The organism is Pseudomonas libanensis (assembly GCF_001439685.1).
Lineage (GTDB): Bacteria > Pseudomonadota > Gammaproteobacteria > Pseudomonadales > Pseudomonadaceae > Aquipseudomonas > Aquipseudomonas libanensis.
In genome coordinates this window covers 57,672-173,014 of the sequence record NZ_JYLH01000002.1, presented here as the reverse complement: position 1 = coordinate 173,014, position 115,343 = coordinate 57,672, and the positions used below count along the sequence as shown (strand labels likewise).

93 protein-coding genes and 4 pseudogenes (2 of these 97 cut by a window edge) are annotated in these 115,343 nt (G+C 59.6%); 52 read left to right on the top strand and 45 right to left on the bottom strand.

The window, feature by feature from the left end; translation table 11 throughout:
- A pseudogene (locus tag TU73_RS28000) lies at positions 1 to 85 on the top strand (transposase); its annotated part reaches 77 nt to the left of the window's first position; the annotation flags it as partial.
- A gap of 9 nt (positions 86 to 94) precedes the next feature.
- Here TU73_RS28000 and TU73_RS03440 read toward each other — a convergent pair.
- Positions 95 to 412 carry a hypothetical protein gene (locus TU73_RS03440; RefSeq protein ID WP_057010989.1) on the bottom strand — a complete coding sequence of 106 codons (318 nt, stop codon included), beginning with the start codon at positions 410 to 412 and terminating at the stop codon, positions 95 to 97.
- Between the two features lie 233 nt (positions 413 to 645).
- Here TU73_RS03440 and TU73_RS03435 point away from each other — a divergent pair, with 233 nt between their 5' ends.
- The 3 genes from TU73_RS03435 to TU73_RS03425 are packed head-to-tail and all read left to right on the top strand — an operon-like array spanning position 646 to position 7,836.
- The gene (locus TU73_RS03435) at positions 646 to 5,802 is read left to right on the top strand and encodes an AAA domain-containing protein (protein ID WP_082642537.1); all 5,157 of its coding nucleotides are present in this window, start codon (positions 646 to 648) and stop codon (positions 5,800 to 5,802) included.
- On the top strand, positions 5,795 to 6,817 hold the full coding sequence (locus tag TU73_RS03430; RefSeq protein WP_057010987.1) for a hypothetical protein: 1,023 nt from the start codon (positions 5,795 to 5,797) through the stop codon (positions 6,815 to 6,817). The genes TU73_RS03435 and TU73_RS03430 overlap by 8 nt, the downstream gene beginning before the upstream one ends.
- A complete protein-coding gene (locus TU73_RS03425; RefSeq protein ID WP_156421195.1) occupies positions 6,814 to 7,836 on the top strand; it encodes a hypothetical protein in 1,023 nt (340 codons plus the stop codon). The genes TU73_RS03430 and TU73_RS03425 overlap by 4 nt, the downstream gene beginning before the upstream one ends.
- 85 nt (positions 7,837 to 7,921) lie before the next feature.
- Here the strand turns inward: TU73_RS03425 and TU73_RS03420 are convergent, their stop codons facing one another.
- Positions 7,922 to 8,128, bottom strand: a complete 207-nt coding sequence (locus TU73_RS03420; RefSeq protein WP_057010985.1) for an RNA polymerase sigma factor sigma-70 region 4 domain-containing protein — start codon at positions 8,126 to 8,128, stop codon at positions 7,922 to 7,924.
- A gap of 365 nt (positions 8,129 to 8,493) precedes the next feature.
- Here TU73_RS03420 and TU73_RS03415 point away from each other — a divergent pair, with 365 nt between their 5' ends.
- Positions 8,494 to 9,408 carry a hypothetical protein gene (locus tag TU73_RS03415; RefSeq protein WP_156421194.1) on the top strand — a complete coding sequence of 305 codons (915 nt, stop codon included), beginning with the start codon at positions 8,494 to 8,496 and terminating at the stop codon, positions 9,406 to 9,408.
- Positions 9,409 to 9,440: 32 nt separating this feature from the next.
- On the opposite strand, the gene TU73_RS03410 is transcribed toward TU73_RS03415, so the two are convergent.
- The 8 genes from TU73_RS03410 to TU73_RS03375 all read right to left on the bottom strand — a co-directional run bounded on the left by TU73_RS03410 (position 9,441) and on the right by TU73_RS03375 (position 16,342).
- Positions 9,441 to 9,851, bottom strand: coding sequence for a hypothetical protein (locus TU73_RS03410; RefSeq protein WP_057010983.1), 411 nt, complete (start codon positions 9,849 to 9,851; stop codon positions 9,441 to 9,443).
- Positions 9,852 to 9,884: 33 nt separating this feature from the next.
- Positions 9,885 to 10,061 (bottom strand): hypothetical protein, encoded by a 177-nt coding sequence (locus TU73_RS29215; RefSeq protein ID WP_197674128.1) that lies wholly within the window; start codon positions 10,059 to 10,061, stop codon positions 9,885 to 9,887.
- On the bottom strand, positions 10,042 to 10,779 hold the full coding sequence (locus tag TU73_RS03400) for a thioesterase II family protein (protein ID WP_057010981.1): 738 nt from the start codon (positions 10,777 to 10,779) through the stop codon (positions 10,042 to 10,044). The genes TU73_RS29215 and TU73_RS03400 overlap by 20 nt, the downstream gene beginning before the upstream one ends.
- 678 nt (positions 10,780 to 11,457) lie before the next feature.
- The gene (gene hxsA, locus TU73_RS03395) at positions 11,458 to 12,066 is read right to left on the bottom strand and encodes a His-Xaa-Ser repeat protein HxsA (protein ID WP_057010980.1); all 609 of its coding nucleotides are present in this window, start codon (positions 12,064 to 12,066) and stop codon (positions 11,458 to 11,460) included.
- Positions 12,063 to 13,298: a His-Xaa-Ser system radical SAM maturase HxsC gene (hxsC, locus tag TU73_RS03390; RefSeq protein ID WP_057010979.1), complete on the bottom strand. Its 1,236-nt coding sequence runs from the start codon at positions 13,296 to 13,298 to the stop codon at positions 12,063 to 12,065. Before hxsC ends, hxsA begins: the two co-directional genes overlap by 4 nt.
- Entirely contained in the window at positions 13,298 to 14,785 is a 1,488-nt protein-coding gene (hxsB, locus tag TU73_RS03385; protein ID WP_057010978.1) for a His-Xaa-Ser system radical SAM maturase HxsB, read from the bottom strand. Before hxsB ends, hxsC begins: the two co-directional genes overlap by 1 nt.
- Positions 14,782 to 15,081: a His-Xaa-Ser system protein HxsD gene (gene hxsD / locus TU73_RS03380; RefSeq protein ID WP_039612946.1), complete on the bottom strand. Its 300-nt coding sequence runs from the start codon at positions 15,079 to 15,081 to the stop codon at positions 14,782 to 14,784. Before hxsD ends, hxsB begins: the two co-directional genes overlap by 4 nt.
- Before the next feature lie 346 nt (positions 15,082 to 15,427).
- Positions 15,428 to 16,342 (bottom strand): LysR family transcriptional regulator, encoded by a 915-nt coding sequence (locus tag TU73_RS03375; protein WP_046068070.1) that lies wholly within the window; start codon positions 16,340 to 16,342, stop codon positions 15,428 to 15,430.
- Positions 16,343 to 16,598: 256 nt separating this feature from the next.
- Between TU73_RS03375 and TU73_RS03370 the strand changes: the two genes are divergently transcribed.
- From TU73_RS03370 to pgm, 4 genes are all read left to right on the top strand, one after another.
- On the top strand, positions 16,599 to 17,621 hold the full coding sequence (locus TU73_RS03370; protein ID WP_043049405.1) for a zinc-dependent alcohol dehydrogenase family protein: 1,023 nt from the start codon (positions 16,599 to 16,601) through the stop codon (positions 17,619 to 17,621).
- 705 nt (positions 17,622 to 18,326) lie between these two features.
- Positions 18,327 to 19,751: a hypothetical protein gene (locus TU73_RS03365; protein ID WP_173668886.1), complete on the top strand. Its 1,425-nt coding sequence runs from the start codon at positions 18,327 to 18,329 to the stop codon at positions 19,749 to 19,751.
- Between the two features lie 33 nt (positions 19,752 to 19,784).
- Entirely contained in the window at positions 19,785 to 21,191 is a 1,407-nt protein-coding gene (locus tag TU73_RS03360) for an aminotransferase-like domain-containing protein (protein ID WP_057010976.1), read from the top strand.
- 103 nt (positions 21,192 to 21,294) lie between these two features.
- Positions 21,295 to 22,938, top strand: a complete 1,644-nt coding sequence (gene pgm / locus TU73_RS03355) for a phosphoglucomutase (alpha-D-glucose-1,6-bisphosphate-dependent) (RefSeq protein ID WP_057010975.1) — start codon at positions 21,295 to 21,297, stop codon at positions 22,936 to 22,938.
- A gap of 161 nt (positions 22,939 to 23,099) precedes the next feature.
- Here the strand turns inward: pgm and TU73_RS03350 are convergent, their stop codons facing one another.
- A complete protein-coding gene (locus tag TU73_RS03350) occupies positions 23,100 to 23,795 on the bottom strand; it encodes a pirin family protein (protein WP_057010974.1) in 696 nt (231 codons plus the stop codon).
- Between the two features lie 218 nt (positions 23,796 to 24,013).
- Here TU73_RS03350 and TU73_RS03345 point away from each other — a divergent pair, with 218 nt between their 5' ends.
- Positions 24,014 to 26,458 (top strand): UvrD-helicase domain-containing protein, encoded by a 2,445-nt coding sequence (locus TU73_RS03345; protein WP_057010973.1) that lies wholly within the window; start codon positions 24,014 to 24,016, stop codon positions 26,456 to 26,458.
- Between the two features lie 50 nt (positions 26,459 to 26,508).
- Here the strand turns inward: TU73_RS03345 and TU73_RS03340 are convergent, their stop codons facing one another.
- Positions 26,509 to 26,781, bottom strand: a complete 273-nt coding sequence (locus TU73_RS03340; RefSeq protein ID WP_057010972.1) for a DUF1652 domain-containing protein — start codon at positions 26,779 to 26,781, stop codon at positions 26,509 to 26,511.
- 257 nt (positions 26,782 to 27,038) lie between these two features.
- On the opposite strand from TU73_RS03340, the gene TU73_RS03335 reads away from it, so the two are divergent.
- From TU73_RS03335 to TU73_RS03315, 5 genes are all read left to right on the top strand, one after another.
- Positions 27,039 to 27,848, top strand: a complete 810-nt coding sequence (locus TU73_RS03335) for an AraC family transcriptional regulator (protein ID WP_057010971.1) — start codon at positions 27,039 to 27,041, stop codon at positions 27,846 to 27,848.
- A gap of 49 nt (positions 27,849 to 27,897) precedes the next feature.
- Positions 27,898 to 29,304 (top strand): NAD(P)/FAD-dependent oxidoreductase, encoded by a 1,407-nt coding sequence (locus TU73_RS03330; protein WP_057010970.1) that lies wholly within the window; start codon positions 27,898 to 27,900, stop codon positions 29,302 to 29,304.
- A gap of 28 nt (positions 29,305 to 29,332) precedes the next feature.
- Positions 29,333 to 29,674 carry a cupin domain-containing protein gene (locus tag TU73_RS03325; protein WP_057010969.1) on the top strand — a complete coding sequence of 114 codons (342 nt, stop codon included), beginning with the start codon at positions 29,333 to 29,335 and terminating at the stop codon, positions 29,672 to 29,674.
- Between the two features lie 59 nt (positions 29,675 to 29,733).
- Positions 29,734 to 30,813: a polyamine ABC transporter substrate-binding protein gene (locus TU73_RS03320; RefSeq protein WP_057010968.1), complete on the top strand. Its 1,080-nt coding sequence runs from the start codon at positions 29,734 to 29,736 to the stop codon at positions 30,811 to 30,813.
- A gap of 209 nt (positions 30,814 to 31,022) precedes the next feature.
- Positions 31,023 to 31,490: a M10 family metallopeptidase C-terminal domain-containing protein gene (locus tag TU73_RS03315; protein WP_057010967.1), complete on the top strand. Its 468-nt coding sequence runs from the start codon at positions 31,023 to 31,025 to the stop codon at positions 31,488 to 31,490.
- A gap of 2 nt (positions 31,491 to 31,492) precedes the next feature.
- Here TU73_RS03315 and TU73_RS03310 read toward each other — a convergent pair whose 3' ends face one another.
- Positions 31,493 to 32,278 (bottom strand): helix-turn-helix transcriptional regulator, encoded by a 786-nt coding sequence (locus TU73_RS03310; RefSeq protein WP_057010966.1) that lies wholly within the window; start codon positions 32,276 to 32,278, stop codon positions 31,493 to 31,495.
- Between the two features lie 198 nt (positions 32,279 to 32,476).
- On the opposite strand from TU73_RS03310, the gene TU73_RS03305 reads away from it, so the two are divergent.
- The 10 genes from TU73_RS03305 (at position 32,477) to TU73_RS03260 (ending at position 49,465) form a co-directional block, all read left to right on the top strand.
- Positions 32,477 to 33,841, top strand: a complete 1,365-nt coding sequence (locus TU73_RS03305; protein ID WP_057010965.1) for an APC family permease — start codon at positions 32,477 to 32,479, stop codon at positions 33,839 to 33,841.
- Positions 33,842 to 33,850: 9 nt separating this feature from the next.
- Positions 33,851 to 34,957, top strand: coding sequence for a DmpA family aminopeptidase (locus tag TU73_RS03300; protein ID WP_057010964.1), 1,107 nt, complete (start codon positions 33,851 to 33,853; stop codon positions 34,955 to 34,957).
- A 365-nt stretch (positions 34,958 to 35,322) separates the two neighbouring features.
- Positions 35,323 to 36,756 carry a serralysin family metalloprotease gene (locus TU73_RS03295; protein WP_057010963.1) on the top strand — a complete coding sequence of 478 codons (1,434 nt, stop codon included), beginning with the start codon at positions 35,323 to 35,325 and terminating at the stop codon, positions 36,754 to 36,756.
- A gap of 48 nt (positions 36,757 to 36,804) precedes the next feature.
- A complete protein-coding gene (locus TU73_RS03290; RefSeq protein ID WP_057010962.1) occupies positions 36,805 to 37,173 on the top strand; it encodes a protease inhibitor Inh/omp19 family protein in 369 nt (122 codons plus the stop codon).
- A gap of 101 nt (positions 37,174 to 37,274) precedes the next feature.
- The gene (locus TU73_RS03285; protein ID WP_057010961.1) at positions 37,275 to 39,026 is read left to right on the top strand and encodes a type I secretion system permease/ATPase; all 1,752 of its coding nucleotides are present in this window, start codon (positions 37,275 to 37,277) and stop codon (positions 39,024 to 39,026) included.
- Positions 39,023 to 40,336: an HlyD family type I secretion periplasmic adaptor subunit gene (locus tag TU73_RS03280; RefSeq protein WP_057010960.1), complete on the top strand. Its 1,314-nt coding sequence runs from the start codon at positions 39,023 to 39,025 to the stop codon at positions 40,334 to 40,336. The genes TU73_RS03285 and TU73_RS03280 overlap by 4 nt, the downstream gene beginning before the upstream one ends.
- A 2-nt stretch (positions 40,337 to 40,338) precedes the next feature.
- The gene (locus tag TU73_RS03275) at positions 40,339 to 41,673 is read left to right on the top strand and encodes a TolC family outer membrane protein (protein ID WP_057010959.1); all 1,335 of its coding nucleotides are present in this window, start codon (positions 40,339 to 40,341) and stop codon (positions 41,671 to 41,673) included.
- A 31-nt stretch (positions 41,674 to 41,704) separates the two neighbouring features.
- Entirely contained in the window at positions 41,705 to 44,662 is a 2,958-nt protein-coding gene (gene eprS, locus TU73_RS03270; RefSeq protein ID WP_057010958.1) for an autotransporter serine peptidase EprS, read from the top strand.
- Between the two features lie 175 nt (positions 44,663 to 44,837).
- Positions 44,838 to 47,945, top strand: a complete 3,108-nt coding sequence (locus TU73_RS03265; protein WP_057010957.1) for an autotransporter serine protease — start codon at positions 44,838 to 44,840, stop codon at positions 47,943 to 47,945.
- 95 nt (positions 47,946 to 48,040) lie between these two features.
- Positions 48,041 to 49,465 (top strand): polyurethane esterase, encoded by a 1,425-nt coding sequence (locus TU73_RS03260; RefSeq protein WP_057010956.1) that lies wholly within the window; start codon positions 48,041 to 48,043, stop codon positions 49,463 to 49,465.
- A gap of 88 nt (positions 49,466 to 49,553) precedes the next feature.
- Here TU73_RS03260 and TU73_RS03255 read toward each other — a convergent pair whose 3' ends face one another.
- The gene (locus TU73_RS03255; protein WP_005788446.1) at positions 49,554 to 49,778 is read right to left on the bottom strand and encodes a YgdI/YgdR family lipoprotein; all 225 of its coding nucleotides are present in this window, start codon (positions 49,776 to 49,778) and stop codon (positions 49,554 to 49,556) included.
- Between the two features lie 187 nt (positions 49,779 to 49,965).
- On the opposite strand from TU73_RS03255, the gene TU73_RS03250 reads away from it, so the two are divergent.
- The 5 genes from TU73_RS03250 to TU73_RS29465 all read left to right on the top strand — a co-directional run bounded on the left by TU73_RS03250 (position 49,966) and on the right by TU73_RS29465 (position 55,368).
- The gene (locus tag TU73_RS03250) at positions 49,966 to 51,612 is read left to right on the top strand and encodes a VRR-NUC domain-containing protein (RefSeq protein WP_057010955.1); all 1,647 of its coding nucleotides are present in this window, start codon (positions 49,966 to 49,968) and stop codon (positions 51,610 to 51,612) included.
- Positions 51,609 to 53,867, top strand: coding sequence for an ATP-dependent DNA helicase (locus tag TU73_RS03245; protein ID WP_057010954.1), 2,259 nt, complete (start codon positions 51,609 to 51,611; stop codon positions 53,865 to 53,867). The genes TU73_RS03250 and TU73_RS03245 overlap by 4 nt, the downstream gene beginning before the upstream one ends.
- A gap of 513 nt (positions 53,868 to 54,380) precedes the next feature.
- Positions 54,381 to 54,926: a hypothetical protein gene (locus TU73_RS03240; RefSeq protein WP_057010953.1), complete on the top strand. Its 546-nt coding sequence runs from the start codon at positions 54,381 to 54,383 to the stop codon at positions 54,924 to 54,926.
- 83 nt (positions 54,927 to 55,009) lie between these two features.
- The gene (locus TU73_RS03235) at positions 55,010 to 55,222 is read left to right on the top strand and encodes a hypothetical protein (RefSeq protein ID WP_057010952.1); all 213 of its coding nucleotides are present in this window, start codon (positions 55,010 to 55,012) and stop codon (positions 55,220 to 55,222) included.
- 11 nt (positions 55,223 to 55,233) lie between these two features.
- Complete coding sequence (locus TU73_RS29465; RefSeq protein ID WP_014718417.1) at positions 55,234 to 55,368, top strand: hypothetical protein; 135 nt, start codon at positions 55,234 to 55,236, stop codon at positions 55,366 to 55,368.
- Here the strand turns inward: TU73_RS29465 and TU73_RS03230 are convergent.
- Entirely contained in the window at positions 55,359 to 56,711 is a 1,353-nt protein-coding gene (locus TU73_RS03230) for a cation:proton antiporter (RefSeq protein WP_057010951.1), read from the bottom strand. The genes TU73_RS29465 and TU73_RS03230 overlap by 10 nt on opposite strands.
- Before the next feature lie 184 nt (positions 56,712 to 56,895).
- Here TU73_RS03230 and TU73_RS03225 point away from each other — a divergent pair.
- Positions 56,896 to 58,071: pseudogene (locus TU73_RS03225) on the top strand (pyridoxal phosphate-dependent aminotransferase); the annotation flags it as partial.
- Here TU73_RS03225 and TU73_RS03220 read toward each other — a convergent pair.
- Complete coding sequence (locus TU73_RS03220; protein ID WP_057010949.1) at positions 58,055 to 58,495, bottom strand: Lrp/AsnC family transcriptional regulator; 441 nt, start codon at positions 58,493 to 58,495, stop codon at positions 58,055 to 58,057. The pseudogene TU73_RS03225 and the gene TU73_RS03220 sit on opposite strands and share 17 nt — an antisense overlap.
- Positions 58,496 to 58,603: 108 nt before the next feature.
- Between TU73_RS03220 and TU73_RS03215 the strand changes: the two genes are divergently transcribed.
- Positions 58,604 to 59,506, top strand: a complete 903-nt coding sequence (locus TU73_RS03215; RefSeq protein WP_057010948.1) for a DMT family transporter — start codon at positions 58,604 to 58,606, stop codon at positions 59,504 to 59,506.
- Here TU73_RS03215 and TU73_RS03210 read toward each other — a convergent pair.
- Both TU73_RS03210 and TU73_RS28905 read right to left on the bottom strand, forming a co-directional pair.
- A complete protein-coding gene (locus TU73_RS03210) occupies positions 59,484 to 61,463 on the bottom strand; it encodes a peptidase U32 family protein (RefSeq protein ID WP_057010947.1) in 1,980 nt (659 codons plus the stop codon). The genes TU73_RS03215 and TU73_RS03210 overlap by 23 nt on opposite strands.
- Before the next feature lie 7 nt (positions 61,464 to 61,470).
- Positions 61,471 to 61,629 (bottom strand): hypothetical protein, encoded by a 159-nt coding sequence (locus TU73_RS28905; protein ID WP_156421193.1) that lies wholly within the window; start codon positions 61,627 to 61,629, stop codon positions 61,471 to 61,473.
- An 88-nt stretch (positions 61,630 to 61,717) separates the two neighbouring features.
- Between TU73_RS28905 and TU73_RS03205 the strand changes: the two genes are divergently transcribed.
- The 5 genes from TU73_RS03205 to TU73_RS03185 are packed head-to-tail and all read left to right on the top strand — an operon-like array spanning position 61,718 to position 67,275.
- Positions 61,718 to 63,367: an AMP-binding protein gene (locus TU73_RS03205; RefSeq protein ID WP_057010946.1), complete on the top strand. Its 1,650-nt coding sequence runs from the start codon at positions 61,718 to 61,720 to the stop codon at positions 63,365 to 63,367.
- A gap of 21 nt (positions 63,368 to 63,388) precedes the next feature.
- Positions 63,389 to 64,156 (top strand): SDR family NAD(P)-dependent oxidoreductase, encoded by a 768-nt coding sequence (locus TU73_RS03200; RefSeq protein ID WP_057010945.1) that lies wholly within the window; start codon positions 63,389 to 63,391, stop codon positions 64,154 to 64,156.
- Positions 64,157 to 64,168: 12 nt separating this feature from the next.
- Positions 64,169 to 65,353: an acetyl-CoA C-acyltransferase gene (locus TU73_RS03195; RefSeq protein WP_057010944.1), complete on the top strand. Its 1,185-nt coding sequence runs from the start codon at positions 64,169 to 64,171 to the stop codon at positions 65,351 to 65,353.
- A gap of 9 nt (positions 65,354 to 65,362) precedes the next feature.
- A complete protein-coding gene (locus TU73_RS03190; RefSeq protein WP_043050479.1) occupies positions 65,363 to 66,490 on the top strand; it encodes an acyl-CoA dehydrogenase in 1,128 nt (375 codons plus the stop codon).
- An 11-nt stretch (positions 66,491 to 66,501) separates the two neighbouring features.
- The gene (locus TU73_RS03185) at positions 66,502 to 67,275 is read left to right on the top strand and encodes an enoyl-CoA hydratase (protein ID WP_046068102.1); all 774 of its coding nucleotides are present in this window, start codon (positions 66,502 to 66,504) and stop codon (positions 67,273 to 67,275) included.
- A gap of 569 nt (positions 67,276 to 67,844) precedes the next feature.
- Here the strand turns inward: TU73_RS03185 and TU73_RS03180 are convergent.
- The 15 genes from TU73_RS03180 to arnC form a co-directional block, all read right to left on the bottom strand.
- Positions 67,845 to 68,996 carry an acyl-CoA dehydrogenase family protein gene (locus TU73_RS03180; protein WP_057010943.1) on the bottom strand — a complete coding sequence of 384 codons (1,152 nt, stop codon included), beginning with the start codon at positions 68,994 to 68,996 and terminating at the stop codon, positions 67,845 to 67,847.
- A 3-nt stretch (positions 68,997 to 68,999) separates the two neighbouring features.
- A complete protein-coding gene (locus TU73_RS03175) occupies positions 69,000 to 70,103 on the bottom strand; it encodes an enoyl-CoA hydratase/isomerase family protein (RefSeq protein WP_057010942.1) in 1,104 nt (367 codons plus the stop codon).
- Positions 70,104 to 70,220: 117 nt separating this feature from the next.
- Complete coding sequence (locus tag TU73_RS03170) at positions 70,221 to 71,084, bottom strand: alpha/beta hydrolase (RefSeq protein WP_082642546.1); 864 nt, start codon at positions 71,082 to 71,084, stop codon at positions 70,221 to 70,223.
- Positions 71,084 to 72,697: a cytochrome P450 gene (locus tag TU73_RS03165; RefSeq protein WP_057010940.1), complete on the bottom strand. Its 1,614-nt coding sequence runs from the start codon at positions 72,695 to 72,697 to the stop codon at positions 71,084 to 71,086. The genes TU73_RS03170 and TU73_RS03165 overlap by 1 nt, the downstream gene beginning before the upstream one ends.
- A gap of 1 nt (position 72,698) precedes the next feature.
- Positions 72,699 to 74,318, bottom strand: coding sequence for an acyl-CoA dehydrogenase family protein (locus TU73_RS03160; RefSeq protein ID WP_231984798.1), 1,620 nt, complete (start codon positions 74,316 to 74,318; stop codon positions 72,699 to 72,701).
- Between the two features lie 274 nt (positions 74,319 to 74,592).
- Positions 74,593 to 75,300, bottom strand: coding sequence for an HPP family protein (locus TU73_RS03155; protein ID WP_057010939.1), 708 nt, complete (start codon positions 75,298 to 75,300; stop codon positions 74,593 to 74,595).
- 165 nt (positions 75,301 to 75,465) lie between these two features.
- The gene (locus TU73_RS27985) at positions 75,466 to 75,654 is read right to left on the bottom strand and encodes a type VI secretion system contractile sheath small subunit (protein ID WP_269458254.1); all 189 of its coding nucleotides are present in this window, start codon (positions 75,652 to 75,654) and stop codon (positions 75,466 to 75,468) included.
- 320 nt (positions 75,655 to 75,974) lie between these two features.
- Positions 75,975 to 77,597: an ArnT family glycosyltransferase gene (locus tag TU73_RS03150; RefSeq protein ID WP_057010938.1), complete on the bottom strand. Its 1,623-nt coding sequence runs from the start codon at positions 77,595 to 77,597 to the stop codon at positions 75,975 to 75,977.
- Entirely contained in the window at positions 77,598 to 78,980 is a 1,383-nt protein-coding gene (locus tag TU73_RS03145; protein WP_057010937.1) for a UDP-glucose dehydrogenase family protein, read from the bottom strand.
- Positions 78,977 to 79,390 carry a 4-amino-4-deoxy-L-arabinose-phosphoundecaprenol flippase subunit ArnF gene (gene arnF, locus TU73_RS03140; protein WP_057010936.1) on the bottom strand — a complete coding sequence of 138 codons (414 nt, stop codon included), beginning with the start codon at positions 79,388 to 79,390 and terminating at the stop codon, positions 78,977 to 78,979. Before arnF ends, TU73_RS03145 begins: the two co-directional genes overlap by 4 nt.
- Positions 79,387 to 79,734, bottom strand: coding sequence for a 4-amino-4-deoxy-L-arabinose-phosphoundecaprenol flippase subunit ArnE (gene arnE, locus TU73_RS03135; RefSeq protein WP_057010935.1), 348 nt, complete (start codon positions 79,732 to 79,734; stop codon positions 79,387 to 79,389). Before arnE ends, arnF begins: the two co-directional genes overlap by 4 nt.
- Positions 79,731 to 81,386, bottom strand: a complete 1,656-nt coding sequence (gene arnT / locus TU73_RS03130) for a lipid IV(A) 4-amino-4-deoxy-L-arabinosyltransferase (RefSeq protein ID WP_057010934.1) — start codon at positions 81,384 to 81,386, stop codon at positions 79,731 to 79,733. The genes arnE and arnT overlap by 4 nt, the downstream gene beginning before the upstream one ends.
- Entirely contained in the window at positions 81,383 to 82,267 is an 885-nt protein-coding gene (gene arnD / locus TU73_RS03125; RefSeq protein ID WP_057010933.1) for a 4-deoxy-4-formamido-L-arabinose-phosphoundecaprenol deformylase, read from the bottom strand. Before arnD ends, arnT begins: the two co-directional genes overlap by 4 nt.
- Positions 82,267 to 84,270 (bottom strand): bifunctional UDP-4-amino-4-deoxy-L-arabinose formyltransferase/UDP-glucuronic acid oxidase ArnA, encoded by a 2,004-nt coding sequence (gene arnA, locus TU73_RS03120; RefSeq protein ID WP_057010932.1) that lies wholly within the window; start codon positions 84,268 to 84,270, stop codon positions 82,267 to 82,269. The genes arnD and arnA overlap by 1 nt, the downstream gene beginning before the upstream one ends.
- Positions 84,267 to 85,304 carry an undecaprenyl-phosphate 4-deoxy-4-formamido-L-arabinose transferase gene (gene arnC, locus TU73_RS03115; protein WP_057010931.1) on the bottom strand — a complete coding sequence of 346 codons (1,038 nt, stop codon included), beginning with the start codon at positions 85,302 to 85,304 and terminating at the stop codon, positions 84,267 to 84,269. Before arnC ends, arnA begins: the two co-directional genes overlap by 4 nt.
- 411 nt (positions 85,305 to 85,715) lie before the next feature.
- Here arnC and TU73_RS03110 point away from each other — a divergent pair, with 411 nt between their 5' ends.
- Positions 85,716 to 86,528, top strand: coding sequence for a M949_RS01915 family surface polysaccharide biosynthesis protein (locus TU73_RS03110; protein WP_057010930.1), 813 nt, complete (start codon positions 85,716 to 85,718; stop codon positions 86,526 to 86,528).
- A gap of 535 nt (positions 86,529 to 87,063) precedes the next feature.
- Complete coding sequence (locus TU73_RS03105; protein WP_057010929.1) at positions 87,064 to 87,978, top strand: site-specific integrase; 915 nt, start codon at positions 87,064 to 87,066, stop codon at positions 87,976 to 87,978.
- 67 nt (positions 87,979 to 88,045) lie between these two features.
- On the opposite strand, the gene TU73_RS03100 is transcribed toward TU73_RS03105, so the two are convergent.
- On the bottom strand, positions 88,046 to 88,903 hold the full coding sequence (locus TU73_RS03100) for an SDR family oxidoreductase (RefSeq protein WP_046068117.1): 858 nt from the start codon (positions 88,901 to 88,903) through the stop codon (positions 88,046 to 88,048).
- 106 nt (positions 88,904 to 89,009) lie between these two features.
- Positions 89,010 to 90,221 (bottom strand): multidrug effflux MFS transporter, encoded by a 1,212-nt coding sequence (locus TU73_RS03095; RefSeq protein WP_057010928.1) that lies wholly within the window; start codon positions 90,219 to 90,221, stop codon positions 89,010 to 89,012.
- A gap of 158 nt (positions 90,222 to 90,379) precedes the next feature.
- On the opposite strand from TU73_RS03095, the pseudogene TU73_RS29585 reads away from it, so the two are divergent.
- The 5 genes and pseudogenes from TU73_RS29585 to TU73_RS03075 form a co-directional block, all read left to right on the top strand.
- Positions 90,380 to 91,135 (top strand): annotated as a pseudogene (locus TU73_RS29585) (MCP four helix bundle domain-containing protein); the annotation flags it as partial.
- Positions 91,130 to 91,993: a methyl-accepting chemotaxis protein gene (locus tag TU73_RS29580; protein WP_414860420.1), complete on the top strand. Its 864-nt coding sequence runs from the start codon at positions 91,130 to 91,132 to the stop codon at positions 91,991 to 91,993. The pseudogene TU73_RS29585 and the gene TU73_RS29580, both read left to right, overlap by 6 nt.
- 243 nt (positions 91,994 to 92,236) lie before the next feature.
- The gene (rbsK, locus tag TU73_RS03085) at positions 92,237 to 93,157 is read left to right on the top strand and encodes a ribokinase (RefSeq protein ID WP_057010926.1); all 921 of its coding nucleotides are present in this window, start codon (positions 92,237 to 92,239) and stop codon (positions 93,155 to 93,157) included.
- A 27-nt stretch (positions 93,158 to 93,184) separates the two neighbouring features.
- Positions 93,185 to 94,516 (top strand): L-fucose:H+ symporter permease, encoded by a 1,332-nt coding sequence (fucP, locus tag TU73_RS03080; protein ID WP_057010925.1) that lies wholly within the window; start codon positions 93,185 to 93,187, stop codon positions 94,514 to 94,516.
- Positions 94,513 to 95,559 (top strand): aldose 1-epimerase family protein, encoded by a 1,047-nt coding sequence (locus TU73_RS03075; protein WP_057010924.1) that lies wholly within the window; start codon positions 94,513 to 94,515, stop codon positions 95,557 to 95,559. The genes fucP and TU73_RS03075 overlap by 4 nt, the downstream gene beginning before the upstream one ends.
- Here the strand turns inward: TU73_RS03075 and deoR are convergent.
- Positions 95,556 to 96,314, bottom strand: a complete 759-nt coding sequence (gene deoR / locus TU73_RS03070) for a DNA-binding transcriptional repressor DeoR (RefSeq protein ID WP_057010923.1) — start codon at positions 96,312 to 96,314, stop codon at positions 95,556 to 95,558. The genes TU73_RS03075 and deoR overlap by 4 nt on opposite strands.
- A gap of 128 nt (positions 96,315 to 96,442) precedes the next feature.
- Between deoR and deoC the strand changes: the two genes are divergently transcribed.
- Both deoC and TU73_RS03055 read left to right on the top strand, forming a co-directional pair.
- A complete protein-coding gene (gene deoC, locus TU73_RS03065; RefSeq protein WP_057010922.1) occupies positions 96,443 to 97,126 on the top strand; it encodes a deoxyribose-phosphate aldolase in 684 nt (227 codons plus the stop codon).
- A 476-nt stretch (positions 97,127 to 97,602) separates the two neighbouring features.
- Positions 97,603 to 97,788, top strand: a complete 186-nt coding sequence (locus tag TU73_RS03055) for a helix-turn-helix domain-containing transcriptional regulator (protein WP_057010921.1) — start codon at positions 97,603 to 97,605, stop codon at positions 97,786 to 97,788.
- Positions 97,789 to 97,990: 202 nt separating this feature from the next.
- Here the strand turns inward: TU73_RS03055 and TU73_RS29575 are convergent.
- A pseudogene (locus tag TU73_RS29575) lies at positions 97,991 to 98,278 on the bottom strand (transposase); the annotation flags it as partial.
- Between the two features lie 648 nt (positions 98,279 to 98,926).
- Between TU73_RS29575 and TU73_RS03045 the strand changes: the two are divergent.
- From TU73_RS03045 to TU73_RS03030, 4 genes are all read left to right on the top strand, one after another.
- The gene (locus TU73_RS03045) at positions 98,927 to 99,820 is read left to right on the top strand and encodes a HEPN domain-containing protein (RefSeq protein WP_057010919.1); all 894 of its coding nucleotides are present in this window, start codon (positions 98,927 to 98,929) and stop codon (positions 99,818 to 99,820) included.
- Between the two features lie 11 nt (positions 99,821 to 99,831).
- Positions 99,832 to 100,902 carry a hypothetical protein gene (locus tag TU73_RS03040; protein ID WP_057010918.1) on the top strand — a complete coding sequence of 357 codons (1,071 nt, stop codon included), beginning with the start codon at positions 99,832 to 99,834 and terminating at the stop codon, positions 100,900 to 100,902.
- A gap of 447 nt (positions 100,903 to 101,349) precedes the next feature.
- Positions 101,350 to 103,704 carry an AAA family ATPase gene (locus TU73_RS03035; RefSeq protein ID WP_057010917.1) on the top strand — a complete coding sequence of 785 codons (2,355 nt, stop codon included), beginning with the start codon at positions 101,350 to 101,352 and terminating at the stop codon, positions 103,702 to 103,704.
- Positions 103,701 to 105,548, top strand: a complete 1,848-nt coding sequence (locus tag TU73_RS03030; protein WP_057010916.1) for a UvrD-helicase domain-containing protein — start codon at positions 103,701 to 103,703, stop codon at positions 105,546 to 105,548. Before TU73_RS03035 ends, TU73_RS03030 begins: the two co-directional genes overlap by 4 nt.
- A gap of 88 nt (positions 105,549 to 105,636) precedes the next feature.
- On the opposite strand, the gene TU73_RS03025 is transcribed toward TU73_RS03030, so the two are convergent.
- The 4 genes from TU73_RS03025 to TU73_RS03010 form a co-directional block, all read right to left on the bottom strand.
- A complete protein-coding gene (locus TU73_RS03025) occupies positions 105,637 to 106,674 on the bottom strand; it encodes a hypothetical protein (RefSeq protein ID WP_057010915.1) in 1,038 nt (345 codons plus the stop codon).
- Between the two features lie 747 nt (positions 106,675 to 107,421).
- A complete protein-coding gene (locus tag TU73_RS03020; RefSeq protein WP_057010914.1) occupies positions 107,422 to 107,853 on the bottom strand; it encodes a DUF1810 domain-containing protein in 432 nt (143 codons plus the stop codon).
- A 12-nt stretch (positions 107,854 to 107,865) separates the two neighbouring features.
- A complete protein-coding gene (locus tag TU73_RS03015; protein ID WP_057010913.1) occupies positions 107,866 to 109,173 on the bottom strand; it encodes an ATP-binding protein in 1,308 nt (435 codons plus the stop codon).
- Positions 109,170 to 109,910 carry a response regulator gene (locus tag TU73_RS03010; protein ID WP_044273799.1) on the bottom strand — a complete coding sequence of 247 codons (741 nt, stop codon included), beginning with the start codon at positions 109,908 to 109,910 and terminating at the stop codon, positions 109,170 to 109,172. Before TU73_RS03010 ends, TU73_RS03015 begins: the two co-directional genes overlap by 4 nt.
- A gap of 304 nt (positions 109,911 to 110,214) precedes the next feature.
- Here TU73_RS03010 and TU73_RS03005 point away from each other — a divergent pair, with 304 nt between their 5' ends.
- Entirely contained in the window at positions 110,215 to 110,475 is a 261-nt protein-coding gene (locus tag TU73_RS03005) for a DUF2790 domain-containing protein (protein WP_057010912.1), read from the top strand.
- Between the two features lie 30 nt (positions 110,476 to 110,505).
- Positions 110,506 to 111,717, top strand: a complete 1,212-nt coding sequence (locus tag TU73_RS03000; RefSeq protein WP_057010911.1) for a cytochrome c biogenesis protein DipZ — start codon at positions 110,506 to 110,508, stop codon at positions 111,715 to 111,717.
- Positions 111,718 to 111,817: 100 nt separating this feature from the next.
- Here the strand turns inward: TU73_RS03000 and TU73_RS02995 are convergent, their stop codons facing one another.
- From TU73_RS02995 to TU73_RS02980, 4 genes are all read right to left on the bottom strand, one after another.
- On the bottom strand, positions 111,818 to 113,236 hold the full coding sequence (locus TU73_RS02995) for an aldehyde dehydrogenase family protein (RefSeq protein ID WP_057010910.1): 1,419 nt from the start codon (positions 113,234 to 113,236) through the stop codon (positions 111,818 to 111,820).
- A 189-nt stretch (positions 113,237 to 113,425) separates the two neighbouring features.
- Positions 113,426 to 114,202 (bottom strand): alpha/beta fold hydrolase, encoded by a 777-nt coding sequence (locus TU73_RS02990; RefSeq protein ID WP_057010909.1) that lies wholly within the window; start codon positions 114,200 to 114,202, stop codon positions 113,426 to 113,428.
- Between the two features lie 24 nt (positions 114,203 to 114,226).
- Entirely contained in the window at positions 114,227 to 114,736 is a 510-nt protein-coding gene (locus TU73_RS02985) for a cytochrome P460 family protein (RefSeq protein ID WP_057010908.1), read from the bottom strand.
- A gap of 24 nt (positions 114,737 to 114,760) precedes the next feature.
- Positions 114,761 to 115,343, bottom strand: partial view of an alpha/beta fold hydrolase gene (locus tag TU73_RS02980; RefSeq protein WP_057010907.1) — the 3' portion only. 491 nt of this gene lie beyond the right edge of the window; the window shows 583 of its 1,074 coding nt (coding positions 492–1,074); the start codon falls outside the window, past its right edge — the gene reads right to left on this strand; the stop codon is at positions 114,761 to 114,763.

Genomic DNA, 115,343 nt, shown 5'->3' with positions numbered 1-115,343 from the left:
GCCTACGGCTCTGCGCCGCTGGATTGGTCAGGTCCAATCGTTGTGTAGATACCTATGCCGATCAATGGGCCGATCAATGGGTTAAAACACGTGGCTACCAGCCACCGGGAAACCATTGCCGGGCGAGCTGCACCGTTACGCGCAAGGTGTGCTGGCTTTGTTCGCACGCAAGCGCCTGTTCTTCAGGCGACGCCGGTTTGCTCCACTTTGGCTGGGTTGCCAAGCGCTGTGCATAGCTAGCTTTAAACGCAGGGCTGGCCTCGCCAGTCAGCCGCATCGCTTTAGCATAGTCCGCCTCGAGATCTTCGGGCAGCGAACCACAGGCCAGTTTGGCTTGCTGATAGCGCACGGCGTACATGAAGCCATCGGTGGGGGCTTCGTCGTAGGTGTAGCGGGAGGGTTCTGCGGCCATGGCAGTACCGGTGAGGAATAGGGCGATGAGGAGGGGGCGTCCGTGCATGGGCGGGGAAAGTCTCGGGTGGTTGACGGTGCGTTTGACCTGAACACGAGTTGTATAGCATTGAACAGGCCACTCGTTAACTATACGTGCCCGGTTTGAATTGCAGCGACCAAGGCAATGGGCCATCATTGTTGGCCGCTACGAGCCATTCTTCGTATGCCGTTCGGATTTATAGGGTGTAAGAAATGTTTAGGCGTCTCATGGACTTGAGCAAGCGGTTGCGCAAGGATTTTGCTGCTGTAGCGGTTTCCAAGGAACAGGTTCTGCACTCGATGGAGGTGGACCCTCAGGCAGGACCCGTCGGGAGTTTGCCCGCGAATGTGCTGGACTACTGGCACAGAGCGCTGATTGCCGATGACTTGGGTGGCCTGCAAGCCACCGATGTCCGCATCCCGGTGACAAATTTCGCGGGGCTGGCCTGGCCCAACTTCAATCTCGGTTTCGGCAAGCGTCGGGCGCTGGCACTGGGCATTCTCACTGAGCGTGCCGCAGAGGCCCGGCGAAAACAGCAAGCGCAGGCGCTTGAGGCCTCAGAGGACGACGCAGAAGGTGCGCAGGAGGCGGACGAGCCGGATGACGATCCGCGTATTCCCATGGCGCTGGTGTTCCATCAAACCACCTCATCAAGCGATGAGGTCCAGGTCACGTGGCCCGACCCGGATAAAAAGCCTGCTCCGGGCGCGAAAAAAAAACGCCTCAAGCCCGACCGGCTGAATATCGCGTTCTGGTTTCCTTTCGACCTGAACGACAAAAACCAAATATGCCTACCACGCGACCCCAACGATTGCCGGCCGCGTGTGGTCCGCCAATGGCTTGAACCGCAGCCATTGATGGCGGCCAACGACCTGCCGCCGGCCATTGGCCACTTCGATTGCTATCGCGACGAGCTCAAGCTATTTCTCGCGACGTTGAGCCAAAGCGCCAATTTGAGCGGTTATGTCGACGCCTGTTTTGCCTTGTTCGCCCGCGTTCAAGCGGATGGGGTTGAGACGGGAATGGCCCCGATCACGGGGCAATGGGTTGCGGTGCCGCGACAGCCTGGCTATGCAACACGTGCGCTCGCCAACGTGTATGAAGCGATCCCCAATGCGCCGTCCATCGGCGCACTGGAGCAGCTCATAGGCGCCGGACGATACCGTTCGGCTGTCCAGGCAGGCGGCATGGCAGCGCCGCAGGTGACGATCCGGCACGTGGCCATGGTCGATAAGGCCACACACCTCGACAAGCCAGACGTCAATCGCGGCGCAGACCCCTTGAACGAATCGCAGCGCCGCGCATTGCACGCCCTCGGCCGGTTGGGTGAGCAGGTCGGGGTGGTTGCGGTCAGTGGGCCGCCGGGCACCGGGAAGACGGCCATGCTGCGTGCGATGATCGCCAACCAATGGGTGTTGGCGGCTTACGATAACCGCGAACATTGCCCCGTCACGTTTGTGTGCGGGGCGACCAACCAGAGTGTCGAGAATGTGATGGGCACGTTCAATGGTGCCGTAGGCAGGAAGCATGCCCTGGCACGTCGTTGGTTGGACCCTACGGGCAAGCCACTATTGGGTTTCACCGCCAGCGCACCGTCCAAGGCCAAGGGAAAAACCCATCGCAGCAAGTTCACCACGCTTGAGATCCGGCAAAAGCAGTTGCGCATCTTGGGCGTCGGGTCCTCCAGCCTCAAGCAATCGTACGAAGACGGTGTTGCGGCAGCCCTTGCTTTGGCGCGGCACTTTGAAGATGCCTTCCGCGAGCTGCCAGAGTTGTTCAATGCTTTGTTTAGCGTTGAGCAGAAACATCAGGTCAGTGATGCCACGCGTTTTATCTATCTCATGCAGAAGAGTGCTTCGACAACGCCTACGGCGTCGACCCTCTGCGAGCACTTGAATACGCTGAGCCAGGTATTGCGCAGTGGGTTGGCCTCAGCAATCGAGCGCCAGGCTGACATCGACGCGTTGATCGAGCCCGGTGAACTGGCTGCGCGCTTTCCCAGTGAGGCATGGGCATCTTCCTGGGCCATCGACATCCTCGCGGATTTGCGTGTGGCCGCAACCCCCGAGGCGCGCCAGGCGCAGCAGCAGAAATTGCTGGACGTGGTGTGGCGGCCGATTATTTTCCAGTTGGCCGCGCGTTACTGGGAGACGCGTTGGCTGGCCAGTGTGATCGCAACCCCCGAGCCTGGCAGCCGAAAGAACGCACTCAGGCACGCAGCCATGCTGTTTCCGTGCATTGTCGCCACCTTGCATAGCGCCCCACGGTTACTGGGAGAGGGCCGTAGGCCGCTGTTCGCGTTCCTGGATTTGCTGATTATCGATGAGGCGGGGCAAGCTGCGCCGGAGCTGGGTGTGCCGGTGCTTAGCCTGGCTAAAAAAGCCGTGGTGGTCGGCGATATGAAGCAGCTCTCCCCCGTGTCTTCGGTAACACCCGAGGTCGACGCGCGCCAGGTGCAGGACCGTTGGGCCGATCCGTCGTCTTTGGGCGCCTTGCTCGTGCGTGGCGCGGACTCCGCCACGGGTTCAATCATGAAGCTTGCCGGAACCGGGGCATCGTTTGCCGAGGCCATGCCGGACGGACGGCTACGGGACGGGCTGCTCCTGCGGGAGCACTACCGTTGTGCAGAGTCGATCATCAATGTGTGTATCGATTTGCTGTACCACGATCACGACCGTGATGCCGAGGGCGGGTTGCTCAGCAAAGAGTTGGAACCCAAAGTGCCCAACCCGCTGGCAGGGCTGTTCGCGGATGCCGAGTTGCCCTTGCTCGAGGGCGAAGCTGAAATGCAGTTGCGCAAACGCATGAAGGCAACGTTCCCGCTACCGCCGCTCGGGTTCTATCAGACCGGTGGCCCGAACGATGAGCCCTGCAAAGGCGACTCATGGTCCAACCCTGGAGAAGCCAAGGCCATCGTGGACTGGCTTAAAGAGCACGGACCGCGTCTGGCGAAGTGGGTCGCCAGGGTCGAAGGCCACCCGGAGCAGCCGATAGGGTTGGAAAAACTTGTCGCGGTCGTCACGCCATTTCGAGGCCAGGTCGAAGCGATAAAGCGTCGGGTGCGCGAAGAACTCGACCCTGATGACGCTGACCTGAGTGAGCGTTTGACCATCGGCACGGTTCATACCCTTCAAGGGGCGGAGAAACCTGTGGTGTTGTTCAGTGCCGTGAATCGGGAAAGCCGCGCCAGCCGTCGAACCGATACCAATCATCGTGAGCGGGTGTTTATCGATCGTGACGATGGGCGCCTGCTCAACGTAGCGATCAGTCGTGCGCAGAAAAGCTTCATTATGTTTGGCCATTCCGATCTGTTTTTTTCCCAGCAGGCGATGGACCCGAACAATGATTTGCCTTCGGCTGTTGTAGGACGATGCTTGGCCGGTGTGCGTGAGCCAGAGCATGAGCGGCTCACCTGCGCCCCGCGGGTGCCAGCGTGCAAGCTCGGTCCCGCCACGCTGATGGTTGTCGAATCCTTGCACAAGGCGAAAATCATTCAAGAACTGGTACCTGGCGGTACTCAGGTGTTCGGCTGTGGCGGTCATATTCGTGACCTCCCAGGCCCCGGTGCGATCAGTTGGCGTGATGGGCTCAAACCGCACTGGCAATTGAGCGAGCGCGAGGGCAGTGACCTGGCGGCGTCCCTACGCAATACCGGCAGCCGTTTACTGCAATGCACTGAGCTGGTGTTGGGGACGGACGATGATGCCCAAGGCGAAGCGATCGCCTGGCACATGATCCAGGTACTCAAGGAAGCACCGTGGTTCATGCATATCCAGAGGGTGCGTCGGGTAAGGTTTCATGCATTGACCACCCCCGAAATGGTCCGATCATTTGAGGAGGGTCGGTGTGTACAGGTCGAGGGCGCTACCGCCGACGAGCGAGCTGGCAGCGCTTGCCGGGCCTTGAATATGGGCTTGGCATATGGAGCCATTGCCCAGCGGGTGCTGGACAACCTCATCGGCTCGGTCTACATGCGTCACGGTATTGTCGGGGGCGGACGGGTCAAGGGGCCCTTGCTCAGGGTACTGGCGGGCCATGGTGACTCCCCGGGGTTACCCGGTAAACGGTTGGGTGTCGCGATAAACCTGAAAGTGAACGATACCCTCGTGCCGGCTCGCTTGATGGTGCGGCGCGGCAGCGAAGCCTGGCGCGCGTGGGGCAGTGACCGCACAGAGAGCGTTCACACCTTGATCGACCAACTGAGCGACGCGGTGGTTTCACCGACACCTTGCCTGCTCGAGCATGAGGACTTGCTGCTGGCACCTGCTCAAAGCCTGGGCACTAACCTGGTCCTGCAAGAGGCGTTCAGGCGATTTGGCTGGATGCCGTCGAGCACCATGAGCACGTTGCAAAAACTGTATGAGATGCGCGAGGGGCAGGACGAGCCCGAGTCAGCACCGAACGACAATGGTTGGGCTGCATTGGATGCGCAGGGGCGCCTGTTCCTGACCGAGTCCGGACGGCGCCAGGCAGATAAGGTGCTGAACAACCCTTGGCTGAACACAATCAGCGCCAATGCGTTGTTGATGGCCTTCGACGATGCGCTGACTCACCTGTCCCAATTGCCGGATGCAGGGGAGGCGGACTACCTTGCGTTCGTGCACACCTGGGCGGCGCAGTTTGATGATCAGTGCGGCGCGCAGCCGGTTGCGGGCCCCCATGCACCAACGGTCGATGCGCAAGGCGCTGAGGTCGCGCTGTTTTCCCTGCAGCCCGCCGTCGAGCTGAATACGTGGGGCGCGCCTGCCGGTTCGCCTTCACCCGCTGAGGCCGAGCAGCACGACGATGATCCCGCGCCTGGTGCGCAAACCCACCCGGTTTCGGACGGCGGCCGCAGCGGTGCCCACGGAGCACTGGTGCCTCTGGACATCAGCCTGGAGGCCGACAACCCCAAGATGGCCGCGCTTACCCCGAGGCAGCGGCAACTTTACGACCTGATGTCCAAACTGATGTTGGCCTCTTCCCTGCGAGATGGACAGTTTCAGACTGTACGCCGGATTTACACCCTGACGTGGCCGGGTAAACCGGCTGTCCGGCAGGTTGAAATTGGTGTCGAGGTGATAACAGGCAAGCCGGGCAGCTACCCAGGCTGGTTTACGCTGGACCCCGATGGCCTGCACCAGCACACGCGCAATTGGGCGTCGGCAGAGATGGAGGCAGTGCTCGATGAGCAAAGCCCTCGCTTGCAAGTGATAGTGCAAGACCACGGCATACGCACCCGCTCGCTGCTTGAGCCGACAGTCGATCATTTATTGGCGTGGATGCAAGCGCGTGGACACGGTAGGCCCTCGACATTCGGCAAGCACATCGATGATCTCGTACGTGGCAATACGTCGAACGCGCGCGCGGAGGGCACTGCCGATGAATAGCAGTTTTGCCGCCATGACCCTGATGCGAAACGCCTATGAGGCCGCATTGCGCGACCCCTCGGACGCAGTTGCCCAGGCAGCGTTCGTCGCTGCGCACCAAGCGCAACAGCACACGTTCGTTGATTCATTCGACGTCGCGGGCATTACCTACCCGCGTACTGATGGGCACACACTGAGTGAGCGTGAAGCGCGCGAGGTGATTTCCAGAATCCTGTCCAACCCGGCGTACAGCGTATCGGACCTGCGGCCCAGCGTCATTGAAGCGGCCTACCCGCTACAGGCAGACGTGCTGCGTGCGGAAATCGAAGCCACGGTCGCGCGGGCCAATAAAATCAATGGGCTCGACTGGCGAACCGACGCGCTCGATGCCAGCACCAAGCAAGCGATGCGTGAACTGCTACGCATGCCCACCTTGGCGGGCGGCTACAAAATCATTTCCCAGGTCAAGTCCGCGGCCAACGCCCAGGTGTTGAATATCTACCGTGGCTACGATGCCGATCACTTGATCCCCGACAAGGCACTGCGAGGGTCACTGCACAGGGGGCAGTCTTTCAGCCTTGACCAGAGCTACGCGACGTTTATGCAGGATTCACAGAACAGAGGATCGCAGCATAAATTTGTGACGGACGCCCAGAAACACACACGCAAACGGCTGCGCGGCGATCCGACACTGCTCGCGAAAAACCCAACGACTGGCGAGTACCTGGAGCATGTGCTTGAGTGGATGACCCATGTCTATACCACCGCGGACCTGGGTGTGGATGTGGCCGTCAGGAACAGTGGCCTTGCCAACTCGGATGAATTCAAACGTTTCAACGTCAAAGGTTTTGCCTTGGCGCAGGCAGGGTTCATGACGTGGAATGAACGCAAAAGTGTCGGCCGCGCTGTCGCCATGGTGCTCCTGATTGAGGCGCGTGAGTTCTACACGGCGGCCGGCTGGCCCATGGACAGGGAGTTGCCTTTGTTCTACGACGTACCTTCTACAGTGACCCAACAACCGGTGCCTGTGACATGAGCGACAACATAAACCCATCAACACCCGCCCATGGCGTCCGGCGCTACCAGCTTGCCGACCTGACAATGGCCGCCGGTGTGCCCTGGTTTGCCGTGCACGTGTCGGACGAAAGCGGTCATACATCGTCCTGGATTATCAGGGGGGAACTGGACGGTGAGCATTTACGCCTGCAACCACAGGTTTGGGTGCCAGATGCCATCCAGGCCATCGTCAATGATAGCGACGGCCAAGTCTGGGCGATCACTAGCGAAGATGAACTGATCACCAACACCGTCCTTGGACAGGTGGCTGGATGGCGGCAGGTTACGCCCCATCCACAGCTCAACGCGCGCGATGAGTGGTACTCCCGCACACTGGGTTATGTGGCCACGGATGGCCAGAACGTCGAGCTTGCTGAATGCCTGTGTTGGGCGAGCGATGGCTTGTTGATCGGTACGTTCAGCCGCCGGTTGTATCGTTGGACATCGGGCGATGTTGCTCGCCTTGAACACGACGATCACATTGTCGGAACGCTGGGTGGTGTCAACAACATTGTCCAGACGCAAGACGCAATATACGCGCTGGGGTATGCGGGCCTGATCCTGCGTCGGCCGGTGGGCGGGACCTGGCAGCGAATTGATGGACCATGGCCGACTGAGGCCGGCGCGTTCATCAATATGATTGCCGGTGTCGAAGGTCCGAGAGGGGAATTGTGGGCCATTGCGGCGGGCGGTTCGGTCGTCAGCGTTGCGGGTGATGTGACCCGCACCATTGCACAAGTACCCGGTGAGCCTCTGGGCATCACCTGGTTCCAGCGCCAGTGGTTCGTGTCGACCCTCGACGGTTGCTACGAACTACCGGGGGATGGTGACACGGTCCTGATCAAACGCGATATTTTGATGGGTAAATCGATTGATGCCGGGAACTGCCTGATTGCCGTCGATGCCGAGCCACAACACGCCGATCACGCGCAGGTCCACCTGTGGTTGCGCACCAGAAACCGCGATGCTTGGCTGCGCCCAATCATTTGCCGGGCCTGATTGAGGCGTTAAGGCGCAAGCGCGCGGGATACGGGCTTGCTTTCGAGGCGCAAGCCCGTGGTTTCACCTGGTCGGCCAGGCAGGCTCAATTGGTTTGTGGGCCGCGCCCGCGATGCGCGGTGATGCGGTTGTAAATGTTGGGTGCCGTGACCGCCATTTCTTTGCTGATCTCCGGGACTGAGTAGCCTTTGTCATAGAGATGTTGCAAGAAAGCGTCTTGGTCACGCCGGGCAAGCTGGCCGTAAAAGCCGCGATTTATTTCTTTCTGGATGCCTGAGAAAAAACCAAACATAGGGACCTCTGTATTTGACTCGCGTCATGTTGATGGTGGGAGGAGAAGGCGTGGCTTGGGCCGCTCCTTCTGTATGCAAGCCCCTTGTAAACCCCGGATTTGGAGTCTGAGTGAGCTAGCCGGTTGCAGGTTATTCACTCTGCTGCTTATCGGCCATCCCAACCTGGGTAGCACCCAGCATGGTGTGATTTATGCGAACAGACGAATACACGGATGACGAAGTCGAGACAAAGGACAAGTGGGACAAACTGTTCTGGATTGAGCTCGCTAAGCGCAAAGAGCGCTTGGTAACCGGGGATGCACACCTGATGTTTGTTCAATTGCATGATCAAATAGCCTAGGCCATCGATACACCCGGCCAAGTGATGGATGAGCCCATCGAAGGCATAAGGGGGGCTGCGGTCCTTTTGGACGCGTTTCAGTGGCAGTACGACCCGGCTGATGAGGCTGATGACGAACACCAGGCTCAGTTGTTGCGGGACACGATGAATCGCTTCGAAAGCCAGATTGATGAAGTTTGGTCAAGGTTGCAGTTCACGCGGGGCTTCCGACTTGCCGACCTGGCCGTAGAAAACGAACTTGAGCTGATGTGGGATTGGTGGGTATTCATCAACTCTTCAGCCGGGCGTGAGGAAATGGGTATCACCACCGGAAAGTTCTCATACCATGGCAAGCAGAGCCGAATGGACGAGGACCATGAGCCGCCACGGATGATTGAGGTCCATACGTTCTATAACCGCCCCGGGCAGTCTCCCATCCCTGTTTCCAATCGCAGTGTCAGGAGCTTCACCACTGACGTGGATGAAGTGATCATCAACGGCAAACGGGTCACCGATAGTGTAATTGTGGTGTTTGACTCCGAAACTCCAGCGCCATCCAGAAGGGAAATCGTGAACGCCGCTTATTCCGGCAGAGGAATGATTCGTGCACGGCGTTTAGCGGATGCCAGTGCAAAAGGCGATTACGTCAGACTGCAACGCTTGCTCGACGAACCGTCGCCGGCCACGGATTTTGTCGACTTATTCGAGCCTGTACAGGCGCATAAATTGTTCAAGACACTCACCAGCGTTGCGCCGTTGATTCGAGGGCTATTCGCCTGGGATCTTCACCATGACCAGGGACTCAGCAAAGCGCAGGCCTGCCGAGTAACGGCGGAAAAACTACCTGGAATGGGCACTACCCCACGCAGCGTCAACAATGCGCTTATCTCGGTGGGAGAAAAGATCAACGGCTACCAACCCGAGCAATTGCCTTGGATTTTTCAACGCTTTGGCGATTGAGGGTTCCGTCGCCGGAACCCGGTCGCGTTGAGCTAGGCAGCGCCGTATTGGGCGATACGCCGTTGTGCCAGCGCCTCGCCCTCGGCCTGCGTCGCCGCGGTTTCATAACGAATGCCAAAGGCTTGTTCGCCCATCTTGCCCATGGCATCGAAATGCGCACGACGCGCCTCATCGGCAAGCACGCTGATCAAGCTGATACACAAATGGCCAAAGGCCTCCTTGTGCGTCTTCAACCACAGGCTGCGCAGCTTGCGGTCGGCGTGGGCTTCGTCGTCCCCAGGTTCCAGGTAGATCAACACAAAGGGTACGCCATGGGCCATGACGGCCTCGATTTCGGCTTGCCACTGTGCACCGTAGCCCGGTACGACCACATCGTTGCGCACGATGCAGAGTGGAAAGCGGCTGATGTCGTGAACGATAAAAGGGTGAATATCCAACGGCATGGCTAATCTCGATCCAGGTAATTAAGGGCTTATTCAGCGCGGCGGGTGTTGCAGGGCTTCTGACAGCCAGCCCAATAGCTGCGTGCGTTGCTGACGCAGGAAAAAGTGCCCGCCGTATACCAGGCGCCAGTCGAAACCGGCTGCTGCGTGCCGTTTCCAGCGGCGCGCGGCTTCCACCGTGACCAGGTGATCATCGCTGGCGGCAATCATCACCATCGGCACCGCCAGGGTCGTATCGGCTGCTACGCAGTAGCCTTCCGACAAGGCACTGTCGCGTGCCGCCCAGGTGTCGGACTTCGAGGGCGAAATCCTCCTCGCTGTAGTCCGACACTTTGCGCTGGATCGGCAAACTCGGCGCCGGGCATGCCATCAGGAATAGCAACTGCGCGTGGCGCTCCTCGCTGACCAAGGCCCGCGCCACTTCGAAGGCGACTTTGCATCCCAGGCTGCAACCCAGCAGTGCCCAGGGTTTGTCGGTGTAGGGCCGGATCGCGTCGACGAGCTGGCGCACCAGTTGCGTCATATCCTGAATGCCGGGCTCGGCGATGCGGCTTTCGCGCCCTGGCAATTGCACCGGGCACAGCTTCCAAGGCCCAGGCAGTTGCCATTGGCGATACACCGAAGCGCCGCCACCAGAGTAGGGCAGGGCGAACACCTGATAGCCGCGTGCGGCGTCCGGCTGCTCCAGCGTGAACCAGCGTTCGTGGTCGGGCGCTTGGCCGGCAAATGCCGCATCCAGGCGCTTGGAGCGCTCGATCAGGCCGTGCGCCGCCGTCGGCTCGACCAAGCCCTGTACCGGGCCTTTGCGCCACTGATAAATGCGGTAGTCAGCGGCACCGTTTTCCAAGGCATCGAACAGCGAAGAGTCCGGAGTCGCCAGGTACCGTTCCAACTCTTCGCGCAGTTCAGGTTTGCCCAGTGTCTTCAAGGCCGCATCCAGCCGTTGCCACACGCTGGCAGGTGCCGCCCACCAGAGGGATGTGTTGCAATAGCCCGCTGGTCTGTTTGGTCAGAGGTTAATCCACAACTGCGCTCAATGGCTGGGTCTTCAATCAGGCTGTTTACATAGCCTGTTAACCAACTATGGCTGTTATCTTAGGTCGACCAAATTTAGGCCTCAAAAGGGGGCCTATAACTCGGCTCAGGGTAGCAGCCAAGTGCTGTTTGGGGTGATGGACCGGATGCCTACTGCTCGGCACTGCTCCAGAATCGGCAGAATGTAGGTGATGTTGGTACGCCCCGGCTTGCCATCCGCGCGGTAACGAGCCCGCCTGGCACAGTGGGCCGGCTTTTTCGTACGTATGGTTGGAGCTGATTTCAGCCGCTTGCGCTTGGCCGAAATGATTGTTTTCGGCAAGGTAGTTCAACATTTGCTGGAAAGCTGCTCGAGTCAGCGCCAACTGCGAGTCTTCCGATTCTGTCTCAATCACAACGCGATTTGCATCAACGGTCGTGATACAGAAATGGGCTCTACGCGACGGTGTTTGCAGTTCCTTGCCTTACTGGCGGCTGATCAATGCCCAGAGAGTGTTGTCGACTTGAATGATGTGCTGCATGGGATAATTCCTTCGTTGCTGAACGGACACTAGCTTTAACCTGAAGCGACTTATGGAATCTTGATCCCCAACGCATTCAGCGATGGCGTATCCATCCGGCCATTCACAGTCAGCCCACTGTCCATCTGAAAGGCCATCAACGCACCACGTGTCGCCTTGCCCATCACCCCATCAATGGTGCCTTGGTAATACTGGCGCACCATCAGCGCGGTCTGCACACGGGTGACCAGGTTGCTTTTCTGCTCATTGGTCGCGCGGCTCTTTGAAGTGCTCGAACTTGTCCCGCTGGTAGTGCCAGACGACTGATAAAGGCTGTTGCTGCTCGGGGTGCTGCTCGAAGCACTCGGCGCGCTGTAGCTTCGGGTACTGGTAGCGGGTGGGCTGTAGTAGCGAGGTGCGCTATAGCCACCCGAGCCGCTGTAGTGAGAACTGTGCGAACTGTGGGACCGGTGTGAACTGTGCGAGCGATGTGCCGCATAGATGTTGACGGTGTCTGGCGCATTGAGCGTATCGGCAAATACCGGGGGCTGTAGCTTGTCGTTGGGTTGCCAGTTCGCATCGGCGAGCGACAGATGGCCCGCCTGTACCAGGGTGGTACCTGCCATTGGCAGCAAGCTGATCCCACTGATCAGGACTTTCCAGCGGTCGAGCAATTTCACTGTGCACTCCTTGCATAGGCGCTAAAGGCCTCGGTCGATAGTAGTCGTACGCCGCGGCTCTGCCAGCGGTCGGTGTGGGATTTGAAGAAGCCAGAGCAATGTTTGACGGCAGCGCATTGCTGGCAGGTATCGATGAACAGGTTCTTCCAGTCCGAGATGCTCTGACGGGCGAAACGCGAGAGGTGGGCCGGGATCAGGCACAGGGGCAAGTTATAGATCGAAACCGGCACTCCGCGGTTGAACAGGAAATACACGGCCTGGCTCAACGACTCCTGATAGTCCAGCGGGTCAATCCACAGTTCTTCGTAGTTCTTTCTGGCCAGGCCGGTACTTTCGATACCCATCAGCGCAACATGCCGCACGAAGGGTAGGTTCCTGAACACGTAGTGGGCGAGCTCGGGCAAGCGTGGCGTGGTCAGGCGATTGAGCACCACGCGTATCTCGATGATCTGGTTGGCGCGTGCCAGGTTGTAAAGACCTTGCAGGGTTTCGCTGAACGCGCCTGGAGCTTGCACCACATGGTCATGGTCTTCGGCATTGTCGGCATACAGCGGGATGCCCCAGCTCAACTGAGGGTGGCTGATGTAAGAGAGCGCTGCGATCCAGCTCGGGTCTTGGAACAGACGCCCGTTGCTGAGCACATGAATGGATTTCTGCGGCAAAACGGCTTTGCACTTGGCTAGGATTTCGAGCAGGCCATCGCGATAAAGCGTGGGTTCTCCGCCGCTGATTCCCAGATTTTCCTCGCCCGGGTCCATCAGGTCGATCAGCCGTAGGTTCTCCTCGATGTGCCAACGGTCATCGATATCTTTGGGCGGCTGCGAGCACATCAGACAGAGGCTGTTGCAACGATCGGTCATGAACAGCAGGTTGCTGTCTGAGCCTCGTCGATAGAGCACTCGCACCAACGCGTTGCCTGGTGTGATGGCAATGACATCGCCGGGCTGCACGACATCCGCATCTTTGGGGGTGTGCAGGTGTGGCCGCGCGCTGTCGAAGTCGCCGATCAATGGCTCCGGGATCAGGAATCCACCTACTGGTAGTGAGAGCAGACGCGGGCTCCGTAGCCGTTCTTCATTTGGTAGCCAAAGCAGCAGGTCACCGAATTCAGCGCTTCCCGCACAAACAGCCAGGCCTTGTTCGATGAACTCATCCAGAGTGATGACCTTGAGCAGTTTCGGCTCATTCAGGTGATGAATTTCGAAGTGGGTCTCTTTGCGAAGCATCGCCATCAGCCCCTATAACCCGGAAACCGGACATCGTTGTAAGAGCGCCTGTTCAACCAAGACAGCAGTACCCTCTGCACGTTGTCGTCGCCATCGCCAAGCAGGCCGAAAAGATGCTTCAGCAGCCCCATGTTCTTCTTGCAGAAGCTGCTGAACACTCGGTGTCCGATCGGGTCAGCTTGGCGGGCATAGTGTTCGACGGGGTCAGCACCACAGTAAGGGACAAGTGCGCAGTCGGAGCAGCCCGGCAGCGCCTCTGCTACACCACTGGCGAGCAACGCATTCATAACGGGCGATGCGAGTAATTCAGACAAGGGTTGCTGCACGGTGCCGAGCCTCAAGCCGTCTTCACCCATCTCCAGCAACATTCGGGCTTCGTCCGAGGGATAGACGTAACCGTCATAGTTGTAAACCAGCGCCGCAGTGCCTGCGCCAGCAGGGGAGCGCAGGTCTACATAGCCGGAGGAGAAGGGTGTCAGGATATTCTTCAGCAACAGGCTCGTATAACTCTCTGAGAGGTATACGCCCTGTTGGTTGATACGCAGCAAATAGGTCAGTGCCTTCTTGTAGAAGGCCAGATATCGCTCAATAGGGTAATCAAGTCGATGGGCACTCTTGGTGGCAAACCCATAAGGGCTCAGAGGCCGAAGCGAGATGCTGGAGAAGCCCTGGCTTACATACTCATCGATGATCGCTTCAGGTTGTTCGAGGCTTCTTGAAGTCAGCGTGGTCAGCGCGGAAACTGCATCATGGCCAAGGCGCTCACGGACCCACTGGATGCCTTTTACAGTGCGTTCGTAGGAGTCTCGTGACGGGGTAGGGCGGTTGGCATTGTGCAAGGGCGCCGGCCCATCGAGCGAGGTCGAAAACTGGATGCGATTTAGTTCTGCGAAGTCGAGTATTTCCTCCGTCAGGTGGTGCAGCGTGGTGGTAATGACGAACTGGATATCCCGTTGTTCGACCACGTTCCGTTCAACGACCCATTCGACAATCTGGCGGACGCGCTCGAAGGCCAGAAGCGGCTCGCCACCCTGAAACTCCACAGTCAGGGCGGGAGCGTTCGATTCGAACAGGCGATCGACCGCCGCCTGTGCATCCGCTTCCGACAGGTCGTGGCCGGATCCTCCCAGAGGGGCCCGCGACACCTGGCAGTACTGGCAGGTGTGGTTGCAGCGCAATGTAACCACGAACAAGTGCAGTGCAGGGCCCTGGAAGAGGAAGTCCTTGCGGCTGCGATACTGCGCGGCCATTTCCGGGAACGGGTCGTGGCGGCCTGGTTCGTAGATGAAGTGGCGGGCCAGCAGGTCCTTGTAAAAAGGCGTACTTGCTTGAACGTCGAAGTAACTGAGGGCTCGTAATTGCGCGTCGTTCACGTGCATGTACTCACCGGTATCGGAGGTGAGCAGGATGTCACGGTCATGTCCCGTGTTCATGCGCATGAATCGAAAAGGCAGCAAGCGGTAGTGCTTGGCGTCTGTCGCAATCAGTGTCACTGGGAAATCCCACATCCAGCGAGCGCGGCTCGGGCCAGGACTTCGCGCAACCCTACTGTTTCGCGGTTGATATGGTCGCGTAGGGCGAAGTCGTTCAGATGCTGAAGGATCAGCGAGTGAGCCTGCTCCGGGGAAAGCGTTAGCCTTGCTTCAGCGGGGTGGGCCGTGAGGCTTATCTGATTGGCTTCAATACCGACCTGGATCGTCACAGTGTCGGCCAGGGAATAAGCGGCGCGTTGCACCACGCTGAGCGGGTAGGCTGCGCTGTCGAGTTTCAGCGTGACTGGCCATGTCATCGGAACCGGTCCTTCAAATCCATTGGGAACGTGTGGATTTTGCCGGTTGCCGAGGCATTATGCCATCATAATTTTTTACATTTGCACGCATTTGTCCAGCGTGGTGGGTGGTGCGCTCACTACGGCTCGGTCATTGATACGAGGTAGGGTCGAGGGTTCATATCTCCCTCAGTCCACCCATCTTCATCTATAACCTGCTTGGCCTCAGGCTGGGGGCATCCTTTTCAACCCATCCAAAGTATGCTCTCAGATGTGCCCCCAATGTAGCAATCCACTGGAAGTGAATGGAACTCCATGGTTTGTTGAAAGGCAGAAATGATCAGATGAACAGCCTGCCCGACGACGCCTAAAGACTCTCAGGGTCGCCAAAAAACATCTGAATCCGCGACCTCAACCACCGCTCACCCGGGTCATTGTCCTGCGACCCACGCCAGGCCATGTGCAACTCAAACGAGCGCACCGGCAGCGGCGGGTCTTCCGCACGTAGACCACCTGCCGACGTCAGCGCCTCGGCGGCGTAGTCCGGCACGGTGGCCAGAATGTCCGTACCCGCCAGCAACGTGCCCAACCCATTGAACTGCGGGACGGCCAACACCACGTGGCGCTTGCGGCCGAGTTTCTCCAGCTCTTCATCAATAAAGCCGCTCAGGTCGCCGGCGAAGGACACCAGGGCGTGGGGGCGTGAGCAAAAGTCGTCCAGGCTCAACGAGCCGGGCACGCTGTCGGCACGCAGCAGCTTCGGCAGGCTGCGGCGCAGTACCTTGCGCTTGGCGTTGGCCGGCAGGTCGGCGGTGTAGCTGACGCCGATGGAGATTTCACCCGAGGCGAGCAAGCCGGGCATCAGGATGTAGTTGACGCGGCGCACCACCAGCACGATGCCTGGGGCTTCGGCGCGCAGGCGCTTGAGCAGTTGCGGCAGCAGGGCGAATTCCACGTCGTCGGAGAGGCCGATACGAAACACCGCAGTGCTGGTGGCGGGGTCGAATTCGGCAGCGCGGCTGACGGCGGTGGAAATCGAGTCCAGGGCCGGGGAGAGCAGGGCGAAGATTTCCACCGCGCGGGCCGAGGGTTCCATGCTGCGTCCGGTGCGCACAAACAGCGGGTCATCGAACAGCCCACGCAGGCGCGACAGGGCCGCGCTGATGGCCGGCTGGCCGAGGAACAATTTCTCGGCGGCACGGGTCACACTGCGCTCATGCATCAAGGTTTCGAATACGATCAAGAGGTTAAGGTCGACACGACGCAGGTCGTTACGGTTCATCTTGTGTCCTGGAAGAGTCTGTAGACTTGACGTGAGCGGCCATATAGCACGATTCAGCAGCATGACCGGCATGAATCTTACGGGGAAAGGCTGGTACTCTGCACCGGCTAATTGATTTTTCCTACGATAGTTGAGGTCTGCTCCTCCTTCGCGAAATCAATGACAGGCATGTCGACTATTAATGGCGACCGGTGGCCTTACCTGGAAAGCCCAGATAAAGTTCATGGCATTAGAGGTTACTTTGACGAGGTTTGCGATGTCCCGCACGATCCGTTTTCACAAGTTTGGTCCGGCCGAGGTGCTCAAATGCGAAGAGCATGCAGCCGCGCAGCCCGCACCGGGCGAAGTGCAGGTGCGTGTCGAGGCGATTGGCATCAGCTGGTACGACATTCTATGGCGCCAGAACCTGGCGTCTTCCCACGCTCGCCTGCCTTCGGGTCTGGGGCATGAAATGGCGGGTGTGGTTGTCGCCCTGGGTGACGGCGTGGATGACTTGGCTGTGGGCGACAAGGTGGCCAGTTTTCCGGCCGAAAGCCCCAACGATTACCCGGTGTATGGCGAGCAGATCATCTTGCCGCGTTCTGCCCTGACCCGTTACCCGGATGTCTTGAGCCCGATTGAAGCCAGCGTGCACTACACGCCGTTGCTGATTGCGTATTTCGCCTATATGGACCTGGCGCGGGTCAAGCCCGGGCAGTTTGCCCTGGTGACCGATGCCAGCCACTGTTCCGGCCCTTCGTTTGTGCAACTGGGCAAGGCCCTGGGCGTGCGGGTGATTGCCGCGACGAAAAACAGCGCCGAACGCGAATACCTGCTTTCCCTCGGGGCGGAAAAGGTCATTGTCACCGAAGAACAAGACCTGCTGATGCAGATCAACAAGTTCACTGACAACCGTGGCGTCGACGTCGTGTTCGATGGCCTGGGTGGCCCGCAGATGTCGTTGCTGGGTGACGTCCTGGCGCCCCGTGGCAGCCTGGTGTTGTATGGGTTGCAAGGTGGCAACCAGACGCCATTCCCGGCCTGTGCCGCGTTCCAGAAGAATATTCAGTTCTTCGTGCACTGTATCGGCAACTTCACCGGCAAGCCGGAGCTGGGCATCGTCCAGGATCAGGTGGCACTGCAGCGTGCCTTGCGTGACATCAACCAGTTGACGGCCGACCGTGTGCTTGTCCCACTCAAAACCACGGTATTTGCGTTCGATCAGTTCGTTGAAGCCCACCGCTATATGGACGAATGCCCATGCCGCGAGCGTGTCGCCTTGCAGGTTGAAGCTGTTTGAGCTGTAGGAGTATTCGCAAATGAATACGCTGGCGTCTGAGCCGATGAGGCAAATGCGCCATTTGACAGGGCTTAACCCACCCCGGGGTTGAGCCTGGCCAAGGGGACTCCGCCCCGCAAACAATACCTTTTTCCCCTTACGCCGCCCTGAAACCCAGTGCGGCGCTGTCGTGTGGGCGCCATTAATGTTTGGGGCCTGGCGAATCTGAACGGGTTTTCGGCGATAGTCTGTATCTGTTAATCATTACTTGAGCACCGATAATTGTGCCTACCCTGTCATCTCAAGGATTGAGCAATGATTGATTGCCTGATATTCCCGCCGCGTACTTCAGGAACTAAGGAAGGCGTCTCTGTGCAGCCTGAAAGTGTACTGAAAGCGCCCGGTTGTGTTGCAAGGAGCAGATTGAAATGGGTGATTAATACTCGTCAGATGTGTCCCTGGTTTTTTAGTTAAAGCAGTGTAGGAAGTTGTCGGAGTATTCCTAGGACCGGTAACCCAGCGCGTCTATGTCAAGCTGGAGCGCGATTTTCCCGAGGTTGAGCCACAGTGGGAAGGCATGGGGGTTGCCGGTGCTTTTATTGCAAGGTGCTAATGTTTAACTGTCTTTGCGCCGTGTGGCACCCGACACACCTACAGTCGTAATGGGTCGAGCAATTCATATTGATAGTTGCTTGAAACTGACACTTCAACTCAGGTAGTAGAATAATGAGCGCAATTCATGAGCAAGCCATGAACTATGTTTACCAACAAGTTCTGCAGCGTATGATCGGGCATCTCACGCAGGCCGAGCGGACTGTACTTCAATTGTTGGTCCAGCGAATTGTGGTGGCAGCCGGCGGCATGGAGCACGTGGGGCACTACAAAGTGCTGATCACCCACGGCGGCGGCGAGGTCAGCAGTTACACGCTGGCAATGTTGCGAGCCGCGCAACTGACCATCGCGGGCCGCGCGCCCAAGACGTTTCACCTGCGGGTTGCTACCCTGCGCTATGCCGGCATGACCCAGGCCACCCTCGACAACTTGAACCAAGGCTACAGCGCGCTGTTTTTTCATGACGACCCGCGTGTGGAGCTGTTGATGGTCGAGAACCGGGACGTCCAGCCTTTCAATGCGCAACGCCCGGCATCCAGCGTCGGGCGTGAGGTCAGTCAGCGCAATATGCTGCTGCTGGGCCACCTGACGTCCGGCGATATCCGCGCCACGCTGTGCAACGACACCTACCTGGCCTTCGGTGAGTTCTACCAATGCGTCGCCACTTGGAACGGCGGTGTGCATGCCATGGTCAGCGGTGACTCGCCACGCAAGCAAAGCCAATACCTGGCGTGGCTGAAAAAAACTGCGCTGGCAACCGGCCTTGATTTCGCGCCTGGCAAACCGATGTCGCTCAACCGGCTGTTTGCACGCATGGAGGAGTGGAGTATCGCTTGCTACCGTGACCTCTATGGGGAGCATTATGTGGGTTCAGAGGAGCTGGGCCGGCGCGGGTACCGTCATCTGGCCTATATCGGCATTGCCGACTTGCTCGATGATGTGGATGTACCCCGATCAACATTGCTGACTGACTTCCTGGCGCACAAGCCGGACCCGTTTGTTTTTCACTTCAGCCATCCTGCCGCCCCCAATCCATTACTCATGGCACACTTGCACGGCTTGCAGGCCCAGTGCCTGCGTGAGCTTTCCTATGAGCATGGCGTCGAGAGTTTTATTCGCCAGGCGATGGACTACATGCGCCATAGGAAAATCCCAAACGCATTGATCGCCGAGGCGTCAGGCGAGGATGGGCGCATCCTTTCCACCACCTACGCCCAAGAATTCTTCGGCTTGGACGAGGGGCAGTTGACCTGCCTGCTGTTCGCACCCTTCATTGAGCACGGCGAGCGGCTGGAGGGCTTCTTGCGTCAATGCCATCCCGGCATGCTGGTGGCGCTACCCGAACTGCACAAGGCGCTCCAAGGCAAGCCCGCTGCAGACATGCTGCAACAGTGGCTGGTGGATACCAGCGGGTTGCCGCTGCCGATATTGCAGCATGTGTACCGCAAGCGCCCGCTGCAGGCCGAGCGTGGCATCCTGGCATGCAAGCCGCGATTCACGCAGTCCGAAGCACCGACTGCACGGTTATCGGGGCGTTAGCGTGTATTCGTCTGTACGGGCCGGTGAGCGGCCATGAACCTTCGGGGAGAGCGGCAGGTAGACTTTGCCTATCAGGCGGTCTACCGCTACATGATCAACCTGATCAACGAAGTCAGTCTGGAAACACCGGTCAAGTTGCCATCCTTGCGACAGCTGTCGACGCGCTTGAACGTGTCGATCTCGACGATCCAATACGCCTACTCGCTGCTGGAGAAGGAAGGGCGGGTGTACTCGGTGGCCAAGTCCGGATACTTCGCCTGGCCGGTAGCCGCCAACCCACAGCTGATGGCGGGCGCTGACCTGCTCGAAAGGCTCTACGCGGCGGCGCGGCGGCCGGCCATGGTCGTGCTCAGTGGGGATGAGCCGGCGCTGCTGGGCTCGCTGGATGGTGACTTGCTGACGCTGGAGCGCAAATTGGTGCGCCGCTACCCGCACCAACTGCAACCCTGGTCGCAACCTTGTGGGGTGTGGGAGCTGCGCGCAGCGTTGGCGGCACGTTATACCTCGTCGCCTACCCGCTGCTGGCAGGCCGACGAGGTTTATATCGGGGCTGATCTACAGGGTGTGCTGGAGATACTGATTGACGCCCTGGGTCTCAAGGGCACCGTGTTGGTGACCGAATCACCCTGTGATTATCGGATCTTGCGCCTGTTGCAGGCTGCTGGTGTACGGGTGATCGAATTGCCCTGGCTTGCCGATGGCCGCTTCGACCTGGCGATGTTCGAGCACCTGTTGCGTCACGAACCCGTGCACCTGGTGCTGCTGTCATCGGTGGTGAGTATGCCATCAGGTACGGCGTTATCGGTTCCGGAGCGACTGCAGATTGCGCATTTGCTTGACCAACACGGGTGCTGGCTACTGGAGAACGACACCTTTGGTGAGCTGAGCTACACGCCATCCCAGGCCGCCCTGCGTCACTTGGTCAACCCGGAGCGGCTGATGGTGTTCTCGTCGTTCGAGAAGGTGTTGGGTCCGGAAGCGCCCTTTGGCTATTTACTGTCGCATCAAATGAGCAGTGAATTGCAGCGCCAGTTTTTACTGCGCTCATTTCGTTTGTCGTCAATCCGTCAGCGGGCCATTGCCCAGCTTTATCAGAGCGGGCGCTTTGATCAGCACCTGCGGTCATTGCGTCAACTTCTACAGGAGCAAGCGCAAGCCATGAGCCAGCGGCTGGACGCACGCCTGCATGGGCGCGTGAGCTACCGGGTGCCCATCGCCGGGGCGAGTTTCTGGTTGGAGTCGGTGGCGCCCGTGGATATGCGCCTGATCTTTCAGCGGATGCTCATGCAACAGGTCGTGATAGCGCCGGGCGAGTTATTCAGCCTCAGCGGCTTGCACCATCAGCATATGCGCTTGAGCCATACGTTCGCGGGCCAGCCCAACCTGGATGTCACCTTGGATGCGCTGGCTCAGGCGTTGCTCGAGGCGCAGACCGCCTAGAGTTTGAAATTTCTCTTCAGGCTGTAGGATCGATACCGTCGCGCAGTAGTCCAAGTCCCAGTAAACTGACACTTTTCCGAATCCTTCTTTTCGAGGTTTATGCATGACTATCAGTCCTTTTGCGGGCAAACCGGCGCCGGCCCAGTTGCTGGTGGATATCCCGCGACTGGTCACGGCCTATTACACCGGCCAGCCTGATGCAGCAATCTCTACCCAGCGCGTGGCCTTTGGCACCTCCGGGCACCGGGGCAGCTCATTCGAGCTGAGCTTCAACGAATGGCATGTACTCGCGATCAGCCAGGCCATCTGCCTGTACCGCGAAGCCCAAGGCATCAACGGGCCGTTGTTCGTCGGCCTGGACACCCATGCGCTGTCTACACCTGCCGGTGCCAGTGCCCTGGAAGTATTGGCCGCCAATGGCGTACACGTCATGCTGGCCGAAGGCGACGAGTACACGCCGACCCCGGCGATTTCCCACGCGATCATCTGCTACAACCGTGGCCGCACCAGCGGCCTGGCGGACGGTATCGTGATTACACCGTCCCACAACCCGCCGCAGAGTGGCGGTTACAAGTACAACCCACCTAATGGCGGCCCGGCCGATACCCACGTCACCAAGTGGATCGAAGCCAAGGCCAATGAACTGCTCGCCAACAAGCTGGCCGGGGTCAAGCGCATCACCCACGCCCAGGCGCTCAAGGCGGACACCACCCATCGCCATGACTACCTCAACAGCTATGTGGCCGACCTGGTCAACGTGATCGACATGGATGCGATCCGCAGCGCCGACCTGCGCCTGGGCGTGGACCCATTGGGCGGGGCCGGGGTGCGCTACTGGTCGGCGATTGCCGAGCACTACCGCCTGAACCTGGAGGTGGTGAACACCGAAGTCGATGCGACTTTCCGCTTCATGAGCGTCGACTGGGACGGCCAGATTCGCATGGACCCGTCGTCCAGCTACGCCATGCAGGGCCTGATCGGCCTCAAGGAGCGTTTCGACGTCGCGTTCGCCTGCGACCCGGACCACGACCGCCACGGCATCGTCACCCCGTCCGGCGGCCTGTTGGCGCCGAACAACTACCTGGCGGTGTCCATTGATTACCTGTTCCAGAACCGCCCTGACTGGCGCGCTGATGCTGCCGTGGGCAAGACCGTGGTCAGCAGCGGCTTGATTGATCGCGTCGCTGCGCGTATCGGTCGCCGTTTGTACGAAGTGCCGGTGGGCTTCAAATGGTTCGCCGACGGCTTGTTCGAAGGTTCGTTGGGCTTTGGTGGTGAAGAAAGCGCCGGTGCCTCGTTCCTGCGCAAGGACGGCACGGTATGGAGTACTGACAAGGACGGCTTGATCCCGGCTTTGCTGGCGGCGGAAATGACCTCGCGCAAAGGCCAGGACCCGAGCCAGATCTACCGCGGCCTGACCGACGCGCTGGGCGAGCCGTTTGCCATTCGCGTCGATGCCAAGGCGACCCCGGCGCAGAAAGCCCTGCTGGGCAAGCTCTCGCCGGAGCAAGTGACGTCCACGCAATTGGCCGGGGAGAGCATCCAGCAGATTCTCAGCCAGGCGCCGGGCAATAACCAGGCAATTGGCGGCTTGAAGGTCATGACCGAAAACGGTTGGTTTGCCGCACGGCCATCGGGCACCGAGGATATCTACAAGATCTATGCCGAGAGCTTTGTCGGTGAAGATCACCTCAAGCGGTTGGTGGAAGAGGCGCAGGTGCTTGTGGACGGGGCGATCGCCGAGTAGTAACGCCTAACCCAATGTGTGGGGGGGCAAGGCTAAATGCCGGTCAATTAAGGCTTTTTGTAGGAGCGAGCAAGCTCGCTCCTACAGACGCCGATGTGGGCTTAACTGACTGGCATTAGGACAAGCCCCTCGCACATTTCAGATACCAGCAGGGTTCAAGCTCAGGCCAGGTCGACCAATACGATCTCGCTGTCCTCGATCGCCGTCACCCGCAATACCTGCTCATCCTCAACCGCCATGCCATCTCGCGCCTGTGCCCGTAAACCATTGACGTCAATCACGCCTGTAGCCGGCACCAGGTACGCCCGGCGGCCGCTGTCCAGTCGGTACTCAGCGCTTTCCCCGGCTTTCAGGTTTGCCGCCACCAAGCGTGCATCGGCACGAATGCGCAGGCTTTCACTGTCGCCGGCCTTACCACTGGCAAGCGTCACAAATCCCTCACGGTTACCTTGTGGAAACGGTTTGGCGCCCCAGGACGGCGGCAGCCCAGCCTGATTCGGGATAATCCAGATCTGGAAGATCTTGGTCGGTGCAGCCTCCAGGTTGTATTCGCTATGGGCGATCCCGGTGCCCGCACTCATCACCTGCACATCACCCGCCTCGGTGCGGCCTTTGTTGCCCAGGTTATCGGCATGACTGATCGCCCCTTCACGCACATAGGTGATGATTTCCATGTCGCGGTGCGGGTGCTGGGGGAAACCGCTGCCCGGGGCGATGATGTCGTCGTTCCAAACCCGCAGGTTGCCCCAATGCATGCGCTCGGGGTCGTGGTATTCGGCGAAGGAAAAGTGATGATGGGCGTCAAGCCAGCCGTGATGGGCACCGCCCAGGGTGTTGAAAGGTCGAAGTTCAAGCATGATCGTCTCCTGTTGATGGGCCAATCATCCAGCAGCGGATCATCGAAAAAAAGCGTAAAAAATGCCTGATTCCTATCCGGTTATTCGATGGATGTTGTCTGTAACAACTTTCACTTCATCGCCTAACTGCATGACAGCAAAGCAATTGGCTGGAACTGAGCGCCGATTCCGGCGACCATGACGCCCTCATCACAGCCAATCTCATCGCAGGAGTCCGCGTGCCGCAACACAAGCCTGATCTGCCCCCCGAACTGCGCCCCTTGACCGAAATGCCGCTATTGAAACGACTGGCCGCTCGCCTGTTCGGCCACGGCCTCACTCGGTTGCGCGCGCAGCACCGGTTCTCCTGGTTGCATGGCCAAGCCGATGGCTTTCGCAGCGGGCACGAGGCGGGTGTGGAATATGGTTATCGCGAGGGCAAGGCCGATGGCATTGAGGAGGGCCGACAGGTCCTGTTGATCCGCGACTTCCGTCCCGACGAACACCCTGCGCCGGGGGTGGATGACTGCCTGTTCGACGATTGGCGGCTGCCGCTCACGGCGGATGTGAAGAAACGCATGAAGGCGGATGTGGCGGGGCGGCTGCCGGCCCATGCGCAGCCAAGTGCCGCGCAGTGGAAGATGATCTTCAGCGATACGCCCTCGACTTCGGTGATCGCCGGGGCCGGCGCGGGTAAATCCACATCCTTGGTGCTGCGCATCCTGCTGCTGACCCATTACCTGGGCTTTGAGCTGAGCTCGATGACGGTGGTGACCTTTACTCGCGAGTCGCGTAAAGATTTCATTCACAAACTCATGGAAACTCTCAGCTTGTGGGGCCAACCCCTTGGCATGAAGGAAGCCCAGGCTGTAGTGCGTACCTTCCACTCGCGCATCCTGCCAATGGTGCGCAGCCTGCCGGGCTTCGAGCGTCTGCAGGCCTTTGAAAACCTCAGCGACGGTTCTGCGGACGCCGACAGCAACCCCTTCGACCTGCGCATCGGCGACGCCCAGCGTCAGCAGATGAATGCCTGCTATCACCGCCTGTATGGCCGCCACCAGCGCTTTCGCGAGCTGATTGCGCCGCTGGCCCGCCAAGGCCTGCAACTCAAGGAGCTGGAGCGCGATCATCCGGACGTGCAAAAACGCATCGCGGTGACAGAACTGGCGGCCAAACGTGATGACGAACTTTGCGATGTGATCGAAGACCTGTGGTTTCGCGCCGGGGCGTGGCCGATAAAGGGTATAGAGCCCAGCCGCCAGACCTTTGAAATCAACGGTGCGCAATTTCATTGTCACGGCTATATCCCGGCCCTGGATGCGTGGGTGGTACTGGGTTTCGATGCGCGGGAAAACGCCCAGCTCAGCCGACCGAACGCCAAGCTATCCGTACGTGCAGAGTGGGCGGTCAAGCGCACGTTGTTTCAAGCTTTCTGTCGTAAGCCTATGATATGGCTGGATAACTATGAGGCTTCAAAGCGCTTGATCAGCAGCCTGGCCGGCGATGCGACGGCCGGGCCTGGGTTTGATTACAAGGTCAAAGGCGAACTGGCCTCGATGCCGCTGTTGGATAGTTTTGTGATGGCTGCCGGGTTTATCGAGAACCTCGGGTTGGACGTACCGACGGCCGTGGGCCAGATGCGCTTTGCCAAGGACGATCCGGATCGGTTGTTCTTTGAGGCCCTGAGTATTTTCTGGAAGGCCCTGGAAGATCACCTGCTGGATCAATCGCCGCCGATCATGACCTACAACCGGATGTTCTCCCTGTTCGGTGAAAACACCCCGGAAAACCTCAAGTTGCTCAGCGATCCGTTGCTGCGGCCTATGTCGCACTTGATGATCGACGAATTCCAGGATGTCTCGCCACAGATTGTCTCGTGGATACGCGCGAGCCTCAGGGAGATCCGCAGTCGCGGGCCGGCGATGCATGTGGGGCGCGGCGCACAGCGTTCTTCTTTGCTATGCGTAGGGGATGACTGGCAATCAATCTATGGTTGGCGTGGCAGTTCGCCCAAGTACTTCATGCACTTCAATAACGAATTTGCCTCGCCAAGTACCACCCGCGTGATGCTGGCGGAGAACTATCGCAGCCACCAGCACATCATCGATGCGGCCGAACATGTCGTGCGCAGCGCACCGGCAATTCCCGGCAAGAAGGCCAAGGCCAGTGGCGCGCCCGAGGCACTCGTGCCTGTGATGGTGCTCGAACGCGACGATGCGGCGCTGGGCCGGCGATTGCTGGAGCACTATCAGCGGGGTGAGACGGTGTTAATGCTGTATCGAAGAAGCAGCGATAAGCTACTGATTCAAGAGCATATTCAGGCTGTAGTTAATGTGGATTCTAGCTTGCCGCCCCACGAGCGCAGGTTGAAACAGCTGACCTATCACAGCGCCAAGGGCCTGCAGGCGGATGCGGTATTTCTACTGGGGGACTGCCAACATCTCACCAGCTCGCCGTACAAGAATCAGGTCTACCGCATGGCGGGCCTGGGCAAGGACGGTGATAGCGAACCTTATGACACTGCGCAGAAAGAAGAAATATTGCGCCTGGCCTATGTTGGCATTACCCGGGCGGTCAGCCATTGCTATTGGTATGTGGAAAAGCCGGAAGGCCAGGGCGTGAATGTGCCCAGGGCCTCAGAGCGGGTGGATGGCAGAAAAGCCTTCTTCGATGACCAGCGTTGACCTCACAGCTGATACACAGCTGAATGAGGGAGGGGGCTGACAAATAGAATTCAGGCCCGCAACGACAACGGCGGCACAAAACACTCCAGCTCATCCTCCACCGCCTCGATGATGCGCTCCACATCTGCGGCGTTCATCACGGTGGCACAGGGGATGCCGGCGATGGCGATCACTGTCTCGCCGCTGGCCCGGTCAAACAGGCGGGCGACCATGCTGCCGGGGGCGTCCATGCTGCCCTCGAAGCCCAGCGGATGGAAATGCCAGCGCATCAACTGGCACGCGTTGGGAAATGTCACTTTGTTCATGTTGCCCACCTTGTTCATTGAGCGCTTCCTTTAGCTCGCGGCAGGGGTCAAGACCTCGCTGGTCATGACAGTGAAGACCTTAAAAATAGCATTCGTTCGCAAGTACACGTGGACTTTTTTAGCCCCGTTCGGCGGTTCTTTTCGCTAATTTTGACGTGGATCATGTCCTACGCAAGATTAGGCAAAAGGCCATTAGTCTGGAGGCCCATCTGACCATTGAAGGGGCGGGGTAAACTTCGGCATCCTCAAGCATTTTTTCCGCTGCAGAGCCCTTTATGCCTGACATGACCCCAGACGATGATTGTCGCAACACCCGAGCCACCCGTGAGTTGGTGCTGCGCCATCACCTGTGCTGGCGCCATCGCGATCTGGACGGCGTAATGGCTTACTACCACCCCGAGATCCAGTACCACGACTTCTTCCAGAACCGTGTGGTGGGTTATGCCGAACTGCGTGAGTACCTGCAGGCCAGCATGCCCCGTGAAGCAGACGAGGCGATCGAGCATACCGACCGTATCCGGGCCGATGGCGACACCGCGTTTATCCAGTACCGCATCACCTTGCGCGGCGGCCAGGGCCTGGTGTCGTTCCGCACCAGCGAAGCCATCACCGTGCGCGACGGGTTGATCTGGCGGGTCAATGAATATGCATCCCTGGTGCATGAGCAGCCTGCCCAGTCCATGCGTCCCACGGTCAGTCGCCTGGGCTTGTCGCCCCAGCAATTGGGGCATATGGCTAACGACCTGCAGCAGTACTTTGAATCCAGGCAACCCTATCTGGATCCGGACCTGGATCTGCAACGGGTCGCCAAGGAAGTTGGCTACAGCCGCAATCAGATCTCCTACCTGCTCAACCAGGTGCTGGGGCAGAGCTTCTACCGCTACGTTAACCAGGCGCGGCTCCAGCATCTGCTGGCTGCGCTGGACAGTGCCACTGCCCCTGTCAAAGTCGATGAGCTGGCTTTTGCCGCCGGGTTCAATTCACTTTCGGCGTTCTACAGTGCTTTCCGCCAGCACACCGGCCAATCGCCCAAGGCTTACGTCAAACAAATTTCCCTGCGTGCACGCGCGCAAGACAGTCCCTGACGCCGCGCTCTAGGATCGACCCTATCGAAACGAGGTAGGGGAACCTGACATGCCGGCATGGCGCAATATCAGTCTATGGATGGACCAACTGGACGACCCGCTGGAGGCGCGGCCGTCCCTGGAGCATGACCTGGATGTCAATGTGGCGATCATCGGCGCCGGCTATACCGGCCTGTGGACCGCCTATTACCTCAAACGCCAGGCTCCGGAGCTGAAAATCGCCATCATCGAGGCGCAGACCGCCGGCTTTGGCGCATCCGGGCGCAACGGTGGCTGGCTGATGGGCAATCTGCTGGGGGAGGACCGCCTGCTGGCCGGCCTTGCCCCGCAACAACGGCGAGCCTCGTTCGACCTGCTGCACGGCATCCCTGATGAAGTGGCGCAGGTGCTGGCCCGCGAAGGAATCGACTGCGATTACCGCAAAGGTGGCGCGCTGTATTGCGCCGCACGCTACCCCGAGCAGGAGGGCAGCCTGCGCCGGTACCTGGACAAGCTGTATGCCCAGGGCCTTACCGAAGATGATTACCGCTGGCTCAGCCCGCAGCAGTTGGCCGAGCAGGTCCGTATCGCCAAGCCCTATGGCGGGATCTATGCCCCCCATGTCGCGACTATCAACCCGGCCAAGCTGGTGCGTGGCCTGGCGCGGGCCGTTGAAAACCTGGGTGTGAGCATCTACGAGAACAGCCCGGTGACCCATTGGCAATCCGGCAGCCTGCGCACGGCCAAGGCCAGTGTGCGTGCCGCCTGGGTAGTGCCGGCAGTGGAGGGTTACGCTAATACCTTGCCGCTCCTGGGGCGTTACCAGTTGCCGGTACAGAGCCTGATCGTCGCCACCGAGCCGTTGCCGGCCAGCACTTGGGATGACATCGGCCTCAGCCGTGGCCAGGCATTTGGCGAGAGCAGCCGACAAGTCACCTACGGCCAGCGCACGGCCGACAATCGCCTGGTGTTCGGCGCCCGAGGCGGCTATCAATTTGCCGGTAAGTTGCGCCACAACTTTGATCTCACCGACAGCGAAGTGCAGCTGCGCCGCTACCTGTTTGGCGAACTCTTCCCCCAGTTGAAGAAGGTCAGGATTAGCCATTCCTGGGGCGGCAACCTTGGCATGTCGCGCAATTTCCGCCCGCACATGCTCTGCGACCATAAAACCGGCGTTGCGCTTTCCGGCGGGTATGGCGGGGAGGGCGTAGGCGCCACCAACCTTGGCGGCCGCACCCTGGCCGATCTGATCCTGGGCCTGGACACGGCCCTGACCCGTCAACCCTGGGTGATTCGTGAACGCGGCCTGGAGGCCCTCAAGGCCTGGGAGCCCGAACCATGCCGATGGCTGGGCTATAACGCGATCATCCGCAGTTTTGTCCATGAAGACCAGGTATTGGCCAACCCCAATACCGCGCCCTGGCGCCGCAGATTGGCGACCGGCGTCGCCGGTTTCATGGAAGGCTTCATGCACTAAGTCGTTCCACTCACACGGAAAACCCCCCATGAGCATCACCCAATTCAAAGACGCACTGAACACCCGTCTGCCGGACTCGTCACCAGTCGCCGCGCCCCTGGGCGAGCCTATCGCCGTGGCCTCGACATTAAGCGTGGAGCGCGATGATGGGGTCGAGACCGGTATCTGGGAATGCACGCCGGGGCGCTGGCGCCGGCAGATCAAGTCCCAGGAGTTTTGCCATTTCATCCAGGGCCGCTGCACGTTCACCCCCGATAACGGTGAAACCCTCCATATACAAGCCGGCGACGCACTGATGTTGCCGGCCAACAGCACCGGCACCTGGGATATCCAGGAAACCGTGCGCAAGACCTACGTATTGATCCTGTAACGCTTTGATCCTTGATCGCCTGCCATAACAACAGCCCTAAAACCGCCAGGAATCGAACCATGAAAGCTATTGCCCTGTTGCCCTTGATGTTGCTGGCCTCCATCAGCCAGGCCGCCGAGACCGTGAAGATCTACAACTGGTCGGACTACATTGCGCCGGACACCACCAGGAACTTCCAGAAAGACACCGGCATCGGTTTCACCTACGACCTGTACGACAGCAACGAAACCCTCGACGGCAAGTTGATGACCGGCAAGTCCGGCTACGACGTGGTGTTTCCGTCCAACCATTTCATGGCCCGTCAAATCCAGGGCGGCGCCCTGAAAAAACTCGATAAGCGCCAGTTGCCGAACTGGAAGAACCTCAACCCGGTGCTGCTCAAGGCCGTGGAAAACAACGACCCGGGCAACGAACACGGCTTCCCGTACCTGTGGGGCAGCACCGGCATCGGCTACAACATCGACAAGGTCAAGGCCGTATTGGGCGATAACGCGCCGGTGGATTCCTGGGACCTGATCTTCAAGCCGGAAAACATGGCCAAGCTGCAAAAATGTGGCGTGGCCATCCTCGACAATGGCCCGGAGCTGTTGCCGGCAGCGCTGAACTACCTGGGCTTGCCGCACCACAGCAAAAAGCCCGAGGACTACAAAAAGGCCGAAGACCTGCTGATGAAAGTGCGGCCTTACGTGGCGTATTTCCACTCCTCGAAATACACCGCTGACCTGGCCAATGGCGATATCTGCGTGGCTGTCGGCTTTTCCGGCGACATCCTGCAGGCCGAAAGCCGCGCCAAGGAAGCCAAGAACGGCGTGAACATCGGCTACAACATTCCCAAGGAAGGCGCAGCCATCTGGTTCGATATGGTCGCCATGCCCGCCGACGCGCCCGATGAAAAAGCCGGCTATGCCTTCATGAACTACCTGCTGCGCCCGGAAGTGATGGCCAGCGTTACCAACTACGTGCACTACGCCAACGGCAACGCGGCGGCCGATAGTCTGGTGGATCCGGCGATCAAGGCGGACACCAAGGTGTATCCGAGCCCGGATATGATGGACAAGTTGTTCGCGTTGGAGGCCATGCCGTTGAACATTGATCGGATTCGCACGCGAGTGTGGAATACCGTTCGCACAGGACGCTGATTAAATGGGCTGGCTTACCCTGTAAGTCAGTCTTTTACATATCCTTCGGCAGGCTTAACCGTCGAAAGCGCTTGAATAGATAATGACGTCATATTTAAGACATTTGATGTCAAATATTACCCATGGAAAGTGTTGTTTACAATGTGAGAGATTTTGGTCCGATGCACGTAACACTTTCACATAAACGCATTATCTAAAAGGTGATTAAAATGTCCTCCATACAAAGCCTTCCAACAGGTGGCACGTGGACCCAGCCAGAAAACAGCCATCCCGTCTTGCGCGGCACAGACCAGCGCGAACGCCTGGAAGCCCAGCGTGGCGAGCCCTCAGTGCTTATCGGCGGCGGTGGCGCCGACCAGTTGGTGGGCCGGCAAGGTGAAAATACATTCAAATATGAGCAAAGTACCGACTCCCTCAGCGATGATCCGGACACGATCTTGAACTTCAATCCCAAGGAAGATGAGATCGATGTGTCATTGGTACTAAAAGACCACAATATATCGGCCATTAACATTCAACCAGGCCCACCCGTGGACGTCGGTGATGTGCAGTTGAGCCATGAGTTTGGCGTGAGCACCTTGAATATCAAAGTCACCCCTGAAGGCCCGAACTTTTCTGTGCGCGTTGACGGTGTCAATCTCTTACCGGAGCATATTAATTTCTTTCATTCGGATTAAATCTACGGATTATCCAGGTCGTGCCCCAATGATTGGATAAACAGTGAAAACAACTCGGGCTGGGACGAGATGTCCAGCTTGGCGTACAAATGCCTACGATGCACTTTCACCGTGTCCGGCGAGATCTTGAGGCGTTCGGCCATGGCCTTGGAAGAAAAGCCGCGCAATACCAGGCGGGCGATTTCCAGTTCGCGGTCCGAGAGCACACCACTGCCAAAGTGGCTCAATGCGTCTCGGATCTGGCTGTCCATCGCCGGAGCCCGCTGAGTGCTTTGTTGCCAGTGCTGCTGCATCAGCGGCAGCACCCAGGCCGCCAGCGTGGTCAACAGCCCGGTTTCTTCGAAACTGAAGCGCCGCTGCATACCCAGTGACAGCGAGAGCGTGCCCGTGCCGGGCAATTGCAGGATAAATTGCACCTCGTCTTCCAGCACGTTGTCGTGGAAATAGTTGAGGAAGTACTCACTCTGGCGGAAATGGTCCGGCGCCACTTCCTCCAGGCGGTAAACGCCGCTGGCATAGTGCTCGCGACACGCTTGATAAAACGGATCGAGCAGGTACAAGCCATTGAGGTACACCAGCATCGAAGCCGGTTTACTGCTGGGTTGGGCGTCGTATTCCTCCAGGGCCTGGGGCGGGCCATCCAGCGGGTAGAAAATCGCCAGGGCGTTATCGAAGGGCAGGCATTGGTGCAGTAACAGCACCAGCTGTTTCCAGAACCGCTCGGTGCCGATCTGTGACAGGGTGCGACCCAACCCCGCATGCATGCCGATTTCCCTGAACAGATGCATGTACCTGGCTCCATCATCGAAATATCCGCCAAGGGTTCGGCTTTTATCGGGCATCGTCAAGGGGAGTACGCCAATAGGGGAATTGGCTGATAGATCCAGGGCCGATAACGTCGCAGTCATCCAACGGGAAGCATATCCCGTAAAAACATCATTTTTCGTTTCTGCCTCACACCAAAAACAACGACAGAGGATAACGATATGAGCGCTACTCCCGCGCCCGATGGCGTGCTCAAGCCCACCCTGAGCGTCTTTGACGTAGTGGCCATTACCGTTTCCGCGGTAACGCCGGCCAGTTCCGTATTTGTGATCGCACCATTCGCTATCCAGCAGGCGGGGAGCGGTGTGTTCCTCGCTTTTGTGATGGCCGCGTTGCTCGCGCTGATGTTCGCCTTCTGTTACGCGGAACTGGGCCGCGCCCATAACAGCGCCGGTGGCGAATATGTGTATGCCAAGCGGGTGTTTGGCGGCATGGCCGGCTACGCGACGTTCCTGACTGTGCTGGTGATGTTGCTGTTTATCCCGCCGGTGCTGGCAACGGGGGCGGCCACCTACCTGAATAACGCCCTGGGCACAAACTTCGATTCACAGACCGTCGCCCTGGTGATCGTGGTATCCAGCTACGCCCTGGGTATTCTCAATATAAAGCTCAATGCCTGGATCACCGGCACGTGCCTGCTGCTGGAAGTGGCGGCCTTGCTGGTGATCGTGGTAATCGGCTTCGGCAACCCGGTACAGCCGGCCAGTGTGTTGTTCCAGCCGCAGATCGTCGAAAACGGCGTGTTGCATCTGGCGCCCTGGGCCCTGGTGATCGGTGCGGTTGGCATCGGCCTGTTCTCGTTCAATGGTTACGGCCCGGCGGTGTTGCTGGCCGAAGACATGAAATGCGGCGGCAAGGGCGTACACAAGGCGGTGTTGTGGTCCCTGGGCCTGGTGGTGGTGATCGAGCTGGTGCCGATCACGGCATTGTTGATTGGCGCGCCGTCCCTGAGCGCGATGATCAGCAGCCCCGATCCCATCGGTTACCTGTTGACCAGCCATGGCAATGAAACCCTGTCGCGACTGGTCAGCGCCGGGATCTTCCTGTCGGTGTTCAACGCCATTGTCGCCATCGTCATCCAGATTGGCCGGGTGGTATTCAGCAGCGGTCGCGATGCGTTGTGGACGCCGAGCATCAACAAGCTGTTCACACGCATTCACCCGCGCTGGGATTCGCCGTGGCTGGCGACGCTGTTCCTGGCGATTCCTTCGGCGCTGTTGAGTTTCAGCTCGAACCTGGCTGACCTGACCTCGTTCAGCGTCTTGCTGATCATGCTGGTGTACCTGGTGGTGGCGCTGTGTGCGCTGATGAGCCGGGTACTGCTGCGTGATCGCGAGCATCCCTATCGCATGCCGTTGTGGCCACTGCCGGCCTTGCTGGCGGTGCTCGGCGCGGGTTACCTGCTGGTGACCTTGATCCTGGAGGCATCGGTGCGCGACATCATGATCATCATCGGCTTGCTGGCCCTGTCGGTGATTCTGTATTGCATCAGCGGCCGGTTGAGCCCGGCGTTTCAGAAACTGTAAGGAGTGGGTATGCGTGCACGTCAATTGGGCATCACGTTGGGGCTGGGCACGCCCGGCGAATTGAATGCCATCACCGATGTTCCCGGGGTTCGCGTGGGTCACACCACGCTCAAGGCAGATATCGACGGCAAGCAGGTGCGAACCGGGGTCACGTTGATCCAGCCGCGTGCCGGGGAGGCGCGGCACCAACCTTGTTTCGCCGGTTACCACGTGCTCAATGGCAACGGCGACGCCACCGGCCTTGAGTGGATCAGCGAGGCGGGGCTGTTGACCACGGCAATGGCCATCACCAACACCCACAGCATCGGGATTGTGCGTGACACCTTGATCGCCCTGGAGCGCGAGCGCCTGGCGGACCCTGCGGTGTACTGGTGCATGCCGGTGGTCATGGAAACCTACGACGGCTTGCTCAACGATATCTGGGGCCAGCATGTGCAACCTGAGCATGTACGCCAGGCCCTGGAAAACGCTGAAGGCGGCCCGGTGCAGGAGGGCGCGGTGGGCGGCGGCACCGGCATGATCTGTCATGAGTTCAAGGGTGGTATCGGCACGGCTTCACGGCGTTTGCCGGCGGAGCAGGGCGGCTGGACCGTCGGCGTACTGGTGCAGGCCAACCATGGCAAGCGCCAGGAGCTGCGGGTCGATGGTTATCCAGTGGGGCGCCACTTGATGGACATTGCGTCGCCTTTCGCTGAGCGGGGTACGCCCGGCATGGGGTCTATCGTGGTGATTATCGCCACGGACGCACCCTTGCTGCCCAACCAATGCCAACGCCTGGCACAGCGTGCATCCATTGGCATCGCGCGCACCGGGGGTGGCACCGAGGATTCCAGTGGCGACCTGTTTTTAGCCTTTGCCACCGGTAACCAGGATTTGCCGCCGGCAGATTACGGGCGTAAAGACCTGCCACTGCAAACGGCGCTGCACATGGTCAATAACGATCATATTTCGCCGCTGTTCAGCGCTGCGGCCGAGGCAGTGGAAGAAGCGATCATTAACGCGATCCTTGCGGGTGAAGACATGACCACACAAGAGGGGGTCAAGGTGCCAGGGCTTGACACCGAGACGCTCTTGGAAGCATTGCATAAGTGTGGTTGGAGTATGCCCCGGCAATAGGGGGCAACGCACTTTAACAGTGCGAATGATGGCTCTTTAATGTCGTCATTGACACCGTGACAATATATTGGATCCATTACTCAAGTGTGCCGCCCAGCTAGAGCGGCATTACTGCTATTTAATATTTAAATATAACGGCTCCGTACGGGGCCGATAAAAAGCGAGGGTTCCCAGTAAACACTACGTGCGACTTACTCAAGTTGAACCTGCGTCACACTTTAGCCGTGGAAATAGTGGTAGACGAAAGATTTCAAGTTGTGTCAGTTTTCTTACGCCTTCAAAAGAGGTGAGTGATAGGACTATCCTCGCCCGCGAGGTTCCTATCGAACAAAGACTGATGCACTTGCAAACAAGGAAGTACGTTTATGTCAAAAGTAAAAGACAAGGCTATTGTATCTGCCGCGCAAGCCAGCACTGCTTACTCGCAAATCGATAGCTTCAGCCATTTGTATGACCGTGGCGGCAACCTTACGGTCAATGGCAAGCCGTCCTACACCGTCGACCAGGCAGCCACCCAGCTGCTGCGGGATGGCGCCGCGTACCGGGACTTTGATGGCAACGGCAAGATCGATCTGACCTACACCTTCCTCACCTCGGCATCCTCGAGCACCATGAACAAACATGGCATCTCCGGGTTCAGCCAATTCAACGCCCAGCAGAAAGCACAGGCCGCACTGGCCATGCAATCCTGGTCGGACGTGGCCAACGTCACCTTCACCGAGAAAGCCAGCGGTGGTGATGGTCACATGACCTTCGGCAACTACAGCAGCGGCCAGGACGGCGCGGCGGCGTTCGCCTACCTGCCCGGCACTGGTGCAGGCTACGACGGCACCTCGTGGTACCTGACCAACAACAGCTACACGCCGAACAAGACCCCGGACCTGAACAACTATGGCCGGCAGACCCTCACCCATGAAATCGGCCACACCCTGGGCCTGGCTCACCCTGGCGACTACAACGCCGGGAATGGCAACCCTACCTACAACGACGCGACCTATGGACAGGACACGCGCGGCTACAGCCTCATGAGTTACTGGAGCGAGAGCAACACCAACCAGAACTTCAGCAAAGGCGGCGTCGAGGCTTACGCTTCCGGCCCGCTGATCGACGACATCGCCGCGATCCAGAAGCTCTACGGTGCCAACCTCAACACCCGTGCCGGTGACACCACCTACGGGTTCAACTCCAACACCGGGCGTGATTTCCTCAGCGCCACATCCAATGCCGACAAGCTGGTGTTCTCGGTCTGGGACGGTGGTGGCAATGACACCCTGGACTTCTCCGGTTTCACCCAGAACCAGAAGATCAACCTCAATGCCACCTCGTTCTCCGACGTTGGCGGCCTGGTGGGCAACGTGTCCATCGCCAAGGGTGTGACCGTCGAGAACGCCTTTGGTGGCGCGGGCAACGATCTGATCATTGGTAACCAAGCCGCTAACCTGATTAAGGGCGGGGCCGGCAGCGACCTCATCTACGGTGGCGGCGGTGCGGACCAACTGTGGGGCGGGGCCGGCAGCGACACGTTTGTGTACGGTGCCAGTTCCGATTCCCGTCCAGGGGCGGCGGACAAGCTCTTCGACTTCACCTCGGGTTCGGACAAGATCGACCTGTCCGGTATCACCAAGGGTGCGGGCGTGACCTTCGTCAATGCATTCACCGGGCATGCCGGCGATGCTGTTCTGTCCTACGCCTCAGGCACCAACCTGGGTACGTTGGCCGTGGACTTCTCCGGGCACGGCGTGGCGGATTTCCTCGTCACCACCGTAGGCCAGGCAGCGGTCAGCGACATCGTGGCGTGATGTGAAGCGCGCGGTGCTTCGGCGCCGCGCTCTATGATGGAGCTTGAAATGCCGCGTTTTTCCCATTTGATCGCCTGTGTGTCGCAGGTGTTGTTCGTGTCGGCAGGAGCCCATGCAATGGCGAGCAGTCTGGTTTTACCCACCACCGCGCAATTGGCCGGGCATTGGGAGTTGAAGCAGCAGAATAAGGTGTGTGCCCTGGAGTTGCTCGAGCAGGCCAATTCCCTGGATGGCGATATCGCGTGTGCCGCGCAATGGCTGGGCGACAAGCCACTGACCTGGTCGCCCACACCGGATGGTATTTGGCTGTTTAACGCTGAGGGTTCAGGAATTACGCACTTGAATCGCCAGAAAGAGGGTGAATATCAAGCCCGTACTAAAGCCGGGGAAGTTGTCGAACTGAAACGAATACCTTAGTTCAAGTTATAAGCATATAACTCGATTTAATAGTTGGCCGAGCCCTGTTTCGGGCAAGGGTGATTATTGCGCGTCATTCGCTCCAAGGAAGATCAAATAATATGGCGAAGTCCCATGGGGTTGCGCCCTTATTCAGGGCGTTGGGTGAATACAAGAGTATTTTGATCAGCATCGGTTGCTTTACGGCGCTGATTAACCTGCTGATGCTGGTGCCGTCGATTTACATGCTGCAGGTGTATGACCGTGTATTGTCCTCCCAGAATGAAACCACGCTGGTGATGTTGACGCTGATGGTCGTGGGCTTCTTTGCGTTTATCGGCCTGCTGGAAGTGGTGCGCAGTTTTGTCGTGATCCGTATTGGCAGCCAGTTGGAGCGGCGTTTCAATTTGCGCGTCTACAAGGCCGCGTTCGAACGCAACCTGCAGCGCGGCCAGGGGCACGCCGGGCAGTCCCTGGGCGACCTGACCGCTATCCGCCAATTCATCACCGGGCCTGCGCTGTTCGCGTTTTTCGATGCGCCGTGGTTCCCGATCTACCTGTTCGTGATTTTCCTCTTCAATGTGTGGCTCGGCGTGCTGGCCACGGCCGGTGCGGTGCTGTTGATCGGGCTGGCATGCCTGAATGAATACCTGACGAAAAAGCCGTTGGGCGAGGCGAGTATCTTTTCCCAGCAGTCGACTCAGTTGGCTACCAGCCATTTGCACAACGCCGAGACAATCCAGGCCATGGGCATGCTTGGCGCTTTGCGCCAGCGTTGGTTCGCGGTGCACGCGCAATTCCTCGGTTTCCAGAACAAGGCCAGCGATACCGGTTCGGTGATCACCTCCCTGAGCAAATCCCTGCGCCTGTGCCTGCAATCCCTGGTATTGGGCCTCGGCGCCTTCCTGGTGATCAGGGGTGAAATGACGGCCGGCATGATGATCGCAGGCTCCATCCTGATGGGCCGCGTACTCAGCCCCATCGACCAGCTGATTGCCGTATGGAAGCAATGGAGCTCGGCCAAGCTGGCCTACCAGCGCCTCGACGAACTGCTGCGCGAATTCCCCCCGGAAGTCGAGCAGATGGCCTTGCCGGCACCCAAGGGCCAGGTCAGTTTCGAGCAGGTCAGCGCCGGCCCGCCGGGGCGACGCATGGCGACTTTGCATCAGGTCAGCTTCAACCTGGCGGCCGGGGAAGTGCTCGGGGTGCTGGGCGCGTCGGGCTCCGGCAAGTCCACCCTGGCTCGGGTGCTGGTGGGCGTCTGGCCGACCCTGGCCGGCACCGTGCGCCTGGACGGCGCGGATATCCATCGTTGGGACCGCGACGACCTCGGCCCGCATATCGGTTATTTGCCCCAGGACATTGAGCTGTTCAGCGGCAGCATCGCCGACAACATCGCGCGCTTTCGCGAGGCCGACCCGGAACGGGTGGTCAAGGCCGCACAACAGGCCGGTGTACATGAACTGATCCTGCGCCTGCCCCAAGGCTATGACACCGTGCTGGGCGACAACGGCGGCGGCCTGTCCGGTGGCCAGAAACAACGGGTAGCCCTGGCCCGCGCCCTGTACGGCAGCCCACGCCTGATCGTGCTGGATGAGCCCAACTCCAACCTCGACACCGTCGGCGAAGCTGCGCTGGCCAGCGCCATCGTGCAGATGAAAGCCCAGGGCAGCAGCGTGGTACTGGTAACCCACCGCTCCTCGGCGCTGGCCCAGGCCGACAAGCTGCTGGTGCTCGGCGAAGGCCATCTGCAAGCGTTCGGGCCGAGCCAGGAAGTGTTGCGCGCATTGTCCGGGCAGCAGGAAGCGCCGAAAGAAAAACCCGGTGTCAGTTTCAGTCGTCAGTACCAGGCCGGAAGGAATCCAGGCGCATGAGCAGCATGACCGTTGAACCTCGCTTTAAAGAACACGACGCTGGCTTCTTCGTAAAGATGGGCTGGCTGCTGACCATTGTCGGTGCCGGTGGGTTTTTCCTCTGGGCCAGCCTCGCGCCGTTGGACCAAGGCATTCCTGTCCAAGGCACCGTGGTGGTGTCCGGTAAGCGCAAGGCCGTGCAAACCTTCAGCCCCGGCGTAGTCAGCCGGATCCTGGTGAAGGAGGGCGAACTGGTCAAGCAAGGCCAGCCGCTGTTTCGTCTCGACCAGACCCAAAACCAGGCCGACGTACAATCCCTGCAAGCCCAGTACCGCATGGCCTGGGCCAGCGTGGCGCGTTGGCAGAGCGAGCGTGACAATCTTGCCAGTGTCACCTTTCCCGCTGAGCTGAGCGCCAACCCCGACCCGGCCCTGGCGTTGGTATTGGAAGGCCAGCGCCAACTGTTCAGCAGCCGCCGCGACGCCTTCGCCCGTGAACAAGCCGGGATTCGTGCGAGCATCGAAGGCGCCACCTCACAGTTGGGCGGCATGCGCCGTGCCCGCAGTGACCTGACCGCCCAGGCCCAATCCCTGCGCGATCAGCTCGGCAACCTGCAACCCTTGGCCGACAACGGTTATATCCCGCGCAACCGCCTGATGGAATACCAGCGCCAGTTGTCCCAGGTGCAACAAGACCTGGCGCAGAACGCCGGGGAAAGCGGGCGCATCGAACAGGGCATCCTCGAATCGCGCCTCAAGTTGCAGCAGCACAGCGAGGAATATCAAAAGGAAGTGCGCAGCCAATTGGCCGATGCACAACTGCGCAGCCTGACCCTTGAACAGCAACTGACGTCCGCCGGTTTCAACCTGCAACACAGCGAGATCAACGCGCCGGCCGATGGCATCGCGGTCAACCTCAGCGTGCACACCGAAGGCGCCGTGGTGCGCGCCGGTGAAACCCTGCTGGAGATCGTGCCCCAAGGCACGCGCCTGGAAGTGGAAGGGCATCTGCCGGTGCACCTGGTGGACAAGGTGGGTCCCCATTTGCCGGTCGACATCCTCTTCACCGCCTTCAACCAGAGCCGCACGCCCCGGGTGCCGGGAGAGGTCAGCCTGATCTCCGCCGACCAGATGCTCGATGAAAAAACCGGTGCACCGTATTACGTGCTGCGCACCAGCGTCAGCGAAGCGGCGATGGAAAAACTCCATGGCTTGGTGATCAAGCCCGGCATGCCCGCCGAGATGTTCGTGCGCACCGGCGAGCGGTCATTGCTCAACTACCTGTTCAAGCCGCTGCTGGATCGCGCCGGCTCAGCGTTGACTGAGGAATGAGCATGAAGTCAGTGTTCATTTCGCTGGTGCTGGTGTGCGGCAGTGCCCAAGCCGCCATGGGCCCGTTCGATGTGTACGAGCAGGCCCTGCGCAACGACCCGGTATTCCTCGGCGCGATCAAGGAGCGCGATGCCGGCCTGGAAAACCGCACCATCGGCCGCGCCGGGCTGCTGCCGAGGCTGTCGTACAACTACAACAAGGGCCGCAACAATTCCGAGGCGCACCTGCCCGATGGGCGCGGTGGCAGCTATCGCGATGATCGCAACTACAACAGCTATGGCTCCACCTTCAGCCTGCAACAACCGCTGTTCGACTACGAAGCCTATGCCAACTACCGCAAGGGCGTGGCCCAGGCGCTGTTCGCCGACGAAAGCTTTCGTGACAAAAGCCAGGCGTTGCTGGTGCGGGTGCTGAGCTATTACACCCAGGCACTGTTTGCCCAGGACCAGATCGACATCGCCCGCGCCAAGAAAAAAGCCTTCGAGCAGCAATTCCAGCAGAACCAGCACTTGTTCAAGGCGGGCGAGGGCACGCGCACTGACATCCTGGAAGCCGAATCGCGCTACGAACTGGCCACCGCCGAAGAGATCCAGGCCCTGGATGAGCAGGACGCCTCGCTGCGGGAATTGGGCGCGTTGATTGGCGTGCAAAGCGTCAACATCGACGACCTGGCGCCGCTGAACCAGAGCTTTGCCGCCTTCACCCTGGCCCCGGCCAACTACGACACCTGGCATGAACTGGCGCTCACCAACAACCCGGTGCTGGCCTCCCAGCGCCAATCCCTGGAAGTGGCGCGTTATGAGGTAGAACGCAACCGCGCCGGGCATTTGCCGAGAATCACCGCCTATGCCACTTCGCGCAAACAGGAATCCGACAGCGGCAATACCTACAACCAGCGCTACGACACCAACACCATCGGCGTCGAAGTGAGCATGCCGCTGTATGCCGGGGGCGGCATCTCAGCCTCCACGCGCCAGGCCAGCCGCGCCATGGAGCAGGCCGAGTACGAGCTGGAAGGCAAGACCCGCGAGACCCTGATCGAATTGCGGCGTCAGTTCAGTGCCTGCCTGTCGGGGGTGAGCAAGCTGCGCGCTTACCAGAAAGCCTTGGTCTCGGCCGAGGCCCTGGTGGTGTCGACCAAGCAGAGCATCCTCGGCGGCGAACGGGTCAACCTCGATGCGTTGAATGCCGAGCAGCAGCTGTACAGCACCCGCCGCGACCTGGCCCAGGCGCGGTATGACTACCTGATGGCCTGGACCAAATTGCACTACTACGCGGGCAACTTGCGCGACACCGACCTGGCCAAGGTGGACGAGGCCTTCGGCCCTGTGAAATGAGCATCCATAACAACAAATAAGGATGGTTTAAATGATCACTGATTCACCGCGTTTCAAACCTTTCACCGCAGGCTCCTTGCTGCTGCTGTCCGTTGCGGCACAGGCGCAATACGCCGAGACCGGCCAACCGGGTAACCCGGCCAGCTGGCGTTCGGCCGAGTACCAGAGCGACTGGGGCCTGGGGCGGATGAAGGCCGATGAAGCCTACGCTGCCGGGATCAGCGGCAAAGGTGTGAAAATCGGCGCGCTGGACTCGGGTTTCGACCCCAACCACCCCGAAGCCGCCAAGGACCGCTTCCATGGGGTGACTGCCACCGGCACCTATGTCGACGGCAGCGCCTTCAGCACCACGGGCGCGCTCAACCCCAACAACGACTCCCACGGCACCCACGTCACCGGCACCATGGGCGCCGCCCGCGACGGCGTGGGCATGCATGGCGTGGCCTACAACGCCCAAGTCTATGTGGGTAACACCAACGCCAACGACAGCTTCCTGTTCGGCCCGACCCCGGACCCCAAGTATTTCAAGACGGTGTATACCGCCCTGGTGGATTCTGGCGTGCGCGCTATCAACAACAGCTGGGGCAGCCAGCCCAAGGACGTCAGCTACCAGACCCTGGATGACCTGCACAAGGCCTACGCCCAGCACTACAACCAGGGCACCTGGCTGGACGCCGCGGCGGATGTGGCCAAGGCCGGCGTGATCAATGTATTCAGCGCCGGCAACAGCGGTTATGCGAATGCCAGCGTGCGCTCGGCCTTGCCGTATTTCCAACCCGGACTGGAAGGCCACTGGCTGGCGGTGTCGGGGCTGGATAAGGCCAATAACCAGAAGTACAACAAGTGCGGCATTGCCAAGTACTGGTGCATTTCCACTCCCGGCGCGCTGATCAACAGCACCATTCCCGACGGCGGTTATGGGGTCAAGTCCGGCACCTCGATGTCGGCGCCCCATGCCACCGGGGCGTTGGCGCTGGTGATGGAACGCTATCCCTATATGACCAATGAGCAGGCGCTGCAGGTGCTGTTGACCACCGCCACGCAGCTCGACGGCTCGATCACCCAGGCGCCCAACGCTATCGTCGGCTGGGGCGTGCCGGACCTGGGCCGGGCGATGCATGGGCCGGGGCAACTGTTCGGGGTCATGGATGTGAGCCTGGCAGCCGGGCAGGGCGATGTATGGAGCAATGGCATCTCCGACCAGGCCCTGCTCCAGCGCCAGGCCGAGGACCGTGCCGAGCACACCGCCTGGCAGCAGACCTTGATCGACAAGGGCTGGCAAAACGGCGTGGGCGCCAATGCCAGCCAGCAGGACCAGACCGATTACGCCATCGGCAACGCCCGCGACCAGGCCGCCGCCAACCGCGTGTACGAGGGCAGCCTGATCAAATCCGGCGCCGGCAGCCTGGTGCTCAGCGGCGACAGCACTTATCGCGGCGCGACCACCGTCAACGGCGGCCTGCTGGCGGTCAATGGCTCGCTGACTTCGGCGGTAACAGTGAACAACAGCGGTACCCTCGGCGGCTCCGGGCGCATCGCTGCGCTGTCGGTCAACAGCGGCGGCCGCGTGGCACCGGGCAATTCCGTGGGCACCTTGCAGGTAGCGGGAGATGTGAACCTCGGCGCGGGCTCCACCTATGCCGTGGAGCTGACGCCCACCAGCAGCGACCGCATTGTGGCGGGCGGCAAGGCGGTATTGGCCGGCGGCACCGTCACCCTGGCGATGGAAAACAGCCCGACGCTGCTCAGCCAGAGCCAGGTGCAAAGTTTGATTGGCCGGCAATACTCGATCCTGGAGGCGGCGGGCGGTATCCAGGGCCAGTTCGGGCAAGTGCTGCCCAACTATGTATTCCTTGGCGGCACCCTTGACTATGCCGCCAACGCTGTACAACTGAACGTCGGGCGCAACGACGCGAGTTTTGCCAGCGTTGCTGCCACCCGCAACCAGCGCAACGTAGCGGCGGCCGCCGAGCAACTGGGCGCCGGCAACCCGGTGTACGAAAGCCTGCTGCAGTCGCAGTCGGTTGCCATCGCGCAACAGGGCCTGCAGCAACTGTCCGGTGAAATCTACCCTGCGGTTGGTGCGATGCTGATCAACGACAGCTTGCAACTGCGCAATGCCGTGGGCGAGCGCCTGCGCCATGTGCCTGTGAGCGGTGAAAGCAACCTGTGGTTCAAGGCCCTGGGCGCCTGGGGCAAAAGCGACAGCCGCAGTGAAACGGCGGGCTCCACCACCTCTATAGGTGGCCTGCTGGCGGGCGTGGATGGCGCGTTGGATGAGCAGACCCGTGTAGGTGTGGTCGCCGGCTACAGCGACAGTTCGTTGAACATGGGCAGTGGCACGCACTCATCGGCATCCATCGACAGCTACCACTTCGGCGCGTACGCCGGGCGTGAGCTGGGCGACTGGCGCCTGAGTGTCGGCGGTGCCTACAGCTGGCATCGCGGCGATGTGAAGCGCGACCTGCAACTGGGGGACGTCAGCGGCAAGCAAAAAACCAAGTTGGATGCGACCACCGCGCAACTGTTCACCGAAGCGGCGTACCGCATTCACCTGCAACCGCTGGCGTTGGAACCGTTCGCCAACCTGGCCTACGTGCACCTGGACAGCGAGTCATTCCACGAAAAAGGCGATGCCGCCGCCCTGGAGCGTGGCAGTGACCGGCGCGATGCGGTGCTCAGCACCCTCGGCGTGCGGGCGTTGAAAACCCTGGCCCTCAATGACCACCAGCAACTGGAGCTCTCCGGTTCGTTGGGCTGGCAACACAGCCTGACTGCGGTTGCGTCCGAAGAACACCTGGCGTTTGTCGCGGGCGGGCCTTCATTTGCCGTGCGCAGTGCGCCGTTACTGCGTGATGCGGCCTTGGTGGGCGTACAGGCCAGCCTGGCGCTGAATGCGTCGACGCGGGTCAACCTGGATTACAACGGCCAATTGGGTGGGCGCGAGAAAACCCAGGGCGTGGGCTTGAGCCTGAACTGGCAGTTCTGAAGACACCGCGAACAAAAAATGTAGGAGCTGGCTTGCCTGCGATAGCGGTGGGTCAGCCAGCAGAGGCGTGACTGGCCGGACGCCATCGCAGGCAAGCCAGCTCCCACATTGAATCGGCGGTGTTCTGGAGAAAGTGATTTACACACGTGCAATAAGAAAACTAAGGAAGGTCACCGTGAAAAAACGCAAGTCAGGGTTAACCACCGCCATCCACACCGGCCCGGGCTACCCGCTCAAGGCGCTGAGCTGCGTGCCATACGGCGCGCTGCTGTGTTGCCTGGCCAGCCTGGGAACCGCCCAGGCCGCTCCCTACGTAGAGGCTGGCAAGCTCGGCGACGCCGCCAGTTGGCGCAGCAATGAGTTCAAGGCCGATTGGGGCCTGGGCGCCGTGCACGCCGACACCGCCTATGCGGCCGGCTATACCGGCAAAGGCGTCAAGCTGGGGATCTTCGACCAGCCGGTGTACGCCCCACATCCGGAATTCGCCAGCCCCAACAAAGTGGTGACCATTGTCACCGAGGGTATCCGCCAATACACCGACCCGTATATCCCGGTGAAGGCCGGTGATGCATTCCGTTACGATGGCACTCCGTCCCTGGGCTCCAACGGCAAGCTGGGCAACCACGGCACGCATGTCGGCGGGATTGCTGCGGGTAACCGCGATGGCGGGCCGATGCATGGCGTGGCGTTCAATGCGCAAATCATCAGTGCCGAAAACGGCGACCCGGGCCCGGAAGACGGAATTATCCTGGGCAACGATGGCGCGGTGTACAAAGCCGGTTGGGATGCGTTGGTTGCCAGCGGCGCCCGCATCATCAACAACAGCTGGGGTATCGGCATCGGTGATCAGTACGCCAAGGGCGGGCGCGATCCGGCGTTTCCCAATTTCACCGTCAACGAAGCCCAGGCGCAATTCAACACCATTCGACCGATCCTCGGCACAATCGCAGGGGGGGCTTATCAAGGCGCCATCGATGCGGCCCGCAGCGGTGTGCTGACCATCTTCGCCGCGGGTAATGACTACAACCGTAACAACCCGGATGCCATTTCCGGTCTGGCATACTTTGTGCCGGAAATTGCCCCGAACTGGCTGTCGGTAGCCGCTTTGCAGCAAAACCCGGACACCGCGAGTGCCAACCCCTACGTGATCAGCACCTTCTCGTCGCGCTGTGGCTATGCGGCGAGCTTTTGCGTATCGGCGCCCGGCACCAAGATCTACAGCTCGATCATCAACGGCACCAACCTGGACAACCTCACCAACGACTACGCCAACTTCAACGGCACATCCATGGCCGCGCCTCACGTAGCCGGCAGCGCAGCGGTGCTGATGGAACGCTTCCAATACATGAGCGGCGACCAGATATCCACCGTGCTCAAGACCACCGCCACCGACCTCGGCGCGCCGGGCATCGACTCCCTCTATGGCTGGGGCATGATCAACCTGGGCAAGGCGGTTAACGGCCCAGGGATGTTTATCACCGCCGAGGATATTCCAGCCGAATTCCGTATCGACGGTGCCTACGGCAGCGGTCAGTTCGTCGCGGACCTGCCGGGCGTTGGCGCGGTGGTGGATGCCGGCAAACCCACCCAGCGCCTGTGCGATGACGTGCACTGCGGGCTGGATGTGTGGAGCAACGACATCTTGGGCCATGGCGGCCTGACCAAACAGGGCATCGGTACCTTGGTGCTCACCGGCGCCAACACCTACAGCGGGCCGACGCTGGTCAACCAGGGCTTGCTGGCAATCAACGGTTCGATCACCTCCGACGTTACCGTCAGCCAGAGCGGTGTGATCGGTGGTTCGGGACGTATCGGTTCGCTGAGTGCGAAAAGCGGCGGTACCGTGGCACCGGGCAACTCCATCGGCACCTTGAACGTGGCAGGCAACGTCAGCTTTGAGCCGGGCTCGACCTACGCGGTAGAACTGTCGCCCACCAGCAGCGACCGCATCGTCGCCGGTGGTACCGCCACGCTTAACGGCGGTACCGTGACCCTGGCCCTGGAAAACAGCCCGACCTTGTTGAGCGCGACCCAGGCCCAAAGCCTGATCGGGCGCCAATACAACATCCTGCAAGCGGCAGGCGGTGTGACCGGCAGCTTTGGTGCGGTATTGCCCAATTACCTGTTTGTCGGTGGCACCTTGAACTATGCAGCCAACGGCGTGCAACTGGACGTGGCGCGCACCAATAGCTTCGCCAGTGTCGCCGCTACGCCGAACCAGCGCGCCGTGGCCGCCGCCGCCGAGCAGTTGGGCGCAGGCAATGGTGTGTATGAAAGCTTGCTGCTGGCACCCACGGCCGCCTCGGCCCAGGGCGCATTCCAGCAACTGAGTGGTGAAGTCTACCCAGCGCTGCAAACCGCATTGGTCAATGACAGCCGCTACGTTCGCGAAGCGGTAGGCGAGCGCCTGCGCAATGGCGAGATGGGCACCACCAGCCAAGCCATCGACACCCGCGGCAACGTGTGGGTCAAGGCCCTGGGCGCCTGGGGCAAGACCGACAGCCGTAGCGACACGGCAGGCTATAACACCTCCATCGGCGGCATGCTCGCCGGGGTGGATGGGGCGCTCGACGACGCCACGCGCATCGGCCTGGTGGCGGGCTACAGCGACACGTCGCTGAACATGGGCAGCGACACCCACAGCCGTGCCTCGGTCGACAGCTACCACTTCGGGGCCTATGCCGGGCATGAAATCGGCGCCTGGCGCCTGAGCGGTGGCGCAACCTACAGCTGGCACCGCGCCGATGTGAAGCGCGACCTGCAATACGGCGACGTCAGCGGCAAGCAAAAGGCCAAGGTCGATGCACACAGCACTCAGGTGTTCACCGAAGCGGCGTATCGCATCAACCTGCAACCGCTGGCCCTGGAGCCGTTCGCCAATCTGGCCTACGTGCACCTGGACACTGACAGCTTCAAAGAGAAGGGCGATGCCGCCGCGCTGAAAAGTGGCGATGACAGCCGCGACCTGGTGTTGAGCACCCTGGGTGTGCGTGCCTTGAAGACCTTCAACGTCAACGACCACCAGCAACTGGAGGTGTCCGGCACCCTGGGCTGGCAGCACAACCTGAGCAGCACCGATTCCGAGCAGCACCTGGCGTTCGCCTCCGGCGGCCCTTCGTTCACCGTGGAAAGTGCGCCGATGGTGCGCGATGCCGCGCTGGTCGGGGCACGGGTCAGCCTGGCGTTGAGCAAGGAGGCGCGTGTGAACTTCGACTACAACGGCCTGCTGGCCGGCAAGGAGAAGGTGCACGGCGTCGGTTTGAGCCTGGACTGGGCGTTCTAAAGGCGTCACTCCCCTGATGGGCCCGCGGTGTCCATCAGGGGGCTACTGGTGTTTTGGCTTTCTCTACAAAATCCAACAACAGAGAGGCACTACCAATGGGTATCTTTGACTATAAAAACCTCGGTACCGAGGACTCCAAGGCGCTGTTCGCCGATGCCATGGCGATCACGGTGTATGCCTACCACAACCTGGATCACGGCTTTGCCGTCGGCTACCAGAACAATGGTCTCGGCCTTGGCCTGCCGGCCACACTGGTCGGCGCGCTGATTGGCAGCAGCGATTCCCAAGGGGTGATCCCCGGTATCCCCTGGAACCCCGACGCGGAAAAAGCCGCCCTCGATGCGGTACAAAAAGCCGGTTGGACCCCCATCAGCGCCGATACCCTGGGTTACAGCGGCAAGGTCGATGCCCGGGGTACTTTCTTCGGTGAAAAGGCTGCCTACGCTACGGCGCAGGTCGAGGTGCTGGGCAAATACGATGCTGCTGGCAAATTGCAGGAAGTCGGCATCGGCTTTCGTGGTACGTCGGGACCTCGGGAAAACCTGGTCACAGACGCCATCGGCGACGTGATCAGCGACCTGCTGGCCGCGTTCGGGCCCAAGGACTATGCGAAAAACTACACGGGCGAAGCCTTTGGCAACTTGCTCGGCAACGTCGCGGCCTACGCCACGGCCCAAGGCCTGAGCGGCAACGACGTGGTGGTCAGCGGCCACAGCCTGGGCGGCCTGGCGGTCAATAGCATGGCCGACTTGAGCGACGGCAAATGGTCGGGGTTCTATAAGGACGCCAACTACGTGGCCTACGCTTCACCCACCCAGAGCGCCGGCGACAAGGTGCTGAACGTCGGCTATGAAAACGACCCGGTGTTCCGCGCCCTGGATGGCTCGTCATTCAACCTGTCGTCCCTGGGTGTGCATGACACGCCCCACGAATCGAGCACCGACAATATCGTCAGCTTCAACGACCACTACGCGTCAACACTGTGGAACGTGCTGCCATTTTCCATCCTCAACCTGCCGACCTGGGTTTCACACTTGCCCACCGGTTACGGCGACGGCATGACCCGCATCGTCGATTCCGGCTTCTACGAGCAAATGACCCGCGACTCCACGGTGATTGTCGCCAACCTGTCCGACCCGGCACGGGCCACCACCTGGGTCCAGGACCTGAACCGCAACGCCGAGACGCACAAGGGCGACACCTTCATCATCGGCAGCGACGGCAACGACCTGATCAAGGGCGGCCGGGGCGCGGACTTTATCGAAGGCGGCAAGGGCGATGACACCCTGCGCGACAGCAGCGGGCATAACACATTTTTGTTCAGCGGGCAGTTTGGCAATGATCGGGTGATTGGCTATCAAGCAACCGACAAGCTGGTATTCACCGATGTGCAGGGCAGTACGGATTATCGCGAGCACACCAAGGTGGTGGGCGCAGACACGGTGATCAGCTTTGGCGCCGACTCGGTGACGCTGGTGGGGGTAAGCAGTGTGTCGGGGGAGGGGATTGTCATCGGCTAACAGATGCAACGCAGTCAAAACTGTGGGAGGGGCGGTGCGACGATTCGACTTGCCCCTCCCACATTTGATCCCGGTTCGCCTGGAAAGATTAGTTTTCCTTGCGCACCGTGGCCACGTCATCGGCCTTGATGCGAATGCGCTTGCCGGCAATATCGGTGAACTCATAGAAGCCGTCGGCTGTCTTGGCGTTGGGTGTGTCCTTGGTCAAATACTGCGTACCATTTTGCAAAGTCACCACGGTTTGCGTAGAGCAACCGGCCAATACCAGAAAAGTGAGCGCAACCAGTGGAAGCCCCAAATTCTTCATGTTCAATACCCTTACCTTAACCCTGAAAAGTCCCGCCACCCATGGCTGGGGGCGATAAATATTACGCGATCAACTCCCTCATCTGATCGCTTTTTTACAAAAAGTTGCAGGGACCATTTATCTATTACCGATTGCAACAAGCGCTTAGCAGCGGCACTCTGTATGCATAACCAGTATTTGATTGTCTTGTGCCATGGTCAACACCCTCGAAAACCCCTTGTATTACTTGCATAACTTCCGCCAGGTGCTGGCTTGGCTGGGGCAGCGCTATGCCGATTTGCTCGAGGCGCACGAAGAGCATTTCATTCAGCAATTTGACAGGTTGCCCCAGGCGTCACAGGCGTTATTGGTGCGCATGGTGATGCGCAAGGGCGTGCATTTTCGCGGCGCCAAGCTCAATTACCTGGAGATCGGTTGCCCCCATGCCGCGGCGGGCCCGTTGCGCGAACTGGGCTGGGTTGACGACCAAAGCCCGCTGTCGTTTGCGACCTTGTTCACCTTGCTGCAAAAGGGCGAAATCCTGAATGCGTTCAGGCCATGGATCGACCAGCCCAAGGCCAACAAGGCCGCCTGGCTCGAGCCGCTGGCCGCGCAGTTCAGCGAACAACGCAGTTTTGCCCAGTGGTGTCCCGATGTAGACGATGTGCTCTATAGCCTCACGGTAATGCAGATGTGTGATCGCCTGCGCCTGATGTTCTTCGGCAATCTGCATCAGGACTGGTCGGAATTCGTGCTGGCAGACCTGGGCATCTACACCTATGAGAAAGTCCCGTTCTGCGCTGAGTCCCGTGGTCTGCGCACCCGTGAAGACGTGCAGGGTTTCTTGTTCCTGCACCAATGTCAGCAAGCCTTTGAAGCCGGTGAGGCACTGGATGCCGTGCTGGCACAAATCGCCACGCTGCATACCGATAATCCCTGGCTGGAAAAACGCCGCGCCAAACTGCTCTTCCAGATCGGCCAGTATGGCGAGCGCTGTGCCGAGTTGGCGCTGGCTGAACAGATCTACCGAAACTGCACCTATCCTGGCGCACGGGCGCGGTTGATCCGTGTTTTGGAGCGCCAGGAGGATTACGCGCAGGCCATGACCCTGGCGATCGCCGCCCAACAGGCTCCGGAAAGTGCCGCTGAACACCAGCACCTGCTACGGGTGCTGCCCCGCTTGCGGCGCAAGCTGGGCGAGCCGGCGGTGCCCAAGGCCAAGCCACAGGCCGTTGCGCGCCTGGACCTGGCACTGGAGCCGGAGCCGATGATGTCGGTGGAATTTTGCGTGCAGGCGCATCTGAACGAGCCGGACGCACCGGTGTATTACGTCGAGAACGGCCTGATCAATTCGCTGTTCGGCCTGTTGTGCTGGGACGCGATTTTCGCGCCGCTGCCGGGGGCGTTTTTCCACCCCTTCCAGCGCGGGCCGGCGGACCTGCACAGCGAGGACTTCCATCAACGTCGAGAAGCCTTGTTTGCTGCGTGCTTCGAGCAACTGGAGGATGAGCGCTACAAGGCCACCATCCGCCAACGCTACGCGGACAAATGGGGCATCCAGTCGCCGTTCGTGTTCTGGAACCTGCTCAGTGAAGAGCTGCTGGAACAAGCCCTGGCCTGCCTGCCCGCCGAACACCTGCGCCATTGGTTCGCGCGCCTGCTGATGGACATCCGCGCCAACCGCGCTGGGATGCCGGACTTGATCCAGTTCTGGCCCGCACACAAGACCTATCGCATGATTGAGGTCAAGGGCCCCGGCGACCGCCTGCAAGACAACCAATTGCGTTGGCTGGCGTTCTGCGCCGAGTACCAGATGCCGGTCACGGTCTGCTACGTGCGCTGGGCGGAGCAGAGCGCTTGAGCTACAGCGTGGCCGTGCGGGCGTTGTGTGAGTTCACCGCCAAGGTCGGTGACCTTGACCTGCGTTTTACGCCGTCGCCCAGCGCCCAGGAGGGGATCGTCGGCCACCGCACGGTGGCGTCCCGGCGTAGCGCGCACTATCAGAACGAGGTCGCCCTCGAGGGCGAATACCTGCAGCTCAAAGTGCGGGGCAGGGCGGACGGCTACGATCCGGACGCCAACCGCCTGGAAGAGGTCAAGACCTACCGTGGCGATCTCGCCGCCCAGCCCGCCAACCATCGGCAACTGCACTGGGCCCAGGTCAAGGTGTATGGCTGGCTGATGTGCCAGAAACTCGGCCTCGACGACATCGACCTGGCGCTGGTGTACTTCGATATCGTCGGCGAAGGCGAGACCCTGCTGAATCAACGTTTCAACGCGCCGGACCTGGAGCACTTCTTCAAGCAGCAGTGCGCGCTGTTCCTGGACTGGGCCCGGCAGGAAATGCAACACCGCACCGCACGTAACAGCGCCGCCCAAGCCCTGGCGTTTCCCCATGCCGAGTTTCGTCCAGGGCAACGCGCCTTGGCTGAATCGGTCTATAAAGCCGTGAGTACCGGTCGTTGCCTGATGGCTCAGGCGCCCACCGGCATCGGCAAAACCGTTGGTACGATTTTCCCGATGCTCAAGGCCCTGGCGCCGCAGCAACTGGACAAGCTGTTCTTCCTCACCGCCAAGACCCCCGGACGCAAGCTTGCCCTGGACGCTGCCCAGGTGCTGTACGCCAGCAGCCCCGATCTGCCGCTGCGGGTACTTGAATTGGTGGCCCGGGACAAGGCGTGCGAACACCCGGACAAAGCCTGCCACGGCGAATCCTGCCCACTGGCCAAGGGCTTTTACGACCGCCTGCCCGCCGCCCGCCAGGCCGCGTCCCAGCTGCGCCTGCTCGATCAACGCAGCCTGCGCGACGTCGCCTTGGCCCATGGGGTGTGCCCGTATTACCTGAGCCAGGAAATGGCGCGCTGGAGCGACCTGGTGGTCGCCGACTACAACTACTTTTTCGATTTTGGCGCCATGTTGTTCGGCCTCGCCCAGTTGAACCAGTGGCGCGTCGCAGTGCTGGTGGACGAAGCGCATAACCTGGTGGAGCGCGCCCGTTCGATGTACAGCGCCAGCCTTGACCAATACAGCCTCAAGACCCTGCGTGACACGGCGCCCGAGGCGCTGAAGAAACCCTTGCAGCGCCTGAACCGCGAGTGGAACGTCCTGCACAAGGAGCAAGTCGCACCGTACCAGGCCTATGCCACCCGGCCCGAAAAACTGCTGCAAGCCCTGAGCCTGTGCATCAGTGCCATGGGCGACTATTTCAACGATCACCCCGAAGCCCTCAGCGGCGACCTGCAAGCCTTCTACTTCGAAGCCCTGCAATGGGCCAAAGTGGCGGAGCTGTTCAATGAACACTTCATCTTCGATATCAGCAAGCGCCAGTTCAACGGCAAGCGCAGCAGCTCAACCCTGTGCCTGCGCAATGTGGTGCCGGCCGAATTCATCCGGCCTCGATTGACCGCAGCCCGCAGCAGTGTGCTGTTTTCCGCAACCTTGAGCCCGCGCCACTATTACGCCGACCTGCTCGGCATGCCGGCGGATACCGCCTGGGTCGATGTGGAATCGCCGTTCAAGGCCGAGCAATTGCAGGTGCGTATCGTCGATGCCATCTCCACCCGGTTCGTGCATCGCCAAGCGTCGCTTACGCCTATTGTCGAGCTGATTGCGCGGCAATTTGTCGAGCAGCCGGGTAACTACCTGGCGTTCTTTTCCAGCTTCGATTACCTGCAACAGGTGGCGCAGTTGTTGGCCGAGCGGCACCCGCAGATTGCGCTGTGGCTGCAATCCCGGGGCATGGCCGAGGCCGAGCGCCAGGCCTTTCTCGACCAGTTCACCCAGCACAGTCAAGGCATTGGTTTTGCGGTACTGGGCGGTGCGTTTGGCGAAGGCATCGACTTGCCCGGTGCGCGCCTGATCGGTGCCTTCATTGCGACCCTGGGCCTGCCGCAACTGAACCCGGTCAACGAGCAAATGAAGGCACGCATGGGCGCGATCTTCGGCGCCGGCTACGATTACACCTACTTGTACCCCGGCCTGCAGAAGGTCGTACAAGCCTCGGGCAGGGTGATCCGCAGCCAGCAGGACCGCGGCGTGGTGATGCTGATCGATGACCGTTTCGGTGAAGCGCGGGTACGGCAATTGTTGCCGCGTTGGTGGGCGATCGATAACTGACCACGATGCGAAGCGAGCCGCTCTTGATCTTGATCTGCTGTTGATCTTGATTTTAGGCGCCCCGTTAAACCACGCTGGCCGGAATTCGACAGGGATTTGGGGGGGTAAACCGACAGGGATGCCGGTTTAGCCGCCCCGCGCCATGGATGGCAAGAGCCTTTTGGTTACTTTTGGGCTCTTTTCAAAAGTGACCCGCTGTTAAAAGCGGAACCCTAAGTGGCCGTTGCCCAAGTAACGGATATGTACTCGGTCTGATCCAACATTCTGGTCGGCTGTCAGGCCGCCATCGGGGGCAAGCCCCCTCCCACATTTGGATCGCGGTGCATCAGTTAGATAGCTATAAGCTCCCTTGCCAGAGAAGCAGCGGCGTACCAAAGTTGTGTAGATACCTATGGCTATCGGGGGCAAGCCCCACATTCAAAGCGTGTTCGTTCCAGCCTGGGCGTGAACAAACTTGAACTTCATCGAAGCCCGCATCTTCTAACCAGATTAGCCATCGCATGGAGCCCCGTCGTGCCTAGAATCATCTCTCCAGACACGCCCGAAGCAGCCCTGACCGACCACAGCGAGCACAACGCGAAGATCTTCGGCTCGCCCAAGGACCGTCTCGACTTCTACCGCCGCGAGATCCAATACGAAACCTCCATCCTGGCCAACCGCACTGACGCCTACCTCACGGCGCAGTCATTTCTGGTCATCGCCTTTGTCTCCGGCATGGGCAACCTCAACCCGGAGTGGGGCAAGCTGTTTACCCTGGTGGTGCCGGTGATCCTCGCCGCGCTGGGTATCTTAAGTTCGCTCAACGCCTGGCCTGGCATACGTGCCGCCTATGAAATCATCGACCACTGGCACTACAAGCAAAGCGAGCTGCTGCGCAGTGAGCCGGTGATGGGCATGGCCTACGATGAATCGCCGTTGTTCTCCGAGATGGAGTCGACGCACAAGGGCTACCGCAAGTCGCTGCTGTTCTCCATGCGTGCGCCGTGGTTGTTCATGGTGTTTTGGCTGGTACTGGGGATCTATGCATTCTATATCCAGGTCGACAACCCGCTGAGCTGAGTAATCTCACGGAACTTCACTGGCTGCGGTGGCGCCTTACCTTTACGCAGTACAGATTCCCATAGCCCTGTCAGAGGTGCGCCATGACGAAAAACGAAGATCCCCAAACCGACCACCGCAACGATCCAGCCATCGACGCAGGCGAGTCGGCTCCTGGCACCGCCGCTGATGCCCCCAAAGACCCCAAGGCCGATAGCGACCCCAAGGCCAAGGAAAACGACTACAGTCCAGACTTCAAGCCTGAGCGCGAGCCCAAGCCTGAAACGGATGCGGATATCGATACCCAAGGCGGCTAGAGGAGAGGTTCATGTCAAAAGAACTCGACGACGAACTCAACGATCCGGGCAATGAAGACCCGGGCTCACTGATGGACGATGCCGAAGTCCCGCTGAATGATCTGGATGAGGCGGCGGACGTCGGCAATACCGAAAATCAGGACTGACCCTTCGCCCCGGCACGTCGTTCATACCAGCCCAGCATCGGCTGGGTACTCAGGCCGTGAACGACGATGCTCAGGGCGATCACCGACAGGGTCAGGTTCACCGCCACCGTGCTGCTGGTACCGATCAGCCCATGGTTTAGCGCATAGAACAGGTAGTAGATACTACCGATCCCGCGAATCCCGAACCAACTCATCAGCCCGCGTTGCCGACGGCCCAGCAGGCCGCCCCAAGGCATGGCAAACACACTGACCGGGCGAATCACCCCGAACAGCAACGCCGCCACCGCCAGCGCACGCCAGTCCCAGTGGCTGACCAGCACGATGCCCAACAGCGTTACCAGGAACACTTCCATGGAACGCTCCACCAGGCTGCCGAACGACAGCATGTCGTTCATCATCACCCCGGCGGCGATTTGCGTGTCCTGCAATTGGCTGACGTCGCCGTGCAGAGCCAGTTCAGGTTCCACCTCCAGGTGGCCCACCACCGGCTGCGCCAAGTGTTCGGCCGGCGTATCGGCATTGCCGGTGGATTTGACCTCGGCCTGACGCAGGCCCAGGCCTGCTGCAAACACGGCGAGGAAGCCGTAGCCGCCGACAGCTTCAGCTGCCACGTAAGCCAGGGCGATCAGTGCCAGGGTCAGGTAGTCATTGGGCGACAAGGTGCTGTCGGCATTGGTGATGCGCATGCGCAACGTGACCCGGCCGATGCCACGACCCATCCAGTAGCCAATCAGCAGTCCCGCCGGCACCGCCCATAGCAGGTTTTTAAGTACCCAGCCGCCTAGCCAGTCGCCGTCGAACCCGCCGTGTTGCATGAACAGCAGGCCGAATATCACAAAGGGGAAGGCTGTACCGTCGTTCAAGCCGGCCTCGCCGGACAAACCGAAGCGCAAAGCGTCATAGTCCTGGGCATTGTTGACCTGCACCAGGCCGGCCAGCACCGGGTCGGTCGGCGCGAGCATGGCACCCACCAGCAGCGAAACGCCCCACGACAGCTGCAAAAGGTAGTGCAGCACCAGGCAGGTGCCGAGGATGGTCAGCAACATCACCGGCCCTGCCATGCCGAAGGCGATGCGCCAAGTGCGATGGCTCAGTGGCAGGCGCAATTTCAAGCCGCTGACAAACAGCGAAAACAGCACTGCGACCTCGGTCAAGTGCTCCATCCAGCGCGCCGAGCCCTTGATATCCAGGTGCAACAGGTCCGCCCCCAACGGGCCGATGGCGACGCCCAGCAGCAGACAGACTGCCGAGGTGGTCACGGGCATCCAGCGCAGGTAGGAGGAGGTGAGGGCGAGGGTGAGCAGTACGGCGCCGAGCACGGCCATCCAGAGAATAAAAGTCATCGAGCGTGTTCCAGGGCCGTGGTCTATGCAGGTTTGAGGGCGGCCCAGGGACGCAGGTTCAATGTGATTACAGCCGCGGGTTAGCCGTTGAACGCGTGCTGGGTATGCACTATGTTGAGCCCATCCTTCCCGTTCGCGCATCAAACGGGTTCACGCGTTTTCATTTTGAACCAGAGGCTTTGGCATGCGGTTTTCCCCCTTCGTCGAACGAATTGCAGGGCAGGGCGTCGCCGCCTGGGACATCCACCACGCTGCGTTCCAGGCGGCCAGCCAGGGCGAAGACATCATTATCCTCAGCGTCGGCGACCCTGATTTCGCCACCCCGTCCTTCATTACCGACGCGGCAGTCAATGCCCTGCACATGGGCGACTCCCATTACACCGAGATCCCCGGTCGCCCAGCCCTGCGCAAGGCAGTCGCGGCGCGCTACAGCAACACCCTGGATCGCCCGCTGACTGCCGACCAAGTGATCATCGTGGCCGGTGCGCAGAATGCGTTGTTTATCAGCTCGCTGTGCCTGCTAGAGGCTGGCGACGAGGTGGTGGTGCTCGATCCGATGTACGTCACCTACGAGGCTACGCTCAAGGCCAGCGGCGCGACCTTGGTGCGAGTGCCATGCAGTGCGCAATCCGGCTTTCGCCTGGATCCACAACTGCTCGCTGCTGCGATCACCCCGCGCACGCGGGCGATGTTCTTTTCCAACCCGAACAACCCCACCGGTGTGGTGCTCAACCCGCAGGAACTGCAAGCCATCGCCGACCTTGCGATCGCCCATGACCTGTGGGTGGTGGTGGATGAGGTCTACGAAAGCCTGGTGTTTGACGGCCAGTACCACAGCCTCGCGGCGCTGCCGGGCATGGCTGAGCGCTGCATCGTGATTGGCAGCTTGTCAAAGTCCCATGCCATGACCGGCTGGCGTATCGGCTGGCTCATCGCCGCGCCGCAGATGGTGAAGCACGCCGAAACCCTGATGTTGAGCATGCTGTACGGCTTGCCTGGGTTTGTGATGGAGGCAGCGACGGCGGCGGTGTTGGCCCATGACCAGGTGACTGAAGGCATGCTCGAGATCTACCGCCGCCGACGCGACTTGGTGGTGGCTGGCCTGAGTGCTTGCCCAGGTATTGAGGTACAAGCGCCGCAAGCGGGCATGTTTGTGCTGGTGGATGTACGCGGCACGGGCCTCAGCTCCCTGGAGTTTGCCTGGCGCCTGTTTCGCGAGGCCGGGGTGTCGGTGTTGGACGCGGCGGCCTTTGGCGAGCCCGCCCAGGGGTTCGTCCGGCTGTCGTTTACCTTGGGTGAGGAGCGTCTGGCCGAGGCCTGTCGGCGGATCACGCAGTTTGTCGCTAATCAGCCAAGGGCGGTAAACGCCGTTTCACTGGGGTTTTCTTAACGATAGCGGTATTGGTCTCGGCATAGGCATTGAGCCGGTCGAGCAGCACGTCCAGATGCTCCATCGTGCGCACATGCAGGCGTGCGATAAAGCAATCCTCGCCAGTGACCTTGTCGCATTCGGTGAACTCGGGGATCGCCTGGATCTGGCGTTCCACCTCCTGCAATTTGCCGGGCAGGGGGCGGATGCGCACGATGGCTTGCAGCAGGTAGCCGAAATGCTTGGGGTCGATAGTCACCGTGTAGTGGGTGAGTACGCCGCGCTCCTCCAGGCGCCGCAGGCGTTCGCTGACGCTCGGTGAAGACAACCCGGTGATGCCCGCCAGCGCCTTGAGGGACAGTCGCGAGTCGTCCATCAAGGCCGCGATCAATTGCTGGTCGATGGTGTCGATCATGCTATCCGCCTAATAAGAAAAGGTGTTTTCCAGGTTTTGCCTTTTTTAGTCACTGTAGCCGTGTCGAGCAGATTGCCATAATTGAGCCTCACTTGAGGAGTTTCAATCATGGATTCATCCATCCGTCGCGGTTCGTGGGAAATGGTCGCCGCCATGCTGATCTCGGGCAGCATTGGCTGGTTTGTGCTGGTGTCTGGGGTGTCGGTGATCGAAGTGGTGTTCTGGCGCTGCGTGATCGGCGCGCTGACGCTGTTGCTGGTCTGCGCGTGGCTGGGTTATCTGCGCCTGGACCTGCTCAACTGGGCGACGCTCGGGTTGGCGGTGCTGAGTGGGGTGGCCATCGTCGGTAACTGGCTGCTGCTGTTCGAATCTTATTCGCGCGCATCGATTGCTATCAGTACGGCGGTGTACAACGTGCAGCCGTTTATGCTGGTGATGCTGGCGGCGTTGTTTCTCGGTGAAAAAATCACCGTGCAGAAACTGGCGTGGCTGAGCGTAGCCTTCCTGGGCATGTTGGCGATTGTCACCGCCCACGGCGAGCAAACGGGCGGCGGCAATTACCTGGTGGGTATTGCATTGGCCCTCGGCGCGGCCTTTTTGTATGCGATAGCCGCGTTGATCATCAAGCGCCTCAAGGCGGTGCCGCCCCATCTGATGGCGTTGATCCAGGTGACCACTGGCGCGGTACTGCTGGCGCCGCTGGTGCCCTGGAATGGCTTGCCGACATCCACCAATGCCTGGGCCGCACTGGTGACGTTAGGCGTGGTACACACAGGGCTGATGTATGTGCTGCTGTATGGCGCAATCCAGAAACTGCCAACCGCGATCACCGGCGCACTGTCGTTCATCTACCCGATTGCGGCGATTTTCGTCGATTGGATTGCCTTCGGGCATCGCCTGGGTTGGCTGCAATGGCTGGGGGTGGCGGCGATTCTGCTGGCGGCGGCAGGGTTGCAGCGGGGCTGGTGGTGGCCCCGCTCCCCGAGGGTCAGTGCGTGCCCTGATAGATGAGATTTTCCGGGTTGAAATGCTCTACGGCGCTGCCCGGTTGCGGCAAACCAAGGATATGCCCCTTGATCTTGCCCACCACATGCATTTCGCAGGGCTTGCAGTCGAACTTCAAGGTCAGCACTTCGTCGCCGTGGATCAACTGCATCGGCGCTACCTTGGTTTTCACCCCGGTCACGCCCTTGGCCTGTTTTGGGCACAGGTTGAACGAGAAACGCAGGCAATGCTTGGTGATCATCACCGGTACTTCGCCGGTTTCTTCGTGGGCTTCGAAGGCCGCGTCGATCAGCTTTACGCCGTGACGGTGGTAGAAGTCCCGGGCTTTCTGGTTGTAGACGTTGGCCAGGAACGACAGGTGCGCCTCGGGGTAGACCGGCGGCGGCGAGGTTTCAGCCTTGCGCCCGCCCCGTGGGTGCGCCTCGATGCGGGCAGCGGTCAGCGCCTCGATCACTTCACGGCGCAATGCCTTGAGCTGCGAGTTGGGGATGAAGAACGCCTGCGGCGCATCCAACTCGATGCGGGTGGCGTGGTATTCGGTGGTGCCGAGCTGGCCAAGCAGGTCGCGCAACGTGTCGAGCGCCTGTTCCGGCTTGTTGGCCACGCCAAACGGGCCGGGCAGAGTGACGCTGGCGCTGATACCTTCTTCGCTGGTGGCGATGACTTGCAGCTGGTCTTCACGCAGGCGTGCCACCCATGACAGGCCGATACGGCGCTCGGCCGAGGTCTTCAACAGCGCCTGTTGCCAGTTATGGTCCAGGTTGCGGTTCAGCGGGTGGTTGGGGCGCAACTGATGCAGGCCGGCGGGCATTTCATTCGGTTCAACGCGATAGCGATAGCGCTTTTCACCGTCTTCTTCGAACTCACCTTTAGGCTCGGCGATATTGGCGCGGAAACCCACCACTTCACGCTTGACCAGCACATTCAGGCCATCGCCGTTGGACAGCGGCTCCTGGGTGACCACCTGCAAGTCACGCTTGCCGGCTTTTTCCACCACACCCACCGGCAGGCCGGTGAAGGTCGGGGTGTCGAATGCGCCGATGTCGACCTTGCGGTCGGTGACGAAGTAATCGGTGCTGCCACGGTGGAAGGTTTTTTCCGGATCGGGCACAAAGAAATGCGCGGTACGGCCGCTGGAAGCGCGAGCCAGGTCCGGGCGGTCTTCGAGGATTTCGTCGAGGCGCTGGCGGTAGTAGGCGGTGATGTTCTTCACATAGCCCATGTCCTTGTAGCGACCTTCGATCTTGAACGAGCGCACGCCGGCCTCGACCAGGGCACGCAGGTTGGCGCTCTGGTTGTTGTCCTTCATCGACAGCAGGTGCTTTTCAAACGCCACCACGCGGCCCTGGTCATCTTTCAAGGTGTACGGCAGGCGGCAGGCCTGGGAGCAGTCACCGCGGTTGGCACTGCGGCCATTTTGCGCGTGGGAGATATTGCACTGTCCGGAAAATGCCACGCACAGGGCGCCGTGGATAAAGAACTCGATGGCGGCATCGGTCTCGTCGGCGATGGCGCGGATCTCTTGCAGGTTCAGCTCACGAGCCAATACCAATTGCGAGAAACCGGCCTGGTCAAGAAACCTGGCGCGGCCCAGGGTGCGGATGTCGGTCTGGGTGCTGGCGTGCAACTCGATGGGCGGTATATCCAGTTCCATCACGCCCAGGTCTTGCACGATCAGCGCGTCGACACCGGCATCGTAGAGCTGATGGATCAGCTTGCGCGCAGGTTCCAGCTCGTTGTCATGCAAGATGGTGTTGATAGTGGTGAACACACGGGCATGGTAACGCCGGGCGAATTCCACCAGCTGAGCGATATCGCTCACCTCGTTACAGGCATTATGGCGAGCGCCGAAGCTCGGCCCGCCGATGTAGATGGCGTCGGCGCCATGCAGGATAGCCTCGCGCGCAATGGCGACATCGCGAGCAGGGCTGAGCAATTCCAGGTGATGCTTGGGCAAGGACATAGTTTTTTTAGTCAGGCTTGTCACGGTCGAGGCGCGCATTGTAGCCGTGAAATGCCTGGGCGGCATCTACCGCAGGGCTGTCGGCCCCCAGGCCACCCCAGGGCACAACAGGCACCCCCACGCCGGATTGGCCAAACCAGTCAGCCAGGTTGAAGGCTTTGACCATTGCCGCTGCAACGCTCTGGAGCGACTATTCCAGCTGATTCATCGAGTCAAAAAGTCCTGAAAATAAAAATACAGAAGGATTGGAAACGATGCGTGAGTATTTGGCTGCCACCACCGGGTTTGATTACCAGCACACCGTCGACGCCGCGCTGGCCGGCAACCTGCAGGCGTTGAATGCCTGTGTGGAATGCTGTGACCGCCACGCGCTGCCGGGGCGTATCGCGTTGTTCTGGGAGGGCAAGGACGGACGCAGCGCCACGTCGACCTTCACCGAGTTGCAGGAACAGGCCGCACGCTTCGCCAACTTCCTCTTGTCCCAGGGCGTCAGGCGCGGTGACAAGGTCGCCGGCCTGTTGCCGCGCACGGCCGAGTTGCTGGTGGTGGTGCTCGCCACCTGGCGCATCGGCGCGGTGTATCAGCCGCTGTTTACCGCCTTCGGCCCCAAGGCCATCGAGCATCGCCTGAACAGCTCCGGGGCAGCGCTGGTGGTCACCGACGCGGTCAACCGTCCCAAGCTGGCCGAAGTCGCCGACTGCCCGACCATCGTCACGGTGGCCGGGGCCAGGGGCGAGGGCATCGTGCGCGGTGACTACAGCTTCTGGGCCGAACTGCCCAACCACGCCAACGTCTGTGAACCGGTGATGCTGGGCGCCGACGATCCATTCCTGCTGATGTTCACCTCGGGCACCACCGGCCCCTCGAAGGCGCTGTCGGTGCCACTCAAGGCGATTGTCGCGTTCCAGGGCTACATGCGCGACGCCGTGGACCTGCGCCCCGAAGATGGGTTCTGGAACGTCGCCGACCCGGGCTGGGCCTACGGCATCTATTTCGGCGTGACCGGGCCGCTGGCGATGGGGCATCCGATCACTTTCTACGATGGCCCGTTCACCCTGGAAAGCACCTGCCGGGTCATCAATAAATATGGGATCACTAACCTCGCCGGTTCGCCCACGGCGTACCGCCTGTTGATTGCCGGGGGCGAGCAGTTCGCCCGTTCGATCAAGGGCAGGCTGCGCATCGTCAGCAGTGCCGGCGAGCCGTTGAACCCGGAGGTGATCCGCTGGTTCGCCGATAGCCTGGGCGTGACCATCCACGACCACTATGGCCAGACTGAGCTGGGCATGGTGCTGTGCAATCATCATGGCCTGGCGCACCCGGTGCATGTGGGTTCGGCGGGCTTCGCCTCGCCCGGGCACCGCATCGTGGTGCTGGATGACCATCATCAGGAACTGCCCGCCGGCCAGCCCGGCATTCTCGCCATCGACCGCGAACAGTCGCCGATGTGCTGGTTCGCCGGTTACGAGGGCGTCAAGACCAAGGCGTTTGTAGGCAAGTACTACCTCAGTGGCGACACGGTGGAGCTGAACCCGGACGGCAGCATCAGTTTTGTCGGGCGCAGCGATGATGTGATCACCACGTCCGGTTATCGCGTTGGCCCATTTGATGTGGAAAGCGCGCTGGTCGAACACCCGGCGGTGGTTGAAGCAGCCGTGGTTGGCAAGCCTTGCCCGGAACGTACCGAGCTGGTGAAGGCCTTCGTGGTGATCAGCGAGCAATACCGCGCCACCCCGGAATTGGCCGAAGAGCTGCGCCTGCATGTGCGCCAGCGCCTGGCTGCCCATGCTTACCCACGAGAAATCGAATTTGTCAGCGACTTGCCCAAGACTCCGAGCGGCAAGTTGCAACGTTTTATTTTGCGTAATCAGGAAATTGCCAAGGCCCAGGCGGCCGTGGCGTGATCCCTTTCAAAGGAAACAATGATGCAGATTGAAAACAAGGTATTCCTGGTCAGCGGCGGTGCTTCGGGCCTCGGTGCGGCCACGGCTGAAATGCTCATTGCGGCCGGCGCCAAGGTGATGCTGGTGGACCTGAATGCCGACGCTGTGGCGGCCAAGGCCACCCAGCTGGGCGACAACGCCCGTAGTGCCGTGGCGGATATCAGCCAGGAAGCCGCTGCCGAAGCGGCCGTTAACGCGGCTGTCGAGGCGTTTGGTGGTTTGCATGGGTTGATCAACTGCGCCGGCGTAGTGCGCGGCGAGAAAATCCTCGGCAAGAATGGCCCCCACGGGCTGGCCAGCTTTGCCCAGGTGATCAACGTCAACCTGATTGGCAGCTTCAACCTGTTGCGCCTGGCCGCTGCGGCCATTGCTGAATCCGAGGCGAATGCCGATGGCGAGCGGGGTGTAATCATCAATACCGCCTCTGTTGCGGCGTTCGACGGCCAGATCGGCCAGGCGGCGTACGCCGCCTCCAAAGGTGCGATTGCCAGCCTGACTTTGCCCGCCGCCCGGGAATTGGCGCGGTTTGGCATCCGTGTGATGACCATCGCGCCAGGCATCTTCGAAACCCCGATGATGGCAGGCATGACCCCGGAAGTACGTGACTCGCTGGCTGCCGGCGTGCCATTTCCGCCGCGCCTGGGCAAACCCGCCGAATATGCCGCGCTGGTGCGACATATTCTTGAAAACAGCATGCTCAATGGTGAGGTGATCCGTCTCGACGGCGCCTTGCGTATGGCCGCCAAGTAAGGAGCCACCTGTATGAATGACCCAATCGTTATTGTCAGCGCCGTGCGCACCCCCATGGGTGGTTTCCAGGGCGATCTCAAAAGTTTGACCGCACCACAGCTGGGCGCGGCCGCGATTCGTGCCGCTGTCGAACGTGCCGGTATCGCCACCGATGCCGTCGACGAAGTGCTGTTCGGCTGCGTGCTGCCGGCCGGGCTCGGGCAGGCACCAGCCCGCCAGGCCGCCCTGGGCGCCGGGTTGGACAAGGGCACCCGCTGCACCACCCTCAACAAAATGTGCGGTTCCGGCATGGAGGCGGCGATTCTTGCCCACGACTCACTGCGTGCCGGCAGCGTCGACGTGGTGATTGCCGGTGGCATGGAGAGCATGTCCAATGCGCCATACCTGCTGGACCGCGCGCGCAGCGGCTATCGCATGGGTCACGGCAAGGTGCTCGACCATATGTTCCTCGATGGCCTGGAGGACGCCTATGACAAGGGCCGCCTGATGGGCACCTTTGCCGAGGACTGCGCCGAACACAACGGTTTTACCCGTGAAGCCCAGGACGCCTTCGCCATTGCTTCCCTGACTCGTGCCCAGGAAGCCATCACCCATGGCAGCTTCGCCAGCGAGATCGTCCCGGTACAGGTCACCGTGGGCAAGGAGCAGAAAACCATCCTGCACGATGAGCAGCCACCCAAAGCCAAGCTGGACAAGATAGCCAGCCTGAAACCGGCGTTCCGTGAAGGCGGCACCGTGACCGCGGCCAACTCCAGCTCGATTTCCGATGGTGCCGCTGCGCTGTTGCTGATGCGCGAATCCGAAGCCCACAAGCGCGGGCTCAAGCCGTTGGCGGTGATCCACGGGCATGCGGCGTTTGCCGATGAGCCTGGGCTGTTTCCGGTGGCACCCGTGGGGGCGATCCGCAAACTGATGACCAAGACCGGCTGGAACCTCGATGAAGTCGACCTGTTCGAAATCAACGAAGCCTTTGCCGTTGTGAGCCTGGTGACCATGAGCAAGCTGGAGATTCCCCACGACAAGGTCAATGTCCATGGCGGAGCCTGCGCCCTGGGCCATCCGATCGGCGCGTCCGGCGCACGTATCCTGGTAACCCTGTTGTCGGCCCTGCGCCAGAAGGGCCTCAAGCGTGGCGTCGCCGCCATCTGTATCGGCGGCGGTGAAGCCACGGCCATGGCCGTCGAATGCCTGTACTAAGGACTGCTTATGCTGCCCAATGACGAACAACTGCAAATCAGCGACGCCGCCCGGCAATTCGCCCAGGAACGTCTGAAACCGTTCGCCGCGGAGTGGGATCGCGAGCATCGCTTCCCCAAGGAAGCCATTGCTGAAATGGCCGAACTGGGCTTTTTCGGCATGCTGGTGCCGGAACAGTGGGGCGGTTGCGACACCGGCTACCTGGCCTATGCCATGGCCCTGGAAGAAATCGCCGCGGGAGATGGTGCCTGCTCGACCATCATGAGCGTGCACAACTCGGTGGGCTGCGTGCCGATCCTCAAGTTCGGCAATGACCAGCAAAAAGCCCGGTTCCTCACGCCCCTGGCCAGTGGTGCCATGCTCGGGGCCTTCGCGTTGACCGAGCCCCAGGCCGGTTCCGATGCCAGCAGCCTGAAAACCCGTGCGCGCCTTGAAGGCGATCACTACGTACTTAATGGTTGCAAACAGTTCATCACCTCCGGGCAAAACGCCGGGGTCGTGATTGTGTTCGCGGTCACCGACCCGGCAGCGGGCAAGCGTGGCATCAGTGCGTTTATCGTGCCTACCGATTCACCGGGCTACACCGTGGCACGGGTTGAAGACAAGCTCGGGCAACATGCCTCCGACACTTGCCAGATCCTGTTTGAAGACGTGAAGGTGCCGGTGGCCAACCGCCTGGGTGAGGAGGGCGAGGGTTACAGGATCGCCCTGGCCAACCTTGAGGGCGGGCGCGTCGGCATCGCGTCGCAGTCGGTGGGCATGGCCCGTGCGGCCTTCGAAGCGGCCCGGGATTACGCCCGTGAGCGCGAAAGCTTTGGCAAACCGCTGATCGAACACCAGGCGGTGGCCTTTCGCCTGGCGGACATGGCCACACAGATTGCCGTCGCCCGGCAAATGGTGCATTACGCCGCCGCCCTGCGCGACAGCGGCAAACCGGCCCTGGTCGAGGCGTCCATGGCCAAGCTGTTCGCCTCGGAAATGGCCGAGAAAGTCTGCTCGGCCGCCTTGCAAACCCTGGGCGGTTACGGTTACCTGAGCGACTTCCCCTTGGAGCGGATCTACCGCGATGTGCGGGTCTGCCAGATTTACGAAGGCACCAGCGATATCCAACGCATGGTCATCTCACGCAATCTTTAAGGAGCCGATACATGAGTTACGAAACCATCTTGCTTGACGTCCAGGGCCGCGTCGGGCTGATCACCCTCAACCGTCCCCAGGCGTTGAACGCCTTGAATGCACAACTGGTCAGCGAGCTGAACCAGGCGCTGGACGGTCTGGAAGCCAACCCCGAGATCGGCTGCATCGTGCTGACCGGCTCGAAGAAAGCCTTCGCTGCCGGTGCCGACATCAAGGAAATGGCCGAGCTGACCTACCCGCAGATCTACCTGGACGACCTGTTCAGCGACAGCGACCGCGTGGCTAACCGCCGCAAGCCAATCATCGCGGCGGTAAACGGCTTTGCCTTGGGCGGCGGCTGTGAACTGGCGCTGATGTGCGACTTTATCCTGGCCGGCGACAGCGCCAAGTTCGGCCAGCCGGAAATCAACCTTGGCGTGCTGCCAGGCATGGGCGGTACCCAGCGCCTGACCCGCGCAGTGGGCAAGGCCAAGGCCATGGAAATGTGCCTGACCGGTCGCTTTATCGACGCGGTGGAAGCCGAGCGCTGCGGCATTGTGGCGCGTATCGTGCCGGCCGATGAGTTGCTGGAAGAGGCGCTGAAAGTCGCTACCCTGATCGCCGGCAAATCCGTGCCGATCAGCATGATGGTCAAGGAAAGCGTGAACCGCGCCTTTGAAGTCAGCCTGTCCGAAGGCGTGCGCTTTGAACGCCGGGTGTTCCATGCGGCGTTCGCGACCCAGGATCAGAAAGAAGGCATGGCGGCATTCGTGGCCAAGCGTGCGCCGCAGTTCAAGGACAAGTAACGCCGTTTCTACCACGATAGAGATGCAAATGTGGGAGGGGGCTTGCCCCCGATGCGCATAGGTATCTACACAACTCTGTAGCGCTCAACGGTAACCACTGGCGGATTACGGGCACACCGAGCCTAGGCGAGGTGCCGAGTGGTGGGGCAAGAGCCCTTTGGTTACTTTGGGGCTCTTTTCCAAAGTGACCCGCTGTCAGAGCGGAACCCTAAGTGGCCGTTACCGCAGGAATGGATATGTACCCGGTATAGCTGTGTCGCCTGTCAGGCCGCCTTCGCGAGCAAGCCCGCTCCCACAGTTTGATTGCGGGGTGTCAGGTAGATTGGCATCGGCTGGCAGGCCGTCATCGCAGGCAAGCCAGCTCCCACATTTGGATCGCGGTGCGTCAGCTAGATCAGCGTCGGCTGGCAGGCCGTCACGGGAGCAAGGTCCCTCGCCACAGATTTAGCCTCGTGCCGAAGTTGTGTAGATACCTATGCCCCGATGGGGGTAGGTCAGTCATAGATGCATTTACTGACTCTCCCTCATCGGGAGCAAGCCCCCTCCCACAGTTTTTTGTGTTGTGTCAGTCAGAGCTGATAGTGCTTCAGTTCCCTGGCTATCACCATCCGCTGGATTTCGCTGGTCCCTTCATAGATCTGTGTGATCCGCGCATCCCGGTAGTAGCGCTCCACCGGGTAATCTTCCAGGTACCCATACCCACCATGGATCTGCATCGCCTTGGAGCACACGCGCTCGGCCATTTCGGAGGCAAACAGCTTGGCCTGTGAGGCTTCCGATAAGCACGGCTTGCCGGCAGTGCGCAGGCGCGCAGCGTGGAGGATCAGCAGGCGCGCCGCATTCAGCTGGGTTTGCATGTCGGCCAGCAGGTTGGCCACGCTCTGGTGTTCGATGATTGCCTTGTCGAATTGCACCCGATCACGGGCATAGGCCAGCGCCGCTTCAAAGGCGGCGCGGGCGATGCCCAGGGCCTGGGCGGCAATACCGATGCGTCCGCCTTCCAGGTTAGACAGGGCGATAGCCAGGCCCTTGCCGCGCTCACCCAGCAGGTTGGCCTCCGGAACGCTGCATTGGTTAAGGGTGACGGCGCAGGTGTCCGAGGCGCGAATGCCCATCTTGTGTTCGGTGCGATCGACCACAAAGCCCTGGGTATCAGTGGGCACCAGGAACGCTGAAATACCCTTCTTGCCCAGTTCCGGATCGGTTACCGCAAACACGATGGCCAGCTTGGCGCGCTTGCCGTTGCTGACAAATTGCTTGGCGCCGTTGATCACCCACTGACCGTCTTTCAACTCAGCGCGGGTACGCAGGTTGTGGGCTTCGGAGCCGGCCTGGGGTTCGGTCAGGCAGAAGCAGCCGATGGCCTGGCCACTGGCGAGTTCGCCCAGCCAGGTTTGTTTCTGCGCTTGTGTGCCGTAGTTGAGGATCGGCCCGCAACCCACTGAATTATGGATACTCATCAGGGCGCCGGTGGCGCCGTCACCCGCGGAAATTTCCTCGACCGCGAGGGCATAGGCCACGTAGTCCACATAGGTGCCACCCCATTCTTCCGGGACCACCATGCCGAGCAGGCCCAGCTCGCCCATCTTGGCGACCAACGCGTCGTCGATCCAGCCGGCTTTTTCCCAGGCCTGGGCATAGGGAGCGATTTCGCCGCGGGCAAAGTCCCGCGCCATGTCGCGAATCATGACTTGTTCTTCTGTGTATTCAAGATCTTGCATAGCTTATTTCTCAATCTGCACGAAGTCGTGGAAGAAGCTTTTGACATGAGCGGCGTCCAGCTCATTAACGCTCGGCGGATTCCAGTGCGGGGTTTTGTCCTTGTCGATGATCAGCGCACGAACCCCTTCGATCAGGTCGCCGCGCTCGAACCACTGGCGGTCCAGGTGCAGCTCCAGGTCAAAGCACTGTTCCAGCGTCAGGTGGCGGCCACGGCGGAGCATTTGCAGGGTCACGGCCATGGACAGTGGCGAGCGGGTCTGCATCAGGTGGGAGGTGGTCAATGCCCATTCATGGGTATCGGCGATAGTGACTGCCTGCAACTGCTCGATAATGCTCGGCACATCCGGCAAGGCGAAGAAATGGTCGATGACCGACCGCAAGGTCGCCAGTGGCGCATCGGCCAATTGCTGCGTGGCCAGTTTGGCGAGCGCGCCTTGCAGGTCCTTGAGGGGCGAGTCGTGCCATTGCAGACGATCGAGCTGCTGGTCCAGTTCGGGGAGCGTGGCGCTGTCGATATACCAGTCGGCCAATCCGCAATACAGGGCGTCCGCCGCGCGGATCTGCACCCCGGTGACGCCCAGGTAAGTCCCCAGTTCACCGGGAATACGCGACAGGAAGTAGCTGCCGCCCACGTCCGGGAAGTAACCGATGGCCACCTCCGGCATGGCCAAGCGGCTGCGCTCGGTCACCACTCGCAGGTCCGCGCCTTGTACCAAGCCCATGCCGCCGCCAAGGACGAACCCGTCCATCAGCGCCAGCACGGGTTTAGGGTATTGGTGGATGATCAGGTCGAGTGCATATTCCTCGGCGAAGAAATCCTCGTGCAGGGTGTTGCCACTCTTGAAGCTGTCATACAGCGAGCGGATGTCGCCGCCGGCACAAAAGGCTTTCTCCCCGGCGCCGCGCAATACAACGGCATGGACCTGCGGGTCATCGGCCCAGGCCCGCAACTGAGTGGTCAGCAGACGCACCATGTGCAGGGTGATGGCATTCAACCCGGCGGGGCGATTGAGGGTGAGGTGGCCAATATGGTTGCGCACCTCAGCCAACACATCTTCCTGAAGGCCCTCGCTGCGGTTTGCTTCGGATAAAACCTGAGCAGTCATCTGTAACTCCCTGCTTTTATTGTTCTTTATCTAAATGTTCGCGGACGAACCATCCCGTGATCGTACCAGTGCAAATTTGCCCCGTACAACCCGGAATCATGCAGGTCGTTTTTGCATTTATGCAGGGTTGGGGCCTGGGTGACTGCCGTCGGCAAAATGCATCGCCAGGGCGTGCGCACACTGGAGGATGGCCTTGCGCGCAGCGGGGTGTTCACCAGGGTAGTTGATAAAGCCGTGGTCCATGCCTGGATACTCTGTGTGTCTTACCGGCACGCCGGCTTTTTTCAACCGGCGTGCATAAGCCCGGCCTTCATCACGCAGTAAATCGCAGCCGGCGGTGAGAATCAGCGCTTTGGGCAAGCCCTGTAACGAAGCCCGGTGCGCAGGCGACAACCAGGGGTGGTCCAAAGATTGCCCTTCGCCCACATATTGGCCCAGATACCAGCTGAGCATGTCAGCGGTCAGGCCGGATCTACCCGCGAACGCGGCCCGGGAACGAGTGCGCGCCAGGCAATCGAGAAGCGGATAAAGCAGCACCTGGAAACCAATGGTGGGACCGTGGCGTTCATAGGCGATCTGACAGATAACCGCCGCCAGGCCACCGCCGGAACCTCCACCGGCGACTGCGACCCGGTGGCTGTCCAGCCCCAGAGCCGTGCCTTGGGCGGCCACCCATTCGGTGACGGCGTAGCAATCTTCCACGGCGGCGGGAAAGCGGAACTCCGGTGGCCTGGCGTAATCCACGGCAACGACCGCGCACCTTGCCCATTCGCACATGATCCGACAGAAGCTGTCGTGGGTATCCAGGTCACCAGCGACCCAGCCACCGCCATGAAAATACAGCAGGACCGGGGCAGGCGCGGTTGTCGGCTGCCGGTACAGGCGTATACGCACCGAGCGCGGCGCCGTCTCGACCGAGCAGTCCTGCACGCTCATTACCACAGCATCACGCACCGCGGCGCGGACGTTCTCGACTGTCATCACTGGCCGGTCCATGCCTGGGCCTCAATTTCTATGAGATAGGCAGGCGCGATCAATTGATTGACGCCCAGCAGCATGGTGGTCGGCGGACAATGGCTGAAAAACTCCTGATGAGCCTTGGCGATCTGCGGCCACCAGGCGACATCAGTGGTGTACATGCGTGTGGCGACCACAAGGGTTCTGTCGACTCCCAGCTGCTTGAGCGCGGTTTCGATGATTTCCAGGCAGCGTCTGGTCTGGCGATATACATCACCGGGAGCGTAGGGATTGCCCTGCTCATCGAACGCCACCGTGCCACTGGTGACAATCAGGTTTCCTGCGCGTAGCGCTCGACAGTAGCCGCCTTTCTTTTCCCACGGTGCGGCGGAAAAGCAACGCGTGATGGCCGCGCCAGCCGGTTGCAGCGCGACGTGGATATGACTCAAACCACGAAATTGCAGGCTGTTGGTACGCCATGCTGGCTGTTGCTCGTCAATCAGGCGCAGATCGGGAAAACGTCGCAGCAGGCGAGTCAATGCAATCTTTGCTTCGAGCTTGAAAAGCAGCGTGCCCATGCAAAAATGCGGGCCACGGCCGAACGCCAGGTGGTCGTGTTGCTGGCGATGGATGTCGAAGCGATCGGGATCGTTGAAATACCGGGGGTCACGATTGGCCGCGGCGCGGACCAGGTATACGAGGTCACCCTTGTGCAGGGTCTGGCCATGCAGCGTGACGTCTTCGGTGACGACGCGATGACTCAACTGCCCGGCGGGGCAGATGCGCAGTGCTTCCTCGATGGCATTGGGGATCAACCCCGGGTTGGCCTTGAGTTCGGCCAAGGCCGGCGGGTGGGTGAGCAAATAGAACAGGATAATGCCCAACTGATCGGCGCTGGTCGTCGTGGCCGCTACCAATATAAAGGCCAACTGAGCCAGGAAGTCGTCCTTGGTCATCCTGGCCTGTTCGCCGGCGGCAATCACTTGACTGACCAGATCAGCGCCAGGTGATTGGCGACGTTCATCGACGAGACGCGAGAAGTACTCGTACATCTCTTCCATCGCCTGCAAGGCCTCTCGCGGCCCGAATGCCGGATCGGTGCTACCCACCATGAACACGATGATCGCATCCGTCCAACGCCTGACCTTCAGTGCTTCCTGCGCAGGTATGCCGAACATGTGCGCCAGGATCAATGCGGGAATCTTGTTGAACAGTTCTGTCATCAGCTCTGGCTGGGGGCTTAATTGCGCCAGCAAGTCATCGACGATCTGCTCGATATCATCTGCCAGTGCGTCAATTGCACGCGGGGTAAAGGCCTTGCCCAGCACCTTGCGCCCGGCTTCATGGGCCTTGCCGTCCTGGGCGTACATCCAGCGCGAAGCCTTCTCGATGAAAGGTTCCAGTGCCGCTCGCTGGTGCGCGGGCACCTGGGCATTTACCAGTTCGCGCATGCGATTGGAGGAGTAACGTCGGGCATCGGCCTGGGCGGCTGATACGTCGTCAAACCGGGTCAGCAACCAGGCCTTATAGTGTTGCGACCAATACAGTGGATGGTGATGACGCAAGTAGGCAAAGGCTGCGTAGGGCTCACCTATGGTTTCAGGGTCGGAAAAGTCCGGTAGCGACTGAAGGTCCATGTCATTGCTCCTGATAGAGTGCGCGAGTGAACTGCTGGACATAATCAGGTGAATCGATCAGTGCGCTGACCAGCACCTGGGGCGGTTTGAGCTGCGTAGCCAACGCTTCGATCTGCGTTGAGCTGACCTGCACGCCAACCCGTTGGGGTTTGCGCACCCCCCATGGATACAGTTGATCAGCGAACTCACCAACCAGGTCCTCGATGGTCGCAGGTGACAGCAGCCCGAGCGCTTCGACCTCCTGGATCACCAGATCCAGTGCCTTGGCATAGGCCAGCCCCAGAGCCTGTGCATGGGTGAACCCGGCGGCCTTGCGACATTGCTTGAGGATCTGCGCTTCGACGCTCTGGGCGATGTTGGCGGGCGGGCTGTCGACGAACCGTGGCCGCGCCAGGGCGTTCTTGATCACTTGATAAGCCATGACCGAGCTGTCACCGGCAAAGGTATTGGCAACCTCACAATCCATGCGCTGAGTGACGATCTGGTTGTAATGATGGAATCCCTGGGATCCACACAGCTCTCTAGACAGGGCGATCACCTCGAGCCCTTGCCATGCACCCACTGCCTTGCACAAGGCGGCCAGCACATGGAGCTCCTTGCGCTTGGCCTCCTGTGCCCAGTCGGCTTCGAAGCGCTTGCGCACTGCCTGCTCCAGGTATTTGAGCGCGAGCGCCTTGAGCTGTATGGCGTAAAGGCGTTGACGAAACATCGGCTGGCTCAGCAACGGCACTTGGCCCGTGGGCGCCTGGATAAGGCGGTGATGGGCGAAACGATAGCTCAGGTGAGCGGTCAGGCCGGCACTGTGGCGAATGCCTGCCATGAAGATTACCCGTTCTTGCAGGAACGTCTTCAGCGCCTCGATAAAACGCAGGGGTAACGGTAGGTCGCTGACGAACGTGCCCTCGTCAGTGAAGTGCGCATGGCGTTGCAGTAGGGCCTCAACGGGCAACTTCACCTGGCAGAAACGTATTGCCGCCACTTGGTTGGCGTGGATTCCACCCTTGGGATCACACGTCATTATTTTCACGCCATTGAGCAGCCGACCATTTTCGCGCTTGCGTATAACCACGCGGAACCAATGGTGGCCTTGATCCTCTCCGTCGACGATCAGGCGGGCAAGTACCATCAGCACCTGGGCGGCACGCAAGGCGTTGCCTATCCAGCATTTGCAGGCCTCGGGCGAAGGGGAGTCGAGCACCAGGCTATGGTTTTGCCGGTTGTACGTCGCCGTCGTTCGCACATTGCGCACGTCGGTTCCCCCTGCGACTTCCGTGCAGCCGAAGGCGTAGACCTTGCGCAGGTGGATCACTTCGTCTCGATAGCGATTTACCTGTGCGGCAGAGCCATGGTTGAACAATGTGTCGACGGCAATCATGTGATCGACTATCGAGGAGTGGAGTGCGTAATCGAAGGCGCCCACGTACCCCATCAACTCACACAGCGAAGAAAACTCCGATTGCCGTGGTTGGCCCATCCACAGTTCGTTATTGATCAGGCCGGTATCGAAGATCGCATGCATGCGCTTGATGGTCAGGTCCATGTAGCTTTTCAGGGGCATGTGATGGCGTTGGCGCGGCTCGAACAGAGGCGAACCGAGTAATTGTTCGAATAGGTCGTTCAAGGCAAAGCTCTCCTGTTTCGAATGAGCATTTCGAAACACCCGAGCAGGAGGGCCGGCAGGAAAACTACGAGGAGGGCATCAGATACCCAAGCGATGGGGGCAACTGCTGCTACTGATCCAAAGCCAGACATTCCTTGTCTTCGCTACTGGTACAGCAAGGCCCCAGACATCTTTTGAACTGCAGACAACTTCAAGTGCTATGTTGACTCTAGTCGTCATGCGCCTGGTCGCAAGCGGCGCATTGCACCATTTGTCGCGGGGTGCGGATAAGGCCTCAGCCCACACGACTTGCCAGCACCTCGCCGATACTGCGTCGCCGCGCATGGACTTCGGCGGCATGTATCAACTGTTCCAGCTCCGAGGGCTCGACATCGAAGAATTGCTCCATCTCGGCCAGCGCCAGCTTGAGATCGGCAGCGGTGATAGCGGGATCGGTCACGGGGGGGCTGTCGATGAAAACCGGCGCAGGTTCGACAGGGCCTTTGGGGTAACGCGTGCGCGTGGCGTTGTTGTAGGCCAGGGCACAGGCCAGCAGGGCGCCGGCGCCGAGCATCACCGGCGCCAGCTCGTGCCAGCCCAGTGCGATGGAGGCCGGGTCGGCCAATACCAGGGTCATGGCCAGGCCACCGGCCGGTGGGTGCAGGCAGCGCAGCCAGCAGATCAGGATCACCGTCATGCCGGCCGCCAGGCAAGCACTGCCCAAGGTACGCCCCAGCACCCGTGCTACCAGCAACGCCACGATGCCGGCGCAGAGATAACTGCCCATGATCGACCACGGCTGGGCCAGGGCCCCGGATGAGACGGCAAACAGCAGCACCGCCGAGGCGCCAAGCGGACCGAGCAGGTGCAGGGCAACCTCCATGCCGAACACTTGGGCACAGGCCCAGACACTGAACATTGTGCCCAGCGCCATGCCGATTGCGGCACGGCTCCATTCGGAGGGGCGGGTATTGATTGCAGCGGGTAACCAGCGAGCGAGCATTGAAAGACGGTCCGTAAACAGCGGGCGAAAAAAAAGGCCTGCCTGGTTTCCCGGAACAGCCCTTTGAAAGTTCCAACGTTTGGGGGAGGAACCTTTGCAGTGTGCCGCTGATGAGGCTTCGGCACTACTGCATATTAATGAGGTTTAAATGCAAAAATGATGCAGTCAAACGCTTTCGCCATAGGTAATCGGCCCGGCCGGTGTTGGCGTGGCCGTGCAGATCTTACCCAGCACACGGATGCTTGCCTCTTCATTGAACAGGCGTGCCTGCAGGTCTTCCCGCAGCTTGGGGTCGTCTGCCAACGGCCCCTTGAGTGCCACCAATGCGTCGCGCAACTCCATCAAACGATCCAGTCTGGGTAAAGGTACGGTGAACAGATCCTCTCGCACGGCATTGTCCTCTCAATGAAGTAAGCCATCGCGTGGGCAGCCTACAGCGTCCTTGTTGTAATGGAGTGCCTTGGCCCGATTGTCAGCAGATGAGCCCCTGATAATCGGGTAGTAGATATTTAGTGCACGTGGCAGCGAGTCTACAGTCGGGTTCCAAGCGCAGGAAGGGAAAGTGCACCAGCCATTACGCAAAGGGATGTAGGTGTTTTCTTGGTGCCTGTAATGAAAGACGCCCACTGACTGAAGAGTGGGCGTTCTTTCTTACGATGCTATGGGAAAAGCACTCAAGGCGCCGAAGTGGTAGCCAAATGCAGCAGTACATAAGGGGTCTTGTCGAACTCGCCGGTGAGCGTCGGCGTGATTGCACGCAGGCGTGGATCGTCCAGCGTTTCGAAGTCTGCCTGGCTCATGACGACCCAGGCCGGTGCCAGGATCGGTTTCAAATCCACAGGCAATTGGGTAAACAGCGGCACCTTGTCACAATCGTAATTGACCATGAACTTGATGGCTTTCGCGTCTTTGCCCAAGGCGTGCAGCACCAGCGGGGCCGGCTGTTGCAGGACCCTGGCCTTGACGGCAAGGCTGAACGTGCGGGTGTCGTACAGCCGGCGTTCCAAGGGCTCAACCACCATGATGTAGGTGGTCCAGAGCGCCAGCACGGCGGCCAAGGCGGGTCCGTAGTGGCGTAGTCGCGCCTTGAGCAGTGCCAGCAACGCCAGGACCTGGAGCAGCCCGAGCACGACGAAGATCAGCTCGAGGCTGGCCAGCGGCTCTGGATAACGCCGCCGCGCCACCACCAGGCCAATCGCCAATAGCGTTGGCAGCAGCGTCCACAGACCCAGCGTCAGCCCACGTAGCCAGGCAAAGAGACGGCCTTGGGAGACCTGGAAAGGGTACGCGGCGATGATGGCTGCAAACGGCAGCATCGGCAGGATATAGCGCGCCTTCTTGGCCTGGGGTACCGACAGGCCCAGCATCACCAGCAAAGCCGCGGCCGCGCAATAGCACACCAGCTTCAAAGCCGGGTCCGGCCCGCGCCGGCCGCCAATCACCACGGCCAGCAGCGCCAGCAATGCCAGCGGATAGGCCATGGCGTAGTTGCCCATGGAACTGGTGAAGTAATACAGCACGCCGCCGGAGCCTTCGCTGCCGTCCATGCGCCCAAGGAACTGCATGCGAATCACATCATGCATGAAGTCTTCGCCGCCACTGAGCTTGGCCAGCAGCAACAGCAGCCCGACACACGCCGCCAGCAGCGCCAGTGACAGCAGGCCGAAGCTGAACAGCTGGCGCCATTGGCGGTTGATCAGGTAATAGCTGCACAGCACGCCGGTGGGGATCACCAGGCCAATCGGCCCACGGATGGCAAACCCCAGCAACAGCAGCAGAAACACCCAGTGCAGGCGCTTGGCGGCAGCGAAGTGATCATGGGCATACCCCAGGTAAAACACGGCCAAGGCCACGGCAGCGAGCATCTGGTCCAAGGAGACCGAACGGGTTTCGCTGACAAAGGTGCTGCTGAGCAGCAACATCGCAATGCTCAGCAGGCCCCAGCGCGGTGAGTAGGGCGCGGTCAGGCGATAGACCAGCACCACGATCAGCGCCGATGCGACCGCGGTGGGCAGCCACGCCGTCAGGCTGGTGACCTGGCCGAAAGGCAACGACAACAGCCAGGTCAGCAGGGTCGACGTCGCCAGGTAGTCGGCATAGGGCTGACCGTAGGTGGTGGGGAAAAAGCTTGGGCCATGGCGCAGCATTTCCTGGGCAAAGACCACGAAGCGCGAATCGAAGCCGATGATTGCCTGGTGCCAGTTACCGGCAATGAACAGCACCAGCGCCAGGAGCCCAAGCCCCAGCGACTGGCGGCGGATCGTGGCACTTTGCAGGGACGGGAAAGCCTTGTTCACCTAGCCGACATCCCTGACCTGTTCCACCCAGTTTTGCTGGGGGATCGGCAACTCGCAGGAATCGCCACGGCCAATGGGGAAATACTTGAAGCCTTTGCGTGTCAGGCGCTCACCGTCGTACAGGTTGCGGCCATCGAAGATCACCGGGGTTTTCAGGCGCTGGTGGATCAGGTCGAAGTCCGGCGCCTTGAATTGCTGCCATTCGGTACACACGATCAGTGCGTCGGCGCCGCCCAGGGTGGACTCGGGAGTGCCCATCAGCATCAGCCGCGGGTCATCGCCGTAGATGCGCTGGGTTTCCTGCATGGCTTCCGGGTCGAAGGCGCGCACATTCGCGCCGGCAGCCCAGAGGGCTTCCATCAGCACTCGGCTGGGGGCGTCGCGCATGTCATCGGTATTGGGTTTGAAGGCCAGGCCCCACAAGGCGAACGTCTTGCCTTTGAGGTTGCCCTTGAAGAACGCGTTGATACGCTCGAAAAGCTTGCTCTTCTGCCGCTGGTTGATGGCTTCCACGGCTTCGAGCAGGTCGCTGGAGCAGTTGGCTTGCTTGGCGCTGTGGATCAAGGCACGCATGTCCTTGGGAAAACATGAGCCGCCATAGCCGCAGCCCGGGTAGATGAAGTGGTAGCCGATCCGCGAGTCGGCACCGATGCCCAGGCGCACGGCTTCAATATCGGCGCCCAGGTGTTCGGCCAGCTCGGCGATCTGGTTGATGAAGCTGATCTTGGTGGCCAGCATGCAGTTGGCGGCGTACTTGGTCAGCTCGGCGCTGCGCAGGTCCATAAAGATAATGCGGTCGTGGTTGCGGTTGAATGGGGCATACAGGTCGCGCATCACCTCACGCACTTGCTCACGTTCGCAGCCGATGATAATGCGGTCCGGACGGCGGCAGTCGGCAACGGCCGAGCCCTCCTTGAGGAATTCCGGATTGGAGACGATATCGAAGTCCAGGTGACGGCCTGCAATATGCAGGTTCTTTTCGATATGGGCGCGCAGGGTGTCGCCTGTACCGACGGGCACGGTGGACTTCTCCACCAGGATCACCGGCTCCACGCGGTGGCGGGACACGGCGTCACCCACCGACAGCACGTATTTGAGGTCGGCCGAACCGTCCTCGTCGGACGGCGTGCCCACGGCGATGAACAGCACTTCACCGTGCTCGACGGCGAGTTTTTCGTCGTAGGTAAAGTGCAGGCGTCCACTTTCCAGGTTGTCCTTGACCATCGCGGCCAGGCCCGGTTCGAAGATGGTCACGTGGCCTTTCTGCAGGGCCTCGACCTTGCTCTTGTCAACGTCCATGCAAATGACATCGTGACCGACTTCGGCCAGTACAGTGGCCTGTACCAAACCTACGTAACCACTACCAAATACACTGATTTTCATGGGGTATTCCTGGGACTTGAGGTGCTAGCACGACGAGAGTTGATAACCAGTACACCGAGGATGACCAAGGCCACCCCCAGGGTTTTTGAAAGCGAGAAACCTTCGTTGAACACCGGCAGGCTGGCGGCCAGCAGGTAAACCAGCGCGTAGCTGATGCTGAGCAACGAATAGGCGCGGCCAAGGGGCAGGTCCTTCAGCGCGCCGAGCCAGCAGAGCATCGACAGCGCATAGGCGCTGATCGCCAGGATCACCACGCCCAAGGCGCTGAGGTCGATGCTGTTGCCGGTGAAGGCTGCCAGCCATTCGGCGGGCAAGGGCAGGCGCGTCATGCTCCAGCGCATGCCCAACTGGGCGCCGCTCACCAGGCCGACACTGCCCAGGGCCAGGGCGAAACCCCGTACGCGGCTCATACCTGGCGCCCCAGCAAGGCAACACCGACAATCACCAGCGCCACGCCCAGCCAGTGACGGCCATCGATGGGCTCGTGAAACACAAAGCGCGCCACCAGCGTGACCAGCACGAAATTCAAGCTGAGCATGGGGTAGGCAATGCCCACTTCCAGGCGCTGCAACACCAGCAGCCACACCAGCAGGCCCAGGCCCAGGCACACCAGTGCCGACCATAACCATGGCGAGCGCAGTTTCAACGCCCAACCGTGCGGCACGTCACGCCAGCTTTCTACGGCGAACTTTTGCGCGACCTGGCCCATGCAGGTGAGCAGGCAGGCTGTGAGCAACAGCAGCAGGGTGATCATGGCGCGACCTGGGGGAAAATCAGGATCACGATCTTGCCCTGCGCATAGCGCTTGCCATCGGCAGGCAGTAGCGCGAGTTCTTCCTTTTCGCCGGCGCTATTGACCCGCATCACCACGCCGACAGCGCCGGCACGCCGGGTTTGCGCCATCCATGCCTGAATCGCGTTGCGGTCCACCAGGCGCGGGGCCGTATCCGCATAAGTCAGGCCGTACTTGACCTCTCCCGAGGTGTTGTACAGCGTGATATCGGGGCGTTTCAGGCGCCATGACAGCGCTGAGGCCGCGCCAAGGTCATTGCTCAACAGGGCGACGGTGGGCTGCAACTCTTCGAGGTGATCAATGATGAACTGGTCCGGGGTCTTGTTATAAACCACCGAATGGGGCAGCGCCGCGGGCACCAGGACCACCAGCAACCCACTGCCGATCAGGGGCGCGGCCCACAATGCCAAGGGGCGCGCCGCTTGCAGCAGATTGACGACGATCCAGCCGAACAAGAAGGTGAACACCAGCACCAGGCTGAGGGTTTCCTCGCCGGGTTCGTACACCGGTTTCTTCAACTGGAACCAGCTGAGGGCCAGCAAGACCAGCACTCCGATCACCAGGTTCAACCAGCCATTGATGCGCAGGGCGCGGCCGTGGCGCTGAGTCAGTTTGTCGCTCAGGGTCGAGCCCATCAGCAGGGCCAGGGGCAACATGCACGGCATGATGTAGGAGGGCAGCTTACCCTTGGCCAGGCTGAAAAACGCCAGGGGCATCAGCAGCCAGAGCAGCAGGAACGCCGTCTTTGGCACGCGCTTTTGCAGCCACGCCTCTTTGGCTGCAGATGGCAGCAGCGCGACCCATGGCAGCGCGAACGCTACCAGCAGCGGCAGGTAATACCAGAACGGTTCGGCATGCTGGGCGTCTTCACCGGCAAAGCGTTGGATATGCTCGTGCCAGAAGAAGAAATGCCAGTAGTCCGGCTCTTGCAGGTGTACGGCCAACGCCCACGGCACGCTGACCACAATCGCCACCAGCACGGCCACAACGCCGAACTTGAACAATTCACCCAAGCGTTTTTGCCAGAGGGCGTAGGGCAGGGCGACCAATACCGGCAGCAACCAGGCCAGGAAGCCCTTGGTCATGAAACCCATGCCGCACGCGAAACCCAGCAGGGCCCAGGACCACAGTCGACCTCGCTGCGTGCTGCTGTCGAAGCAGAACCACAACGCCACGCCGGTCAGGTTGACCCAGAAGGTGAACTGCGGGTCCAGGTTGGCATAGCCGCCGAGCGCCGCGACACTGACGAAACTCATGTACAGAACGGTGCTGACCAGGCTTTTTTGCGGGTCGTTCCACAGCCGGCGAGAGACCAGGTAGGCCAGCAGGATGCTCAAGCCGGTGCTCAAGGCCGAGGCAAACCGTACGCCGAACAGGTTTTGCCCGAAGAGCGCCTGGCCCAGCGCGATCATCCAGTAGCCTGCGGCGGGTTTTTCGAAGTAGCGGATGCCCATGAAGTGCGGTGACGCCCATTTGCCGGTCAGCAGCATTTCCTGGCTGATCTGCGCATAACGGGTTTCATCCGGAATCCACAGGCCATGGGTGGCCAGCGGCAGCAGATAGACCACAGCAAACGTCAGCAGGAGCAGGGGCAAAGCCCAGCGGCGGATCATGCTTGCTGCACTCCGAGCCAACCCTCGCGGCCGCTCAATGCGCCGCGCACCAGCTGTTGCTGGGGCAGGGTGGCTACATCCGCAGGCAACAACTCACCCAGGGGTTTGAACTCGATGCCACGCTGCCCTGCCTGGGCGAGCAATTGGCGAAAATCATTGGCCATCAGAATCCCTTCTACCTCTGCGTGAATCGTGTAGACGTTGAGCTTCGACGCGCTGAACCGGTCAAGAATGAAGCTATTAAAGTCTTTGGCAGCCACTACCGGCCCGACGATCTCGTCGAAGGTCGGCAGGTCTACCGGAATTTGTGGGGTGCCCGCACTGCCATCGGCCAAGGTCGGTCGAAACAGGCTGGTGCCCCGGCAATCGCTGTTGTAGCGAAAGTTGAAGCCTTGCTTGGCTTGCACCACACGCTCATCGGCACGCCAACCGGCGGCCGCTGAACAATCCACGCGCTCACCAAGGATGTCGCTCAAGGTCTGTACACCGCGGCGAATCTGCTCGACCAACTGTGCCTCGCTCCAGCGCCCGGTGTTGGCCTGCCAGCCATGGTGGTCCCAGGCGTGCAGGCCGACTTCATGCCCGGCAGCCTTGGCCTGGCGCATCAAATGCCCCAGGTCGCGGCCAATCGGCTTGCCTGGCCACGCGGTGCCGGCCAGCAGGATGTCCCAGCCATACAGGCCGGCGGCGTTGGAACGCAGCATCTTCCACAGGAATTGCGGGCGGATCAGGCGCCACAGGTGGCGCCCCATGTTGTCCGGCCCGACACTGAAGAAGAACGTCGCTTTCACCCCCGCTTCGTCCAGGGACTCGAGCAACCGAGGCACACCTTCACGGGTGCCGCGGTAGGTGTCGACGTCGATGCGAAGACCCGCCTTCATTATTTGGCTTCGTCAATAGACTGGGCGATTTCAAGCATGGCCTCGCGTAAGAAGAAATCCAGGGTGTTGCCGATGGTTTCGCTCATCTGCACGGTCGGCTCCCAGTTCAGCAGGCGCTTGGCGTTTTCGATGCTCGGCTTGCGGTGCGCAACGTCCTGGTAACCAGTGCCGTAGAACACCTTGCTTTCCACGTCGCGGAAACCGGCAAACGGCGGGAAGTTATGGCGCAGGGGGTGGGCTTCGAACTGACGCAGCAGCTCCTCGCCCAACTGGCGGATGCTGGCTTCGTTTTCCGGGTTGCCGATGTTGATGATCTGGCCGTTGCAGGCATCGTTGTCGTTATCGATGATGCGGGCCAGGGCCTCGATGCCGTCGGCAATATCGGTGAAGCAACGTTTTTGCTCACCACCGTCGAACAGGCGGATCGGCGTGCCTTCCACCAGGTTGAGGATCAGCTGGGTGATGGCGCGGGAGCTGCCGATACGCGCCGAGTCCAGGCGGTCCAGGCGCGGACCCATCCAGTTGAAAGGGCGGAACAGGGTGAAGTTCAGGCCCTTGTCGCCGTAGGCCCAGATCACGCGGTCCAGCAGTTGCTTGGAGACGGAGTAGATCCAGCGTTGCTTGTTGACCGGGCCGACCACCAGGTTGGAGGTGTCTTCGTCGAAATACTGGTCTTGGCACATGCCATAGACTTCGGAGGTCGACGGGAAAATCACGCGCTTGTTGTATTTGACGCAGTAGCGCACCAGCTTGAGGTTTTCTTCGAAGTCCAGCTCGAACACACGCAGCGGATTACGGGTGTATTCAATCGGGGTGGCGATGGCCACCAGCGGCAGGACCACGTCGCATTTCTTGATGTGGTACTCGATCCACTCCGAGTGAATGCTGATATCGCCTTCAACGTAGTGGAAGTTGGGGTGGCTGCGCAGGCGCTCGATGGCGTCGGAGCCGATGTCCAGGCCGTAGATCTCATAACGGTCGTCACGCAGCAGGCGCTCGGACAGGTGGTTACCGATAAAACCGTTCACTCCCAGGATCAGCACGCGGGTACGGCGTGGCTTGCGCCCGGACTCAGCGCCGCGCAGTACGGAACCGTCCACCAGGCCCAGCTCATCGGCCAGGGCCGGGCCGGCCAGGTACAGGCCATTTTCATTGCGCTGGCCGAACTGGATCACCAGGGAGTCTTCGCCGCAGGCAATACGCAGCGGGTTGACGCTGATCACGCGACCTGGCGCCAGGCCTTCGTTGCCCTTGGCCACCTCGGCTTGCCAGACGATCAGCTTGTGCTCGCCAACGGCGCAAAAGGCGCCCGGGTACGGCTGGGTCACGGCGCGAACCAGGTTGAACAGGGTTTCGGCCGGTTGTTTCCAGTCCAGCTTGCCATCGGCGGCGGTGCGGCGGCCGAAGTAGGTGGCTTGGCTTTCATCCTGGGCGGTTTCCGTCAGCTTGCCCTGGGCCAGTTGTGGCAGCGCATCGCGCAGCAGAGTAGCGGCGGCATCACGCAGCTTGGCGTGCAGGCTCAGGCCGGTATCGGTGCGGTCGATGCTGACGTTCTGCTGGGCCAGGATGGCGCCGGCATCGGCACGTTTGACCATGCGGTGCAGGGTGACGCCGGTTTCGGTTTCGCCGTTGACCAGCACCCAGTTGGCCGGTGCGCGGCCACGGTATTTGGGCAGCAACGAGCCGTGCAGGTTGAACGCGCCTTTGCGGGCGGTGGCCAACAGCGGTTCGCTGAGCAGGTTGCGGTAGTAGAAGGAGAAGATGTACTCCGGGTTCAGCTTGGCGATGCGCTCGATCCACAGCGGGTGGTTGGCGTCTTCCGGTGCATGTACCGGGATGCCATTGCGGGCGCAGAGCTGGGCGACAGAGCCGTAGAAGTTGTTTTCCTTGGGGTCATCGGCATGGGTGAACACGGCGGCAATGTCGTAACCGGCGCTGAGCAGCGCTTCAATGCCTGCGCAGCCAATATCGTGGTAGGCGAATACAACAGCTTTTGAACTCATGACTGGACCTGATCCGAAGAAGAAGAAGTAGAAGTATGGGAAGACACCAGGCCGTCAACCACGACGACTGGAGCCGGTGCTGCCGGCTGGTTGCGCAGCACTTTTTCAATAAAGAAGCGTGGGCGGGCACGTACATCGCTGTACATGCGGCCCAGGTATTCACCCAACAAGCCCATGCCGATGAATTGGCCACCGGTGAACACGAACAGCACGGCGAACAACACGAACAGGCCGTCACCGGCCCAGTCGGCACCGAAGGCCAGCCGCATGATGATCAGTGCGAAGGCAAACAACACACCCAGCGCCGCCAGGCTGAAACCAACGATGGACAGCAGGCGCAATGGCGTGGTGGTCATGCAGGTCAGCAAGTCGAACATCAGGCTGATCAGGCGCATGGCGCTGTATTTGGATTCGCCGTGTTCCCGCTCGGCATGATGCACGAGGATTTCCGTAGTGTGACGGGCAAAGCCGTTGGCCAGGATCGGGATAAAGGTGCTGCGTTCACGGCAGGCGAGCATGGCGTCGACGATGGTGCGACGGTAAGCGCGCAACATGCAGCCGTAATCGGTCATGGCCACGCCGGTAGAGCGTTGCACAGCGAGGTTGATCAGCCGCGACGGCCAGCGGCGGAAGGCGGAGTCCTGCCGATTGTTGCGCACGGTGGCGACCACGTCATAGCCCAGGGCGGCTTGTTCCACCAGGCGCGGGATTTCTTCCGGAGGGTTCTGCAGGTCAGCGTCGAGGGTAATCACCACGTCGCCGCGGCACTGCTCGAAACCGGCCATGATCGCAGCGTGCTGGCCGTAGTTGCGGTTGAGGATCACCGCCACCACGTGGCTGCCTTCTTCAGCGGCGGCGTCTTCGAGCAGTTGAGCCGAATCGTCGCGACTACCGTCATCCACCAGGATGATTTCGTATTCGTAGGCCAGTTGCTTGCAAGCTGCAGTGGTACGACGCAGCAATTCGGGCAGGCTCTCTTGTTCGTTGTAGACCGGGATAACGATCGACACGCAATGAATAGGGTAGGGTTTCAAAGTTTCATGACCTCGGGCTGGAGCAACTTGACGCGTGAAAACAGCAGCAATTATTGGGCGAAACTACAGCCCGCAGATTACAAGGCGGCGCTAAAGATAAAGCGTAATCAACAGGTTAGTCGACAAACCGCGGATTGCTCTGAAGTTCTGCCTACAAGGTTAAGCGCAAAAATGTGCAACGAATATGAAAGGCGGATGAAAAACTCGTTTATTTGACAGGTAGACAGCTAGGGTTCAGCTAAGTAACTAAGGCATTACAAGTACAGCGGCGTGGGCAGGATGGGAGCGCTCGACAGGGGGTTTGGTTCAATTTTGGCACGATGGCCCGGCCGATCAGGCTTATTCAACAATCTTCTCTGCATTGGTGCTCAAGTGCCGGTAAAGTAAGCCATCTCTTGCCAGGGTACTCGGATGAATAGCGTGCAACTTTTATGCGGCCAGTTGCGGCCCGCGTTGATGGGACTGTTGATGACGGTGGCCTGTGTCACCAGCGTGCGGGCCGATGACGGCGTCGCACTGACCAGCATCGAGCAGGTGCCGGAAGGCGTGGAAGTACGCGGTAAACAAGTCGCCGCCTATACCTGGGATGACCGCCAAGGCAAAAACCTGTTGGTACTCGCCGAACAGGTCAGCGAGCGGGACGACGATGGTACTCAGTCGGCCTTCGTCTACGCGGCGCAGTACCTGCTGGGAGGGGACCGTCCCAAGCGCGTCTGGATGCTGTACGACGACGTGCAACACTGCGAATTCGACGCCGGGCTGCGCTTTGACCGCGCCGCCACTAAGGTCACCGACCTGCTGGGCGACGGCAACACCCAGGCCACGGTCGGTTATTCGCGGACCTGCACCAGCGATGTCAGCCCTAACGAATTCAAGCTGATCATGCACGTCGGCAAGTCCGAGAAATACCGCCTGCGTGGCCTTGACCGTGTGGGTGCCAGTTGGTGGGATGAGGACGCCGGCTCGCTGCAGGGTATGCCATTGCCTGCCGATTGCAGCGTCACCGCCCAGCAGGCGCTGGTCAGCCAGTACAAGGAACAGGGTACCGAACTGCCGTTGCCGGGCTGCTATGGCGACGAGAAAGACTTCGCCAAGGCGCCGGACGGCTACCTTACTTTTATGCGCAAGCATTGGTTCGCGCTGATGCGGCAGCAGGACGCCGACTGGAGTCAGTCCCTGGCCCAGCCACAGGCTTCTGGCGAGGAGGAGGGGGCAGAGCCGTGATGCCCGTATTCATCAATGATAATCGCTGCTCAAAATGTGGGAGGGGGCTTGCCCCCGATGCGGCGGTCAGCCACAGATGCATTCACTGACACGCCCTCATCGGGGCATAGGTATCTACTGGTGGGGCAAGAGCCCTTTGGTTACTTTGGGGCTCTTTTCCAAAGTGACCCGCCGTCAGGGCGGAACCCTAAGTGGCCGTTACTTAAATAACGGATATGTACGCGGTCTGATCCACCATCCCAGTTCGCTGCCAGGCCGCCTTCGCAGGCAAGCCAGCTCCCACATTTGGATCGCGGCACGTTAGGGAGATAGGCGCCGACTGTCAGGCCGTCACGGGAGCAAGCTCCCTCGCCACGGGTTCAGCTTCGTATCGCAGTTGTGTAGAGACCTATGCTCATCGGGGCCATACCCTCCCACATTTGGATGTGTAGATAGCCATGCCGATCATGGGTTAGACTTTGCCTTCGCCAATTCACTAAATACATCGACTAATCAATAGGTTGAGCGATCTATTTAATCCAAAGGCTGATCTACCTTGACTGAGTCTATCCGCAACCCCCTGACCCTCTACCTCACCCGCCTGGCACCTTCCAGCCAACTGACCATGCGCTATGTGCTGCAGGATGCCGCCGATCGCCTGGGCTTCGAGGACATCAACCTCGAAGAGATCGACTGGCACCTGCTGCAACCCGATCATGTGATCGCCCTGGTCGCGGCGTTGCGCGAGGACGGCTATGCGCCGAATACCTCGTCGCTATATGTGAACGCCGTGCGCGGAGTGATGAACGAAGCGTGGCGCATGAGCTTGATCAGCCAGGACCACCTGTTGAAGATGCGCTCGGTCAAGGCCACACCGGGTACGCGCCTGGGCCAGGGGCGCAACCTGCGTCGCACCTTGATCCGCGAGATGCTCGAGGTCTGCGCGGCCGACCCTCGCCCCCAGGGCTTGCGGGACGCTGCAGTCATCGGCTTGCTGTATGGCTCGGGCATGCGCAAGTCAGAGTCGGTCAACCTTGATCTGGCACAGATCAATTTTGACGAACGCAGCCTGCGGGTGATCGGCAAGGGCAACAAGGAACTGATCAAGTACGCGCCGGACTGGGCGTTTGCCAAATTACGGACCTGGCTGGAATTTCGTCGAGGGCAACTCAAGGAAGGCGAACAGGACGACAGCTTCCTATTCAACCGGATTCGCCGGGGCAGCCATATCACCCGCGAACGCATCACCAAACATGCGATTTACTACATCGCCCGCCAGCGCGGCGACCAGGTGGGGGTGAAGATCATGCCCCATGATTTCCGCCGCTCGTTCATCACACGGGTGATTGAAGAGCATGATTTGTCGATTGCTCAGAAGCTCGCGCATCACACCAATATCCAGACCACCGCCAGTTATGACGTGCGTGACGACAACGAGCGCCGGCGGGCGGTGGATCGGTTTGATTTGTAGCCTCAGGATTAATGAAAATTAAATGTGGGTGGGGCTTGCCCCTCCCACAATTGGTCTTTCAGAGGGTTCAGAGAATCGGCTTGCCACCAGTTACCGCATAGCGTGACCCAGAGATATAACTGGCCTCATCCGAAGCCAGCAACACATAGATCGGCGCCACTTCCACCGGCTGCCCTGGACGCCCCAGTGGGGTTTCGCCGCCGAAGTTCTTCACGTCCTCATCGGTCATGGTCGCGACAATCAGCGGCGTCCAGATCGGGCCCGGCGCCACACTGTTGACGCGGATGCCTTTGTCACCCAGCAACTGCGCCAAGCCACCGGTAAAGTTGGCAATCGCGCCCTTGGTGGCGGCGTAGGCCAGCAGTGTCGGCTTGGGCATGTCCGAATTGACCGAGCTGGTATTGATGATCGAACTGCCCGCTTTCATATGGGGCAAGGCAGCTTTGCAGATGCGAAACATCGCGGTGATGTTGATATCGAAGGTCTTGACCCATTCCTCATCCTCGATTTCTTCGAAGGTTTCGTGGGTCATCTGGAAGGCGGCGTTATTGACCAGGATGTCGATACGCCCAAACTGTTCGACGGTCTTGTCCACCAATGCCTGGCAAGTGGCTTTTTGCGCGATATCGCCGGGCAGCAGCAGGCATTGGCGACCGGCTTCTTCAACCCAGCGCGCGGTTTCCTTCGCGTCGTCGTGTTCATCCAGGTAAGCGATGGCCACATCGGCACCTTCACGGGCAAAGGCAATGGCAACGGCGCGGCCAATACCACTGTCGGCACCCGTGATCAGGGCAATCTTGTTGGCCAGGCGGCCGGAGCCCTTGTAGCTCTGTTCGCCACAGTCGGGGTACGGATCCATTTTTTTCTGGGAACCCGGCACGGCTTGGGCTTGGGGGGCGAAAGGCGGGCGTGGATAGTCAGTCATTTTAGTCTCCATAGGTTTCCAAAGGTGCTATGGATTTAGTAATTACGTGGCGGGCGATAGTTGTAATGGATATCCGCAAGGCCCGACGAATGGTTGACCTCAAGCCTCAGGAGGAGGGCGGGACGCTGGAGGCCAGGTGCGCCGGCAAACGGCGCAAGGTCCACAGCGTGGTGAGCATTGCGGCGAGCGCACACAGCGCGATGCCAATCAACATCGGCGCCGGGGTGTGGTCGGCGAATATCCCCACCAGGGTCATCGCGACGGCGGCAGTGACCATCTGGATGGCGCCCAGCAGCGCCGATGCAGAACCTGCCACTGCGCCATGATCTTCCAGCGACAGCACCCCAGCCGCCGGTAGCAGCAGGCCGAGGCAGCCAAACCCGGTAAACAGCAGCCCCATCATCAAGACCAGGCTGTCCCCCCACAGCGTGGTGCCCGCCAGCAGGGCCATGATCGCGGCCACGCCCATTACCGACCAGCGTATCAGTGGCGCCAGGCCGAAACGCGCGCTCAGGCGTGCGGTCAGCTGGCTCATGGCGAAGAATGAGGCCGCGTTAAGGGCAAAGCACAGGCTGAATTGTGTCGGGGTCAGGCCGAAATACTCGATGTACACGAAGGGCGCACTGCCGATAAAGACGAAGAAGGTGGCGAGGCCGAAACCGCAGACCACCGACAACCCCGTGAATACCGGATCGCGCAGCAGCGCCCCGTAGCTGCCAAACGCATTGCCCAGGGTCTTGCCCAGGCGACGCTCGGCTGGATGGGTTTCCGGCAGTTGCACAATGGTCATCACCAGGCACAGCACGGCCACCACCGCCAGCACCGCAAACACTTCGCGCCAGCTCCAGATCGAAATCACCAGGCTACCGGCCAAGGGCGCGAGGATCGGCGAAACACTCATCACCAGCATCAGCAACGCCATCAGCCGCGCAGCTTCATGGCCGGTGTACAGGTCGCGAACAATCGCCCGCGGGATCACCATCCCCGCACAGGCACCGAATGCTTGCACAGCACGAAAGCCGATCAGCACTTCGATATTCGGCGCCAGGGCGCAGCCGATACTGCCGATGGTAAAGATCACCAGGCCCGCATAGATCGGCAACTTGCGCCCGAATACATCGCTGATCGGGCCGTAGAACAGCTGGCACACGCCGATGATCATGAAGAACACCGTCAGGCTCATTTGCACGGCGGCCGGCGAGGCCTGGAGGCTGGCGCCCAGGGTCGGCAGCGCAGGCAAATAGATGTCGATGGCGAACGGGCCAACGGCGGTAATCAAGCCCAACAGCAGGGCGAGGTGGGCAATGCTTCGAGACATTGGTAGATCCGGGGCGCAGCAAAGGACGGTCAGCTTAAGGGATCGGTGCAAATCCGCAAACTTAGGCTTCACTAACCAGAGACTCTGGCCGATAACGGTAGCAGGGACGGGCAAGCGGTTGGGTTCCCAACCGGCAGTCCAGGTACGGGGATACGAGCATGACGATCAAATTGCGCTTGATGTTGTTGATTGCGACCGGGTTGCTCACTGCGTTGGTCATGAGCGTGGCCGGTTACCTGGGAAATAACCGGATGGGGGCAGCGGTACAGGACAATGAAGTCAGCATGACCGTGCTGCGTAACCATATGGAAGCCGACATGATGCACGACGCCCTGCGGGCCGATGTGTTGTCGGCCATGCTGGTGGGCCTGGGTAAAAGCACCAGCACCAGGGATGAAGTCACCAGTTCGCTGAAGGAGCACGCCGAGCACTTTCGCCAGGTGCTTGGAGACAACCTCAAGCTGCCAGTGGTAGAGACGATCAAGGACAGCCTGGAAAAAATCAAACCCAGCCTGGACACCTACATCAGTGCCGGCGAGCGCATCGTTACTTTGGCGCTGGATAACCCCGAGGCCGCACGGGGGCAATTGGATGCCTTCCATACCGCCTTCAGTCAGTTGGAAGATCAGATGGCTGCCTTGAGCGAACTGATCGAAGTCCATACGCAAAAAACCAGTGCCAGCACGCAACATACCATCAGCAACGCTAACCTCACCCTTGGCGTGGTATTGATTGCCAGCCTGCTGTTGCTGTTGGGCCAGGGCCGCTGGGTCATCCTGAGCATCATGGGCCCACTGCAAACCGCCAGCCGCATCGCAGCGAGCATCGCCCGGGGCAATCTGAGCGAGCCGATTGTGGAACCGCGTCGCAAGGATGAAGCCGGTTTGTTGATCAGCAGTCTGGCCATCATGCAGCGAGACCTGCGCGGCATGATCGAGGTGGTGCGCAGCAACGCCCATGGCGTCAATGGCATGAGCGAGCGCTTGAGCCAGGGTTGCCATGAAGTGGCCGACAGCAGCCAGCAACAAAGTAGCGCTGCCAGCACCATGGCGGCGGCCGCGAGTGAGATGACCGCCAGCATCGAGGAAATCACTCGCCACGCCGGGCGCGCCCTGGACATGGCCAACCAGGCTGAAACCCTGGCCAAGGACGGTGGCCGTGTCATTCACCAGGTGGTCAAGGATATGGACGGCATCGCCCGTTCAGCGCAGCAGTCGGCCCAGGTCATCCGCACGCTGGACAAGGAGTCCGAGGCGATTTACAGCATTATCCAGGTGATCAAAGGTATTGCTGACCAGACCAACCTGCTTGCCTTGAACGCCGCGATCGAGGCTGCCCGTGCGGGTGAGCAGGGGCGCGGTTTTGCCGTGGTGGCCGACGAGGTGCGCAGCCTGGCGGGACGCACCAGCGCATCGACCCAGGAAATTGCCAGCATGGTCGGGCGTATCCAGCAAAACACCCGCGAGGCGGTGACCAGCATGGAGGAGGGCGTCTCCCAGGTGGACAAGGGCATGGCCGTGACCGCTGAGGTGGAGCGGGCCATTCGCGACATTCTCCAGGCCACGTTGAATACCACCGAGTTGGTCAACGATATTTCGCGCACCATCAGTGAACAGAGCCTGGCCAGCAACGAAATCGCCCATCAGGTGGAAATGATCGCCGGCATGTCGCAGAACAACAGCCGCGTGATTGGTGAAACCGCCTCGACCACCGATGAACTGGCCGGTTTGGCGAGCAAATTGTCGCAGTCTGTGGATCGATTCAGCCTGTAGCGCAGGCGTTTTTTTGGCCGGCTCCTTGTGGGCCGGTTTTTTTTGCGTGAATTTCCATCCTTCAGCGACGGCTCAAGGCCGCGTACCGGCGCTTGATGTCCGGCCTTTGCCCCTGCCTATTCGTAAGATGGGTTGAATCGTCTTCGCAAAAAAAAGATTGAATATTCACACTTAATGTTATTTAAATAACAACACAAGAGCGGCGTGACCTGCCTGGTCGTGCCGCAACAAGGTGGAATAGCAATGAGCAAGATCGCAGTCATCGGCAGCAATATGGTGGATTTGATTACCTATATCGACCGCATGCCGGCCCAGGGGGAAACCCTGGAAGCGCCTGGCTTTGCCATGGGTTGCGGCGGCAAAGGGGCCAACCAGGCGGTGGCGGCCGCCAAGCTTGGGGCTGATGTCCTGATGCTGAGCAAGGTCGGCGACGACATGTTTGCCGACAACACAGTGGCCAACTTCCAGCGCTTTGGTATCGACACCCGTTATGTGCAGCGCGTGCCTGGCGTATCCAGTGGCGTCGCGCCGATTTTTGTCCGGGCCGATTCCCACAACAGCATCTTGATCGTCAAGGGCGCCAATGCGCATTTGCTGCCGGTGGACATCGAGGCGGCCGCCGCCGACCTGCGTGACTGCACGCTGATCGTGCTGCAGTTGGAGATCAATCTGGAGACGGTCTACCACGCCATCGAATTCGCTCACCGACAGGGTATCGCGGTGCTCCTCAACCCCGCACCGGCCCTGGCCGGCTTGGGTCGTGAGCACCTGGCGCACCTTGACTTCCTGATCCCCAACGAATCGGAACTGGCGTTGATCACAGGCGAAGTGGTGGACTCGCCGGAATCGGCCCGAACCGCTGCCCGCGGCTTGGTGGCCAGCGGTATCCGTCACGTGATCGTTACCCTCGGCGAGCACGGTGCGCTGTACGTGGGGGAGGAGGGAGAGTTCCAGGTGCCGGGGGTACGGGTTGAGGCCCGTGACACCACCGGCGCCGGCGATGCCTTTATCGGTTGCTTTATTCACCACTGGAACCGCGACCGCCATATTCGTCAGGCCATGGAGCAGGCGGTGGCGTATTCCGCTTGCTCGGTCATGGGGCTGGGGACGCAGAGTTCCTATCCCGACAGCGAAACGTTCGATCGCTTTAAGCAACAGCGCTGACACCCTCACCCAGCCCGGAGAACAATAATGAACAAACCTGCGCTGCAACAGACCGCCGATGGTTTCTACCTGAACCGCACGCCCTGGTTCGCCTTTATCTTGCTTTGCAGCATCTTTGCCCTATGGGCCGCGGCAGCGAGCATGAACGACGTGCTGATCGCCCACTTCAAGAAAGCGTTTTTGCTGAGCGATTTCCAGACGGCCTTTGTGCAGTCGGCGTTTTACCTGGGCTACTTTTTTGTGGCGATTCCGGCCGCGATGGTGGTTCGTCGTTTCAGCTACAAGAGCACGATTCTGGTGGGCCTGCTGCTGTACATGTTGGGCTGCCTGTTGTTTTTCCCGGCCGCGTCCACGGCCAAGTACGGCATGTTCCTGCTGGCGCTGTTTGTGATCGCCGCCGGCCTGTCGTTCCTGGAAACCGCCTGCAATACCTACTCGACACTGATGGGGCCCCGGGAAACCGGGACCCGGCGCTTGAATATCTCGCAGACCTTTCACCCGTTCGGCGCCATGGCCGGGGTGTATGTGGGCAGCTTCGTGATGTTCAAGGACACCGACGCCACCACTGAACAGCTGGCTCAGATGAGCGCTTCAGAGGCAGCAGTGCAGCAATTGCAGATGATCCAGTCCACGTTGTTGCCCTACAAGTGGATGATTGCGGTGCTGGTGCTGATGTTTATCCTTGTCGCGATCACCCGGTTCCCCGCGTGCAAGGGCAACAAGCCTGCCGACAGCAAGCCGGGCAGCGTGCGTCAAAGCCTGGGACGGCTGTGGCGTAACCCGCGCTTTACCTTTGGCGTATTGGCGCAGTTTCTTTATGTGGGCGCGCAGGTCGGGGTATGGAGCTTTACCATCCGCCTGGCCATGCAGATGGGCGGTATGAATGAACGCAGCGCTTCATGGTTTCTGCTGACCACCTTTGCCGCCTACTTTGTCGGCAAGTTGATCGCCAACCTGTTGATGCGGCGCCTGCATCCCGCCAAGGTACTCGCGATCTACGGGGTGCTGTGTATCGTGCTGCTGGCCTACACCATTCTGGTGCCGAACATTTCGGCGGTGTATGCGGCGGTCGGCGTGAGCATCTTCCTCGGCCCTTGCTGGCCGACCATCTACGGCCTGACCATCGATGGCCTGGGTGAAGACACCGGCGTCGGTGGTTCATTGCTGGTGATGAGCATTGTCGGCGGCGGGGTGATCCCGATCTTCCAGGGCCTGTTGTCCGACGCCAGCGGCGGCAACATGCAACTGGCTTACAGCGTGCCGTTGCTGTGTTTCATTGTGATCGTGATGTATGCGCTCAAGTGCATGCGCCAACCCGGCACCTTGCCGGTGGGCGCGAGGGGGGCGGTGGCCTCATGAAGACACGTATCGCGTTGTACCCTGCGGTGTTTGGCGAGCAGGAGAAGATCCTGCTGCAATCGTCGGCCTTCAAGGTCAGTGCCTGGACCTACCCGTCCGGTGTGCTGGCCGTGAGCCTGGAGAATAGCCGTGGCCGATTGGTGATACTGCCTTATCAGGGGCAGATGATCTGGTCAGCCGTGTTCGACGGTTGCGACTTGACCATGAGCAACCTGTTCGAGCAACCCCGGCCTAGCCCGACGATCATCGAGACCTACGGCTGCTTCATGTTTCACAGTGGCCTGCTGCGCAACGGCTGCCCGGCGCCGGATGACACGCATGCCTTGCACGGCGAAATGCCCTGCGCACCCATGGACACGGCTTGGCTGGAAGTGGACGAGGGCGTTGTACGCCTGGGGGGCTCGTATGAATATGCCAGGGGGTTCGGCGATCGCTACCGGGCGAGTCCCAGCGTGACACTGAGCGCCGATTCAGCCGTGTTCGATATCGATATGCAGGTGACGAACCTGGCCGGCAAGCCCATGGACCTGATGTACATGGTCCACATGAACTATGCGTACGTGGATGGCGCGCGGTTTGTCGAGCCCTTGGGCACGCAACGCCAGCGTTTGCGCACCAGCGTGCCGGACCATGTCAAGCCCACGCCGGCATGGAGCGCCTACATGGCGCAGCTGGCCGAGCAGCCTGCGCAATTGGCTAGCCTTGAGCAACCGGCCTTGTACGACCCTGAGATCGTGTTCTTCTTCGACGGCGTTGGCACAGACGCCACGGGCCAGGCGCACTTTTTACTGGATCATCCCAGCGGTGCGGCGTTCTACACCCGCTACCGTCCCGAACAATTTGCCCACGCCACACGCTGGATCCTTCACACGCCGGATCAGCAAGTGGCGGCGTTCGTGTTGCCGTCCACCTGCGAACCCGAGGGCTATAACGCCGAGAAAGCCAAAGGCCACGTGCGTGTGCTGGCGGCGGGAGCCAGCGCTTCGTTCAGTGTCAGCACCGGTTATTTGAGTGCGCAGGAACGGCGCCGGTTGCTGGATTAAACCAGCAACTGCGCGCCATTGGCCTGGATGACGTCCTTATAGCTGCGGGGGATTTTCTTGTCGCTGACCACGTACTGAAAGTCTTCCAGGGCCGCGAAGTGCGCGGTGCGCACCGTGTCGAACTTACTGGAATCGGCGAGCAGCACGCGTTGCTGAGCCTGGCGCATGACCTTCTGCTTGACCTCGACTTCATTGAAGTTGAAGCACGTTACGCCAAACGCCTGGCTGACGCCGGCGGCAGTCACAAAGGCCCATGTCAGGCGCACGCTGTCGAGGATGCTGCTCTCGGCGCTGCTCTCAAAGACCTGGTTCTTGCGGTGAAAGGTGCCGCCGCACAACACGATGTGACAGTTGGGCTTGTTCTGCAGTTTGAGCAGCACGTTCAAGGAGCTGCACACCGCAGTGAACTCCAGCGCATCGGGGATGAAATCAACGACAAAAGGCGAGGTGGTGCCACAGTCGAAAAATACCGTATCACCGGCCTGGATCAACGGCGCGGCGAGTTTGCCGATGCGGCGCTTTTCCTCGACGTGGCGGGTGTCCTGCTCGGCCACCCGGTAATCGCCGCTCTCATTGCCAATGCGGGTGATATAGCCACCCAGCAGCCGCAGGTGATCGCTGAAGTGGTTGAGATCGCGGCGCAGGGTCATCTCGGACACGTCCAGCAGTGCAGCCATTTCCTTCAGGTGAATGGCGTTCTGGTCTTGCAGGGCTTGTTGGATAAGCTTCAATCGCTCGGCTTTTTTACTGTCCACGAGACTTCCAAGGCTTGATTATTGGTGTTGGATAAGTAACATTATTTGTTAGTATTCTAACGAATTGACGTGAGCGCTGTGACAAGCGCCCCACAATTATTGGCAACATACAGGCAAGGGCCCATTAAATGAACAGTCTTCCACCCGCCGCATTGGCCAAATACATCGATCACACCTTGCTGGCGCCCGACGCCTCCCGTGCACAGATCCGCACCTTGTGCGAGGAAGCCCGCGAGCATGGCTTTTATTCGGTGTGCCTCAACTCCGCACAGGTGCCTTACGCCGCTTCGTGCCTGACCGACGACAAGGTAGTGATTTGCGCCGTGGTCGGCTTTCCATTGGGCGCCGGCCTGAGTAATACCAAGGCTTTCGAAGCCCAACAAGCGATTGCCGCCGGGGCAGGGGAGATCGATATGGTGCTCAATATCGGCTGGTTGAAGGATGGGCTGCTGGACGCAGTGCGCGAAGACATCGATCTGGTTCAACAGGCCTGCGGCGCCGTGCCGTTGAAGGTCATCCTGGAAACCTGCCTGCTTGATGACAAGCAGAAGGTCCAGGCCTGCGAGATCTGCCGTGACCTGGGTGTGGCCTTCGTCAAGACGTCCACCGGATTCAGCCGAAGCGGGGCTACGGTTGAAGATGTAGCACTGATGCGCAGAACTGTGGGTGCAGGAGTTGGGGTAAAGGCATCCGGTGGCGTGCGCGATTATCCGACGGCGTTGAAGATGATTGAAGCCGGGGCAACACGCTTGGGCAGCAGTTCTGGGATTGCGATTGTGGGCGGGGCGATGACGGCGGCGAGTGGTTATTGAAGGGGTTTTGTCAGAGCGATAAAGATGTAGTCATATAACTATACTAAATAGTCATTTAGTATAGTTATACTCAAAGGCTATTAAAAAAAGGAGGAGGGTAGCTCAACAGATGAACTAGGGGTAGCTCATCCTTGCTCGTTATCTTCCAAATTTGAACGCTATCTCTCAAGGATTAGAAATTAGCACCCAATAAAATCACGTGTAATCGGTAACAAGTCACTTCGTTTATGGGCTGCAACTATCAAGCGCGTGGATGGCTGAATTGATCTTACGTACGAACAGGCGTCAGGATTATCGTGCCGTTAGGTTTCACTTCAAGGTCGAGTTTGTCGCCGCTGGCCAACGTGATGGCCGACAGGAGATCGTCAGTCAGCGGTATGATTAATCGCCAGTGCCATCAGCTGCATCCTGGCATTTTACTTTCCAGCTTGTATTTTTAGCCTTGGGTTTCGGGTTCATTTTTTCCAGGTGATCAGATGACAGAGCGAATTCATGATTATGACCCAGCAGACGCGCTGGTTGATTCAGAGAGCGTGGCTGTCTTTTTGGCTGACGCTTTTGAAACCGGTGACGCGGCTTTCATTGCTGAAGCGATGGCCGTTGTTGCACGCGCCAAGATTCGTATCGAGGGAGATGACCAAGCCCAGGAGTCATCGTCCTGAACCTGTGTTGCTAGTAGCAACACCTTAACAACGCTGATCACCTGGTGAAAAGCAGCCTCCAGAGCCCCCCAGCTCCGTATAGGATGGTTCGCATAATGTATATTATGTTAAATTGGATGTTGTGAAGGAACCCTGTCACTTGCCCCCTGATGTTTCTGTAAAGATGGGTGCTGAGCGACGCTTAAGCCAGTCGTAAAACGCGCTACGGGAAACGCCCAGCGCACTGCAAGGCAGGTAGCTCGGATATGAACTCGACTCCCTCAGCTCCTCGATCAAGAAAACGATCGGGATCCGACATCAAAAGAGCCGGAGCCTTTTTTAAAATTTCAGTCTCGGTCTCCAGGCGCTTGCCCTTGGCTCGCAGTTGCTGAAGCTCTCGCTGTTTGTCGCTGATTGCCTTGGTACCTGTCACTGGCTGCCCTTTCTGACGTTGTCTGCGAACCTGATCAATCCAGCGGCGCAGAGCCTTAGGGCCAACTTCCATCGATGCACAGACGTCGGGAACTCATCAGTTATCATCAATAACTATGCTTGCCGCACGTTGCTTGAGCTCGCGGGTAGAGGTTTTTCGTTCTTGCATGGAACCTCCTGATTGGGCGAATCATATCGTCTTTAAGAGGTGTTCGGGATCATTAGGCCAATTCATAAGTGTTCTGAGGTAAAAATAACCCTAGGAAGAGGTGACAGCATTGTTGTCCGGCGGAGTGTGAAGAGCTAGCGAGTATGCGGTACGTTGTGACTGTGCGGCCCTACCCTCCACAATAGACGAGCGAACCGCCAGCCTCCCCCTTTCACCTTGTAATCGACGGTTATCGGAACAGATGGTGGCGCCACTAATGGTCAGTCGGCGGCAGTTCGAAAGTATGATCCGTATCCGCACGGTCGAGCCCAGCTAGCATTATGGAAGTAAGAGAGCACATTCAAGCACGCCTGTATCGCCCCGCAGCCTGCTCGCGTGCTCTGATGCGAATGCCGCTACACCGTGTTCGAGGGGGTTGGCAAAGATCAATGTTTTTGTGTGTCCAGCAAGATACCTGCTCACCAAAATGCTCGACTTCTTAGGTAGAATCGCAGTTTTACTGCCCTTTTGAAGCGTGCATACGTGACAAACGTTAGTGCAAACAAGGAATAGATCCGCATGTTCGAAGCTGGAAAGGACTCACTTGCTCACTCCCAGATTTATGTTCACCTTCCATATATTCGCCTCACTGATCCCACCCTCGAAATCGAGTATGAGTCAGGATTACTACGCAGCCTAGATTACGCAGAATGGAAGCCTTTGGATCAGGAAGCGGCCCACAGCGTACGCTTTGCATTCGAAAGGGCGAGCCCAGTATTCTTTGTACGAGAGGCTTCGCCGAGCCATGATCACGAAACTGCACGTAGGGAAATGCACAATCTCTACCTAGCCCTTGTATTTTCGACGGGAGCTCACATTCCTGAGCCCGGCAAGTCGATCAGCTATATGAAAACCGGCAGGTCGATCTTCCGACATGTAGGTATATTCGATCGAACAGCAGTTCTTCATGGGCCTACGCGACTGCTCATCGATGCCGCTACCATTGAGCATGCGACAACGCTAGTTCCTCTCATTCGGGAATGCAGCCTCTTGCTAGAAGCGCCTGAATTCAGGCAAATCTTGCGAACTCTCACCTCCACGGCGACAGATGACTTTCATGCCATCGATGGCATAGTGAGCTGCGTTATCGCATTGGAAGGGCTTCTTCTGAAGAACGTTCTTTCTGGCATCACTGCGAGGTTCATTAAGCGAACCTGCAATTTGATCATGGGCTCCGAAAAAGACCCTGCGAACCTCCAGATCAGTATAAAGACGCTGTACAGTCTCCGAAGCGATGCACTTCATGGCCGGGACTGGAAACAGAGTCTCTCGCAAACCTCAAAGACCGATGCTCAATGGTTTGACTATGCTACGCAGGTGCTGTGCAGAGCAGCTCTGGCGACATTGACCTCTCTGAAAAACCGCAAAGACGTCGGCGTTGCTCTCGACGAGCTGCGCATAATACTGGATTGAGGATTATTGAAATGGCAGAACTATCTGCGACTCACGCTCAATTCTCGCCAGGGAGTATGGAGGAGAAATGGTATCAAGCGCTGCCAAGGAAGGGAGCTTTTAGCGCCATCCATATGCCTGGTCTTCGAATTCCATTCCAAATGCCAATCCTCATAGGCGATATTCTTCTCGAAAGATTTTCGTGGAAGCAATGGGTGTTATTCGAGCGCACCGATGAAGCAACCCGGCTTAAACTAGAATTTGATAAAGGGTTGCACACGTTTCTTACCTGCAGAATATTGACGACTGTGCCGCTGAGCTCTGCGCTCGAGGCCGTGCACCTTCGACAGAGAAACAGCATTCAGAACCTCACTTCCGCGCTCAGGCTTCTAAAAGAAGGGACGATAATTGATCCATATTCTTCAGTACATTACATCCGGCAAGGGAATCAGATACGGCGTGAAATCGGTACTTTTGGTCGGAGCTTGATCGAGGCTGACCTCAGCGATAAGTACATGCTGGATGCCAAGACATTTAAGCTGTTACCGGACTTACTAAATGCTCTGTCGGAAAGCGCAATCACTCAAGACCCGACCATTGGTCTAGCAATCAGAAGCTTTGATCGTTCTTATGGTTATTCGTTGGAGCACGAAGAGAAAATGGCATTCCTCTTCTCTGCATTAGAGGCCACTTTCGGTGAGTACCGAAAGCAGAACAGACCAAAACCAAAAGTGACAATCGGCAAAGCAGCTGCAATAGTTTCATGCTCAGCTGCGACAGCGGGCATTGCCGATTTCTTGGATGATGCCGACAAGGGTAAAAAGCTTCGAAATACAATTGCTCACGGCTCCAGCGAACCGCTAGTAGGCATCTCTGCAGACGCAGATTTGATGTTGAGAGAAATCATAAGAGATGGCCTGCGCTGCCTCATAATTTTTGCGACTCGAAAGACTGCACTTTCAACGCAGCTGGAATCTTTGAAAGCAGGCCTGAGTCTTGAGCCGGCAAAATTGGCTTTCCAAACACTTCTGGGACATGCTAGCACTGGTAGCGCGACTGCCCTCAAGATCATTTCAGACATCCAAGCGCCTTATGTCCATTGACTCATGCGCAGATCACTCACTTGCCCGATCTGACAGCGATCAGGCTGGAGTGTATGCCTAGGGATAGGCGAGCGCTCTCTCGGCTCATAGGTGCAAGTGACGGCCACAGTTCGATAAGTTGAGGGGCGCTCAGCCTTCGAAAATCATCCAAAAGCACCGGCCGTCTGCATTTTATTTCGTTTATGGATGTCGTTGAACGTAAAAGACATGGGGCTCGGTCTGACGGTTGACACCGCGGCGCGACTTTTCAGGTTCGAGCGCTTTCCGCCAGCGCCTCGCGAGGCTCACTACCCATTTTTGTGAAAGCAATATCACTGCATATGCGGCTTATGTGACTTAACGACACCTGTGACTCAAGCCCGGTCGGTTACAGGTTGGTCGCGAGCGTTTTTCAAGCCACATTCGCCTGTACCGTAACATCTCCGCTTCACTGTTCAGGGACGACGAATGCAAATCAAATACTTGGAAATAGCCAATTTCCGCAAGCTCCACTCCATACGAATAGATTTATCCGCTGAGACCACCCTGCTTGTTGGTGCTAATAACAGCGGAAAGTCATCTTCCATGCTCGCTTTGCGCAAATTTTTAGGCGGCAAGGCGTCTGCAATTCGACTGCAGGATCTCACGCTCTGTCACTTCGATCGCATAGACGAGATCGGCCATTCATGGGAGATGGCCAGTCCTGGCGATCTACTCCCAACGGCTAACGACTGGGATGATTGGCTTCCTCACCTTGACATCTGGATCAGCGCAGAATCAGGTGAGTACCATTACGTTCGAGATTTGATCCCAAATTTCGAATGGGATGGAGGTCTAGTCGGCATGCGGTTTCGATTAGAGCCAGAGGATGTCGCAGAGGTTTTCATGGATTACCGGAAACAGCGCGAACGCGTGCAGGAATTGATCGCCGTCCTAGCAGCGGATGCGGATGCGAAAATTCCCCATGACGACAATCCTCAGAGTAGGAATGCTGACAGCGGCGACTCAAGACAACACCCAGTGAGCTTGAGTCTATGGCCTCAAAATCTGACCGACTACTTCAGTCGACGGCTTGGCAAGCTATTCAAAATAAGGCCGTACCGGCTGGATCCGGGAAAGTTGCATACACCACGTGGCATGATGCGTAGGGCATCACCTCAGAGGCTTTCAGAGCACGCGATACATCTCGAAAAGAACCCTATCGAAGGGCTTATCAAGATCCACGAGATTAATGCTCAGCGCGGATTTGGAGATCATGGGGATGAAGGGCAAAACGACTCCAAGTCATCAGGCGGCAAAAAACTTTCCGAACAGCTTCGCAGCTACTACGAAAAGCATCTCGACCCTGGTGATTCTCCAGAGGTGTCTGACCTGGAAGCGTTGCGCGCAATCGAGATCGCCCAGTCGGTATTCAATACCCGACTAAGTACAAGTTTCGGGCCGGCGCTCTTGCAAGTTCAGACGCTGGGATATCCGGGGCGTAGCGATCCCACTATCACCCTCCAAGCTAAGCTCGCTGCGACAGATGGACTGAACCACGAGGCTGCGGTTCTATTCGAGGTTGACTCCAAACGTACAAACTCTTTGTCAGCCGTGTTGCGACTTCCGGAGACATCCAATGGATTGGGGTATCAAAACCTCATCTGGATGATATTTCGTTTGATGAGTTTTCGAGACGACTGGCTCAAAAAACACCGCAATCCTGATGAACAAACTACAACAGGGATCGAGCCAATTCACCTTGTGTTGATTGAAGAACCTGAAGCGCATCTCCACGTCCAAGTCCAGCAGGTTTTTGTGCGGCATGCCTATCAAGTACTCTGTGAAGACGACTTGATCACCCGCTATCCAAACCTAAAAACACAGCTGCTCGTAAGCACCCACTCCAGCCACGTCACCCACGAGGTCGAGTACCAGCATCTTCGCTATTTCCGGCGCCTACCAGCTGGCATGGACGGTGTGCAGGTACCGGTATCCACTGTTTCCAATTTATCTTCGGTGTTTGGAGAGGGTTCCTACACTCAGAAATTTGTGACTCGCTATCTTCGAGCTCAGCATGCAGAACTCTTCTTTGCCGATGCGGTAATCTTGGTGGAGGGAGCTGCCGAGCGGATGCTGCTGCCGCAATTTATGCGCGCCCAATTCAAGTTTCTTGATCAGTGCTATATCAGCATCCTCGACATTGGGGGGAGTCACGCACATAGGCTCCGTCCGCTTATAGACGCACTTGGCATAGTCACCTTGGTCATCACCGACCTTGATGCTGGAATGGCCAAAGCAGCTAGGCCGGTTCGCCGCGGTGCCGATCTTTCGACCAACAACCCCACCTTGAAACATTGGCTCAGGATGAAAGATGCATCGGCCAAAGTGGACGATCTCCTTGAGATGGCCGATGAGCTGAAATGCCAAGAGCTTGACCAGCTTTTTGCTATTCGACTCGCCTACCAGACTCCCATTTCAGTCATTCTTTCTGCAGCAGGGGAAGCACCCGTTGAGGTATTGGCGAACACCTTTGAAGACAGCTTGGTACTCACCAATGCGCGTCATTTTGCTTCACGCTCCGGTCGCGGCTTGGTCGGCCAATTCGCCCGGGCTCTCCAGTCGGCCAAGACTTCTGAGGAGCTTGGAGATTCCATGTTCGAGGCGCTGCGAGATGGCAATAAGGCGGAGTTCGCGCTGGAGGTACTCGGTACGAGTGACTTCCCTTCATTGACCGTGCCCGAATATATTCGCGAAGGCTTGGAATGGCTTGAATCAAAGCTGCGTAAGAAACAGTCAGAGCTAGTGCTCGTTACGACCAATCCCACAGAGGTGATCGTATGAGCTCACTGCCAGATGCCGACCAGCTGATCCAGCAATGCCTGAATCTCGATAACCCCACGAGTTTTTTCCTATACGCGGGCGCAGGGTCGGGTAAAACTTACTCGCTTGTAGAGGCAGTACGAAATTTTAAAGCAAGGTTTTCCGAGCGCTTAGCTGTTGAAGGTCGGCAGGTCGCGGTCATCACCTACACCAATGCAGCAGCGGAAGAAGTCATGCGACGGCTGGAGCATGACCCATTGGTTTGGGTATCCACAATTCACTCCTTCGCATGGGAGATGATCAAAGGATTCAATGACGACATTCGGGAATGGCTCAAGATCAAGTTGGCAATTGACATTGCTGAGCTGGAGAAAAAATTAGCCAAGGCTCGTGGGGAGAATAAGACCTATCGAGCTAACAAGGCTGACCGAGATCGCAAAGTTAAGCGACTTGAGAACATTCAGCATGTTTTCAATTTCACATACAGCCCGACGGGCGACAACCGCGGCCATCAGGCGCTCAATCACTCTGATGTGATTGGCTTAGCTGCTGACTTTATACAGAGGCGCCCTCTCTTAAACGTTCTGGTGGATAAATACCCGGTACTGCTAATCGATGAGAGCCAAGACACCATGGCTCGATTGATGGAAGCTTTCCTAGCCGTGCAGTCTCAGGCATCTGATCGTTTTTGCCTTGGACTGCTAGGGGACACAATGCAAAGCATCTATGGTCACGGCATGCAGAATCTTGCCTCAGCCGTGCCACTGGATTGGGCTAAACCTGAGAAACTCTTGAACAGGCGATGCCCGGTACGCGTAGTCGAGCTGATTAACGAAATAAGAGCCTCGGCGGATACGCACCAGCAAAAGCCCCGTGACGATGCTCCGTTGGGAACGGTGCGGATGTACTGCGTTAGAAACCAACCGACATCTACCTTTGAGACAGAAGATGAGGTTGCCGAGCGCATGGCCGAACTGACTGGCGACAGCAGTTGGAGTTCCGGGATGGAGGGTAGAAAGACTCTGATCCTGGAACACAAAATGGCTAGCCGTCGGATGGGATTCGATGGTGTATTCGTACCGTTATATCAGGTGGAACATCTCAAAACCGGTCTGCTCGATGGCACCCTCCCGGCATTACGAGTTTTTGTTGAAGGCGTGATGCCGATTCTGGATGCAGCTCAGGTAGACAGTTTCAGACTGATGGAAGCCGTGAGGCTTAGTTCGCCCTTACTGACCCGCGATCGGCTGGCAGCGTCGCTCGACCAGGCATTTACGATAGCGCAGGCCGGTAGAGGCGCCGACGCCCTCCTCGCTCTGTTTGCAGACGCCGATCCAACCATCAGCGAAGTCGTAGAGGTGCTCGCTAATACACATCTCCTTGAGTTGCCGGATCGGCTTCGTACAGCGCTTGATATGGGGCCAACTGAGGAGGACTTCCCAGACACTGGCGACCGGGAAGTGCTTGAGGTCCATGCCTACCGCCTGCTGATTCGAAGCCCTTTCTCACAGCTCGCGGCCTACGCGAAATACTGCAGCGAGCTTTCACCTTACGGCACCCATCAAGGGGTCAAGGGTCTCGAGTTTCCGAGAGTAATGGTCATCATCGACGATAAAGAGGCCGCTGGGTTCTTATGGAGCTACGAGAAAGCGCTTGGGGTTCTACCGCCCTCGCCAGGCGACCGCAAAAAAGAAGCGGATGGCGAGGACAACGCCTTGACCCGGACTCGTCGACTGTTTTACGTAACCTGCAGTCGCGCTCAGGAAAGCTTGGCAATCGTGTTCTACACATCTGATCCTGAGGCAGCGATGACCAGTATAGTCAAAGCAGGGTGGCTGCATGAGCATGAGATATCGGTCATGTAGCATCCACTGACTACTTTTGAGGCCGCTCGTGAGCGGTCTCGAAGGTTACGGAGGGATAGCACTATCGAGAATCTGAAATTCGGAGTATCTAAACTTCTGTTTGCACTGCCTCGCTGTCCGGGGACGACTTCCCTTTCTTGCCCGGTTGAAATAGATACTGGCCGTTGCGCATCAGAACGTCTCCCACATAGTGCGGTATAGCTAGTCGCTCCTTGAGCCAGTCGGGGGCATCCCCCTCCATTCGATGCTGAGTAATCTCATTGTTGTAAAATCGCAAGGTCTTGGCAAACGCCAACGCCATCTCTTGAGGCTTAGTGGAGCGAGGGTTTTGGTAGAGCAACGAAAAGGATTCGCCGAACCACCAATGGCCAGTTAACTTGTCTTTTTTTTCTACCTCCTTGTGACGGTGATAGAGGTTGGTAAGGACGACCATATCGACATTGGCGTAGTCATCCGTCGGCGCATAGGATTGCTCAGTGAAAAGCCCATGAGCTCCAGTGAGATAACCTTCCCACTGCATGAAGTCATTTTGATCATCGCAGCCTACAACCAAGACGTTATATTCGTCCTGCCGGGTCGGATCAGGAAATTTATCATGGGCGTCCATCAGGTACGCCTTGAGTTTGTTGTCCATATGGAGTCCCTTTACAAGCTCATTGCCCCCGCTTGCAAAGGTCTCCTGTAGCTTAGCAGCAGCGTCGTTGTAGTCGGGCATCCGGCCGACCGCTCTCATGATGAATGCGCCACTCTCGTCAATCTTTTGCTTCATGGTGAAGTCAGCACACTTCACTTCAACGTTGAATTTGAAGCCTTCGTTTTGGAATGAGCAATCGACATCTCGAGGCGGCGCTACCTTGTCTTCGTAGACGAACCCTTCAGGGAAAAATCGTGCGTAGTGTGCGCAAACCGTAAGCTCAACGGCCGCTTGTAGGTACTGCGTCTCGCTAGGCATTGAATCTTCTAGGCGGAGTTTTTTAAGCACAAGGTCTTCAAATTCTGACTTGGTAAGATGCTGGCCGATGCATTCCAAAGCTTTCACCATCTCTTCGCGATAATCATTAGGCGGGATGTAGGGATTGCACACCGTGACTGAAAGCGGCTCGCGTACCTCAGGAAGTTTTGACATGCATGGTTCCATGATCTGATGGTTTTGTTAGTTCACGAGGAGCCGCAGCCTTTGGCCTAGAGCGTCTCATTCGGTTTTAGCCCTGTACGAACCCCGTTCAGCATACGAACCGAGGATGGAGCAAGATTTTACGCGGTTCACCGCGCCGATTCTTGATTAGTAGCGGTCGGAAATCATCTCGGACATGCGAGTGACGCAACCCATGGTTTGAACTGGAGACATCCATCTGCGGGTGGGTTCTGACGGATGAGATCAGCACGTTTTGGTCGCTGAGCCCAGACCCTGCAATGTGGGTCGGACATAGCATTATGGTCGGGCCGCTTCACCAATTGTGTTGCGGGAACTGATACTAGCGGCTTCGCGCCCCCAACGAAGAGCTGCAACGCGAAGCTCACCGGGCGGTTAATTCAGCAAGGGAAACAGTTCAATGCTGCTGCCCGAAGACCGCACTCGGCTCGTCATTGAAGCCCAGGATAAAGGCGTACGCAGCGGGCCTTGAGCGCGCGCCTTTTGAGAGCGCGGAGAAACAACGCAAAGGGTATCAAGAGCAGGCGGGTTCAATCACACCCGGCTGAGCTGAGCCGATCCAGCATGATATTGTGGGAGCTGTCGAAGACGGTATTCGATCAGGCAGCCCGAATCTCATTGAATTACCGATCATGCCCAGATGAACAGGGAGCTTGCCCCGTTGGGGGCATAGCCGCCCTCGCTTTCAGGCTGCTCCAGATACACATCAACGTTTAGCACTCACGCCGATTGCCCAAGCAAGAGCAGTGTCTTGCGGTCCGGCTCACCCGAATAAAACTGCTCGATCGCCTGCTGATACACAGCGGGGCCGGACTGGACACTCTTGAACAGCGTAAGACAGGAGCGAAATTTCAGGTCATCGGGCGAGCCGAATATCCGCTCGGCACTCACCCCTCGGTGCTGCAAAACGGCCGCGACGCACGCCTCCAGTCGTGGCCCCAGCAACTCATGCTGGAGGTAGGCACGAGCCTCGGCAAGGCCGGAAATCGCGAAGCGTCCGGCCATATCGGAGCGACCCAGCCTCCGCAATTGCGGGAAGACGAACCACATCCAATGGCTCGCCTTGCGGCCCGCGCGCAGCTCGACCATGACCCGACTGAACACCGGGCGCTGAGCCTCGACGAAACGGGACAGATTGAACGTATCCTGCATGATTCGCTGCTCCTAAGATAAGCGCGTCGGTAATCTCAGTTCTGCGCACAGTCCGCCGCCTTCGCGATTTCTCAAGGTCAGGGTGCCGCCGAGGGCTTGTGCCAGTTGCTGGGCGATAGCCAGGCCCAGGCCCGTGCCGCCGGTGCTGCGGTTGCGCGAATTTTCCACGCGGTAAAATGGCTCAATCACGCGGGCCAGCTCCTCTTCGGCGATGCCGGGACCACGATCCATCACGGTCACCGAGAGGCTGTCGCCGTCCTTCGATTCGACCCGCAGCTGCGCTGCACCGGCGAATTTGAGCGCGTTATCCGTGAGGTTTACTAGCACTCGGCGCAGCGCGTGGGGCCGCGTGTGAATCACTGCGGCGCTTTTGCCGCTGAGCTGCACGTCCTTGCCCATGTCCTGGTAGTCAAACACGAGGCTGTCGAGGAATGAATCAAGATCGGTACGGCGGCTTTCTTCGGTGGCACCATGCACGCTGCGGGCATAGGCAACGCCTTCACGCACCAGATGCTCCATCTCGCCGAGGTCATTCCACAATTTGTCTTTGTCGCCGCAGTCGTCCATCAATTCGGCACGCAGCTTCATGCGCGTGATCGGGGTTTGCAGGTCGTGGGAAATCGCCGCCAGCAGTTGCATGCGCTCTTTCAGATAGGTCGCAATGCGCGCCTGCATGGCATTGAAGGCGATGGCAGCGTGCGCGACTTCGGTCGGGCCTTGTTCATCCAGATGCACCGGGTGAGTATTGGGATCGAGGTTTTCCACGGCCTGGGCCAGGCGGGTCAGCGGGCGTATGGCAATACGCACAGCCAGCCACGTGCATAAAATCATCAAGGCCAACTGGCCCAGCAAAACCACCGGCAGCCACGGCGACAACGGCACCATCGAGGGGCGCACGTCGATGGTCACCGGGCTGCCGTCGGCCAGTTTCAGATGGACCTGGAAATGTTTGATAGGCCCGGGAATGTCTGTCACGGTCATCGGGTAATTCTTGCCGATGGCCTCCTTGATCGAGGTCACTGCAATCGGCGTGTCACGCAGAGCGACGCCTGGCGAGCCTTCGTCGAGCAAATAGCGGTAATTGCGTCGATCCAGTTGTTTCAACCAATTCATGCGTTCCTCGGCGGGCAAGCGGTCAAGGATGGCAATGGACGTCGATACATCGGTTTCCAGGTTACCGAGCATGGTGTTTTTTGCGGTTTCGTAACGCTCGTAATACTGCACGCCGAATGACAAGGCCTGCGCCAGGGTCAGCCCTATCAGAAAGATCAGCGACAGCCGCGAGATGAGGGTACGAGGCCAATGCAGCGAAGGCTTCATGCCGGTGCTCCAAGCACTTGCACCGGCAGCGAAAAGACATACCCCTCGCTGCGTACGGTTTTGATGTAAGCCGGCTCGCGAGCATCGTCAAGCAGGCGTTGGCGCAGGCGGCTGACCAGCAGATCAATGGAACGGTCGAACAGGTCGGCGTCACGGCCCTGGGTCAGGTTGAGCAACTGGTCGCGATTGAGGACCCGTTGCGGATGGTCGAGGAACACCCGCAGCAGGCGATATTCAGCGCCGCTGAGGGCGACCATGGTGCCGTCTTCATCAAGCAGATGGCGGGCGGAGGTGTCCAGGCGCCAGCGCCCGAACCCCAGCCACCTTCCGGTTTCGGTAACGACCAAGTTGGGCGGCAGCATGCGCGTACGGCGCAGCACAGCGTTGATGCGCGCCAGCAATTCACGGGCGGCGAACGGCTTGACCAGGTAATCGTCGGCGCCCATTTCCAAGCCGATGATGCGATCGGTTTCGTCGTTGCGGGCGGTCAGCATCAGCACCGGCGTGGCCTTGTGTTTGCCGGCGCGAATGTCGCGGCAGAGCACCAGGCCATCGTCGCCGGGCATCATGATGTCAAGCACGATCAGGTCCACCGGCGTGGACTCGAGAAACGAGCGCATCTGGCGGCCATCCGCAACCACGGTGGTCCGCAGGCCGTTCTTCTTCAGGTAGTTGCCTACCATCTCTCGAATCTCACGGTCATCGTCCACGATGAGGATGTGATCAACGTGTTCCATGGGCCAAGCCTCTGTCAATGGGAATTGCGGCTCAGTCTATAGGGGCTGAGCCCGTTCGCCCGCGGCGGTTTGTATTGCAGTGTATCTGCTCTGGCGAAGGATACATGCAGAGGCAAAAACAACAATTTCCTAGGTTTTGTATGGCTGTGTATCGGGACGGGGTCCTGATACGAACCGATTTATCCGCGCCTGTTTTTGACACAGACGAGATACCTCGCGGGCTTCTAATGAGCCACATCGAGGCCAACCCAAGCGCCTCGGCTCAACTGAACGACCCAACCATTGAAGCCTTGAGGAAACGACCATGAACGCCAATACGCTCTATGCCACTTGCCTGTTTGCCGCCCTGAATATCTGCACCTTCTCGGCCCGCGCCGAAGCCGACGTCACGCCGCAGACCTACACCTACGGCACGCACCTGGACATCCAGAAAGTGGTGGCATTGACACAGGATGCCGGGGCTGCCTGCGGCATTGTCGATGCCCAGCTGACCTACCTGAATTCGCAGGGCAAGACCGAGATCCTGAACTACCGCAAATTTGCCGAATGCCACAGCGATAACTGAGCCCTGCCCACATTTCATCAGGAGACCCTTATGTTCCTCATCGCATTCCTGGGCGGCTTATTGACCGTCCTCAGCCCTTGTATCCTGCCGGTCGTGCCATTTCTGTTCGCCGGTATCGACCGCACACGCTCATCGATCCTGCTTACCCTTGGCGGCATGGTCCTGACCTTCGTGCTGATTTCCAGTCTGGCCGTGGTCAGCAGTGAATGGGTGATTCAGGCCAATAACGCCGGGCGTCATGTGGCACTGGTGGTGATGGCGCTGTTTGCCTTGTCGCTGATCTCGGCGCGAATCAGTGGCTGGCTGGCCAGCCCGTTCGTGTTACTGGGCAATCGCCTCGCCCCCCAGACGCGCAAAATGTCCGGGCCGCTGGGTTCGCTGATGATCGGCGTCGCCACCGGCCTGCTCTGGGCGCCGTGCGCCGGGCCTATCCTCGGGGTGATCCTTACCGGCGCCATGCTGCAAGGCGCCAATGCGCAAACCAGCCTGCTGCTGGTGGCCTACGGCCTGGGCAGTGCACTGTCGTTGGGTACGCTGATTTTCGCCGGACGCGGTTTAGTCAATCGCCTGAAGGCCTCGATTCCGGTCACTGGTCGGCTGCGGCGCGCCACCGGTTTTGCAGTCCTGGCCGCAGCGCTGGTGATTTCTACCGGTGCCGACAAGACGCTGTTGGCCGGGGCGTCGTCCGAAGGCGTCAGTGTGCTGGAAAAAGGCGTGCTGGAACGCGTCCCCAAAGTCGTCGAATACCTGGTAAGCAAGGCCAAGGCCGAACCCACCCTCGACAGCGCCCAAGGCCCGATGCCGTCGCTGGCCGGCGCAGTGGTATGGCTCAATTCGCCCGCACTGACCAGTGAGTCGCTCAGAGGCAAAGTGGTGCTCGTCGATTTCTGGACTTACGACTGCATCAATTGCCAGCACGCCCTGCCGTATGTGAAGGACTGGGCGCAGAAATACGAGAAGGATGGCTTGGTGGTAATCGGCGTCCACACTCCGGAATACGGCTTTGAACGGATCATCAGCAATGTCAGGGATGAGGTGAAAAAGCTCGGCATCACTTACCCGGTGGCCATCGATAACAACTACGCGATCTGGCGCAACTTCGGTAACCAGTACTGGCCCGCGCACTACCTGATCGACGCCAAAGGGCAAGTGCGTTTCACCCACTTCGGAGAAGGTCGCTACGAGACGCAGGAAAAGATAATTCAGCAACTGCTGCAGGAGGCGAAAGCTGCAGCCGCGTAACCCTTAAAAAAACAATGGCCCACAGGCAACGCGCCGTGGGCCATTAGCTTTTTCTGCTGCTGCCTGGGTTGCGCGACCGCAATCTCCCGCCAACCCCAGGTTAATCGGACACGATGCTTTTGGCCTCAAGAAATGCTTCCAGCCCAAAGACTCCAAACTCCCGGCCGACACCGGACTGCTTTACCCCGCCGAACGGCGCCAGCAGCTCTGGCGAAATTCTGTTGATCAACACCGAGCCGGCCTGCAACTGGGTCGCCAGGCGTTGGGCACGTTCCGGTTGCCGGGAAAACACATAAGCCTGCAAACCGTAGAGACTGGCATTGGCAATAGCGATCGCCTGTTTTTGCGAGTCATACGCAATGATCGATAGCACCGGGCCGAAAATCTCCTCTTGCGCGATGTCCATGTCATTGCTGACATCGGCAAAGACCGTAGGCCTGACGAAATAGCCCTTGTCCAAGCCGGTCGGCCTGCCCTCCCCGCCGATAATCAACGTCGCGCCTTGCGCCTGCCCGCGGCGAATGAAAGTTTGTACGCGGTCGAATTGGGCGCGATTGACCAGCGGCCCGAGAGCAGTGGCCGGATCCTGCGGATCGCCGACGACCATCGTTCCAACCAGGCTTTTCACACGGTTGATAATGTCCTCGGCGTGCGTGCGTGGCACCAGCAGACGTGTGCCGGCGACACATGCCTGACCGTTGTTCATGAACGCAGCATTCAGAGCCAGGGGAACGGCGATGTCGAGATCGGCGTCATCCAGGATGATAGAGGCCGACTTCCCCGTGAGCGACAGACTCACTCGCTTCATGGTCTCGATTCCGGCACGTGCAATGAGCTTTCCGGTGGCGGTGGACCCGGTGAATGAAATTTTCGCGATGAGTGGGCTGGCGCTGATTTCGTCACCCACATCACTGCCGCGTCCCAACAGAATGTTGAAAACCCCTTTGGGCAACGCTGCGCGATGCAACGCTTGGGCGAGCACAGTGGTCTGCAAGGGGCTCAACTCGCTCGGTTTGATGACCGAGGCACAACCAGCCGCGATGGCCGATGCCAGTTTGCTGCATATCGTCCCGGCGGTGCTGTTCCAGGGGGCAAACAGCGCGGCGACTCCGACCGGCTCCATCACCACGGTAGCGTCACCGACCGAACGACTCAGGTCGAAGTGTTTCAACACCTGCGCCGCATTGGCAAATGACTGCGAAGCGTAGCGACTGACCCATTGCGCACGGGCAAACGGCGCACCGTACTCTTGGATGGCGGTATCGCGAATTTCATTCGTGCTCGCCAGCACGGCAGCCTGCAACTGCTCGAGCATGTGGATACGCTCGGCCTTGGAGGTGCGGCCCATCGCGACTTGAGCACGCGAAGCCGCCGCGATAGCTCGCCTGGCATCTTCACGATCAGCCAGGGTGAGCGTACCGATGACCTCCTCGGTAGCCGGATTGATGCATTGCACCGTTTCATTGCCCTGAACGGGAACGAATGCTCCATCAATGTAACTGTGATTGATCTTCCACATCGTGGCGTACCTGATTGGTTGCGGTTGCCCGCGATAAGCACAACGCCCGGTATGCCCAGGCGTTGGCCGCGTCGAATCCCCCCTCTCCCGCGTTTCAGCGTTGCACAACTTCAAAACGAAACCCGTCGGGCGACGTGCAAAACTCGCCTCGGCGTAGAGCTCTGAAAACGCTGCTTCGCCCTCAGCGTGTCATTTCGCCGTGGCGGCTTTTTCGATCAGGCGGGCAACCGGTTCCGGGTTCGATACCATCACGACATGTGAAGCGCCCTTGATCACTTCCACGGCTTTGGCAGCGGCGCGCTTGGCCATGAATGCCATCGCTTGCGGGGGAATGTTCTTGTCCTTGTCGCCGTAGATGTACCAGGACGGAATATGCTTCCAGGCAGGGCTGCCGGACGCTTCATTGAGCGCCGCTTCCGTTACCGGACGTTGGGTGGCGGCCATCAATGCCGCCTCCTTCGCGGGGACGTCAGCGGCAAACTGGTTGTGAAATTTGTCCTGCTGGATGTACAAATCCTTGCCCCCATCGGCCAGCGGTACAGGCGCAGCCAGCGTTGGGCCCAGCGTGCTGCCCGGGAATTTGCCGGCCAGCCCGGCGACGGTTTCCCCGGCCTCAGGTGCAAACGCACTGACGTAAACCAGGGCTTTGACGTTGACATGATCGTTGGCCGCATCACTGATAACGTTGCCGCCATAGGAATGGCCGACCAACACCACCGGCGAATGAATGCTCGTCAGCAATGCCGAGATTGCCGAACCATCGCTCTTTACACCACGCAATGGGTTGGCAGCAGCAACCACCGGGTAACCGTCCTTCTCGAGAATCTTCACGACGCCATTCCAACTCGACGCATCGGCAAAGGCGCCATGCACGAGCACAATCGTCGGTTTTTCAGTTTGCGACCAGGCGTGTGTCGCCATGCTCAGGCTGACGGCGACGGCCAGTGCGGTTAATACTTTTTTCATTGTTAACTCCGGGTTTGACGGGAATCAGGGAGCGAAGCGAGTGAAGACAAAGTCGTGATTACGCACTCGCGCCTGGTGACAGGCGAAGCAGGTTTCGTGCTGGGCTTCATCGGCCGGTTTACCGTTGATAAACCGCCCGAATCCCCAGCCACCGGTTGCTGCATATTTTTTCGAGTCCTTGACCATCACCTGCACGGTCGTGGCCGGCCCCGGGATGGACGCCGGCTCGAATTCCGGGGACTGCACATGTTTCCAGGCCAGCTTTACCAGCACCGTGCCATCGGGGAATGGCAGCGTTGAATCCTGATAAGCCTTGATGGCCGAGTCATTTCCGAGCACGGCTCGCAGTTCATTCAGGGGGGCTGCTTCCTGCGCCGGCGCAATCAGCGGCCATAGCCGGTAGTTTTCAGGCAATTTCACGCCATAGATCGGTGAGGCGTCGCCATTACTGGCGTCGCCCGAGGCAACACCGGTAGCGGTCAACGCTGCGATTGCAATGGCAGCCGACATCGCGGCCAGAAATTTCAGCTTCATCATCGCCATCCTCTCAGCCGGTTTTCAAAGATGATCGGCGTCGATCACCGCCTGGGAGAAGGCTTTCGGCGCTTCCTGCGGCAAGTTGTGACCTACACCACCGGTAATCAATCGGTACTCATACTTGCCAGTGAAGCGCTTGGCGTACGCTTCGGCAGGTGGGTGCGGTGCGCCGTTCGCATCACCTTCCAGGGTGATGGTGGGCACGCTGATGGATGGGAATGCCGCGAGTTTCTTTTCCAGCGCGTCGTATCTGGCCTCGCCCTTGACCAACCCCAGGCGCCAGCGATAGTTGAAAATCGACACGGCCACATGATCCGGGTTTTGCAAGGACGCCGCGCTGCGCTCATAAGTGGCGTCGTCGAAATTCCACTGTGGCGACGCCAGCTTCCAGATGAGCTTGGCGAAGTCATGGGTGTTTTTCTCGTAGCCCAGGCGCCCGCGCTCGGTCGCGAAGTAGAACTGGTACCACCACTGCAGTTCGGCGGCTGGCGGCAATGGCGCCTTGCCCGCCTCTTGGCTGCCTATCAGATAACCGCTCACAGCGACCAGGGCTTTGATTCTTTCCGGCCACAGTGCGGCAACGATATCTGCAGTGCGGGCGCCC

What these genes read in the sequence shown, in the direction of transcription:
- TU73_RS03440 (WP_057010989.1), bottom strand. Translation starts at nt 412, where the DNA reads ATGGCCGCAGAACCCTCCCGCTACACCTACGACGAAGCCCCCACCGAT.
- TU73_RS03435 (WP_082642537.1), top strand. Translation starts at nt 646, where the DNA reads ATGTTTAGGCGTCTCATGGACTTGAGCAAGCGGTTGCGCAAGGATTTT.
- TU73_RS03430 (WP_057010987.1), top strand. Translation starts at nt 5,795, where the DNA reads ATGAATAGCAGTTTTGCCGCCATGACCCTGATGCGAAACGCCTATGAG.
- TU73_RS03425 (WP_156421195.1), top strand. Translation starts at nt 6,814, where the DNA reads ATGAGCGACAACATAAACCCATCAACACCCGCCCATGGCGTCCGGCGC.
- TU73_RS03420 (WP_057010985.1), bottom strand. Translation starts at nt 8,128, where the DNA reads ATGTTTGGTTTTTTCTCAGGCATCCAGAAAGAAATAAATCGCGGCTTT.
- TU73_RS03415 (WP_156421194.1), top strand. Translation starts at nt 8,494, where the DNA reads ATGGATGAGCCCATCGAAGGCATAAGGGGGGCTGCGGTCCTTTTGGAC.
- TU73_RS03410 (WP_057010983.1), bottom strand. Translation starts at nt 9,851, where the DNA reads ATGCCGTTGGATATTCACCCTTTTATCGTTCACGACATCAGCCGCTTT.
- TU73_RS29215 (WP_197674128.1), bottom strand. Translation starts at nt 10,061, where the DNA reads ATGATTGCCGCCAGCGATGATCACCTGGTCACGGTGGAAGCCGCGCGC.
- hxsC (WP_057010979.1), bottom strand. Translation starts at nt 13,298, where the DNA reads ATGGCGATGCTTCGCAAAGAGACCCACTTCGAAATTCATCACCTGAAT.
- hxsD (WP_039612946.1), bottom strand. Translation starts at nt 15,081, where the DNA reads ATGACATGGCCAGTCACGCTGAAACTCGACAGCGCAGCCTACCCGCTC.
- TU73_RS03375 (WP_046068070.1), bottom strand. Translation starts at nt 16,342, where the DNA reads ATGAACCGTAACGACCTGCGTCGTGTCGACCTTAACCTCTTGATCGTA.
- TU73_RS03370 (WP_043049405.1), top strand. Translation starts at nt 16,599, where the DNA reads ATGTCCCGCACGATCCGTTTTCACAAGTTTGGTCCGGCCGAGGTGCTC.
- TU73_RS03365 (WP_173668886.1), top strand. Translation starts at nt 18,327, where the DNA reads ATGAGCGCAATTCATGAGCAAGCCATGAACTATGTTTACCAACAAGTT.
- TU73_RS03360 (WP_057010976.1), top strand. Translation starts at nt 19,785, where the DNA reads ATGAACCTTCGGGGAGAGCGGCAGGTAGACTTTGCCTATCAGGCGGTC.
- pgm (WP_057010975.1), top strand. Translation starts at nt 21,295, where the DNA reads ATGACTATCAGTCCTTTTGCGGGCAAACCGGCGCCGGCCCAGTTGCTG.
- TU73_RS03350 (WP_057010974.1), bottom strand. Translation starts at nt 23,795, where the DNA reads ATGCTTGAACTTCGACCTTTCAACACCCTGGGCGGTGCCCATCACGGC.
- TU73_RS03340 (WP_057010972.1), bottom strand. Translation starts at nt 26,781, where the DNA reads ATGAACAAGGTGGGCAACATGAACAAAGTGACATTTCCCAACGCGTGC.
- TU73_RS03335 (WP_057010971.1), top strand. Translation starts at nt 27,039, where the DNA reads ATGCCTGACATGACCCCAGACGATGATTGTCGCAACACCCGAGCCACC.
- TU73_RS03330 (WP_057010970.1), top strand. Translation starts at nt 27,898, where the DNA reads ATGCCGGCATGGCGCAATATCAGTCTATGGATGGACCAACTGGACGAC.
- TU73_RS03325 (WP_057010969.1), top strand. Translation starts at nt 29,333, where the DNA reads ATGAGCATCACCCAATTCAAAGACGCACTGAACACCCGTCTGCCGGAC.
- TU73_RS03320 (WP_057010968.1), top strand. Translation starts at nt 29,734, where the DNA reads ATGAAAGCTATTGCCCTGTTGCCCTTGATGTTGCTGGCCTCCATCAGC.
- TU73_RS03315 (WP_057010967.1), top strand. Translation starts at nt 31,023, where the DNA reads ATGTCCTCCATACAAAGCCTTCCAACAGGTGGCACGTGGACCCAGCCA.
- TU73_RS03310 (WP_057010966.1), bottom strand. Translation starts at nt 32,278, where the DNA reads ATGCATCTGTTCAGGGAAATCGGCATGCATGCGGGGTTGGGTCGCACC.
- TU73_RS03305 (WP_057010965.1), top strand. Translation starts at nt 32,477, where the DNA reads ATGAGCGCTACTCCCGCGCCCGATGGCGTGCTCAAGCCCACCCTGAGC.
- TU73_RS03300 (WP_057010964.1), top strand. Translation starts at nt 33,851, where the DNA reads ATGCGTGCACGTCAATTGGGCATCACGTTGGGGCTGGGCACGCCCGGC.
- TU73_RS03295 (WP_057010963.1), top strand. Translation starts at nt 35,323, where the DNA reads ATGTCAAAAGTAAAAGACAAGGCTATTGTATCTGCCGCGCAAGCCAGC.
- TU73_RS03290 (WP_057010962.1), top strand. Translation starts at nt 36,805, where the DNA reads ATGCCGCGTTTTTCCCATTTGATCGCCTGTGTGTCGCAGGTGTTGTTC.
- TU73_RS03285 (WP_057010961.1), top strand. Translation starts at nt 37,275, where the DNA reads ATGGCGAAGTCCCATGGGGTTGCGCCCTTATTCAGGGCGTTGGGTGAA.
- TU73_RS03280 (WP_057010960.1), top strand. Translation starts at nt 39,023, where the DNA reads ATGAGCAGCATGACCGTTGAACCTCGCTTTAAAGAACACGACGCTGGC.
- TU73_RS03275 (WP_057010959.1), top strand. Translation starts at nt 40,339, where the DNA reads ATGAAGTCAGTGTTCATTTCGCTGGTGCTGGTGTGCGGCAGTGCCCAA.
- eprS (WP_057010958.1), top strand. Translation starts at nt 41,705, where the DNA reads ATGATCACTGATTCACCGCGTTTCAAACCTTTCACCGCAGGCTCCTTG.
- TU73_RS03260 (WP_057010956.1), top strand. Translation starts at nt 48,041, where the DNA reads ATGGGTATCTTTGACTATAAAAACCTCGGTACCGAGGACTCCAAGGCG.
- TU73_RS03250 (WP_057010955.1), top strand. Translation starts at nt 49,966, where the DNA reads ATGGTCAACACCCTCGAAAACCCCTTGTATTACTTGCATAACTTCCGC.
- TU73_RS03235 (WP_057010952.1), top strand. Translation starts at nt 55,010, where the DNA reads ATGACGAAAAACGAAGATCCCCAAACCGACCACCGCAACGATCCAGCC.
- TU73_RS29465 (WP_014718417.1), top strand. Translation starts at nt 55,234, where the DNA reads ATGTCAAAAGAACTCGACGACGAACTCAACGATCCGGGCAATGAAGAC.
- TU73_RS03230 (WP_057010951.1), bottom strand. Translation starts at nt 56,711, where the DNA reads ATGACTTTTATTCTCTGGATGGCCGTGCTCGGCGCCGTACTGCTCACC.
- TU73_RS03220 (WP_057010949.1), bottom strand. Translation starts at nt 58,495, where the DNA reads ATGATCGACACCATCGACCAGCAATTGATCGCGGCCTTGATGGACGAC.
- TU73_RS03215 (WP_057010948.1), top strand. Translation starts at nt 58,604, where the DNA reads ATGGATTCATCCATCCGTCGCGGTTCGTGGGAAATGGTCGCCGCCATG.
- TU73_RS03210 (WP_057010947.1), bottom strand. Translation starts at nt 61,463, where the DNA reads ATGTCCTTGCCCAAGCATCACCTGGAATTGCTCAGCCCTGCTCGCGAT.
- TU73_RS28905 (WP_156421193.1), bottom strand. Translation starts at nt 61,629, where the DNA reads ATGGTCAAAGCCTTCAACCTGGCTGACTGGTTTGGCCAATCCGGCGTG.
- TU73_RS03205 (WP_057010946.1), top strand. Translation starts at nt 61,718, where the DNA reads ATGCGTGAGTATTTGGCTGCCACCACCGGGTTTGATTACCAGCACACC.
- TU73_RS03200 (WP_057010945.1), top strand. Translation starts at nt 63,389, where the DNA reads ATGCAGATTGAAAACAAGGTATTCCTGGTCAGCGGCGGTGCTTCGGGC.
- TU73_RS03195 (WP_057010944.1), top strand. Translation starts at nt 64,169, where the DNA reads ATGAATGACCCAATCGTTATTGTCAGCGCCGTGCGCACCCCCATGGGT.
- TU73_RS03190 (WP_043050479.1), top strand. Translation starts at nt 65,363, where the DNA reads ATGCTGCCCAATGACGAACAACTGCAAATCAGCGACGCCGCCCGGCAA.
- TU73_RS03185 (WP_046068102.1), top strand. Translation starts at nt 66,502, where the DNA reads ATGAGTTACGAAACCATCTTGCTTGACGTCCAGGGCCGCGTCGGGCTG.
- TU73_RS03180 (WP_057010943.1), bottom strand. Translation starts at nt 68,996, where the DNA reads ATGCAAGATCTTGAATACACAGAAGAACAAGTCATGATTCGCGACATG.
- TU73_RS03175 (WP_057010942.1), bottom strand. Translation starts at nt 70,103, where the DNA reads ATGACTGCTCAGGTTTTATCCGAAGCAAACCGCAGCGAGGGCCTTCAG.
- TU73_RS03170 (WP_082642546.1), bottom strand. Translation starts at nt 71,084, where the DNA reads ATGACAGTCGAGAACGTCCGCGCCGCGGTGCGTGATGCTGTGGTAATG.
- TU73_RS03165 (WP_057010940.1), bottom strand. Translation starts at nt 72,697, where the DNA reads ATGGACCTTCAGTCGCTACCGGACTTTTCCGACCCTGAAACCATAGGT.
- TU73_RS03155 (WP_057010939.1), bottom strand. Translation starts at nt 75,300, where the DNA reads ATGCTCGCTCGCTGGTTACCCGCTGCAATCAATACCCGCCCCTCCGAA.
- TU73_RS03145 (WP_057010937.1), bottom strand. Translation starts at nt 78,980, where the DNA reads ATGAAAATCAGTGTATTTGGTAGTGGTTACGTAGGTTTGGTACAGGCC.
- arnF (WP_057010936.1), bottom strand. Translation starts at nt 79,390, where the DNA reads ATGAGCCGCGTACGGGGTTTCGCCCTGGCCCTGGGCAGTGTCGGCCTG.
- arnE (WP_057010935.1), bottom strand. Translation starts at nt 79,734, where the DNA reads ATGATCACCCTGCTGCTGTTGCTCACAGCCTGCCTGCTCACCTGCATG.
- arnT (WP_057010934.1), bottom strand. Translation starts at nt 81,386, where the DNA reads ATGATCCGCCGCTGGGCTTTGCCCCTGCTCCTGCTGACGTTTGCTGTG.
- arnD (WP_057010933.1), bottom strand. Translation starts at nt 82,267, where the DNA reads ATGAAGGCGGGTCTTCGCATCGACGTCGACACCTACCGCGGCACCCGT.
- arnA (WP_057010932.1), bottom strand. Translation starts at nt 84,270, where the DNA reads ATGAGTTCAAAAGCTGTTGTATTCGCCTACCACGATATTGGCTGCGCA.
- TU73_RS03110 (WP_057010930.1), top strand. Translation starts at nt 85,716, where the DNA reads ATGAATAGCGTGCAACTTTTATGCGGCCAGTTGCGGCCCGCGTTGATG.
- TU73_RS03100 (WP_046068117.1), bottom strand. Translation starts at nt 88,903, where the DNA reads ATGACTGACTATCCACGCCCGCCTTTCGCCCCCCAAGCCCAAGCCGTG.
- TU73_RS03095 (WP_057010928.1), bottom strand. Translation starts at nt 90,221, where the DNA reads ATGTCTCGAAGCATTGCCCACCTCGCCCTGCTGTTGGGCTTGATTACC.
- TU73_RS29580 (WP_414860420.1), top strand. Translation starts at nt 91,130, where the DNA reads ATGCAGCGAGACCTGCGCGGCATGATCGAGGTGGTGCGCAGCAACGCC.
- rbsK (WP_057010926.1), top strand. Translation starts at nt 92,237, where the DNA reads ATGAGCAAGATCGCAGTCATCGGCAGCAATATGGTGGATTTGATTACC.
- fucP (WP_057010925.1), top strand. Translation starts at nt 93,185, where the DNA reads ATGAACAAACCTGCGCTGCAACAGACCGCCGATGGTTTCTACCTGAAC.
- TU73_RS03075 (WP_057010924.1), top strand. Translation starts at nt 94,513, where the DNA reads ATGAAGACACGTATCGCGTTGTACCCTGCGGTGTTTGGCGAGCAGGAG.
- deoC (WP_057010922.1), top strand. Translation starts at nt 96,443, where the DNA reads ATGAACAGTCTTCCACCCGCCGCATTGGCCAAATACATCGATCACACC.
- TU73_RS03055 (WP_057010921.1), top strand. Translation starts at nt 97,603, where the DNA reads ATGACAGAGCGAATTCATGATTATGACCCAGCAGACGCGCTGGTTGAT.
- TU73_RS03045 (WP_057010919.1), top strand. Translation starts at nt 98,927, where the DNA reads ATGTTCGAAGCTGGAAAGGACTCACTTGCTCACTCCCAGATTTATGTT.
- TU73_RS03040 (WP_057010918.1), top strand. Translation starts at nt 99,832, where the DNA reads ATGGCAGAACTATCTGCGACTCACGCTCAATTCTCGCCAGGGAGTATG.
- TU73_RS03035 (WP_057010917.1), top strand. Translation starts at nt 101,350, where the DNA reads ATGCAAATCAAATACTTGGAAATAGCCAATTTCCGCAAGCTCCACTCC.
- TU73_RS03030 (WP_057010916.1), top strand. Translation starts at nt 103,701, where the DNA reads ATGAGCTCACTGCCAGATGCCGACCAGCTGATCCAGCAATGCCTGAAT.
- TU73_RS03025 (WP_057010915.1), bottom strand. Translation starts at nt 106,674, where the DNA reads ATGTCAAAACTTCCTGAGGTACGCGAGCCGCTTTCAGTCACGGTGTGC.
- TU73_RS03020 (WP_057010914.1), bottom strand. Translation starts at nt 107,853, where the DNA reads ATGCAGGATACGTTCAATCTGTCCCGTTTCGTCGAGGCTCAGCGCCCG.
- TU73_RS03015 (WP_057010913.1), bottom strand. Translation starts at nt 109,173, where the DNA reads ATGAAGCCTTCGCTGCATTGGCCTCGTACCCTCATCTCGCGGCTGTCG.
- TU73_RS03010 (WP_044273799.1), bottom strand. Translation starts at nt 109,910, where the DNA reads ATGGAACACGTTGATCACATCCTCATCGTGGACGATGACCGTGAGATT.
- TU73_RS03005 (WP_057010912.1), top strand. Translation starts at nt 110,215, where the DNA reads ATGAACGCCAATACGCTCTATGCCACTTGCCTGTTTGCCGCCCTGAAT.
- TU73_RS03000 (WP_057010911.1), top strand. Translation starts at nt 110,506, where the DNA reads ATGTTCCTCATCGCATTCCTGGGCGGCTTATTGACCGTCCTCAGCCCT.
- TU73_RS02995 (WP_057010910.1), bottom strand. Translation starts at nt 113,236, where the DNA reads ATGTGGAAGATCAATCACAGTTACATTGATGGAGCATTCGTTCCCGTT.
- TU73_RS02990 (WP_057010909.1), bottom strand. Translation starts at nt 114,202, where the DNA reads ATGAAAAAAGTATTAACCGCACTGGCCGTCGCCGTCAGCCTGAGCATG.
- TU73_RS02985 (WP_057010908.1), bottom strand. Translation starts at nt 114,736, where the DNA reads ATGAAGCTGAAATTTCTGGCCGCGATGTCGGCTGCCATTGCAATCGCA.